Raw genomic sequence first — 115,343 nt, forward strand, 5'->3', positions numbered from 1 at the left:
ATGTTGCAAAATTATTTCCAGATAGAAAAAGAGCTGATGGAAGGTATTATGCAATCGATTTTAATCTTGATGAAATTAAGAAATTATCTGTACATGAGCGAACAAAAAAAGATCTAGTGAACGTGAATTATGACAAACGTTTTCCTTTATATAAAGAAAATCATTTTAAAGTACCGCTCTTTGAAGATTATATTAAACTTGTAAAAGGATTAAACAAAAGTCGTAAAATGAAAATAGGGATTTATCCTGAATTAAAGTCACCACAATTTCATCTTGATGAAGGGAAAGATATTTTTAAAATTTTTCATAACAAAATTTCGAAACTAAACTTAAATAAAAATGATGGTTTTTTGTACTTACAATGTTTCAATAGCGATTTCCTCAAAAGATATTTCGACAACTACAAACCTCAATTTCCGTTAATTCAATTAATTGGTGAAAATTCTTGGGAAATTTCAAAAACTGATTTTGATTTTTTAAAAACAATTGAAGGAGTTAAGTTTATGAAAACTTATGCAAAAGGAGTCGCCGCGTGGATTCCACAGGTTGTAACAATTGATTTAAAACAATCTCAATTTCTCAAATACCTTAAACAAAACCATCTGATTATTCATGTTTACACTTTAAGAAAAGATGAGCTGTACAATCCTTTAAAAACATTTGAACAGCATGTTGATTTTTTATTTAAAAAAATAGAGGTTGATGGAATATTTACTGACCATGCTGATTTAATAACATCTTTAGATAGAATTAATATTTGATGACCGATAAGAAAAAATCAGTTATGTTTGCGTTTCATTTAGGGGGTGTCATGGTTTCGACGGGGCAGTCGAACAGCATCCGGGCGTGTCCAGGTTGGTCTCCAAGGTCCTGGTAAAAAGGAGTCCAAACAATAAGTGCAGATTCACACTATGAATCATATGCTCTAGCTGCTTAATAGCACTCTAGACTTTGAGGCCGGTAGTGCCAATAAACAGAATCTACCAAAACTGATAAACTAGCAGCTTAACTCAGTTTCGTAGGTGTCGGGTCTCTACGTTAAAAAGCACCGAGTTTTGCTAGTAGTACAAAACTAGACAGTCTTGTTAGCTGACCATAAATGCTAACTACACACGTAGGCCGCTGCTAGGAAATTGTCTCGGACGTGGGTTCGATTCCCACCACCTCCACCAAATCTTATGCTGGACGAACCATCGTCCATTAAAAAGCCGCCTAGATAGGTACCTATCCCAGCGGCTTTTTTTATTTCTGCCATCTTTTCACCACAATCGGCTCCACCAAATGAAGCTGCTAATGGCCTACCAAGTTTACGAAAAGGGAGAACGACTCCTGATTGACCCTTGTGGGCTTCTCTGACTGCCTCTGACTGTCGTTCTGATCCCCAAAAATCCACCATAATGACATTTTCTGGGTTCAAATGAATAGTCTTAACGATATTTCTCAAAATCTCACGTTTCTTGGCCAGATTTGCCTTTCTAAAACGCTCACTTCTGAGCAAATCAATTCCACCCAACAAATAATCAACGTCGATCTCTCGCTCTTGATCAGAATCCAGTTTCTGTTTAAGTGACTCCACTTCTTCTTTCAAAAGTGACAATTTCTTTTCAGAATCTTCCAGTTTGCTAATCAAACTATTTAGTCTAGCCGCGTTTGAATTAGTGGCCATAATTGTAACAAGCTGATCAATTTCAGATTGAGTTTTTTCAAGCTCTTTTTCTTTCATCTTAACTAGTGATTGATTTACTTTAGGGCGTGAATTATTCATGTCCTTTAGTGTTTCAACGAAATGCTCTTTCATTGCTTGGTTATTTAAAAATGAAAAAGCCTGTTTTTTGATAAGCGTTTCTAGTTCAACAGCAGGGTATCTTTTAATACGACAAGAAGATGCACCTTTATGCCCGTAATAAAAATGAGTGCCATTTCTACCATTTCCAGATTGTCCAAATAAAGGAGAACCACACTCATCACAAGTTAAAAGACCTGAAAAGATAAAATCATGCTTTGGAGCCGACTTAACTTGTTTGTTCATGTTCAATCTATCTTGAACCTGTTTGAACAATTCCTCCGTGATAATTGCTTCCCATGAAGCATCTACCAAATAATATTGTTCTTCAGGCTTTAGAAGATCAGAATCTACATCTTTATTATTCTTATTTATTTCTCTTTTACCGATGTAAGCAGGATTTGTAAGAGTTCTCCAAATATGATCGTGATTAAATGGATTGCCACCTTTTAGCTGACCATTTTTTCCAACCCATGATTTATTAACAAATCCGCGACTATTTAATTCATTCGCAATAGCTGAAATACTTCCCAATTCAAAATATAGACGGAATATTTCTTTAACAAGATTGGCTTCTTTTTTATTGAGAATTAGTCGTCCAGAATTCTTAGTGTCTTTGTCGTACCCTAAAAAAGGATGGCCACCATTCAATAGTCCACGAAGGGCGCGAGCATGAAAGTTGTTTTTAATCCTCTCGGCAGTCAATTCTCTTTCAAACTGAGCTAGGGCCATAATGATCGTCATAAAAACACGGCCAGCAGGACTTGTTGTATCAAAATCATATTGAAGACAAATAAAGTCGCAGCCAAGTTTTTCAACATCATTGATGAAATTTAGAAAATCTGCAACAGAACGACTCAAACGAGAAAGCTCTGTCACCATAACAGTATCAATTCTTTTCTTTTTAATATCCGCTAAAAGTCTTTGAAACTCAGGGCGATCTGTATTTTTACCTGAATAGGCCTCATCTTTATAAAGATCGACGACTTTTCCCCATTTACCATTTTCATAGCGGTTCTTCTCTTCAACTTTCATTCTTAGACGTTGAATTTGAGAGGTAATCGAACCTTCTTTATTTTTTGCCTGTTCATCTGTCGATACACGACAATAAATAGCAATTTTTCTCATAACTAATCCTTACTACGCTTGATAATGACATCAACATCAAGACCAATGCCGTTAGCAATTCTTACTAACTGGTCAATGCTGACGCCTCTTTCTGTTCCTCGAAGAATCTTATTAACATTTCTTCGATCAAGCCCAATCATTCGAGCGACTTCACCTTGTGACAAATTCTGCTTTTCCATTTCTTTTAAAATGGCTAAAGTCAGTTTTTCTTTCAATTGAATAACACTAATTAAATAATCACTTTCCATAACTTAATTATAAAACCTAATATTTGCTAAGGCACCAAATTCAAATAATGCTGTATTTCCAACTGACCCCACTAAGGGAGTTATAGGGAGCACTAAAAACTCTTTATCATTCATCGCATATTGAAGTGCCGTACTGTTTACCTGAACTCCTTGGCTAATCAAAAAGTTTAGATGGGCCACAACATCAATAATGATTATATCTTCAACGGTATTAACTTGTTTATTTAATCTTGGTTGATATACATGATCTAAGGCAATTTTTTGAATTAATCCTTGAGGTGGATAAATTCTACTGGTGTCAGTTTCAAGAGAGTATTGGTACCTAATTATTCCATTGTTAAAATTATTAATCATATTAAATTGATTCGTATCAATTTCAGCAATGATCGTATTAAAATTTGTAAAGCTTCCAGAAGAGAGAGTTCTATTTTGAGGCCCCTTCGCAAACATCTCTGCTACATTTATATCAGAACTAAACGATAAAAAGTGGGTTTGCCCCCAGCTAGTAGTAATATGTTGTTGTAGTGAGTTTATAAATGGCTGCTGACCTAATGCTAATGGATTTCCAGAATTTATTAAATTAGTAAATAATCCCTCTTTGCGAGTGAGAGAAGTAACCAATTGGCGTTGTAGCCTAGGATCAGAATCACCTCGATATAAAATCATAATAAACCTCTTACTCAAAAGACTAGCGTGATATATCACGCTAGTCAAGTGGGAAATACTTTTATGAGATCAATAACTTAACTTGCCGTGCTGGCCAAATTAGGGAAAATTAGCTGACAAAGCACTCTAAAACGCTGCTTTTCAGCCTCAATGTCCTGTGGGGTATAGCGCACGACGATTTTGAAATCATTCAGGCAGACTTTCTTCTGCGATCCTTTCTTTTTTGGCTTTTTTGACATTGGTTCGCTTGTTCCTCATTTGGATTTTCTGAAGAGCATTGGCCAAAATATCGGCTGCATTATCAGAACTCTGAATTTTAGTTGCTAAATCTCGTAAGTATTCTTTTGAATTGAAATGATCCTGAATAATTTTATCCTTTTTCTTTTCAAAAGATTCCTTCTTGAAACCTTCAACAATCCAAGAAACGAGTCTGGATGGGTTTATTTTTACAAAATCACCGCTATCTTTTAACTCTTGTAACATTTCAGTTAATGCCTCTTGTGCATTAGTATCTAGTAAAACTCTGAACTGTGTTTGCTTATTCATTTAACCTCTCTTGGATACTCAACAACAACGCTGGCCTTAAATTCAATCTTGTCTTGGTTTGGAATCTGTCTGGAACCTGTAGGCCCTCCCGATGAAAACGATCTCTGGCCTTGACCATCACATCTGCCGAAACCTAAGAAACCAGTTTGAACATTTCCATTTACTGACTCTGGGGTGACAATCAGAAATACCTCACTACTTTCTGAGAGCATTTCGTTAGATAGTTTAAACCTAGAAACAATTTTAGCTCCCTGATGATCCGAAATAATGCCAATGGGGTAAGTATTATTTCCAATTTTAAATTTTACGGAAATATTTTTTGCGTCTTCATCAAATAAAAAAGGACTTTTAACATTATCCATCTGCTCTCTATATTTGTGAGTGCAAGTGCCGCGATATTCATTTTCAAAGCATTCCATTAATTTTGGAGTAAGGCACATTCTACAGATCGGATCACGAATACAAACTCTTTTCGTCCATCGAGATTGGTAATTCCGATCAATGATATTTGTAAACTGAGGTGTATATCTTGTGCCAACAAGATATAGCTCAATAATGTTCCCGGCCTGTTGCTGTCCTAGCGACACATGATTATTTAAAATTTCTGATTCAAGCAGGATTTTTCTTCTGGCGGCATTTTCAATTTGAACATCGTCTTTTACTTCAGGAGGATTTTCTTCATCCCAAAAGTTTCCACAACCAACAAGAGACAACATGAACAACAACCCAATACTAGATGTTAAGTTTCTCATTTTTTAGCCTTAGGAGGATTGGGAACCCACTGAGGCTCTTCTGTGATAACCCAGATACGATGTCCCTCAATTAATTTCTTCCCTTGCACTTGGGTATCAATCCACTGTGCTTCAACTTTTGGAACCGTAAGGCCCGGCCCAGATGAGTTTTGGTAACCAGAAGGAGTGGAGACATTAAATTTTTCTAAATTAAAGAGAGTCTCTCTTCTTACTCGGTCGTCGCGTTTATCCATTCCTTTGTGCAAAAAGTAACTAGCAATACCTCCGATGGCACCACCAATTAGTGCGCCTTGAAGAGCTGCTTGGCCCTTATTGCGATCTGCTAGTGACGATGCTCCTATTGCTCCTGTCGCTGCACCTGTTCCTGCTCCAACAATTAAAGATTCTCTCATTGTCGAACAACCAACCATCGAGACCATTATCATGGTCAAAACTAAAATATTCATCAAAATTCTCCTTAGTATCAAAATCCCTTGATTGAACTTAAAAACCTTACTTGTGATATAGTTATTACAGCTAGTTAGAAGGTTTTTGCTACCAACGCATTGGTAGCTTGTTGGTAGTTATAATCATGGAAATTGAGAGTAAATGTTTTGCCACTGACATTTTTAAAAGTGGCTGAGCTACTGTGTTTAAAAAATTCTTTCTTCAAACAAAAATATACTTTTTGTGCGTATCTTTGTGCCAATTCAGTTTCAATTCTCATTAGTCCTTTAAGGATTGTGGGGTTGTCACAAACGTAAAAAACAACATCGACATCTTCCTCCAAATGGTAATTCAATAAATATTCAGACCATCGACCAGATTCTTTCTGTGAGCGTTCATATTCAATAGCAATTTTAAATTCTTGATTTTCGATCAAAAGCGAAAGAAAAATATCACTGTTCAATCTTTTGAATGGATCAAGTTTAGGGTTTAAATCTCCATGATCAATTCCCTGAATTTCATTCTCAAACTTAATTGATTTCAGACTTCTAGATTTGATTAACTTGAAATAAATTTTAGCCACGCCTAAATCATGCACTGGATTGGAGCATTTAAGTTCTTTTCTAACAATCTTCCCAGATAAATAATCCTCGATTTCCTGCAAACCATTTTCTGTAATGTTATATAAAGGCTTTAATGCGATACCATTAAAATGCGCGCGTTTTTCAATGTAATTACCAATTACTAGGCGCTGGATTCTCTTGATGACAGTGGATTTATGCAAATCTTTGAAGTGATTATCCATCAGCAGATCAAGATCAAGACCTTTACTTAAAAATAAATCTCTAAGTAAAATACGGTCTCTCTCTCTTAAAACGACATTCCATTTTTTCTTTTTTTTCAAAAGATGGTTAGTTTTCGTCTGGAATTTGTGTTTTCTTGCCTAGATTTTCTCCATCAGAAATGTCCATCATTGGCCGAAAGCATGGATAGTTTGAACTAAATTTCTCTTGTAAGGCTTCGACTTCATTTTTTAGTTCGTCATCATCTAAAAATGGAGCCTGTATCTCAAGAAAATCATTTCCAGATGCCCATACTGCGCGACCCTTAATGTCTGGCAATTCAAATGCTTTTTTATTGCCTAAAACAGTCACTGAGTTAGTCATCGTGTTCATTCTAAAACAAACTCGTCCACCAATGTTTTCTTGAACTTTAGTATCAATAGTTTCCTTTGATACCTTTTGGGTAGCAAAAATAAGATGAATTCCTGCGGCACGTGCCAGCTTGGCCAGTTCATCTGTATATTCTCTTGCGGTATTTATCAGATGTGCCTTAGTTGCATTGGCTTTTACTTTTGAATAGAGAACAGAGGCCTCATCAATTCCAACAACAATTTTGTCCATTTTGTCCCTTGCTGGAATAATTTCTTTATTTCCTGTCTTTTCCAAATACTCAAAACGTCTATCCATTTCATCTTTGATTTTCTTTAGCATTTGACAAGCTTCGGCCTCGGTCTTAGCGATCCTCACATTTGGCAATTCTCCAAACTCTTTCATCTCAACACCTCGCTTTAAATCTAAAAGATAAAGCTGTAGCCTTGGCGTCGATTTAAGAAGGCTCACAAGTGTTTGTTTAAAAAAGACACTCTTACCACCACCTGTTGTTCCAGCTATTAGCAAATGTGGTAGTGATTCTAAAGTCCTAGTCACAACTCCTTTCATTGATTCACCAATAATAAAAGAGTGCGGTTTCACAAGTTGCGCTTCAACATCATGGTACTTAACAAGCTTTGGAAGTTTTCGCTTGGTAAGATACAAAATGATAATTTGTGGATTTCCACCGTTGGCAATTGAATCAACTTCCTCTGCAAATGATGCTTCGATGTCACTTTTTTTCTGTTGGTATTTATCTATGCCAATCCCAACTGATTTTATAACTAGCGTTGTCTTAAACTCATCGACGTTATGGACTGAAACAACTCTAAAAAAAGCTCCTTCAGCACCATTTAATCCGATTCGGTTCAGTTTTTTTTGAAATTCCTGAATCAGCTTAAAGTCATGAAGGCCAACCAAAATGGAACTAAATAACAAAGTTACAAATAGAAAGACAAAGAAGAAAGCTTCCCAAGGTATCTTGTAAAGAACATTTACTAGAAACGTTGGAAGTTCATTTTGTATTCCTAAATGAGTCGCCCACAAAAATCTGTGATCAAAAGTTGTCGTACCAGTGATCAGAGCCACTGATATTGCTAAAAGATAACAATCCTTTCTGTTTCTCCACAATTTTTTTAGACCAAGCCAAACGCATTGAGATAAAGAGTCAACAATCTTAAAAAACTTGTTATCCTCTGTTTTTGAACTACTCATTTTCACCGCCAAATGCTGAAGTTAAACTGATAATTAAGTCAGTACCAGCTTCTAGCGTGATGTAAGGAGGAGTTTGGGCCATGGCTTCTGCATGTCTTGCGGCTTCCATATCAGTCACTTTAGACACGCCTTGGAATACTGCATTTCTCATTGTTGGTTTAGGAGTAGTCGCACCAAAATCTCCATGAGCAGTCTTTTCTGTTAGTACATCTGTCATGCTAGAGACCATTGTTAAACCAAGTGTTCCTGCTATCCGAATTCCAGTTTCAGAATGAACCTCTCCAATAACACCATTTGAATAGTCAGCGCTATCTAATGCGATGGCCATTATTGCTTTTTCTTCTCCTGTGGGACTAATTGATTTATCAAAAGTCAGATAGATTCTTTCGCCTTTACCGGAATAATTGGCCTTTCCAATAAGCATGGAATTCTTTTCAATAAATTGATCTCCTTTAAAGTTTGCTCCATAAGGCAAAAGAACTTTAACTTGTGAGGTTAAATCTCGTGAGTCAATTGCAGATAAGAGTTTGCCAATGATATTTGAACCATTTGGAAGAACTTTTTTTGATGATTTATCATCGCTTCTAACCAACACTTGCTTTGCTCGATATTCCAGCTTGCTTTGTTGAAGCCCACCAGAACCTTGATTAGATTTTTTCATTACAGGTGGCACTTCATTTTGAATAGGAATCATTTCAATTTCAGTACTCGTCAATTGAGGCTGCTCTTTATGGCCATCAATTAAGCTCTTATCTGTCTTTTGGGAGGTTCCTACTGGTGGTGAATCAAAGACAATAGCAAAAATGGTATAGGTTAGCCCCAGAATGAAGGCTAAAATACTTCCAATTTTTTTCAGGTTAAATCTTCTTTTTCCGCCATCTGTAGTGAACGCGAATCTCTCAAACCATCCAGATTTTTTCTCTGTTATAAATATTTCTCCTCAACGATTTGTTTTGCTTCTAGACCTTGATACTTAATATTCAGAGTGAAACTCCTTTTAGATGGAAGCTTTATTAAAAGGCGAACTGTTGCCTTATGATTTCCTTCTTTTTGATCAATTATTACTTTGTTCTCGCCATAGGTTTTATTCCCTTGAGAGTGCATGAATTTGAGATCATTTACGTTTATGATTTCCTTTTTTAGATGTTCAACTCTTAGGTCAAGAATATAAAGCTTGAGTGAATCATGAAACTGGATTTTATCTGATGTCACAAGTAACTTATCACCAATTGCCTTTTTAAAACTAAACGTATTCTTCTGCTTAGGCCTAGATTCATGCTTTGGAATAATTGGAGATGGCCTCCAACCACGCTTTACTATAACTAAATCGTCATAGTGAGCATCACTATCTACGCTTAGAATCAGTCCATAGGTATTGTATTCACCATATACAAACAAGTTAGTCTTTGCCGTTCCTAGAGGTTGAATGGTTACATCATTATCAATGAATTCAACATTGAAATAATTTTGATTTCCAATGACCACTTTCTTAGGTTTTTCCAAAAAACGCAAAACTGTAGATTGGCCCATCTTAAGATTAATATGACCCATTTCGTTTGAGTTTATGTAAAGATCACGAACCTTTGCATGGGAGATGCTCGCAGCGAAAAAGGTAAATAACAAAATCAATATATTATTTATTCTCATGCTCAATGACTCCGTTGACCAAGATTCCATAAGGGTTCCATCTAGAAGCTTTATCTTTGATTAATTGAAAACTTGCTTCAGTTGGCACGATTAAAGGGATACCATTGAATCGGACAATTTTATCAAATTTTGCAAGTGCTTCTTTGTCATTTACGATGATCTCAATATTTGCGACGTACTGATCAATTTTTGATAATTGCGATTCAGTTTTATCTCTCTTAATTTCACCTTCAAGAGCCTGAAGATATCCATCTGTTGAAAGAGGTGCAATATTCCGTAAGGTTCCTCCGAGATCATCTTTTTTAATTTGATATCTAAGATTGATGAACTCTTTTAAAAAGACTTTAACATCTTCTTGGTTTGGGCCAGCACTTAAATACCTTCCAACGACATAGGACTTACTCTGACCCGTATCTTGAACCACGATTGGATCAGGATTTAGGATAACAAAAATTAGAATCATCATCAGTAATGTTACTAATCCTAAAAATATAGTTGCGATCTGATATAGTTTCAGCTCTTTATTAATTCCCAGCCATTGATTGATTGGTGAAAAAATTTTATTTTTTATCATTATTTCTTCCTTTGTTAAAATTTGGACGTAGTACATTTGGAGGATCAACGTGACGTTCAGGTTTGCGCCAATTTTGAATCCTATTATCTATTCTTTCCTTGGCCATCTGGAGATTTTGTCCAATGGGACGACTAATTTTACCAAATGACGATTTCAAACCATTTGATCCCTGAATCATTAAATTCTTGCCGTTTTTAACCGCCATGCTTTTAATAAATGCACCTGTCGCCGCTGTAGGTACTGCTGCTAATGCTGATGCTGCCCCTGACATTCCATCATTGATTAGGGATTTAGTTGCAAATGGAATAAAGAGCATAGAGACACCAATACAAAGATTAATCAGAATTGATGTCAAAAAGTTATCCCAATTTCCTACTTGTGGAGCGGTTGCCAATTTTAAAAGCATTATCGCTAGAATTGACCATAGCACTTTCCAAACCATGACATTGATCAATCCTTTATAAAGATTAGATGTCACAAAAGAAGTTGATCTTGAGATGTACATTAGAATCATCAGCGGCGAGCAGACGTACAATACTGACCATACATAATGGATAAGTACATTAGCGACGAAGACTCCAAGGTAGGCCACGATATATGAAACTAGACTTAGAATAAAAATAATGGCTTCTCGAAACTTAAGCCAGCTAACGCTATTGTCTTCGTAGTTCTTGCCAAGTTCTCCCATTAAATCCCATAGGCTTTTAACCCCATTGATTTTGTCTGTAATCCCATCACCAACCATTGCAATGAGATTCATAGTCTCGTTGAAAGAGAAGAGTAGGATCATTGAAATCACAGCTCTTCTAATGATATCTCCTGCATTTGGATTTCCTTCTGGCATTTTGAAAAATTCAAAGACAATCAATAGAACACAAAATGGAACTATTAATATCCAATAAATTTGCAAAATCTGAGCGTGAAGCTCCCTACATACCTCTGGTAAATACTCAAACATTAGAATCGAGGTAGGTTAAAATCGCCACGAAAGCTCGTGAGACCACTTTTCAAATCTTGCTTAACTTTTTGATGACCAAGAACTGAATCTTTGCCATCTTTGTTATTCAGGGCCAGTGACTCACTTTGTAGCTTGAGCATTTGTCCATTTACTCTTAATAGCTGATTAAGAGTGTGAAGAATTTGGGCATTTACTTCAGCATTCATTCTAGCAGCACCCTTAGGAGAAGCTTGTCTACTTTGAATTGAAATTTTCACAGCATTTTCCTCTTGAAGACGGCTGTACTCTTTTGAAGCATTAACCATTTTCAGACTTTCAGCGACACTTTGGTCATGAAGAAGTTGCAATGCAGCCTCTTCGCTCTTTGGAATTGCCCCATAAATCTGATTAACTGAGTTCATTGCTGTTTGAAATGATCTTAATTCATCTAAAATCCTTTCATCCTTAACAGGTAGCGAATTCATAAGACCGATGGAGTTCTCAATACCTTGATTAATTAATCGAATGTATTGATCACTATTCTTTGCTGTATCAATCATTAATTTTAATTGCTGATAACGACGAATATTTTCCGTCAATATCTTGGCCAAGTATGCAGCATTGGCCCATCCCGCGCCACCATCACCCCAAAATGCCCTAGACTCAAAAGGAGTAAAAGCGATTGATGAGATAATTATTCCAACCATCAATTTATTTCTTATGATGCCTCCTTTGTTTTGTTTGCAAGTTTTAATAAAATTTCAATTTTGGATAAGTTAGGAAACTGCGTTTGCAAGTCTTGTATTTGAGACTTGTCGTGGCCATCACTTGTGCAAATCCAATAGCTCAGTGGGTCTGGTGTTAGTCTTAAAACAGAACGATTTTCATCTTGAAGAAAATAAAACTCTGAATATTTTCCTTTAACTATTTCTAAGCTTTTTATCACTTCAATTTCGTTATCATTTAAGTCCATTGCTTCTTGAAAATCTTTCCAATCAATTTTTCTCTGTCTTAAAACAAAAATGCTTGTAGTGTTTGGGAAAATCGCATTTTTAATTTCCTGACTTGAGAGGAAATCTTTATAGTTTTGACTGATACACCAAATTCCACCATTGAATTTTCTAAATGTACGGTAAGCCTCTAGTGTAAAACTAAGCCCACTTTTTGTTTCAAACAATTTCCAAGCTTCATCAATAATAAGCAGATAAGGACGTTTCAAGTCATTTGCTGCCTCATTTTTTATGAAATCAGTCAAAAGGAGTAGAAACACGTTCTGTAGGTCTGGATAAGTATCCAATCCTTTAATTTCAATTGTTACTAAATCCTTTGAGAGCTGAATATTAGTATGACCATCAAGCATTTTTCCGTAAGCTGTTTGGCCCGTCCATGAGTACAAAACTTCAGAATAGTCCTTTAATGCCTTATTGGGGTGAGACCTTAACGTTTCTTTGAAATCTGAGAGTGTAGGTGTTTTTTCTTTGCAACGGTTGTAAGTCAAAAAGATAGCTTCTTCTAATAACGCCTTTTCACGTTTGGGTAGTCCGTTTGAATCATCTTCCTTGATGATGGATTCGAGCGCACCTAGGATCAGTTTTACTTTCGTTGGTGAAGGTAATTTCTCTCCTTTAGGTAGATCAAACATATTAAGACATATACTTGAATCTAGATTCAAATTAATGAATTCACCATCTAAAACATCAAGCAATGTTTCAGAAGAGGCACCGTTATCAATCCACACAATTTTTGGAGTTGGACTCTGCCCGTAAAATTGCAACATAAGCTGAGATATCGTAAAACTTTTACCGGCTCCCGAGCCTCCAAAGATGAGTCCATTCCAATTTGGTAGTTCTTTTGCAAACGGATCAATAGAAAATAAAACGCTATCTCTGTTTGGAAGCAGACAAACTGGCTTTTTATTTCCTCTCCAATAATCAAACATTGCCGTAAGGTGGGAGGCATTACTTGATTTAACCTTCTTCTCTCTTGAAAAGTCACAAACTCCAGGGGCATTGTTAAAAAATAGGTCAAGAGTTGGTAATGTTTCAATCACCCCCTCGCAGCCACCCATTTGTCGTAATGCTTTTAGGATTTCATCTCCCATTTGATCAAGTTTTTCTTTATCTTTTGCGGAGTAGTAAATACTCGTCTCCATTGAGATAAGCTTTTCTGATCCTTCAAGAAGTTCACGGATAAGGCCTTCAATCTGTTCTAACTGAGACTCGGATTCGATATCAGTAACGTGACCATTTCCTGATGCCATACTATTGGTAAGTCTTCTCTGAACCTGTAATCGGTCAGCTTCTTTTTTCTGCTCTAAAACCTTATATGTTTGAACTATTTTGTAATGAAATGGAAGTTTTGTTAAAATTTCTGCCATCGCTGCCTGTGTTTGTCCCTCAGGTAAGGTTTTTAAACTCACACAACGGGTATGGAGATTTCCTATCTTAAGCGAATCATTATCTACAAGCACATCCGTTAATGTCACCTGAGATGAAAAGCTTTGCTGATTAATTTCTGAAAATTCTCGTAATTTGGGGATTCCAATTCTTTCACTGCGATCTGAGTTAAAATACTCAAAAACAAAATTAAACCATTGCTCAGAGCTTAATCTTGATGGATTAAAGCTCATTTGTCTTAAGCTGGATTCAATCGTTTTAATCTGTCTTTCAAAAGAGAATAGATTTGATTGAAATGATTCCTGAGCGATCTGTTCAAATTGTTCATGCTTTTGCCAAAATTTCTTTTTAGACATTTGCTTATTTTGGCTTCTCACAAAAACGTAGAGGTCGGGATTATAGAATCCTCCATCATTCGCTATTTGTTCAAACTGATCAAAGCGAGCCTTAGAAATTGGTTTATAAATTTCTAACGATTCTGAAGATGCTTTTTTATGAGCTTCTAGAATTGATTCAATATTGGCTTTTACATCATAGACTAATTGAATTTTTATTCCCTCATCTAAGGAAACTAAAAGTGTTTCAAATTTTTTACTTAGATTGTTAATAGCCTCATTTGAAGCAGATGTGATATCAGCTCCCTCGATTTTAAAACCTAATCCTAATGAACCATCCATAAAAACCATATAGTCATGATGGAAGTGCCAATATGGTAGTTTGTTCGCTAGATTGTTACTCGACATATATTTTCCTATTACGTTTTGTTTCTGAATGATCAATCTCACCAGCACTTAAATGGCCCGGTTCCATGTGAAAGCGGACTAAGTGGATCAAATAATTTTCAGGCTTATTTCTTTTTATAAAAAATAAAACTAAGGCCATGATTATTGGAATCACAAACACCATGACCGTTCCAAATGGTGTTTGACCGAATATCAAATTCATTATTGCCGCAAAGAGAAGGACAAAAAGAAGATCATGGGCCTCAAGGCCCACGATCTTGATTTTTGCATCTAATCTTCGATGAACAGTAGATGAGTTTAATTCCATTATTGACCTGCTGCTGACTGGAACCAGCCAATTATATGTGGTGCCATGAACCCGATAATTGAGCAGACAATCACCATGATGATTCTACCTTTTGCAGCTCCATCACCAGTAAGTGCAAGAATAACAGCATAGACAAGCCCCAATACGCTTACTAATGGAAGAATCACAGTAATGAGCTTTGTCGTAAGCCCTTGCATTTTTGATTCAAAGCCACCTGCAAATTGTGCGTGAGCAAGATCAGGCATGAAAGCAATAAATGCAACAAGTGCAATCATAAACGCCATTGAAATCATGTTTTCCTTATTCATTGTTCATCCCCATAACTAAAGTTTTTGAATAAGGCCCAAAATCAACATAGACATCACCCTTAGTTTGTTTTGACGAATAGCCTTCGCCAATTACTTTTCGTTGATGAAATTTTCCATCTTTTTTAATAACAACTTCAGCACGGTAGAGAATATCTTCGCTTTGAGATCCCGTCGGCTTTAGGTAATATTGAGTGTCTGGGTGGATATCGAGTTTGAGGCGATATTCTGCAAACTTCTCATCATAAAAAGCGACTCCAGCAGGTAGATTCTTATTAGTGTTTTTGTCATACCACCATAGAAGTAGTGGCTTAGTTTGTTTTACTTGTTCTGTTTTCATATTTTCTCCAAAATTAATTTAAAACTTTCCAATTCCAACCAACGAGTTATTTATTTAACTGAACCCTCCTAGGCACATTCTGGTTCTTGTAAATTAATAAAATCATTTCTCAAACGATCTAAGGCCGATGAGAGCATCTTTTTTACTGCTACAGATGAAATGCAAAGTGCCTTTGATATTTCATATTCACAAAGGCCTTCCCAGAACTTTAGATAAACAACAGCGAGTTCACCTGTTGGTAGATTTGCTACTTTTTCTCGAACAATCTCTGATTCAAAATCATTAAGTTTTAATTTTGAAAATGCGACTTCTTCGCACTTGGTAGACTCTTTCAAATAGTCATTTTGAACCTGCTGATCCATACGTTTTTGAATTTTGTGAGTAGGCCAGACTAATTCCGTTTGCTTTTTCATTTTATAATCCTTTATTGTTTGACAGGTGGCTTTTGGCGGCCAAGTAAAGATGTTGCGCTTTGATTTCATTCAAGCGATCTTCGTTGATATCTTTTCTTAGAAACTTTCCGACTGAAGAAAATATTTTTCCAATGATACGAATTGGAAAAAGAATCTCTTCTTTTAATTTTGATTTACCCAATATACTCATGACTCCTCCTCGAAGCATTTAATTGCCTTCCTGTGGAGTACATATTTCACGAGCTGTGCCAGACTTGGCAATTTAGGTTTTTAGAATGATTTCAGTTGTTTGAGTTAATAAGAGAGAATGAAAAATAGTAGCAGAAATAGAAGCGCTACTGTGGTCACAATAGTAGCACTACCAATGAGATGACTTTTTCAATTTTAAATATATAATTATAGAAAAAGGATTTTTATGATTATTGAACTGAAAGATGTTTTGCTCCTTGTTGTGGGTCTAGCTCTTGGACTTTTACTTGGGATTGCTATCTATTGGCTTCCTCTAGGTCAATTTAAAAATGAGCTTCGCGCCCTTTGGAATCTAACTCGAAAACGATTTAGACAAGGAGATAAAGTAAGAATTAAATCTGGAGTAGATTTAAAGCCAATTGATTCACGACTTGATATTGCGACAACAGGTGGGAATGTTCAGGATATGCTTGTTTGGAACGATGAAGGTATCTCTTGGCACCACACTCCAAATGGCTGGATTCGAGCAAGAGTGATTCATGTAGCAAAAGAATCTGAAGAGATCAGTCCTGTGTATAAAGTATCACATCTTGATATCGCTAAATAATGGTTTAACTATAAATGATTTTTGCTTCAGTTTTTGCCCTTTTTATATAAAGGGCAATGGAAATTATAAATATAATAAAATTAGAATGATTGATTAGGGCCATTCCAACCTCAGACAATACGTATCCCACATACATCGGGTGGCTGACCCATTTGTAAATACCACTTTTCACCAGTGACCTTTTTGCTGGTGAAATGCCGATGGAAGTTCCTAGCTCAATTGTTGCAAGAGCTACGAATAGAAAACCAATGATGGCCAATATATCAGATGCAAGAAGTATTTCTTTTGTCGTATGATCTGGCCCAAAGTACAAAAGTGGCATCGCTGATGATAAATATGCCGTGAAAGAAACAAGTTTCCCTGACGTTATTTGAGCAGACTCTCTTTTAAGAAAGAAATAGCCAGCGACAAAATCACGAAGCACCAATAATAAGAAAAAAATGAGATGAGTTTGCTGCCAGCGATATAAGGCCAGCAAGCCAAACCCAAACATCATTATTGATCCTAAATATTTTCCCGCATCTTTAGTCATTAGATTCCCGGTTCTGATCGTTCTCTTAAACTTGTGAACTCAGGCATTTTGATCACCCTAATAAGAGCATCTTGACCACCAATAGCTTCAATGTATCGAAGGGCGTGTCTTGCGAACGCTTCTTTAAATTGTTCCTCTGTTTTGATTTGAGGAAGAGTGGCATCTTCTTGACTTTCTTCAAAAGTAAAGCCTTGAGTATCTACTTTTTGTTTCATCTCAATCAGTCTCATGATTGCGGCTTCTTCAGCTTCAACCGAAAGAGGCTCTGAATCTTGAGCATAACTGTAGATCGTTTGTGAAATGGCACCCATTGCCAATAAAACAGATAATAGTCTTAACATCTTTTTCATCTCTTTTCTCCAATCTCTTTAATGAATTGCTTAATCACTTCAGCCACTTTTTTGGGTTGATCAAAGTGAACGAAGTGACCAGCATCTTCTACTGTTACAGTTTTAAAATCTCCTGCTTCAGCATCTTTTGTAAGTATGTTGAATGGGAGAAGTTTATCTTCAAATCCTAAAATAAATAATTTATTAAGTTTCACGTTTTTAATCCCTGCTAATAATGATTCCTTTGTGGCGGATTCGCTTCGAGCAGCAAGGTATGATTTTGCACAGACCGAATCATCTAGGATCATATTCTTACCAGAAATTACGTTTGAATTTGTAAAATAGAGGTCTCCATAAAAGGCGAACCATTCTTTATAGATTTCATCAATTGGATCATTCTTGAATTTTTCATTTATGATTATACTTTCAGGATTTTGGATTTGATTAAAGCCAACACTTGCAGCATCAAAAACACTCTCGGAAAATGGTGCCGCAATACAAATCAATGACTGAACTAAATTTGGGAATTGAACTACTAAATCCGTTGCGATTATTCCTCCAAACGAATGGCCAACAATGATTGGGTTTTCAATCTTTTCGATTTCTTCTTTTAATTCTTTTAATTGGGTCGCATAACTAAAATCTTGGTCACTACTTTTTTGTCCATCTGTACCGCTGGGATAGTAGTAATACACATTCACAGTATCTAGGAATTCAGTAATTTGATTGAATGATATAGGCCCAAGCCCCGGCCCTCCGGGGACAAAGACAATATTTTTTGTGCTGTTAGATTCTTTTATAAGTTTAATCGTTGCCATTATATTCCCTCGATTAAGACTGCTGTAGGCCTTCCAGCTCCACGAGATTCAATTATTTCTCTGAGCTTGTACTTATTGATATGCCTATGCAATGTTGTCTTATGCATTTCCAAAAGCGATGCGGCTAAAGTTCTATTCCATTTAGCTCTTTGTAAAGCATCAATGATTTGCTCAGGCCCATAATCTTTTGTTTCATTCGCAGGTGATACTTTTACGTCCTTAGCATTAAGTGCCTCAATCGCTGATCTGTGATCAAGGCATTTTCTTTTTGAGAAAACTACAATGCGTTGAATGACATTTGATAATTCTCTTACATTTCCATCCCATTTATGACCTTTTAAAACTTCAAGACCAGATTCTTCAATTCTAAAATATTCTCCATTGTTGAAGTCTTGGATAAACATTCTTGAATAGAATTCTATATCTTCAGGTCGTTCTCTTAATGCTGGAATCCTGAATGTGAAAGCATTTAATCGTTGAAAAAGATCGAGTCTGAATTGCTCATCAGAGATCATTTTATCCAAATCGCGATGTGTAGCTGCAATAAAGCGTAAATTAATTTTTTTAGGACTTAATCCTCCCACTGGTAAAACTTCTTTTTCTTGTATAACCCTTAGAAGTTTTGCCTGAATAGCGGCACTACAGTCTCCAATTTCATCTAAAAAGAACACTCCGTTATGAGCTTGTTCGAGTAAACCAGCTTTATCTGAAATTGCTCCCGTAAAGGAACCTTTTTTATGTCCAAATAACTCGCTCTCTGCCGTTTCTCTAGGAATGCTGGCCATATTGGCAGCAATTAGTTTTTGCCCAAGTCGTGATCCAATGTATTTTGCTAAGAACTCTTTACCAGTTCCAGATTCGCCTAGAATAAGGATGGGCGCAGCGCTGTTCGCCATTAAAACTTGATCCACTTTTAGAAGAAGGTTTTTCATTAGTGGTGATTGGGTTTTAAACTCAAAGTTTGAATTCCTATTGAGGGCAGATTTTCTCGCTAGAATACTGGCAACTGCTTGCCTAATTGAAGATTCAGAATCCTCATCTTTTGTGATGAAATCAACTAGATGCCTTCTTGTCGCTTCTACTACTCGTTTTGTATTTTGATCACTACTTAACACAATGATGGAGGTAAGTGGTTTTTCGTCTTGTATAAAATCAATGAGTGAAATTCCGTCTAGAGCTTGGCCTTCAAAATTTAGGTCAATGATCGCAGCAATAAAGTCATTAGTTTTGACTAGCGATTTAGCCTCATCAACAGATGATGCAATTTCAACATTGAACTCGTCTGATAATAGAAACTTATTGGTTTCTAAGATATCTCTATCGTCGTCTGCCAGTAGTATTGTCGGTTTACTCATACCGAAGCTCCTTGTAACTGAATTTCAAAACACGCACCACCCATTAGTGACTGCTGATAAATTATTTTTCCACCATGTGAGCGAATTATATGATTAGCACTCGATAGGCCAATACCCATTCTATCTGCCTTGGTTGATTTTCCTCTACCTTGTAAATGCAAGGAAGCGTCTTCTTGTTTAAGGCCTCTTCCATCATCACTTACTTTGATGCTTACAATTTTTTCAAAACTTGTGACATCAATAATAACTTCATTGTTTGCCGATTCAATTGCATTAGAAACTAAATTGCTGACGGCTCGACCAAGCATGACCGGATCATGTGGGATAAGGATATTCTTTTGAGCGATATTTGTTTTTACCTGTATATTGGGTCTGTCAAAAAGTGAGACTTGTGCATCATTTGCAGCCTTAACGACGGAATCAACTATGTCATTCTCTTTTAATGTTACATCAAGGGCCAGATTTGATCTTGCTGCTTTAACTTGTTTTAGGACTTGTTCGGCAAGTTCAACGATCCTCGTTAATGCCTTTTCCTTATCTTCAGATGTTGCACGCTCATGATTGAAAATCTTTATGTGATTACGAAGTGCAGTTACAGGAACATGTAGATCGTGGATCAGGTTCTTATAGGCTGTAGTCGCAAGTTCCTTTGCCTTACTTTTTGCAAGTTCTTCATTTGCGGAATTTAGACCTTCAAAAGTTTCGATAAAAGCAAATCGGATATTTTCAATTTCTTTAATGTTAGAATATTCAAAGCGACTTTCTTCAATGTGAGACTTCATTTCTCTTATGAAATTTTCTAGATTATTTAGAGGCAAAAGACTTTCTTTTGAAATTGAGATTACTTTTGATATTAGCCAATTCAATGCTAAAAAAGAGAAAACGAATACAGCAAGTGAAATTCCAATCGCGACATATAGGATGGAATTTAGATTTAAGTATGCAATCAGTTTTGCACCATTTGCATCAGGGCCATTTATTCGACTTACATTTGTCATGCTAATCAATTTTCCGTTGTTTAGCTTTAGATCAAGTATATTGATGTCTTTCAATTGCTCCTTAAGCTCAGTTCCTATTCGAGAAGAATCAAGTGATGATCCAATAATTTCATTATTTTTCGAGATGACCTCAATGGCAGAGCCGTGCTTGATTGAAACGGCCTTTAAAAAACGTTGAATTTCAGGGCCATCTTGAGTTTCAAGCAAAGTTGAAATATGTGGAGCAATAGATTCAATAAAACTCTTATCGGAGTCTGCATATTGAATAAAGATAATGGACGCAGTGATAATGGCACTTAATGCTGCGATCACAATTGGCAAAGCAATTTGATAAGGTACCATCTTTCTTTCAATATATTTTTTGAAGGAGATTATCTCTTGGCGGTTTTTGTTATCCACTCGGAGCCTCCTTTTAAGCAATTAGAATTAAAATTTACTTTTCTGTAATCTGTATATGCGACTGCAAGCAAGTTCGGTTTAAAACCTTCTACGCAGCGATGAACCCAATAGTGAGCACGGGAATGGAATAAATTAACAGAAAGTGTTTGCTCATCAATAAGATCAGCAAGTTTTTTCTGGATTTTCTGTCTTTCAATTCGATCTTTAGTGTCTCTACTTTTTACAATCAATTTGTCGATAACGGGGTTATTCAATCCACTAAAGTTATCAGGATTAGAAGATTCAAAATTATTTAGTAAAAACTCTGAGTCTGGATAATCAACAATCATGGAAACAAGAAATGCTTGCAGCTTCTTTTGGGAATAATCGGCGATCATTTTATCCCAATTGATAGCATTAACTTTTATATTCCAGCCTTTTGAAGATAGCTCATCTTCAAAGAACTCTGCCATTTCATTTGATCTTGCTAACTCCGCAGGGATGGAAATAGTAATTTGATCCTTTGGTGGATTTGCTAAACCGATATTTTTTTTCGAGCCGTTTTTCTTATGGCCCGGAAATGAAGGAGGAATATAACCAAAAGCTGGCTTTGCATCGGGATAAAATAACTTTCTAAATTTTTCTTTATCAATACTCTTCTCAAAAAGTTTTCTGACTTCGAGATCGTTAAAGGGCATTATTCTTGTATTAAGACCAATAATCCAAGTGTCTGCTACAACAGAACTAAAATCTTGCCCAATTTTAAATACCTCTTCACTCCCATTCATTGGCCAACTTGAAAGATCGTGGATTTCTCCTAGCATCGCTTTATCCATTGCTTTTGCTTGATCAATTGACATTAGCTGCATTTCTGAAATCTTTGGCATCATTCCATGGTATTGAGAGTGGCGAGCAAGATGTATTGAGTCGTTTTCAATTCCAACTATTTTAAAAGGCCCAGAGCCTATTGGCTTTTTGAAAAAGTCTTTATCTTCTAGATTCTTTGAAGGGAGAATTTTTGCAGTCCCACCAGCAAGGACATAAAGGATAGGAGGAAATGGCTTTTCAAGGTGAATCTCAATTGTATGTTCATCAATTGATCTTAAACCTTCAACCTTGCTGACAAGACCTTGATGATATTCTTTTGCTCCTTTAATAACATCATAGAATTTATAAACCACACTATCTTTACTCACATTACGAGTAAGAGATATGACAACGTCGTTAGCCGTTACGGTTTCACCGTTATGGAATTTTGCATTTGGATCAAGTTTGAAAGTTAGCATGAGTCCGTCTTTGCTTGTAGACCAAGACTTTGCAAGTCCTGCTTGAACACCATAATCATCTGTAAATCTTAGAAGTCCTTCATAAACTAATTCAGAAAAAATTAGAGATGCTCCATCATTCATTTTGATTGGATCATAAGAAACTGGCATCGAGTAAATTGCTTTCACAAAGATCGGCTGATCAATTTGCTCGATAAAATTTTTGGACTGTGAATCTTTTACTTTCGTGATTCCCAATCCCAAAATAGCTATGATAGTTAATCCAAAAACGAATTTCATTCGTACCTCAAAAAAGCAAACACCCCATGTGTTTAATTTAAGCATTGGCAAATATCGGGCCAATTGCTCCAATGACGCCAACCGTTGTATAAACTCTTTTTAAGTGAGTTTGGCAAAACCACTCTGTAATAATTACTTGAATCTAGAGATGCGATTGTCTTTTTAAATGGATTTTGAATCCAGAATGCACCACCAGTGATTGGAAATGGTAGCAAAAAGAATAGCAACTCCGTGCTACTGAAATAGTAGCGCTACTATTTCCGCTACTATTTTGATCATCAGACTTAATTCAAAATCACCCTTAATTTTCCATTTTTAGGAGCAAAATAAAGATTTCTTAACTGAGGTTGGCCTTGGCATCCAAAATGTAATGTCATTTCCGAAGTATATGACTTGAAGAGTAAATAAATTTCGATTTTCCATGTCATATTTAGTGGTAATAGCTTGTCAGAAGCGGTCTCAAATGGTCTAATTTTTATGTAATTCTGACAATTTATCCATATTGAGGAGATCGCCTGTGACTGAGACAGAGAGATGGTTGTCTGTTGAAGAAATCGCTGCACATTTGGGGGTTTCAAAAGAGACTATTTATCGTTGGTTGGAAAAGAAGGAAGAGAAACGCCGAATTCCTGCCAATAGAATTGGGAGACTTTGGAAGTTTAAAGCTTCTGAAGTTGATGAATGGATGAAGTCCGGCGGAGCTGAGGAATAATTTAGAAGTGTTTTAATTTAGATTTTTTAAAGGATTAGGTATGAATAAGCAGCAACTTGCTTCAAAGATATGGGAAACCGCAAATCAAATGCGATCAAAGATTGAAGCAAATGAATACAAAGACTACATCTTAGGTTTTATTTTTTATAAATACCTATCTGATAAAGAACTTCAGTTCTTAAAGAAAGAGGAATTTACCGATAAAGCGATTAAAGCTTTGAGTGAATCAAAAACGAAAGAAGTAAAATATATCAAAGAAAATCTTGGTTACTTTATTGCCCATGAAAATCTTTTCTCAACTTGGATTGAAAGCGGAAAAGATTTTGATGTTTCAAATGTTCGTGATGCTCTGTCTGCTTTTTCACGTTTAATTAACCCTGTTCATGAGAAATTATTCAAAGGAATTTTTGACACCTTACAAACAGGTCTAAGCAAGCTCGGTGATACTGCCCAATCTCAAACTAAAGCAATCAGCGATTTAATCCAGTTAGTAAAAGATATTCCGATGAATGGGAAACAAGACTATGATGTTTTGGGATATATTTATGAATATTTGATTGGAATGTTTGCAGCTAATGCAGGTAAGAAAGCAGGAGAATTCTACACTCCACATGAAGTATCACTACTCATGTCTGAGATAGTTGCTGACCATACAAAAAATAAAAAAGAAATTTCAATCTATGACCCTACTAGTGGTTCAGGCTCTCTCTTAATAAACATTGGTGCGAGCGTTGCAAAACACATTAAGAACGAAAACAATATCAAATATTATGCTCAGGAGTTAAAAGAAAATACTTATAACCTCACTCGTATGAATCTAGTCATGCGTGGGATTCTACCAGATAATATAGTTGCTCGTAGAGGCGATACTCTTGAGGAAGATTGGCCTTACTTTGATGAAAACGACAAAGTTAATAGCTACAAGCCACTTTACGTTGATGCTGTTGTTTCTAACCCTCCATATTCACAAAAATGGGATTCTAAGGATAAGGACGAGGATATTCGCTATAAAGATTTTGGTTTGGCTCCTAAGACTAAAGCAGATTATGCATTTCTTCTACACGATCTGTACCACATTAAGCCTGACGGAATTATGGCAATCGTATTACCTCACGGCGTTTTATTTCGAGGTGGTGATGAGGGAAAAATTCGCAAGAATCTAATTGAGCGTAACCACGTTGATGCGGTAATTGGCCTTCCTGCCAACATCTTCTTTGGAACAGGGATTCCAACAATCATTATGGTTTTAAAACGTAAACGCACGAATGATGACATTTTGATCGTCGATGCCTCAAAAGGATTTATCAAAGTTGGGAAAAACAATAAGCTCAGGGCCTCCGATATTAAGAAAATTGTAGATGTTGTTACTCACAGAAAAACAGTCGATAAATTTTCAAGGTTAGTGCCATTAGATGAACTCAGGACAAATGAATACAATTTAAATATTCCTCGTTATGTGGATTCATCTGAAAATCCTGAAACATGGGATATTTATTCTTCTATGTTTGGTGGGATTCCAGAGAAAGAATTGGCAGAATTAAATCAATTTTGGACAGCGTTTCCGAAGCTAAAAGATTCACTTTTTTCAAAGATATCCTCTCAGTATTACGAACTAAAAACAAAAGAAGTAAAAAATGCTATTAAAGATCACGCCGAGATTAAAAAATTTGTAAATGATTTTAATTCATCATTTTCTACTTTTGGTGATTATTTAAAAAAGAAACTTTTAAGTAAAATTGATTCTGTGAATGTCTCAAAAATGGAAGCTGAACTTAGTGAAGAAATTTTTAGTCGTCTGAGCAGTATCCCTCTTATTGATAAATATAAAGCATATCAAATTCTTGATGACGCTTGGGTTAATGTTTCTGTTGATCTTGAAATTCTTCAAACAGAAGGATTTAAGGCCTCTAAAGTAGTTGACGCCAACATGGTACAAAAAAAGAAAGATGGGAAAACCTTCGAAGTACAAGAAGGCTGGCTTGGACGAGTTATTCCATTTGATCTTGTTCAGGAAAAACTACTGACCACTGAACTTAACAGCTTAAAACAGAAACAAGATAGACTTTTGGAAATTACATCTGACATTGTGGACGTAATCGATTCATTTTCTGAAGAGGAAAAAGAGTCACCAGCTCTCAATGAAGCAAAAGATGGTTTTGATTCAAAAGAATTAGCAAATGCTATAGATGATGCTTATTCAACAGACTCTGAAGAAATTAGCCTTTTGAATGAGTACCTTGTTCTTGAAGACAAAAAAGAAGCATTTATAAAGAAAAATACAAAAGTTTCATGGAATAAGATGAAAGCCAGTAAAGATGGGACTTACACAAAAAAAGTTGTTCAAAATTATATCAAAATATTAAAAGAATCAGTTAAATTTCAAGAAGATTCATTTGAGAGTAAACTTCTCTTAGTTGAAAAACTCCTTACCGAAGAAAAGACCTTAAAATCTCAAGTCAAGATGGAAGAAGCATCATTGCATGAGAAGACGAAAGTAACAATTGAGGGACTTACTGATAAGGAGGTTTATGAACTTCTTGAATCAAAGTGGATTATACCATTAGTGACTTCGCTTAATGAGCTTCCAATTGGCATTGTAAATGATTTAACAAATCGCATTCAAAATCTATCAGCTAAATATAAGATCACTTACTCTCAAATTATGGGTCAAATACATGAGACAGAAGATGCTCTATCGTCTCTGATTGATGAACTTACTGGTAACGAGTTTGATGTAAAAGGGCTTCAAGAATTTAAAACTCTTCTTCAGGGTGAAAAGAATGACTAAAAATAATGTGCCTGAAGTTCGCAATAAAGAGTTCGTTGATTCATGGGAATTTAAGCACCTTTCAGGCGAAGTTGATTTTTATAGTGGTCTAACTTACTCACCACTTAATGTCGTAAAAGAAGGCGGAACTCTAGTGCTGCGATCTTCAAATGTTCAAGAAGGCGAAATTTCTCTCAACGATAACGTCTTTGTTCGCTCTGATGTTGTTAATTCCTCTAACGTTGAAGTGGGAGATGTCATTGTGGTTGTGAGAAATGGGTCTCGAAACCTTATTGGGAAGCATGCTCAAATCAAAGAAGATATGAGAGATACTGTTATTGGTGCTTTTATGGCGGGCCTACGTCCACGACAATCTTCTTTTATTAATGCCCTGCTGGATACTCAACTTTTCTCTAAAGAAGTGGAAAAAAACTTAGGCGCTACTATCAACCAAATCACTTCAGGAATGTTTAAAGAAATGAAATTTATGTTCCCAGTTGAGGGGGAGCAAAAAAAGGTTGGAATATTTTTTAAAAACATTGATCGTTTAATTTCTCAACACTCAAAGAAATACGAAAAGATGTTAAATGTAAAAAAATCGATGCTTGAAAAAATGTTTCCTAAAGATGGAACGACTATACCTGAAATTCGTTTTAAGGGATTCTCCAAGGAATGGAAACTAAAATCTTTTAGTGAGATTTCCGAATCCTTTGGATATGGATTAAACGCTGCGGCTGTTAAGTATGATGGTGTTAATAAGTATATTAGGATTACAGATATTGACGATGTTACTCGCAAATTTTTGGATAAAGATATCACATCTCCCAAGACAGATATGAGTAAGGCAAATGATTATATCTTAAGATCGGGAGACTTATTATTCGCACGAACTGGTGCGAGCGTGGGAAAAACCTACCTTTACAGAAAAGAAGACGGATTAGTTTATTTTGCGGGATTCTTAATTCGAGCTAGGATCAAACCAGACTTTGATCCTGAGTTTGTATTTCAGAATACTTTAACAAATCGTTATTTAAATTATATACGAATAACATCACAGCGTTCTGGGCAGCCCGGAGTTAATGCACAAGAGTATTCTGAATTTTCGATTCTAACTCCTACACAAGACGAGCAAGAAAAAATCGGATGCTACTTTAAACACCTTGACGGTTTGATTTCTCTCCAAGCAGAAGAACTAGAAAAACTTAAAAACATTAAAAAGGCGATGCTTGAAAAGATGTTTGTATAACACTTTTCAAGAATATTTAAGAAGGAACTTAGATAAATGACATTCACAAATGAATTAGATTTTGAAAATGCTGTAATTCAGATTCTTATCCAAAATGGTTGGGAGGAAGACGTAATCAAGTACCCAACAGAAGAGGATCTTCTGAAAAACTGGGCGAGTATCCTTTTTGAAAATAATCGAGGAATTGACCGTCTTGATAAATACCCCCTAACTAATGGAGAAATGCAACAAATCTTAGAGCAGATCAATACACTGAGAACTCCATTAAAACTTAATGGATTCATTAACGGAAAAACTGTCTCAATAAAAAGAGATAATGAAGAAGACAAAGCTCATTTTGGTAAAGAAGTAAGTCTTAAAATTTATGACCGAAGCGAGATTGCTGGTGGTACAAGTCGTTACCAAATTGTTCAACAGCCAAAATTTAAAAGTAAATCACCTATTTTAAATGATCGTCGTGGTGATCTCATGCTTTTAATTAATGGTATGCCTGTCATCCATATTGAGCTGAAAAAAGGTGGTGTTCCTGTAAGTCAGGCATATAACCAAATTGAAAAATACTCTAATCAGGCTATTTTCACAGGGCTATTTTCACTTGTTCAAGTTTTTGTGGCAATGGAACCAAATGAGATGGTTTATTTTGCTAACCCCGGGCCTGATGGAAAGTTTAACAAAGATTTCTATTTTCATTGGGCCGACTTTAACAATGAACCAATCAATGACTGGAAAACAGCAACCTATGCTCTACTAAATATCCCAATGGCCCATCAGCTAATTGGTTTTTATACGGTTGCGGATGATACGGATGGTGTTCTCAAAGTAATGAGAAGTTATCAGTATAATGCGGCCAATGCCATCTCAGATAGAGTGTCTAAAGTTAATTGGAAAACGAAAGATCAATATGGTGGTTTTATTTGGCATACCACAGGTTCTGGAAAGACCATGACAAGCTTCAAATCAGCGCAACTTATTTCAAACTCAAAAGATGCTGATAAGGTTATTTTTCTTATGGATCGAATTGAGTTAGGCGTCCAATCACTTCGAGAATATCAAGGTTTCGCTGAAGAAGGCGAAGATGTACAGGCTACAGAGAATACAGGAGTCTTGATTTCTAAGTTAAAAAGTAATGACCACGCTAATACATTGATTGTTACTTCGATTCAAAAAATGAGTAATATCCAAAGTGAAGATGGTGGAAGGAACGCTAAGGATATTGAACTAATCAACCAAAAGAGAATTGTCTTTATCGTGGATGAGGCTCATCGCTCTACATTTGGGGATATGCTAAAAGATATTAAAAAAACATTTCCCTTAGCTATTTTCTTTGGTTTTACGGGGACTCCAATTCAAGACGAAAATAAAAAGAAACTCAGCACGACTTCAACTATTTTTGGAAATGAACTCCATCGCTATAGTATTGCTGATGGAATTAGAGATAAAAACGTACTTGGTTTTGACCCTTATAAAGTATTAAGCCATAGGGATATTGATGTAAGACGTGCAGTTGCGCTAGAAAAGGCAAAAGCTAAAACAGAGCAAGAAGCTATTGCAAACGATAAGAAAAGTAAGGTCTATTACCATTGGATGAGTAACGAAGTTTCGATGATAGAGGTCGAGAAAAACCTACCATCAACTCAATATGAACGAACTGAACACCAAGAGATGGTTGTTCAAGATATTTTAGATAATTGGGTGCGATTAAGTCGCGGTGGTAAATTTCATGCTATATTTGCAACAAGTAGTATCCCAGAAGCTATACAATACTATCGGTTAATTAAAACCAAGAACCCCGAGTTGAAGGTAACGGCGTTATTTGACCCTAACATAGATAACGGTGGTAATATTCAGCTGAAGGAAGATGGATTAGTCGAACTCATTACTGACTACAATGATCGCTATAAGATGAATTTTAATCTTGCCACATTTTCAAGATTCAAAAAGGATATTGCTTCAAGACTAGCTCATAAAAGGCCTTATGAACGGATTGAGAATGAGCATGAGAAGAAAATTGATTTATTGATTGTTGTTGATCAAATGCTTACAGGTTTTGATTCAAAATGGATTAATACTCTCTACATGGATAAAATTCTTCAATACGAAAATATTATTCAAGCCTTTTCACGCACCAACCGTTTGTTTGGGCCAGACAAACCATTTGGAACAATACGATATTACAGAAAACCTCATACGATGGAAGAAAAAATAGATAAAGCCGTTAAACTCTATTCAGGTGAAAAACCACTTGCTTTATTTGTTCAGCATCTTGACTCAAATCTTGAAAAAATGAATAGAATTTTCAATGATGTTGCGACTCTTTTTGCGAGTGCTGGATTTCCAAATTTTGATAAATTACCGACAAACTCTTCTGAGTGCGGTCAATTTGCTAAACTTTTTAAAGAGTTTAATGTCCATTTAGAAGCTGCGAAAATTCAAGGCTTTGATTGGCAACAGTCAAAGTATGAATTTGCTGAAAAATCAATTGAAGTTGTTATAGATGAAAATACATTTTTGACTCTTGTTCAACGTTACAAGGAATTAGCAGGAGGTTCTTCTGGTGGTTCTGTAGGTAGTGTCCCTTATGATATTGATGGTTATTTAACGACTATAGATACTGGTCTAATCGACAGTAAATATATGAACGATAGATTTGAGAAGTATCTAAAGTTACTTGAAAATAAGAACGTCTCAAAAGAACAACTAGAAGATGTTTTGAATGAGCTGCACAAATCTTTTGCATCCCTAACTCAAGATGAGCAAAAATATGCAAATATCTTTCTTCATGATGTTCAAAAAGGAGATGCCAAACTTGAATCAGGAAAAACATTTCGAGAATATGTTATTCAATATCAAACGGATGCCACTGATTTACAAATAAAAAAAATATGTCAAGTTTTAGGCTTAGATTTAAATAAACTTAAAACTCTTTTAACTTCTACGGTTACGGAGCAAAACCTTAATGAGTTTGGTCGCTTCGATGATCTGAAAAATACTGTAAATAAGGCAAAAGCAAAGGAATACTTTGAAAAAGTGTCTGGTGAAGAACTAGCCGCCTTTGAAGTAAATATTAAAGTTCAGGAACTTCTGAAAGAGTTTTTGTTAAAAGGTGGATTTGAAATTAAGGACATCTCAAAATAATGATTGAAGAAGTTAAAGCTTACTTAAAAATGAATCCTGAGTCGAAAGCAAAAGATATCGCTAAGGAACTCGGTTGTACAACAAAGGAAGTGAATCAGATTCTTCACTATACTCCGGATATATTTGTACAAGATAAGGCTACTTACAAATGGACTTTACTTCCCCAAGATGAATCAATTGTTACATTTTCAGGGTGCTGGGTTGATTGTGATTCATTTGAAACATCATTGCAAAATGCTGAGAGTGACGTTGATAAGACATCATCCGTCACTTTTATTTTACCGGATGGATGTAGTTTTTTATTAGATGCTTTGGCTCGATTCCTTGCTCTTTGTAATCAGTTAGCTTATTCCGGAAAAGGTGTTTCAATAGATTTTAGTAATAATGGAAGTCTGAAGCATTACTTGAATAGAGCTGGTTTTTTTGATCATCTTGATGAAAAGGTTAAAGTGCTCCCTGATAGACCAAAACAATCAACAGCTAAATCTCATAAAGATAATAGCAAAAATCTTGTAGAAATTGGAGAGGTTACTCCTCATGAAGATGAGGACGCAAAGGATCAGCTTGTAACTAGATTAACTAACAAATTCGTCAATTTAACTAGTAATGAATATAAAGCGGCAGTCTCTACAATCTTTGCTGAACTAACAGGCAACATTCAAGAACATAGCAGTACAGAGCTTAAAGGTTTTGCTGGATTACAAAAGTATTTGGGGAGTAGGCCACATATTCAAACTGTTATTTCTGATAGTGGTCTTGGTATTGCTTCAACTCTTCGTCCCTCTCTACAAAGCCATCACAAAGAGCTTTATAAGTTATACCGTGATGAAAATATTGATAACGATATTGCTCTGGTTACAAGAGTTATGTCTGACGGGTTAATTAGTAGATATGGAGCGGGCCGTGGTCTAGGATTTAAAAGTAGTAGAGAGCATGCCCTTAAATTTAAGGCGAAGTATTCAGTACGACAAGAACGATTTAGTCTAGAGTTCTTGTTTGAGAATGGTGATTTAAAACAAGTTATATCGAAAACGAATCTTGTAAAAATATGTGGTACACATATTTGTTTTGATTTCAATATTGACTAAAATTATGACTTCTGGTTAAATTAAACAGATGAAACAGAAAAAGATTATTATAAAACTACGTGATGTTGTTGGTAAAAGTATTGGCTTTGGTAATAATATCGGACGAGAAACCTATCAAAAATTACAATCAGTATTAGATGAGCACCCCGAAACCAAAATTTTTGGAATATCATTTGATGGCATGGAAATGATGGATGCCTCTTTTGCTAGAGAAAGTGTGATTTCGTTAGCAAAGGCAAAACGTGGAGAGGTTGGCTTTTATCTAAAAGATTTTGCTTCAAAAGACCTTCAAGACAATTGGGAATATGCAGCTAGAGCAAAAGAACAACCCCTTTTCGTATATGAGGGCAAGAGCTGGAGCTTATTAGGCCTTGATCTTAATGATGACATGAAGAAACTATTTGATTTCATTATAAAAAATGAATCTGTAACTACATCTATAATTGCGGATAAGTTCAAGTTTTCTGCTCCAAATGCTAGTATGAAGCTTAAAAAATTACTTGGACAAGGGCTACTGATAGGCTCCAAAGGTACTGCTGAGAGTGGTGGGCTTGAATATATTTTTTCAGCTATCAAATAATTCTCCTTAAACTGCTTGACTTAACCAGAATGGTGACCCATAATGAAGTTATATTAGCTGCATTATGGCAGCTTTTTTGTAACCCTCTGGTTAAACGGCTTAAGTTAATCAGATATTTTGGAGGATATAGCCATGGCAAATAAGAAACCTGTTCATACCGTCCCTAGTGGGAATGGTTGGTCAAACAAACAGGGCGGAAAGACAATTTCCCAACATCGCACTAAAGCAAATGCTGAGACAGAAGGCCGTCGCCAAGCTAAGCGAGACGAAACAGAGCACGTCATTCACAAGAGTAATGGCCAAATTGGTGAGAAAAATAGTTATGGTAATGATCCATGTCCGCCAAAGGATAAAAAATAATGATTGCTAAGCCAATTATTTGGGTTGGTGGTTTATTTTTAGCTGCACACTTATTAGAGGAGAAAGATAAAGTGAAAAAAGTATTTATTAGTTTTGATTTTGATAACGATTCATTCCTGAAAGAAGCTCTTGTTGGGCAAGCAAAAAACCCCGACACTCCCTTTGAAATTATAGATCAGTCGTTGAGGCAGGCCCTTACTGGTGATTGGAAAACCAAAATCAGACCAAGGATTCAAAAGTCAGATATTGTGGTTGTGATGTGTGGACAAAAAACTCATACAGCAACAGGAGTGTCCGCTGAGCTTGAGATCGCAAAAGAGTTAGGGAAACCATACTTTTTATTGAAAGGATATTCTGAAAAAACATGTACTGCACCCAAAGCTGCAAACACATCCGATAAGATGTACACATGGACTTGGGATAATCTTAAAAAATTAATTGGTGGAGCTAGATAGGTTATGAGACGAGCATTAATTGTCGGTATTGATCACTACGACGGATCACCATTAAGTGGTTGTATTAACGACGCAAATAAAGTTTTTGAGTTAGCGTCTTTAAATGAAGATGGAACACCAAATTTTGATTGTAAAAAAATGATCTCATCTGAAACGAATGTCACTCGTTCGAGTTTGAAGGAAGCCATCGAGAAATTATTTAAAGACGATGCCGATATGGCATTACTATATTTCTCAGGCCATGGAACATCTAATAATCTTGGCGGATATGTTGTTACTCAGGACGCTAAAAAATATGATGAAGGCGTTTCGATGTCTGATATTTTAAAATTTGCAAATGCCTCAAAAGCCAAAGAATGCATCATTATGCTGGATTGCTGCTTTAGTGGACATCTAGGGAACCTTCCGGAAATCGACAATAAGGCCTTTATTAAAGAAGGCGTATCCATTCTGACTGCCAGCCGATCTAATCAGGTTGCCATGGAGTCAGGTGGAAGTGGGTTGTTTACCTCATTAGTCTGTGATGCTCTTAGGGGTGGAGCCGCAGATTTACTGGGAATAGTTACCACTGCAAGTGTTTACTCTCATGTTGAACCCATATTTGGAGCTTGGGATCAGAGACCTTTATTCAAGACTCATATTTCCAAATCAACAATCCTTCGTCGCTGCAAACCTTTAATTGATCCTCAAGTTCTAAGGGAAATGACTTCAATATTCAAAACTCATGACTATAAAGTGCAGTTAGATAAAACATTTGAGCCTGAAGAAAGGCCCAAGGGGCACCCGAATGAAAAGATTTTCGCAAAACTTCAAGCCTATAGAGCACAAGGATTAGTCAATCCAGATGGTGAAGATCATTTGTACTGGGCAGCAATAAATAATAAAACATGTAGCTTAACCCCACTAGGTCAGTTTTATTGGCACTTGGTTAAAGCAAAAAGAATTTAGAGGTAGATATGATTTTTATTTCCCATAGACGAGCTGACGAAACAGAAGCAAAGAGAATGGCAACATTGCTACAATCAAAGAATGTAAATTATTATCTAGATGTTCTTGATCCCATGGCAAAGACATCTCTCGATATTACAAAGCACATAATGAACAATTTAAATAAGTGTACTCATGTGATTGTTATCTTTTCAAAAAATACAGAAGGATCAATGTGGGTTCCATTTGAACTAGGCGCAGCCTACAAAGCAGACAAAGGAATTGGAACTTACCTCGTTGAACTTGTTTCAACACCAGAGTATCTGAATACTTTTCCAAAAATGAAAACGAGTGCTGATATTGATAAATTTGTGGAGGAATATAAACAAGAGCAAGTTTTAACAAAATCTGCTCGTTATGATGATCGTACCGTGATTCTAAACGAAGCATCTGGATCAGGTCGTGCTGAGAGATTTATCACCCGACTGAAATCACGGCTAGGGCAATAGGTGCTGAATTAAAGACTGTCGTCCCAAAGAAAGAACTTGTTTACAAAATTTGGGTCGAATGTGGCAGGATTATAGAATCCGCCTAACCAAGTTAGTAATTCATCTTTTTCTTTTGAATTTTTACCAGAGATCACTTTTTTTAGATTTTCAAAACTATGAGGCCCACCACAATCTTCAGGTGGGCATGCATTTTCTCCGGCAATACACACAGGGTAATTCATCTTTGGATCGTCTTCTAGAGTATTGGTTATTTCGATTTCATGAAGCCAATCATCGCCAAAATCGTAGGTGTAAGTGAATTTCTTTGAAGAACCAAGAACGTCTCGAAGTTCAATGCCATTGGATGGTATGTAATCCATCTCTACGGCTGATTCCTCATCTGAGTAGAATTTCCTGTTAATTTCAAAAGCATATAAATGAGCATTATTCCAGCCCATTGTGATTTGAATGAGCATATGAAGCTCATCAAGATCAATGATCTCATGAGCAAGAAATTTTCTCCAAACAAGTGGCTTTGTATTCACTAGTGAGACTGTAAATTCATAAACTCCTGGTTTTTGCTTAGCGGTTGTTTTCTTTTTTGCCATAGTTATTTATAGCAAAAATAAATAACAGCGACAATCAGTAACAAAAATGAAAGTGAAAGTGAGTCACCTTCAAAATTTCGTATTATCGCTGGAGTCTCTGAGTAAAATTTTGAAGCGGTGGAAGTCCCTCATCAACTTTCATCAATGCTTCTTTTTTAAAACCCTCAACTGCTTTAGGTGCAAGGTAGCCACCTGATGCTAATAAAATAATAGCCGCTACTATTTCTGCTACTGCTTTCATTTTTTCTTCTCCTGTTCACGTTTATAGATTTCTTGGACTGTTGTTTTTGACCATTGGCCACCACGCTTAGAAGGAATGCCACTTTCTGTTAGGACTCCGGCAATTTCTCTAAATGAATGGCCCTTGGATTTTAATGATATGATTCTCTGAATAACTTTTTGTTCAGCTTGATGAGGTACTCGAACACCTGAAACCTCACGCTCACCGTAACGTGGGCTTGGTGATTTGATCGAATCTTTATTGATCTTCGCTTTACGAAGATAATCGCTGATTGCTGTCCGTGACCATCCTGTTAAATCTGAAATTTGATAGCTAGAAAGGTCAAAATCTAGATAGAGTTTCCGCAAAATTGCTTGATTTTCACTTGGATTTCCAATGAAATGTGTAATGAAAACAGATACATAGCTTACGGGCGTGAGTGGTTCGTCCAGCATCAGCCCCCGACCACCATCGAACTCTTGCTTTCGATGGTGGCCCCCTAAGTTTATGGTTAACATTTTTAAATCATTGAAAGAATTCTCAGGCAGTTAGCATCAAGGTTAGCGGCTTCATCACTCCCGACATGTCACGAAGTGACACTCGTTGGCTAGGTTTGGCTTTATTTTGGCTAAGTGATTTTTTTAGCAACAATCTCTTGGCCTACATAGTGTAGTCAACCATTTAACCATGTTTCATTGTCCAAAGAGCATCTTTACACTTTTAAAGGAGGCTGTTTTGGAAAAACCAAAAAGACGTAAAAGAAGAAGTGATTCTAAGGTTATTACTAAGGAAGCACAGGTATTAAGGTTTATGAGGAAGTCTAAAAACTTATCAATGAAAAATGCAGGAGTTCTCATTGATAAGTCAGACACTCTTATTTCTCATACTGAGCATGGGCGAATTGATCTTCATCACAAATTAGTAGAAAGGCTTGTAACCGCTTATGGCTACACTATGGAAGATTTTAATTTATTTATGGTCTCAGATGAGAATTTACTTGTGGATTATAAGGAGGACTTAATTAATTTCATTCACAAAATGGATGATGCACAAATAATGAAGGCCTTTAATCTTTTAAAAGCAATGATTAAGTAATTTAAAAACAAGGATAGTTAATAATGAAAAAGCAGAATGAAACAAACAAAAATAAGAACACTAACAGTTTCTCTTCTCTTAGGGTGAAAAAGGGGACTAAGGATAATGCCTTAAAGATTTTGGAAACAATTAACAAGAAGGACTTTGGCCGTAAAATATCCATTGAAGATCTTGTCACAAAGGCTCTTGAAAATGTGACAAAAGAAGATATTGAAATGTTGCAAAGGAAGTCTTTGCGAAATAAGGATCGTCAGGCAATTGTTCATCAATTTTATTGCAAGAAAGTGAAAAAAGTCACAGAAGATGAGTTTATTGGAATCACCATGTCATCTGACTATTTCGACTTCTTAGAGAAAAACAAGGCTGACCTCCAGAATTTGGGGATTTAAGCTATAAAATGTCACTTTAATGAGTAAAAATATTAAAAGAGGAAGTTCAAGGATGAACAAAAAGGCTAGAATGGCTTTTCCTCTTCTATTTCGCAGTTGATTTGGTCGATTAATGGAAATTTCATGATGGTTATAAATGAGTTTGTTCATGAAATTAAAGCGAGAGATCAGCAGCGATTTTGCTTTTATTAGTCACAATATCTGCAAGAGTATATTCCTTGAGAGTTTCAAAGAATTGTTGCTCGGCAAGTTTCAGTGCTCTTTTGAGTTTACATGAAGTATCGATAGTGCAGCTTTTTGAAATAGCAAAACATTCGACCAAGTGCAAATCTTTTTCTAATTCTTGCACGAGTTTGCCCACGTTAATATTTTCGGGAGTCATGGCGAGGGCGATGCCACCTCCTTTACCTTTGTAAGAATTGATAACTCCAATCGTAGCCAGGTTGTGCACAACTTTGACCAGGTGATTTTTTGAGATCTGATACTTGTTAGCAATTTCGGCTACTGTGCAGCGTTTGTCTCTTTTAACTGCAAGATAGATAAGAACTCGAAGACTGTAATCGGTAAAGCCAGCAAGTCGCATAAAAATTTCCTGTTTACTTCAATTGTATTTAAGCTTAGCATACATAATATGTATTTAAAATATATGTTAAGGGGCGTTTATGTCGACTTTATTTGAACAAATTGGTGGAAAAGATGCGGTTAATGCAGCCGTGGATGTGTTTTACAAGAAGGTATTGGCAGATGATCGGATCAATAAATTCTTTGAGGGAGTCGATATGAATGCACAGAGACGAAAGCAAATCTTGTTTCTGACTTATGCCTTTGGTGGCCCTAATAGTTACGACGGGAAAAATATGCGTGACGCACATGCCAAGCTTGTCGAGCAGGGATTGAACGATAGTCATTTTGATGCTGTTGTTGAAAATCTTGGTTCAACACTAAAGGAGCTAAGTGTTCCTGATAATCTCATAGGGGAAGCAGCGGCAATTGCTGAATCGACTCGAGCAGATGTTCTTGGGAAATAAATAATGAGGAAGAATGTAGAGCCGAATTTGTCTATTCTGAATGATTATTAAAGATTTTGGCCAATATCGTGAACCTTGTATTTCTTCAATTCTTTAACAAATTGTCGATTTGCTTTTTCAAAAATTGATTTAAGCTTACATCCTGGATTCAAATTACATGTGTTGGACTCACTATTAAAGCATTCTACCAAGTCAAAATCTTCAAATTTCATAACGATTTCAGCAATATTTTTATTTAGTGTTTGAGGCTTCAGAGAAATACCTCCTTTTGGTCCAGGAGAGTAAGCGGTTCATAAACTACACTCTTTCCAAAGATTTTCTCTCGATGATAATGGCACTAACAGTCAATATTTTCATGGAGGAAAATTATGAAACTCACCAACTCTCGTCAATGTAAATTTTAATTGAATAATCCCCAAAAATTACATTTGAAAATTCCCCACGCATAGCAGTGTACAATGTAAACACTAACAATTTTCATGGAGGAATAAATGTTAAGTGTAAAGGTTTGGGGAATGATCAGAAATCTAAAAAATAATGGATTGAATATATCAGAGATATCTAGAAATCTTAATTTTGACAGAAAGACTGTACGAAAATTACTAAATAGTGAAACACCTCCACAAGGATATAGTAGAAAAAAATCAGCCTCAAAATTAGATGACTATAAAACCTATATTGACGGTAGACTTCAAAAATATAATTTAACAGCTAAAAAACTATTCAAAGAAATCAAACAACAAGGATATTCCGGTGAATATGTAATTGTTAGTAAGTATGTAAAAACAATTAAGGACAAACATCGGGCAAAAGCAGTTCTCTTATTTGAAACTTTACCGGGAGAGCAGGCCCAAGTTGATTGGGGATACTTCGGAAAATTATATGATCAGGATTTAAAAAAAGATGTTCGATTATGTTGTTTCGTGATTGTACTAGGTTTTTCGAGAACAAAATTTATTCATTTTTTTGATGGCGACAATACTGAAAATTTTTTAATGGGCCATAATAAATCTTTTGAATATTTTGGTGGACATACAAAAGACATTCTTTACGATAATTTAAAATCAGTTGTGATTAGAAGAGCTTTTAGGGTCACAGATTCAGAGTTTAATAAAAGATTTATGGAGTTTGCTGGTTATTATGGTTTTAATCCAATTTTAGCACGCCCTTATAAACCTAATACCAAAGGAAAAGTTGAAAACACTGTTAAATATGTTCGAACTTCATTTTTTGATGGGGAAACATTTAAATCACTGAAGGACCTCAACAGTAAGGCCTTAGACTGGTTAAATGAAGTTAATAATCAGGTTCATTCAACAATAAAAGAAAAACCATTTGATAGATTAAAGCATGAAAACTTAATAACAGTTGAAAATAAATATTTTGATCTATCAAAAATATATTATCGAAAAGTTTTTATTGATTCTCATTTTAATTTATTTTCAAAAAAATATTCAGTTCCCTATCAATACGTAAACAAAGAAGTCGCAATAAAATTGAGTGAAGAAAATATAATTGTTTATTATCGAGAAAAAATTATTGCTGAACATACCATAAACGAATTAGGAACTATTTATATAACTAACCCGGAACATTTAGATGGACTTGCAGAAAAACGATATGGTTCTGGTTATCGCCCAAAAATTAAAGAAAGCAAAAAAACTAATAATGAGATTCATACTGTTTCTGGCGTCGATTTAAATATCAATGTTGAAGAAAGAGACTTAAATTTTTATCAAGGAGTATTACAATGAACTTTTCCTATGAAAGACTTAATCAAAATTTAGAGGCATTAAAGCTGACAAAAATTTCTGAAATTTTAGATAATTATCTAGAACGAGCAGTAAAAGAGCAAGCATCAATAACAGAAGCATTAGATTATCTAGTGAATGAAGAAAGATGTCACAAGGATGAAAAATCGCTTAAAATGAGAACAAATGTTGCGGGATTCCCTTATCGGAAAACATTTGAACAATTTGATTTTAATTATCAACCTTCTATTGATGTAAAAACCATAAATGAACTGAGGACAATGCGTTTTGTAGAAAATGGAGAGAACGTAATACTACTAGGGCCACCAGGTGTTGGAAAAACTCATTTATCAATAGCTCTCGGAATGGATGCCGTTAGAAACAAATATAGTTGTTACTATATGAATTGCCACGAATTGATCACAGCACTTAATAGATCACAGTTTGAAAATAATTTAGCAACGAAACTAAAAACATTAACCAAGTACAAAGTTCTAATTATCGATGAAGTAGGCTATCTACCATTTGATAAACAAGGGGCAAATCTGTTTTTTCAATTAATATCAAAACGATATGAAAAGCATTCAATAATATTAACCTCTAATAAAAGCTTTTCTGAATGGGGTAGTATTTTTGGAGACAATGTAATTGCATCTGCTGTTTTAGATAGACTTTTACATCACTGTACAGTTGTGAATGTTAAAGGTGAAAGCTATCGATTAAAGGACAGAAAAGATCAATTAAAAAGAAATTAATATATTTTTTACTTAGTAGTGGGGAATTTTCAAATGAAATAAATGGGGAATTTTCAATTAAAATTGACATCAATTCTGGAAAGGTCACATTGAACGGCAGGCTACTTCAGGCCTATCCCAATCCGCGTACTGTAAAATCCAGGGCCTCAATAAAAGCACCTTCAGTGCCCAAAAGTCGACTCTCTCAAAGGAAGGATTACTGGGGGCCGATGAAAAAAGGTTTGAACCCTTTCTTCCCATTACACCCAAAGATGATTGCATTTCTATTGAGCTGAGCTCGGGAGTGAAGCTTACCTTCGACAAGCTTCCCGAGGCCAAGTGGATCGCCAAGCTTCTGGGAGAACTAAGTGATACTCAAACTCAGTGATTTTGAAAAGATCTATCTCTACAGGCCATACACGGATTTTAGAAAGGGAATTATGGGACTGAGTGCCATCGTCCAAGATGTGATGGAACTCAATCCCTTTGAGCGCTACCTCTTCATTTTTTGTAATAGTAAAAGAAACGGACTAAAAGTTCTCTACTGGGATCATTGTGGTTTTGCCATGTGGTATAAAAAACTGGAAAAAGAGAAGTTTAAATGGCCCTCTCACCTAGAAGGTGAATCGATTGTAGTCGATATTGCCAAGGTTGAGCAGTTCCTTGAAGGGCTAAATCCCTGGCAGGCGCCTTTTTCTGCATTAAATTACCAAAAAGTTTAGTTATGGCCTTGGCCAATCGAGATTCGTTTGGTAGCCTTTCTATCAATGAAGATAGAAGAGTTACCGAACGACATTAATGAGCTCAAAAAGTTATTCATTAAAGAGATCGATTCCAAAGAGCGAGAAATCTCCCAATTAAAAGATACAATTCTTTTATTACAACGTAAGAAATTTGGCCCTTCCTCCGAGGCCTCGAAAGACCAGTTAATGTTATTCAATGAGCTGGAAGACGTTGTGGATACTGAGGAAGGTGACGAAGATGAGGAGATCACTTATAAGCGCAAGAAGAGAGGAAAGAGAAGTCCTCTTCCTCCAGAGCTACCCAGAGTAGAAGAAGTGATAGACCTTACCGACGAAGAAAAGGAAGGGATGAAGTGTATTGGCGAAGAGGCTACTGAGAAGTTAGAGATAACTCCCGCGAAGGTCTTTGTCAGAAGAATTGTTCGCAAGAAGTATGCGCCAATTGAAGGTGGTGACGAAACTATAAAGATTGCTCCAGTCCCAGCTGAGCTTCTTCCTAAGTCAATGGCATCGGCAAGCTTAATGGCCTATATCATTACTGCCAAGTACTGTGATGCTCTTCCCCTTTATCGGCAGGAGCATATTTTTAAGAGAATCAGTGCAGAGATTACCCGCCAAAGCATGGCGAGATGGTTAATCAAAGTGAGTGATCAACTTGTACCTCTCTATAATCTTCTTCAAGAAAAACTCCTTACAAATACCTATATCCAAATGGATGAAACGACGGTTCAGGTTCTTAAAGAAGATGGAAAGAAAGCGACCAGTAAAAGTTATATGTGGGTTCGCCATGCTCCGGGAGAGCAACCAATTCTTCTTTTTGATTATGCTCCAAGGAGAGCAGGAACGGTTCCATTGGAACTACTTGATGGATTTAAGGGTTATCTCCAAGTGGATGGTTACGACGGGTATAGTAGCGCCTGTGAGCAGTACAAATTAGATCGCTTAGGATGCTGGGATCACTGTCGTCGTAAGTTCTTTGAGGCGTCGAAGACCTCTAATGGAAAAGGGATTGGAAAGAAAGGAATCGATCGAATCAAGAAACTCTACAAAATTGAAGATAAGATCCGCCATCTGTCGCCTGAAGAAAAAAAGAACATTAGAAAAGAGAAGTCATTGCCCCTATTGGAAGAGTTTAAAAGTTGGATCGACGGACTTCGAGGGAAGATAACTCCAGAGTCTCGGGCAGGAAAAGCGATTACCTACGCTTGCAATGAGTGGAACTACCTGGTCCGTTATGTGGAAGATGGTAGACTCAATATAAGCAATGCTTGGGTTGAGAATGCTATTCGCCCTTTTTGTAAATTTTAATTGAATAATCCCCAAAAATTACATTTGAAAATTCCCCACGCATAGCAGTGTACAATGTAAACACTAACAATTTTCATGGAGGAATAAATGTTAAGTGTAAAGGTTTGGGGAATGATCAGAAATCTAAAAAATAATGGATTGAATATATCAGAGATATCTAGAAATCTTAATTTTGACAGAAAGACTGTACGAAAATTACTAAATAGTGAAACACCTCCACAAGGATATAGTAGAAAAAAATCAGCCTCAAAATTAGATGACTATAAAACCTATATTGACGGTAGACTTCAAAAATATAATTTAACAGCTAAAAAACTATTCAAAGAAATCAAACAACAAGGATATTCCGGTGAATATGTAATTGTTAGTAAGTATGTAAAAACAATTAAGGACAAACATCGGGCAAAAGCAGTTCTCTTATTTGAAACTTTACCGGGAGAGCAGGCCCAAGTTGATTGGGGATACTTCGGAAAATTATATGATCAGGATTTAAAAAAAGATGTTCGATTATGTTGTTTCGTGATTGTACTAGGTTTTTCGAGAACAAAATTTATTCATTTTTTTGATGGCGACAATACTGAAAATTTTTTAATGGGCCATAATAAATCTTTTGAATATTTTGGTGGACATACAAAAGACATTCTTTACGATAATTTAAAATCAGTTGTGATTAGAAGAGCTTTTAGGGTCACAGATTCAGAGTTTAATAAAAGATTTATGGAGTTTGCTGGTTATTATGGTTTTAATCCAATTTTAGCACGCCCTTATAAACCTAATACCAAAGGAAAAGTTGAAAACACTGTTAAATATGTTCGAACTTCATTTTTTGATGGGGAAACATTTAAATCACTGAAGGACCTCAACAGTAAGGCCTTAGACTGGTTAAATGAAGTTAATAATCAGGTTCATTCAACAATAAAAGAAAAACCATTTGATAGATTAAAGCATGAAAACTTAATAACAGTTGAAAATAAATATTTTGATCTATCAAAAATATATTATCGAAAAGTTTTTATTGATTCTCATTTTAATTTATTTTCAAAAAAATATTCAGTTCCCTATCAATACGTAAACAAAGAAGTCGCAATAAAATTGAGTGAAGAAAATATAATTGTTTATTATCGAGAAAAAATTATTGCTGAACATACCATAAACGAATTAGGAACTATTTATATAACTAACCCGGAACATTTAGATGGACTTGCAGAAAAACGATATGGTTCTGGTTATCGCCCAAAAATTAAAGAAAGCAAAAAAACTAATAATGAGATTCATACTGTTTCTGGCGTCGATTTAAATATCAATGTTGAAGAAAGAGACTTAAATTTTTATCAAGGAGTATTACAATGAACTTTTCCTATGAAAGACTTAATCAAAATTTAGAGGCATTAAAGCTGACAAAAATTTCTGAAATTTTAGATAATTATCTAGAACGAGCAGTAAAAGAGCAAGCATCAATAACAGAAGCATTAGATTATCTAGTGAATGAAGAAAGATGTCACAAGGATGAAAAATCGCTTAAAATGAGAACAAATGTTGCGGGATTCCCTTATCGGAAAACATTTGAACAATTTGATTTTAATTATCAACCTTCTATTGATGTAAAAACCATAAATGAACTGAGGACAATGCGTTTTGTAGAAAATGGAGAGAACGTAATACTACTAGGGCCACCAGGTGTTGGAAAAACTCATTTATCAATAGCTCTCGGAATGGATGCCGTTAGAAACAAATATAGTTGTTACTATATGAATTGCCACGAATTGATCACAGCACTTAATAGATCACAGTTTGAAAATAATTTAGCAACGAAACTAAAAACATTAACCAAGTACAAAGTTCTAATTATCGATGAAGTAGGCTATCTACCATTTGATAAACAAGGGGCAAATCTGTTTTTTCAATTAATATCAAAACGATATGAAAAGCATTCAATAATATTAACCTCTAATAAAAGCTTTTCTGAATGGGGTAGTATTTTTGGAGACAATGTAATTGCATCTGCTGTTTTAGATAGACTTTTACATCACTGTACAGTTGTGAATGTTAAAGGTGAAAGCTATCGATTAAAGGACAGAAAAGATCAATTAAAAAGAAATTAATATATTTTTTACTTAGTAGTGGGGAATTTTCAAATGAAATAAATGGGGAATTTTCAATTAAAATTGACATTTTGCATAGGCCGGAAAAATTGGCTTTTTAGCGCTAGTGTAAACGGAGCGAAGGCCAGTGCGATGTACTACTCTTTAATCGAAACGGCCAAGATGAATGGCCTGGATCCATTTGACTATCTCAACCGAATGTTAGATAAGCTTCCCCACGCAAAGACCGTTGATGATTTTGAACGGCTTTTGCCACTGAAAGGCCAGTTCTTGGCCGATTAAAAATTGATTAATCAAGAGAAAAATTGCGATATCTGAGACGGGCATTTACCGCTTACCCAGGAGAAGATGTTATAAGTCCTAGTTCAGACAACCTGTTTACAACGACACTTAAGTGATTTTTATTAACTTCAAAATATTCGGCAATTTCTTTAATTGTAGCCTTTTCTCTGCTTTGTAAAAATATTAATATTCTAAGTGCGTAATCTGTTTTTAGGGTTAACTTCATTCTGTTTCCTATAATATAGCCTCAATCGAACTCGCTTAGCATTCTAGCTATTTATATATTATGAATGAGTTTTTAGTTTTTTGATACTAGAAAGTAAGTAGAGAGCAATTGCATCTCCATATTACTGTATTATATTTATCTGTTACCTGATATGATATATATCAAATATATTAATAGGTGATAAGGATTCAAATGAAAAATGGCAACAGCGAAAAACAGGATAATTATTTTATAGCTGAAAAGGGTGATTTTTGTGTTTTTTCATTAATGGGAGAGTTAGCTGGAAAAAAAGAAGGTTCTCTTGAAAAATGCTTTGAAGAACTTGAGTCAATTTTTTATAATATATTTTAGAGAAGTTACTTCAGTAAAAACATCATCCCATAGAATATTTGCCCTTATGCAAAAGATGATTAGGGATAAGATGGGCTTTATTCGTATATGTGGTTTGCATCCAAATATAAAAAAAGAGTTCCTAGATTCGGGTATTGTTAAGGACGAAGAGATTTGCGATAACATTCGCACCGCAACCGCAATATTCGAGCTAGTTAAGTTTCGAAAAACCTAGTAGTACTTGAATTTAGCAAAATCATGGTTGTTTTTTAATCTTTCTCGAAGCGAAAGCCAGTATATGTCCATCAGGATCAGCACTATAAGCAGCAGTATCTCCCCAATCTCTTTGCATTAATGGGCTCAATTCTTTAGCCCCTGTTTTTATGGCCTTTTGGTGATAATCACCTGGATTATCCACTATCAAATATAACTCCGATCTAGGCATTCCATTGGCCAATGACGGATAACTAATAACATCTCCCAGTAACTTTTTAATTCCATGTTCGGGCATAAGCCCTAAAATACATCCATCATTTAAAGTAAACTCAGTCATTCCAGGTACATTTAGAGTGGGTTCAGTACTAAATACACTTTTATAAAAATTTGAACTTCTTTCTTGATCTTTAACATAAAAAATGAAGTGGGCTTTTTGCACGATCTTAACTCGACAGAGTTGATTCTTTTATTTTATTAATTTCTTGCTTCTTCAAATCTTCGTATTTTTCATCTAGATACTTCAAGGCTTCTTTTACTAAATCAACAGGCGAATTAGACACATGCTCTCCTTCAATCATTGCATGACAAACTGTTTTCACTTCACCTAAAAACCTATCCACTGTTTCTTTGTAATACTTTGTTTTATCCATAAAATTCTCCTTATTAACATCCGGGCAAATAGTGAAGCCCTTTATTAAGCATAACCATTTCTTGGATGTCGTCGACGACTTGAATTATATCATCAATTAATTTTTTAGCTCTTAAAACATCTTCCTCATTTTGAAGAAGGTTATTTAAATATTTTTTCCCCATCTCATGATGATGGAGCTCATCTGCTTGAATGTTTTCATAAGTTTGAAGAACTTCACTAAAATTATATTTCTTACAAAATGTTAAAAATAGTTCATTCCTTTTTGTCGCTAATAATTCTCTTGCAAATGGACCGGTAACGATTCTTGAAAATGTGTCATTAATCTGATCTAAATGATTGAATAGGGGCGAATAGTTGCCATCAAATGAAAAATCTTCAGCTGTTAATTCTTCTATTAAAAGTAAATGCTTCGCTTCATCTGAAGCAAGCCTCATCAGGGAACATGCAAACTTAAAATCCTTTTCATCAAGGGCCCATTTCGAACTTATCAGAGCTGTTTCCCACTCATTCTTTTTTGCTGCAAACAAAAGTTTTTTGAGCATTAAACTTGGATTTTCGATAGTAGAGGCACTTGCATTTGATTGGAGCTTTGATAGCGTTCCATCAATTTTTTCTTGTAAAAAACTATCAACCTCATTTAAGTAAATTGAACTCATGATCCTACTCTTCGGTTCCATTTCTCAAGTGATAACTATAGAAATATTAAAAGCATAAGTCACTTAATACATTGATCAATATCATTATTAATCTCATAGAACTAGTATTTAATATATTTTAAATATATGATTATTGCGTATTTAAACCTGTGCGTCAATGAAATTTGAAGGAGTCGCTGTGAGATCAATATTTATTTTTGTTTTAATTATTTTATCATTTTCTACTTATGCAATGGAAGTATCCAAAATAGATTTAGGGTTAGAGGCCAGAGTCCGAGCAGAGAGTAGAAATAACAAAGATTTTATGGATAATTCAGGTGATAGACTCTCATATACGGCCTCTCGCTTTAGGCTTCAGGCAAAAGCAACACTGGACGAAACTGGAAACTATCTTTTCTTTCAACCTCAATTTACCAAAACGTGGGGACAAGAAGAGGTCACAGCGAATGACGGAGCGGCCACAACATCTTCGCAGTCAAGCGGAGCGCTGAATGATACTGGCCTAGACACTCACCAAGCTTATATTTACTGGAAACCAATTGAATCTCTTAGCGCAATTATTGGTCGTCAAGAGTTTAATTATGGAGATCAACTTTTAGTTGGCGCCGTAGGATGGCATAATATCGGTAGAAGTTTTGACGCTTTAAAAATTGTATTTCAAATTACGGATGGTCACAAATTGGATATTTTTAGATCAAAGTTAGTTGATGAAAATATATCATCCTCATCCAATGGTGATTTTGATTTCAGTGGAATCTACTATTCAGGGTCATTTGGAGAAAAATTGAAGGCCCTAGATGTTTATATATTTGATAAAGCTGATCATCGTTCAAATACTGATTCTGATATCTACACTTTTGGTTTGAGAGCAAAGTCGAAAATCAAAAGCTTCGACTATAGGTTCGAGGGAAACACCCAGACTGGAAGAAAAATTAGCGGAGTAAAGAAAGATGGAAATCAGTTTGATATCGAACTCGGATATAATCTTGAAAAGCTAAATATTCGGTTAGGAGCGGAATATTTCAGTGCAAGTAAAGATTTTGATCAGTTATTTCCCACTGCGCACAAATGGCTTGGGCTTGCTGACTTCTATCAAAGAAGAAATATTAAGGGTTATGTTATTCATTTAGGAGGTTCACTTAAGAAATTGAGCTACAGGGCGTCTTATCATATGTTTAAAAGAAATAATACAGATGGTCCGGCTTACAATTTTGGTGGTACTTCTTTAGGAACAGTTGGAACAAGTGACGACTTAGGTAACGAAATAGACCTTACACTTGGCTATAATTGGAGTAAATCAATAAAACTTGCCGCTGGTTATGCGCTGGTTAAGCCTGGTTCCTATCAAAAAGATCAAAATGCTTCTAGCACAGACACTGGTCACTGGAGCTTTTTACAAATGCTCGCAAAATATTAAATGATATTTATGATTAGCCTGCTTGATACAATCAATATTAAGCAGGCTGAGGCTATTTTGACTTTTTGATGTGATAAAATCGAAGTAGAAATTCTAGAACCTATCTGCCCTCCGAGAAAGACAGCTACAATCAAGAGAAGATATTTTGAATTGTAAGAAATCAATTGAAAGTTATTCTTACCCAGCTGTCCCATCAGACCAAATATAGAGTTAACTAAGATGAATAGAGACGCGGTTGCAGCTATATTTTTTGGTCTTTGCCATCCTAAAAGATTTAGCAGTGGCGACAAAAATATTCCGCCCCCTATCCCAGCTACACCTGAGAAAAAACCAATTATACCCCCTAAAATAAAAAAACCTTTTTTTGTTCCAGGTCTTGGATCTTTGCCAGACAGGTTCTTTTCAGTTGAAATCATCAGTATTCCTGCTACAAAAAGAAGAACTCCGAGAATACCTTGGTATGTTATCTTATCAATGGGAATTGAGCCGCCTAAAAGTGCCGCAGGCACCGAAGTAATTAAAAGAGGTGTCAGAAGCGATGAAGACAATAATCCTTTTTTGTTAAAATTATAAGCACCTCCAGATACAACTACTATATTACAAACAAGGGCCATTTGTGGAATTAAAAGGTAGTCAATTCCTGCTATCGAAAGAATTGCGATATATGATGATCCTCCACCAAACCCCACCATGGAATATATGATGGCAACAAGAAAAAAAAGAAGTCCTAAGATCTCAATTGACATTGTCCCCCCCATAGAGAGAAAAGATGTTGTAATAGCCCATTTTTCTTAGTTTTTTTACAGTATTAAAGCTTCTAATTCCTCTTTGACAGATGAACAAGTAGTCCTTTGAACGATCTAGAGTCAAAGGGTTTATTTCAGGCGTTTTTCTTAGGTCAATAACGTTTGAAAAATCGTTTTTATTTGTGACTTCAAAATCTTCAAGATCAAGAGAATCAACTGCCGTTTTAATATTTGCCTGCACACCACAAAGGGGACAATTAATTTGCTTGGACCATCTAATTTTTCTCATCATCATTGTCTTAAGGTCTATCGTTAGAGAAACTCCTTGTGGAAGTTGGTCAAAATTCAAAATCATTTTTATGACTTCATTACATTGTAGCGTCCCAAAAACACCGGCCACTATTCCTAATACTCCAGCCTCTTCACAATTACCGACACAATTTTTTCCTGGAACTTGTGGCCAAAGACAACGTAGGCAGGGTCTTTTACTTTCAACAGAGTAATCAAAAACCTGTAACTGTCCTTCAAATTGATAAATACTTGCTTGAATCAATTTTTTTTTGGTTAGAAATGATAAATCATTTATTAAAAACTTTGTTTCAAAATTATCACTACAATCAACAATGAAATCATATTTTTCAATTAATTGGGAGCCATTTACTGGTCCAAAGCGTTCACAATGAGGAATTATATTGCACTCACTATTGAGTTTTAGGAGATTTCGCCTTGCTGCGATTGGTTTTAAATCTCCAACCTGAGATTCATGAAAAAGAATTTGCCTATGAAGATTACTTTCACTTACTTGGTCATTATCACAAATTCCTATAGTACCTACTCCTGCAGCGGCCAGATATTGGAGAAGAGAGCCACCTAGGCCTCCTGCTCCAACAACCAATACCTTTGCATTACTTAATTTTTCCTGACCTTCTTTTCCAACTTCCTTGAGAATTAATTGTCGTTCATATCGCATGATGCCCACCCCCACACTGATGGCATGCCACCCAGATAGGATCTTCGTTTACATAATGCTCTCTTTTCCAAATTGGGACGCAGCTTTTCACTTTATCTATAATATATTGATTAGCTTCGTAGGCCGCTTTTCGATGTTTAGATGTTACGATAATCCAAACTGCAATATCACCTATTTGAAGATGTCCTTCTGCATGGATACAATAGACATCCAGAACATCAAATATTTTAGCCGCATCATTTAGAATGTTATTCCCCTCTTTAATCGCCATAGGTTTATAGCACTGGTACTCTAAGGAGCTAACACGTTTGCCATCATTGTGGTTTCGTACTTTACCCTCAAAGGTTACAACGGCACCTGCTTCAGGGTTATCAAAGCGTGAGATCAAATCACCTGGAAAAATTTTTTTATTACTAATATGAAACATTTTAACCTCCTGCCACGGGGGGGATAAATACAATTGTGTCCCCGTCTTGAAGGATTGAGCTGAAATGTGAGTATTCTTCATTAATTGCTACTTTTAATTCCTTTTCTCCTAGTGAGAAATGATATTTACTTTTTAGTTCTTTCAGTAACTCTTTAGGAGTATTGGCCGACGTTTCAAGTAGTTCATGACTCTTTCCGGCTTGTTCTCTCATTGCTGCAAAATATTCTATTTTTAAGTTCATGAAATCCTCCCTATGATTTGATTGTAATCTTCAGGTGTATTGGCATTTACGACTGTATTTCGATTAATTGGCATTATTGTCTCAATTGGGCTGTTCATAAGCATTTTCCTTGGACACATAAATCTTAAGGAATAAAATTGAAGTAATCGAGAAAAGGCTTTTGGCTCGTAAAGTGTGCACAAAGGTTCTGCCCAGCCCTTCTCTGGGTTGGTAAAGCAAGAGGCAAATTTAAAAGGATTTCTATGTCGGAATAATTTATTTAAATTTTCCAAATCCAAATAGGGAAGATCACAGGCCATCACCAACCATGCTCCAGATTTTTTCTCCATCGCTGATAATATTCCGTTCATAGGGCCCGCTACCGGAAAAGAATCGTGAATCTGTGGCAGATCTTTTAAGTGTGAAAGGTTTTGTTGTTCAGCTCGACAAGATACAAACGCTTCATCACATATTTGTGAGAGCATATCAAAACAATGATGAACTTGAGGTTTCCCATTATAATTCAAAGCCCCTTTATCATTACCCATTCTTTTGCTGTGACCCCCTGCTAAAACCAGACCATAAACAGGAACTTTATCAATTTCTTTTTTTAAATAATCCTGGATAAATTGCGAAATTTGGTCAATTTTATCTCTTTGGAAATATGGCAGTTTGAAATCGAAGGGAAGCTCATCCTCTACACCTATAAAACCTAGAACATTTTCGAGTTTTCCTTGCTTATAGTCTTCAAGAATGTTTTGTTTACAATCTCCCTCTCCTAGAACTACTAATTTAGGTATTGTTGTTGATTTATGGCCCTCAACAAGTACAAAATCTAAATTGAGGTTGTTTATCTTAGCATCAAAAAGGTTACTTCTTCCTCGGCCTAGACGTGCCCACTTATCGTCATTGTGAATAAAAATATTCATGGCACCGGAAATCATGGCCTTCCAAGTGTCCTTACCCTCCTTGTCCATTTCAAAAGAATGAGCATCATGCTTTATAAATCCGACTGAATAGTCTGAAGAAAATTTCTTTAATAACCTTTCTATTAAATAGGTTTTTCCACTACCAGAGTACCCACAAATGGCGAATTCATAAGCGTGGAACATCTTATTTTTCAATGTAGACTCCTTCCTTTATCGTTCTTTTTCCACCTGTCTTTTCTATTAATTTAGTATCTCCGATAGTAATTTCATGAGATATGGCCTTGCACATATCGTAAATAACAAGGGCACTTACGGTAGAGCCTGTCAAAGCTTCCATCTCAACTCCTGTTTTTCCATAGCATTTAACTTCGCAATCAATAATCAACTTTTTATCTAATGGAGTAATAGATATTTTTACTGAATCAAGTATTAGAGGATGGCAAAAAGGGATTAAATCATGGGTCTTCTTGACTGCCATCGTCCCAGCGATAATTGCAGTATGAAGAATTGGCCCCTTTTTAGTGACAAAATCCTCTCCGTCAAAGTGCTCCCAAACTGTATCAGGTAAAGTCAAAGTCGTTTGTGCCTTTGCCAAGCGATGGCCTACAATTTTATCTGAGACATCTACCATTGTAGGATTATTATTTTTATCTATATGGTTCAGTCCCTGCATATTATCCTCCGACTTGGTACATGGGTTGTACAAGTTCTTCGACTCTATCAATTGGTTTTAAACTCATAACTTTTTCAAGGAGCGGTCGATACTCTTCAGTTTTTAAATTCCGCAAACTCGGTCCATCATTTATCATTAAGCAGGGGCGTAATTTTCCCTCGGGACCTAATCTTAAGCGGGAGCATCCACCACAAAAGGGCCGGGATTCTGAGGCAATAAATCCAATTTTTCCACCGTTTTGTGTAACAAAATTAAAAGAGGTAGAATCTACCGGCATTGTATATTCTTTAAGCTCCCAGTTGCTCATTATTCGTTTGATGATCTCGTCAGCGCTTATAAACAATTGTTCAAAGTTTTCGCGGACCACTCCTATCTTCATTAATTCGAGAAAACGAATTTCAATATCATTTTGTTCTGCAAACTCAATCAAATTAAAAACTTCATGATCATTAATCCCTCTCATCAGAACAGTATTAAGCTTGACGTTAAAGTCCAATTCTTTTGCCATTAAAATTGACTCTAGAACAGCTTCTAAAGAGTTTGTCTTATTGATAAAAGAAAAATTTTTCTTATCAAGCGAATCCAAACTAATATTTAAATGCAAACACTTAGTATTTTTTAATTCTTTAAGGTGCTTTTTCAATTTAATAGCATTTGTCGTTAGACCTAATTTTTTTAACGGGAGTTTTGATAATCCTCTCACAATATCTAAAAAATCAGCTCGAAGTAGAGGCTCGCCACCTGTAAGTCGGATTTCATCAATCCCTAAATTAACTAAATTAGTGCAAATATCCAGAAGCTCTGTAGCTTGAGGACAATTTGATTGAGGCATGAATTCTATTTTTTCAGGCATACAATAGAGGCATCTCATATTACAAGCATCTAATAAAGAAACCCTAAGTTTGTGTATATGTCTTCCATGACTATCTATAAGCAAGTTTTCCCCCAAGGATAAAAAGTAAATATTGACCCCACCTTATATGTTTCTAGCTCAGGAGCCAATTCAAGAAATCCATCGGACTTCGTTAATGAAAGGTAATCTCCTGAGCCATTCCCCAAAATGGGCGTCGCCCAATATACACCTTCATCACGGTCAATTTTTACAGCTTGAAAAAGCGTCATCGCTTTTTTAAAAACTACTTCTTCCCTCAAGTGTACATTTATCAAATTTTCTTTAATAAGATTTGGAATAACATAACGACGTAAATTCATAAGGCAAGAAACTGGGTTGCCTGGCAATCCGAAAACTATTTGTTTTCTTGGTCCGGTCCCAAACCATAAGGGCTTGCCTGGTTTTTGCGCTACTTTATGAAAAATTTTACTAACTTTCAGATCGCTCAAAACCTGTGGTACGTAGTCAAATTTTCCTTTGGATACGCCACCCGTTAATAAAATCAAATCGTGATTTTTTAAAATATCTTGTAAGCTATGAAATAAGGTTTGTTCGTTATCTGGTATATGCCGTATATTTATTTTGTCGTAACCAAAATTTTCTAGTTCGCTTTTTAATGCGTATGAGTTGCTCATATAAATTTGATGACGATCTGGAATCTCATTAAGCTTAACAAGCTCGCTCCCAGTGCTAATGATTGCTATTCGAGGGCTCCAAAAAACTTTTACTTTTGAAATACCTTCAGAGGCCAATACTGCAATGACAGGTGAAGATATTTTCTGACCTTTTTCAAGTATACTTTCACCTGCCTTGAGATCACTACCTTGTTTGTGAATATTTTTAAAAGACTGTATGGCCTGATTCTCAAGCTCTATATGTGCAATATTGTCTTCAATGTTTAGTTGCTCATAAGGGACAACCATATCGGCATTTTCAGGCAGGATAGCCCCAGTCATGGCCTCAAGACAGCCAAAATTTTTGTCTTTTAATATTTTTTGAGATTCACCAGCTGCTTGAATGCCTTCTATTTGAAATGAAAATTTTGGATTGAATTTTTTTGCAAGGTCTGAGCAGATTGCGATTCCATCCATTGCAACTCTATCAAAAGGCGGCAAGTCTCTCTTAGAGTAAAGATCTTCTGCTAAAGTTCTTCCTCTTGCCTTCTCTAACGAAACAAATTCAGTTTTGGTATTATCAAAGTATTGACGAACGAGATCATTCGCCTCTGTGGTGGTAATCATTGTTACACTTCCTTTCCAATTCGGGAAACCAGGTCGTTTCCAACCTGACCGCGTCCTGATTTCATAGTTTTAAACCTTAGATAATCAGGATTTAGAAGTTCTAAAGAGTCATAATAAAACTCTATGCTTGTTGTTACAATACTAAATAATTGTAAACAATGATCTTTAAGTATCTTTAGAGATGATTTTTGTCAGAAATTAAATGGTGCTAATTGGCCAAGAATCCCTGCTCTACTAGAGTCCACTCTTTTGCGGTAAGCATATTTTGCGCTTGGCCAAATATAATATTATCTTCTCGAAATATATGCAAATCTAGCAGCTCCAACAATTCTTCTGCGTTCTTATATATCTGGTTAACCAATACAGCATGTGAGCTTTCATGTGAAATCTTGCTTGAAAGCAACAGAAGGTTTGAAAGAACTGCTACTAAACTTGTTGCCTGAAGATGATCATCTTCTAAGACTTTTATGCCTGTAAATGGATTGGGTCCTGGGCTGTGCTCATTATTATCCAATAGCTTCTTGTTAAGAATAGGAAAGAGAACTCTCTCTTCTCTTTTATTGTGTTCAACAAAATCATCGGCCATGTAATCTAAAAATTTACTCATGATTTCAAATGAGCTTTTAGATAGACTTCTGGATTCTTTAATTTCTTCAACACAAGATTTGATCTTATGTAACTCACTAATGAACTCATCATGGTCATCAATTAATTGTTGCAAAAAGGGATGTAGTTCTTCATATGCAACTTTACAGTCTGATGGAGGCTCTCGACCCTCAGGTGGGGACATCGGGCTCAACTCCTGGCCCATATCTGCTGCTGATACGGTTACTTGTCTTTTAATTGGATCACTCTTTATATTCATAATGTGTAGTTATAGCAGATGACATCTCATGACGCAAAATGATTTGTTGAGATTAAAATGTTGGACTATCCTTTTCAAAAATTTAACGTAGAGGTTACTATGAACGACGTGTCAGACATGGATTTGGAAAAATTGCTAACGGTGGTGAGTCACTTTTGCTTTGATGCATTGGAAGAACTTATTCCATTTGAGAAGTTGACCGATTCAGAACGAGATAGAGTTATGAAATCCTGTTTGAAATCTTTGGAAGTAGCAACCATTGTTCATAGAAAAATCTTAAAAAACCCTGATTTAAATCATGAAAAACTTGATCTTATTGTTGGAGCTTTGAACGAAAAGGATTATGAACTTGCAAGTTTCCACTTAAACAAAAAATAAAATCTTATTGAATTTTAAACGTTCGCAGATTTTTTTTACTGAATTAATCTAACAAAATGATTTTAATCATTTTTTTTGTTGGCTATTCGTCATTCTTATTCTAATATTTTAAATATATTAATTAGTAAAGGTAATAGTTTTAGCTAAGGTGTTCCTATGATGCACAGACCTGTGGTCGTAATTTTATTCATGTTGATATTTATCACAACTTCTCATTCATTTGAACCAGCTACATATTTTCAAACCAAATGTCTCAGTTGTCATACTGTTGGGCAAGGAGATGATGTCGGTCCTGACCTAAAAGGAGTCACGAAAAGAAGAGATAAGCAGTGGTTGATCCATTTTATACAGGATTCGCAAACTCTTATTGAAAACGGTGATCCAATCGCCAATAAGCTTTTTATTAAATACAAAAAGAAAAAAATGCCAGAGCATGAGCTAACTAGTGAAGAAGCCGCCCAGCTTTTAACTTACATAGAAAGTGGAAAAGTAAAAGCTGATGTAAAAAAAATAAGATCAGCACTGGATGCGAATCCATTTGAGTTAGAAAATGGGAAAAAGCTTTTTATGGGTCAGGTTAAGTTGGCCAAGGGGGGGCCATCTTGTATCACCTGCCACTCAGCAGGAGATGCTGGAGTCTTGGGAGGTGGGACTCTTGGGCCAGATTTAACCAATGTGTACACAAGCTACAACGATAAAGGCCTTGAAAAAGTTATTCGAAATATTAATTTTCCTACAATGGTAAATCTTTATAAAAATAAAGAACTTACAGAAGATGAAGTCTTTCAAATCAAATCTTTTCTTTGGCAGACTGATCGCAAAGAAAAGGTTGATCATGGCCATAGGAAAAAGTTTCTTTTTATTGGAATATTGGGATTTTTATTGGTGCTAGGATTTTTTGATCTGCTTTTTAAGAGCAGAAGTAAGCAACAGCATAGAAGGGACTAAGTCTGAGGAGATAAATAATGAGTTGGATTGACGATATTATTTCACCAAAAACGAGATTGTGGGAAGAGTTTTACCGCAATCGCTTCCAACACGATAAAGTTGTACGTTCCACTCACGGAGTAAATTGTACAGGGAGCTGTTCTTGGAATGTATGTGTAAAGGACGGTATTGTTACCTGGGAACTCCAAGCTGTTGACTATCCTTTAATTAATAATGAGGTTCCTCCTTATGAACCAAGAGGTTGTCAGCGAGGAATATCTTTTAGTTGGTACTTATACAGCCCTATTAGAATTAAATACCCCTATGTCCGTGGTGCTTTAATGGACATCTGGCGAGATGCAAAAAGAAAATTTAATGACCCCGTCGAAGCCTGGCAATCAATTCAAAGCGATAAAAATTTAAGAAAGAGATATCAAAAGGCCAGAGGAAAGGGTGGATTTAGACGAGCTAGTTGGGATGAGATGCTTGAAATTATTTCAGCTTCAAATATTTCAACTGTAAAGAAATACGGTCCCGATAGAATTACTGGTTTCTCTCCAATTCCCGCAATGTCGCAAATTAGCTACGCAGCTGGAGCAAGGTTTCTTCAATTAATGGGTGGAGTAAATCTTTCTTTTTATGATTGGTACTGTGATCTTCCCCCCGCATCTCCTGAAACATGGGGAGAGCAAACGGATGTGGCGGAATCAGCTGATTGGTACAATTCAAAAATGGTTGCCATCATGGGGGCAAACCTAAATATGACAAGAACTCCAGATTGCCACTTCATTCCAGAGGCGAGAACTAACGGCTCTAAGGTTGTCGTTTTCTCTCCCGATTTTTCTCAAGTAGCAAAATTTGGAGACGAATGGGTTCCCCTTCATGCTGGTTCAGACTGTGCTTTTTGGATGGCCGTAAACCATGTTTTGTTAAAAGAATTTCATTCTGAGAAAAAGGTTCCTTACTTTTTAGACTATCAAAAAAAATACACAGATAATCCATTTTTAATTGAGTTGGTAAAATCTGAAAATGGGTACAGACCCGGTAAATTCTTTCGAGGAAATCGTCTAAGTGAATTTGCTTCCGAGGAGCACGGTGATTGGAAGTTTTTAGTAATTGATGAAAAAAGCGGTAAGCTTAAAATGCCAAAGGGAACAATCGGGCATAGGCATCAAGAAAAACTAGGGCAATGGAATCTTGAATGGAAAGACTCAAGGGATGATAGTGAATTTGAGCCTAAACTTTCGCTAATAGACAATAAAGATGAAGTACTGGAAGTTGAGTTTCTTGAGTTTGGTCTAGATAAGAAATTTAATAGAGGCGTTCCTGTCAAAAGGTTGAATACAGTTGATGGAGAAGCATTCGTAACTACTGTATATGACTTGATGATGGCCCAATACGGAGTGAGCAGAGGATTGGATGGTGATTTTGCCGTATCCTATGATGAAGAATCCATGTCCTATACACCTGCTTGGCAAGAACGCTTTACAGGAATTGGACGAGAGACTGTTATTAAGTTTGCGCGGGATTGGGGTAATACAGCAAGAGATACCAACGGCAAGTGTTCGGTTATTATAGGTGCAGGAATAGACCACTGGTACCATAACAATCTTATGTATCGAGCACCTATAAATGCATTGATACTTTGTGGGTGTATTGGAGTCAATGGTGGCGGTTTAAATCACTATGTTGGCCAGGAAAAATTGGCTCCAGCGGAGCCTTGGGGAGCGATTGCCTTTGCAAAGGATTGGCAAGGTCCTGTAAGGCTACAAAACTCGCCCTCTTGGCATTACATGCACACTGATCAATGGCGCTACGATGGTGATTACGATGAGATTAATTCATCTCCAGAAGAGCATAATTTATCAAAAGGACATACCGCCGATCTAAATGCAAAGGCCGTAAGAAACGGATGGCTTCCGTTTTTCCCTCAATACAAAGAAAATTCTTTAGATCTTTGTAGTGAGGCTCAAAATAATGGAGCGAACAGCGACGAAGAAATCAAGCAGTATGTTTTTAAAAAGATAACATCTAAAGAGATCACTCCTGCAATCGAAGACATAGATGCCGAAGAAAGCTTTCCTCGGGTCTGGTATATTTGGCGAGGTAACGCGATCGGTACTTCATCCAAAGGTCATGAATATTTTTTAAATCACTACCTAGGGACTCATACGAATAAAATTGCAGAAGACTGTGCTCAAGATTCAGTTAAAGAGATAAAGTGGTACGAAGAGGCACCTACGGGTAAAATGGATCTCGTAATTGATATTAATTTTAGAATGGATACTAGTGCTCTTTATTCCGACATCGTTCTCCCTGCAGCTTCTTGGTATGAAAAATTTGATTTAAATACCACGGATATGCACAGCTTTATTCATCCATTGGCCGCGGCCATCCCTCCAGTATGGGAAAGTAAATCCGATTGGCAAACTTTCAGGGAGATTGCCAAACATACTTCTGAACTTGCTAAAAAGCACTTCGGATCACCTGTAAAGGACATAGTATCCGTTCCTCTTCAGCACGACTCGATAGATGAATTATCTCAACCAGAAATAAAAGACTGGGCAAAAGGTGAATGTGAGCCTGTACTTGGAAAGTCAATGTATAAGCTGGTTGTGTGTGAAAGGGATTATACAAAAATTTATGATAAGTACTGTACCTTTGGTCCACTCGCTAGAAATAATGGAATTGGTGCGCATGGTGTGAAGTATGATATAGACGACTTTTACGACAAAATGCTTGAAACTCATCCTACAAAGTCATTCGATGGTAACACCTATCCCTCCTTATATGAAGATATTGAAGTTTGCAACACCATACTCCACCTTGCCTCGGTAACCAATGGTGAATTAGCTTATCGAGCATATAAGAATATGGAAAAAAAGACAGGCTTAAAACTTGCTGATTTAGCTGAGAAAAACCGTTCAATCCGCATGAACTTTAAAGACATACAGGCGGCACCGAAAAGGCTCCATTCGAGTCCTGTTTGGTCGGGCTTAATGGAGGGTAATAGAACTTACTCTGCTTTTACCTATAATGTTGAGAGAATGGTTCCTTGGAGAACCTTAACTGGAAGGCAAAGTCTTTACTTAGATCATGAGGGTTATATTGCTTTTGGGGAAAACCTGCCAACTTATAAGCCGAGTCCAAGTCCAGAGCATTATGGCGACCTCGTAAAAACTAAGCCTGAAGGAAATTGTTTAAGACTAAATTATCTAACCCCTCATGGAAAGTGGCATATACATTCAACCTATGGGGACACCTTGCGCATGTTAACCCTTTCTCGGGGAGCCGAGCCTTTTTGGATGAGTCCAGAAGATGCAAAGAAACTTGATATTGTGGATAATGATTATGTCGAGGTTTTCAATGATCATGGCGTAATTGTTACTCGGGCCAATGTAAGTGCACGTATTCCACCTGGAGTTTGCATCGTCTATCACGCCACTGAGAGGACATACTCGGTTCCGAAATCTCCGATACGTGGGAACAAAAGAGCGGGGATGAACAACTCGTTAACAAGGGTGCATTTAAAACCGAATTTAATGGTGGGAGGTTATGCTCAGTTTACCTATCACTTTAATTATTGGGGACCGACTGGAGTAAATCGGGATACCCATATTTTAGTACGTAAACTGGATAACCCTACTTGGTAGGTTGGAAAACAAGGAAGAGTGAATGAATATTAGATCTCAAATCTCAATGGTGTTTCATCTAGACAAGTGTATTGGATGCCATACCTGTTCCATTGCTTGTAAGAACCTTTGGACTGATAGGAAAGGTGCAGAATACATGTGGTGGAACAATGTCGAGACCAAGCCTGGGACAGGCTATCCTCACAAGTGGGAAAATCAGGATGATTACAAAGGCGGTTGGGTTAAGAAGGGTAAAAAAGTGGACCTTCGAGGAGCTGGAAAATTCAGATCCTTGAAAAATGTATTTCACAATCCTAATCAACCGACTCTTGATGATTATTATGAGCCTTGGACATATAGCTATTCTGACTTGATTGATTCTCCGGAGGGTAATGATCAACCTACGGCCAGACCAGTATCTTTAATTACTGGAGAGAAAATGGAAGTCAAATCAGGTCCGAATTGGGATGATGATCTTGGTGGTTCTGAAATATATGCTAAAAACGATCCCAACTTTGAAGTTCTAAACAAACAAGAGCAGGAGGACCTATTTAAGTTAGAGAAACTTGTAATGATGTACCTTCCTCGAATATGCAATCACTGTTTAAATCCGGCCTGTCTCGCAGCTTGTCCATCTGGTGCTATTTATAAAAGAGGGGAAGATGGAGTTGTTTTAATAAATCAAGAAAAGTGCCGTGCATGGAGAATGTGCGTAACGGCCTGTCCTTATAAAAAGTCTTATTACAACTGGAGCACAGGTAAATCAGAAAAATGTATTCTTTGCTATCCAAGAATAGAAGCTGGAGAAGTTCCAGCTTGTATGCATTCTTGTGTTGGGAGAATTCGCTATTTAGGTGTTCTTCTCTATGATGCGGACAAATTAGAAAAAGTTGTTCACATGGATGAAGATAAGCTTATTGACGGACAATTAGATGCCATCGTTGACCCTTTTGACCCTAAAAATATTCAAGAGGCCCGAGCAAATGGTGTTAGTGATGCGATGATCGAAGCGGCACAGAAATCCCCCATTTATAAATGGGTGAAAGAATGGGGAATGGCCTTACCTCTTCATGCTGAATATAGAACTTTGCCTATGCTTTTTTATGTTCCACCTCTTCTACCAGTAATGGGTAATGTGAGTGAGAATATCTATAACCAGGAAAAGCAAACGTACTTCACTAGCATTGATGACTGCCGCTTACCTGTTAAATACTTAGCAAATCTCTTTTCTGCCGGCGATGAAGGTAGAGTACGTCAGGTTCTTAAAAAATTAATGGCCGTTAGAATTCACCGTCGTGGTGTAACAGTTAAGGATGTCCAAGAAGAGCATGTAAAAGGATGTCTTCAGGAATCAGGAATGTCTGATGAAATGGCTGAGGCCATCTATAAGCTTTCCTCTTTATGCACCTTTGAAGAACGTTTTGTCATTCCAGCAAGTCATAAAGAAGAGGCAATTGAAATGACGAAAATGGTTTTAGATCATAAGGGTGAAACAGGCTTTGGCTTCAAGGACAAGCCTGAAAGGATTTTATAGTAGGAGCTGTTTATGGAGAAATATGAGCTTCTGGCGAAGCTAATCAATTATCCTGGTAGTGAGTTTTTGGAAGAGGCTAAAATGGCAAGGGCCCACCTTGATAAGGCTTATCCCGCAACGACTGAGCTTATGGAAAACTATATTTCAGCGATAAAAGAAATCAGCTTAGACAAGATACAAGAAAGTTATACAACCACTTTTGATCTTCAACAAATGTGTTCCCTCGATGTTGGATATGTCATGTTTGGAGAGGATTATAAGAGAGGGGAGTTTTTAGTAAACGTTCAAAGACTTTGTAAAGAACATCAAGTTGATGTGAAAAGTGAACTGCCCGATCATTTGCCAAACATGCTGGTTCTGTTGCCGAGATTGCCAGAGGAAGAACGAAAGGAAGTAGCTCAGAAGATACTTATTCCCGCTCTTGAAAAGATGGTAAGCACCCTCAACCAAGGGGATGCAAACAAGAACTTTTTTGTCCTGCCATTGCAGGTGATAGAAAAAATATTAAATACAGACTTTGAAATAAAGAAGAGAAGAAAAGCCCTTTATGGAGGCCCAAGATGTTAATCAAAAGCTTAAACCAATTTTTATTTGTAATATTTCCTTATATTGCAGTGGTCTTAATGTTGGTTGTGTCTTTATATCGCTATTTTAACAATAGTTATAAATTCTCTTCCCTTTCTTCTGAGTTTTTGGAAGCCGACAAGCTCTTCTGGGGTTCTGTTCCATGGCACTATGGAATTTTAACTGTGCTGGGTGGACATGTTTTGGCCTTTCTTTTTCCAAAAGAATTTATAGCATTTGGCTCTGTTCCTATACGTCTGTTAATTTTGGAGGTTACGGCCTTAATTTTTGGACTACTTGCTCTTTTCGGGCTTGTTATGTTGATTCATAGACGCTTGACCCATCCAAGAATCAAGGTCGTTACAAGCAAGATGGACTTATTGGTTTTATTTTTTCTATTGGTTCAAACAGGATCTGGTGTAGGTACAGCTGTATCATACAGATGGGGAAGCATTTGGTATGCACACTCAATGGTTCCCTACTTGAAGTCATTACTTTGCTTCAAGCCTGACTTACTCTATTTGGCTTCAATGCCTTGGCTCGTAAAAGTCCATGTCGTAAATGCCTTTTTGATAATAGCATTTCTCCCCTTTACGAGACTTGTACACTTTTTAGTATTGCCGGTTCCCTATATTTGGCGTGCTTGGCAAGTGGTAATTTGGAATTATGATCGTAAAAAAATTAGGAAAACTGATAGGTAAAATCTGATGAAAAACAAGTTTATCGTTTTATTGGGAATAGTTGTTTTTATTGGAATTGGCTATCTCATCACTAAAGAAATGCAGGAAGTTAGCTTTAACGTTAAGTATGAGCCACAGCAACCGATTAACTTTTCTCATAAGATTCATGCTGGGGAAAATAAAATTCAATGTATTTATTGTCATTTCGCTGCGGAGAAAGGACGACATGCGGGAATTCCGCCTGTTCAGTTATGTTTGAATTGTCATTCGAAAGTAAAAATGGATTCACCGGAAATTAAAAAACTCAAAACATCTTTGGACACGGGAAAAACTATTGAATGGAAAAAGGTTCATCACTTTCCAGACTTTGCCTATTTTAATCACAGCCAACATGTGAAGGTTGGAAAAATAAGTTGTCAAGAATGTCATGGTCCAGTTGAAACAATGACACGAATGAGACAAGAAAAAATGTTAAATATGGGTTGGTGTCTTAACTGTCACCGACAAAAAGGAATTGCCCCTCCTGAAGATCATAAAAGTAGGGCCGGGGGCGACTGTGCCCGCTGTCATTATTAGAATTTTGGTGGTGGTAAGGATATAAGATGACAAAAAAAATTGAATATTGGCAAGACATTGAAAATAAAACATTAGATCCCGAAGTTCTAAAATCAGAATTTGCCGATGGGGAGCTAAGTTTTGATATTGGAAGCGTTAAAAAAAGTAGGCGAAGCTTTTTAAAGACAATGGGTTTCTCCTTTTCAGCGATGCCCCTTCTTTCTTCTTGCTTAAGAATCCCTGTTAAAAAGGCCATGCCGTATATTTTTAAAAGTGAGCAGGTTGTTCCCGGTGTAGCTAATTGGTATGCCACGAGTATTGATCCATCATTTGGCGCATCACTACTAGTTAAAACTCGTGAGGGGCGGCCAATAAAGATTGAGGGGAATCCTTTATCTCTGGTGACTCGAGGGGGAACAATGGCCTCTGATCAAGCATCAGTTTTATCACTTTATGACTCTCATAGATATAAAGGACCAAAAATAAAAGGTGTTAATACTCAATGGCTACAAATTGACGAAGAAGTTAAAGAAAAATTGAAATTACTTATTGATGAGGGCAAAGAAATTCATCTAATTACTGGACCAATCAGTTCCCCGTCTACAATTAGAGTAATAAAAAAACTCAAAAAAAAATATCCAACTTTAAAGCACCTAGTATATGAACCAGCTGGTGCCGAATCCATTTTACAAGCAAATAGAGACTGCTTTGGAATTTCATCATATCCACAATTCTTAATAGAAAATACAAAATTAATTGTAAGTTTTTCTGCTGATTTTCTGGGGACATGGATATCTCCAGTTGAATTTACAAAGCAATACAGTGCTAGTCGAGACCTGTTAAAAAATAAAACCATGTCTAGGCACATACATTTTGAATCAATGATGACTTTAACTGGTTCTAATGCTGATGAGAGGTATACTGTCTCTCCATATGAGGAGCATGCTTTTATCATTAATTTATTAGCATATCTTCAGAAAAAAGGAGGAGACCAGTACCTTCCACAAGGAGAAAAGTTACCTCCAACTAATAGATTAGCAGTGGCAAAAATCGGAGATGAGCTGTGGAATAATAAAGGACAATCTCTCGTGCTTGCCGGTAGTTCTAATAAAAATTGCCAAATTATGGTTAATGCCATCAATGAAATATTAGAAAATTATGGAAAAACTTTAATTTTAAAAGAGAGGCCTCATTTTCTAGGTCCAGATCTTAATGAAATTGAAAAATATTTTTCATCCAATATTAGTAATCATGGAGTCATTTTTTGGGATGTAAATCCCGTTTACGACTATCAAAACGCAGATCTTGTAGCTAATTATATTAAACGCAGCTCTGTTAGCGTTTCTTTATCTACAAAACCTGATGAGACAAGTGAAGTTTGTAGCTATGTCATGCCTGCAAATCATTATTTGGAGGCATGGAATGATTATATTAATTCTAATGATCAATTATTAATTGCCCAACCTGTGATTCAACCTCTATTTTCAACTCGTACAGCTCAAGAGACTTTACTTGTGCTCGCAGACGAAAAAGCTGATTATTATGACTTTATTAAAAATACTGCTAAGTCCGAATTCAAAAATAAGCAAAGCAAATATCTTACGTTTACAGATTTCTGGAACCATACAGTTCATGATGGAGTTGTAAAACTTGGTTTGAAAAATATTAGAGCGAGTAAATTGGACAAAAAAGCGGTGATCATGGCATTTGCTAAAAGTAAGTCTGAAAAAGATAGCAATAAAACCATACTGATCACGTATAAAAGTATTCCTATGGGTACAGGGAGACAGTCAAATAACCCCTGGCTACATGAACTGCCAGATCCTGTAACAAAGGCCACATGGGGCAACTATTTTCTTATCAGTAAAAAGAAAGCCGATTCTTTAGGTTTAAAAACAGGCTCTGTTATTAAAGTGAGTTCAAAAAAACACGCGCTTGAACTACCAGTGGTTGTACAACCAGGAATGAGCGAAAATACACTGTCTCTAGCATTGGGATATGGTCGCAAGATATCAGGCAAGGTTGGAAAAAATCTTGGGGGAAATGCTTTCCCGTTTGGAGCAATGAGTGAAGTCAACATAGCTCCGACAGGTAAGATTAAGATGCTCCCCTTGACTCAAACCCACCATTCTATGGAGGGACGTGATATTGTTAGAGAGACTACACTTTCTGAATGGAAACTTAATCCAAAAAGTGGAAATAAAGAGTCTATAAAATTGATCTCCATGTGGCCTAAGCATGATAAAACTGGAGAGCAATGGGCAATGGCCATTGATTTGAATAAGTGTACTGGTTGTTCTGGTTGTGTGATTTCCTGTAATGCTGAAAACAATGTCCCTGTAGTCGGTCCAGAAGAAGTAAAAAATCGTAGGGAAATGCACTGGCTTAGAATTGATCGCTATTACAAAGGAAGTGATGAAAACCCAGAGGTGGTTCATCAACCTGTTATGTGTCAGCACTGTGATAATGCTCCTTGTGAAACTGTTTGTCCGGTATTAGCAACTGTTCAAAGCTCTGATGGTCTCAATCAACAAGTTTATAACCGATGCGTTGGAACCAGGTACTGTGCAAATAACTGTCCTTATAAAGTTAGAAGGTTCAATTGGTTTGATTATCCCCACAATGATCAATATGAAAACATGGTCCTTAACCCAGATATTACCGTTCGCTCTCGGGGCGTTATGGAAAAATGTTCTATGTGTATACAGAGAATTCAAGAAGGTCGATTAGATGCCAAGAAAAAGGGAGAGGAACTTAAAGATGGTGCGGTAAAACTCGCATGTCAACAAAGTTGTCCTGGAGATGCTATTGTATTTGGAAATCTTAACGATCCAAATAGTAATATTTCAAAACTTTTAAATAATGCACGAAATTATAAAATTCTTGAAGAGCTAAATGTTCAGCCTAGAGTAAGTTATCTTACGAAGGTAAGGAATAAAGGATAGAATATGTCTGATGCACATACATCCAGATTGAGAACTCCTTTAATAAGCAAATTTAAAGCTTATAAGGACATAACTGATGAAATACTTAATCCTATTGAAGGTAAACCTACATCTCTTTGGTACGCCGGTTTTGCGCTTTCATCCACAGCTCTTTTAGTTGGTATCATAACTGTTGCCTATCAAATTTTAACCGGGATCGGTACTTGGGGACTCAATAAGACTGTTGGATGGGGATGGGATATTACCAATTTTGTTTTTTGGGTTGGTATTGGTCATGCTGGAACATTGATCTCTGCAATTTTGCTATTGTTTCGGCAAAAATGGAGAACTTCTATTAACAGATCAGCTGAGGCCATGACTATCTTTGCGGTTATGTGTGCAGGGATTTTCCCAGTAATTCATATGGGGCGTCCTTGGCTGGCCCACTGGGTTTTTCCTTATCCCAATGTTCGGGAAATTTGGGTAAATTTTCGTTCTCCCTTACTGTGGGATGTATTCGCCATTAGTACCTATTTCACTGTATCAGCAGTGTTCTGGTATATCGGTTTAATTCCAGACCTAGCATCCATGAGAGACCGTGCCACAGGATTTAAGCACAAAATTTATAGTTTTTTTAGTTGGGGATGGAATGGTTCAAATCGGAGCTGGCATCGTTATGAAATACTTTGTTTAATACTTGCTGGACTAGCAGCTCCTTTGGTTGTTTCAGTCCATACTATAGTTTCTTTTGACTTCGCCACTTCTGTAATACCTGGATGGCACACAACAATATTTCCACCATATTTTGTCACCGGCGCTGTCTTTTCTGGTTTCGCAATGGTTTTAACATTATTAATTATTGCAAGAAAGGTCATGAATTTTGAAAACTACATAACGGTTGGGCACATTGAGGCCATGTGCAAAGTCATCATCCTAACTGGAATGATTGTAGGTTTAGCTTATAGTACAGAGTTTTTTATTGCATGGTATAGCGGTAACCCATACGAGAAGTATGTATTTATGAACAGGGCCTTAGGACCGTATTCTTGGGCCTACTGGACTATGGTTTCTTGTAATGTCATATCTCCTCATTTTCTTTGGTTCAAAAAAATAAGAACTAATATGGCGCTTGTTTTTATTATTTCAATTATTATCAATATTGGAATGTGGTTTGAAAGATTTGTCATTATCGTAACTTCTCTTCATCGAGACTTTTTACCATCAAGTTGGGCGATGTACTCACCAACACATATAGAAATTCTTACTTTTATAGGCAGTTTCGGTCTCTTTTTTACCTGCTTCTTACTTTTTGTAAGATTTTTGCCTGCTATCAATGTGGCGGAAGTAAAGACTGTACTAAAATTTGCTCGTAAAAATGAAGTGAAGGAGAAGCTATGAGTGATTTAGAAAAAAGCTTACTCTTTGGTGTATTTCATGACGAAGAACAAATGATGAGTGCAACAAAAGAATTTAAAGATAGGAATATTCCCATTTATGATGTTTATACACCTTTTCCTGTTCATGGTCTTGATGATTTAATGGGAATTAAAAGATCGAGGCTTCCGATTGTTTGCTTTGTCGCGGGTGGAGTTGGCTTAATAATTGCTATCTATTTTCAACTCTGGACTTCTGCTCATAGCTGGCCTTTAAATGTGGGAGGAAAGCCCTTTAACTCGTTCGTTGCATTTATACCAGTCGCTTTTGAGATAACAGTATTAATGGGGGCTTTAACTACAGTGGCAGCCTTTTTTATTGCTTGCAGATATTATCCAGGTAAAAAAACAGATCAACCACATGTTCGAGTTACCAGCGATTCTTTTGTAATTGCAATCGAATGTGGAAATGCGGCCATTAATACACACTTAGTCCGCAATGTTTTTAGAAAATATGGAGTAAAGGAAATTTCAAAACGGGGGGTGGTTCAATGAGAATTAATACATTCATTCTAACAATAATCTTCCCCGCAATATTAACGATAATCTCAGGATGCAGTAAAAATCCTAATGAAACGGGAGTTGAAATCTTTCCAGATATGGTTCACTCAGTAGCATTCGAAGCATACAGTGAAAATTCGAATACAAAAGATGGAAAGACAATGCTTTTACCCCCCAGAGGTACTATCGCACGGGGGAAATTACCCTTTCCTTATGGAAAAGGAGAGTCTGAGGCAAAGCGAGCGGGGGTAGAGCTTGTGAATCCATATATAAAGTCTGAAGAAAGATTAAATAGAGGAAAAGAAGTTTACGATAACTTTTGTCTTGTTTGTCATGGAAGTAAAGGAAAGGGCGACGGCCCCATTATTCCTAAGTTTCCAAATCCTCCATCCCTCACGGGGAGAAGAATTAGAAAATATAAGGATGGAAGATTATTTCACATAATTTCGCGAGGCTCGGGGGATATGCCAAGTCATGCTGAGCAGATTAGTGAAGAAGATAGATGGAATTTAATTCAGTACGTTAGGTTTATACAAGAGACCTATAGTAGAAAATAGAGGAAGCTATGGAGCTAACTACAAAAATAAAAAGTAGTACTAAAAAGTTTGACTTCAAGATAGACACCAAACGAATGTTAATCTCAGGCATTCTCATGGGGATAGGATGTTTCGTCTGGGGCTATCTAGATTCACCTGAAAGGGCCTGGATAAACTATTTGATTAATATGAATTACTTCATTTCTCTTGCGCTAGGTGGAACAGTTATTGTCGGAATTTCAGCTGTTACCAAGGCAAGTTGGACTACACCCTTTAAAAGGATTCCTGAATCTCTATCCAGTTTTCTTCCCGCTGGATTGGTTCTCTTTTTGGGATTGTTTTTCGGTGTTCACACCATATATGAGTGGAGTCATTCAAACATTGTTGCGAACGATCCCATTTTACTTGGCAAATCTTCATATCTGAACATTCCATGGTTCATGATTAGGGGGGGCGTTTTTTTAATATTGTGGATTGCTCTAAGCAAAAGATTAGTAGGTCTATCTCGAAAACAAGATAAAGCAATAGATGATTCTTTAAGCGGGAAGATGACTTTTTGGAGTGTTATTTTTTTGATCTTTTTTGGTCTTAGTTATTCATTTGCAAGTTTTGACTGGTTAATGTCACTTAAACCCCATTGGTTTAGTACAATTTTTGCCGTCTATAATTTTTCAGGATTATTTGTAAACGCTCTTTGTGTTGTTACATTGATGCTGATTTGGCTACAAAAGAAAGGTTATTTTCAAGATGTAAATGAGAATCACTATCACGACCTCGGTAAGTTGATTTTTGGATTTAGCACTTTTTGGGCCTATATTTGGCTGTCTCAATATCTTTTGATCTGGTACTCCAATATTCCTGAAGAAACAATCTATTTTGATGCCAGAGTTCATCATACTTGGGATTGGCTGTTTTACTTTAATTTAGGTGTGAATTGGGTCATCCCATTTTTTGCCTTAATGCCAAGAAGCTCAAAAAGAAATAACTTTATCTTGTATCGTATATGTATTTTATTAATTGTAGGTCGCTGGTTAGATCTATACTTGATGGCCGCACCAGATGTTTACCATCATGCAAAAATAGCAAATCCTCAAATTGGTTTAATTGAAATTGGCATTGCACTTGGTTTTGCAAGCCTATTTATATTTATTATAGGTAGCACTGTTACTAAAAATAACCTTACAGCGGATAACGATCCTTATTTAGAAGAAGGTAGAAATTTGCATCAATAGTAAAAGGAAGATTCCTTTAAAGGAAAAAAATGAGTACTAACACAAATTTAACTGAATGGAATGTAGAAGATGAGAATTTTTGGCGATCCAAGGGAAAATCTATCGCCAATACTAATCTTTGGATCTCAATTCCCAATTTACTATGTGGATTCGCTATTTGGCTGCAATGGAGCATCATAACAGTACAAATGCTTAATGTCGGGTTTCCTTTTGAGAAATCTCAGTTGTTTACTTTAATGGCCATTGCAGGGCTGACAGGAGCAACACTTAGAATTCCCAGCACATTCTTTGTAAGACCTTGTGGGGGGAGAAATGTTATCTTCTTTACTTCTGCACTCTTGATCCTTCCGGCACTTGGTGTGGGAATTGCTCTACAAGATAAAAATACTCCTCTTTGGATATTTCAAATGTTGGCGCTGTTATCAGGGTTTGGAGGGGGAAATTTCTCTTCTTCAATGAGTAACATTTCATTTTTTTATCCTAAAAAGGTTCAAGGCTATGCTCTTGGAATGAATGCGGGATTGGGGAATTTTGGTGTTACCACAATGCAGATCTTAGTTCCTCTTGTTATGACTTTTGGCCTTTTTGGGGGCACGCCAGTTGAATTGATTAAACCGAGTGGTTCTTTGATCGGAAAAATACCGGCCGGAGAAATGTCCTATATACATAATGCTGGGCTTGTGTGGGTCCCTGTACTTGTTATAACTGTTCTTCTTGCTTTCTTTAAGATGAACAATATCAAAACTGAAAAGGTTTCTCCTAATGTTGAATCGACCTTGGGAGCGGTTGGGAAAATGAGCTGGCTTTTAATCTTAGGATTTGTAGCGGCCATCGTTGGTTTGCTAATGCTGATGAAATTTGGAATTTCAAAATGGATTGTCTTACCAATTGTCATTGGCCTGACCGTTAATTTGATGAAATATCTTTCTCCTGGACCACTTAAGGAATCCTTAAAAAGGCAGTATAAAATTTTTGGATCAAAACACAACTGGATCATGACCGTGATCTATACGATGACATTTGGTTCTTTTATCGGCTTCTCAGCAGCGTTTCCTTTGTCCATTAAAGTTATTTTTGGGTTTAAACACGTAGCCTTAGGTTCTGGAGGCTTTGATCACAGTGTAATTAATCCAAATGGGCCATCGGCTTTATCTTATGCCTGGATCGGGCCTTTTATTGGAGCGTTGATACGCCCGGTTGGAGGGAAAATATCTGATAAAGTTGGAGGAGCTTTAGTGACCCAAATATGTTCGATACTCATGATCGTAGGGTCCGTGGGAGCTGCCTACTATATGAAAGCTGCCTATGCGTCAGCAACACCAGAAGAATACTTTATCCCGTTTTTCATATTATTTCTTTTGCTATTTTTAGCTTCTGGGATTGGCAACGGCTCTACTTTTAGAACGATAGCAATGATTTTTGAAGAAGAACAAAGAGGTCCAGTACTAGGTTGGACCGCTGCTGTTGCGGCTTACGGAGCATTCTTAATCCCTAAAGTTTTTGGTGAACAAATAAAAGCTACTACTCCAGAAGTAGCTCTTTATGGTTTTGCGGTTTTTTATGGCGTATGTGCTGTTATTAACTGGTGGTACTACTTGGGACCAAAAGCTGATTATAAAAACCCTTAAAGGAAAATGCTTCAATGGATGTTAAGAATAAAGCTACAAAAATAGACCTTTTTAATTTTTCAACGAGACCCATGCGCGCCTTTCATATGACATGGTTTTCATTTTTTCTTTGTTTTTTTGCATGGTTTGGAATTGCTCCGCTCATGGCAGTAGTTAGAGATGAGTTAGGACTTACGAAAGTTCAAATTGGAAATACAATTATTGCTTCCGTCGCTATAACAATTATTGCTCGATTATTTATTGGCTGGTTGTGTGATCGAATTGGTCCTCGCCTAAGTTATACTTGGCTTCTCATTTTAGGCTCATTACCAGTAATGGGGATTGGATTTGCACAAAGTTATGAAACATTTTTGATATTTCGACTATTAATTGGCGGGATAGGTGCTTCATTTGTAATCACTCAATATCATACTTCAGTAATGTTTGCGCCAAATTGTGTTGGAACGGCAAACGCAACATCTGCTGGGTGGGGAAATTTAGGTGGAGGTGTTACTCAAATGATAATGCCTTTGGTTTTTTCCGCCTTTATTTTCTTTGGTTTTACCAACTTCTGGGCCTGGCGATTATCCATGTTAATGGCGGGTCTTGTATGTTTGCTGACAGGGATACTTTACTACTTTCTGACTACTGATTTGCCGGATGGAAATTTCAAAGAATTAGGTGTTAAAGAAAAACGTAAAAATATTAATAAGGAAGGTGGATCATTTGTAGATGCCTGCAAAGATTATCGTGTATGGATGCTCTTTTTCGTCTATGCTGCCTGCTTTGGAATCGAATTAACTATTAACAATATTGCTGCACTTTACTTTAAAGACTATTTCGGATTAGGAGTTAAAACTGCTGGCCTCGTAGCAGGTTTATTTGGTCTCATGAATATTTTTGCTAGGACAACGGGCGGGATAGTCGGAGACAAGTTTGGTGAACGTTGGGGGTTAAATGGTCGGGTAAAGTGGCTTTTTGTTGCTCTGTTAATTGAAGGTATCGCATTGATATTCTTTTCCCAAATGAAAGTTCTTCCAATTGCAATTGGTACTATGGTTGTATTTTCTTTGTTTACTCAAATGTCTGAAGGAGCTACCTACTCAGTTGTTCCTTTTATTAATAAAAAGGCACTTGGGTCAGTTTCTGGGATAGTTGGAGCTGGTGGTAATCTTGGAGCGGTAGCGGCTGGATTTTTATTTAGATCACCTGAGATTAGCTACCCTCAGGCTTTGTTAATACTTGGGTTTTGTGTTGTTGGCTTTTCTCTTTTTCCTCTTATGATTAAGTTTTCTAGGTCTGCAGAAGAAGAAGCTAAAATTGAATATGATAAAGCTCTTGAAGAAAGACGGGCCATAGAAGCCGCACGTGACGAAGAAGATAAGAAAAAAACAGACCTCATTACCGTCCCCGCTCTTGTAAAGCAGATTACGCCGTTCGATTTTTTAAGGATATTCTTAGGTGGAGCATTGGCCGTAAAGGGGATTTACTTTATTCTTAACATGCAAGAGATTGAAAAACTTGCAGGACAGTTTGGAGCATATGAAACAATCATATCCTGGTACGTGATTTTTGCACATGTGGTGGGTGGAATTTCTCTCTGTATTGGCTTTGCAACGCGAACGGTTGCTGCACTTAATGTAACAGTACTTTTAGGAGCGGTTCTCTTTATTCATAAAGGTGAACCTTTATTTACAGGTAGTCCAGATATGCAGTTTTCTTTTCTTGTTTTAATTTGCCTAATCTCTTTTACATGGGCAGGTGCTGGTAAACTTTCTTTAGATAATATATTGTCTCCCAAAAAGATTTAGTCACTGCAGATATTAGAGGGATTTTACTATTAGTCCCCTTTTTTTAATAAGGGTAATGAGATCCTTTGGTAGCTTTTTATAGCAATTATTCAGATGTGTTTTAAGAGTTAACGGACTAATAAATAATAGTTTGCTAATTTCTTTGTTCTTGCGTCCGGCTAGCTTTAAAAGGCAGATTTCTACCTCCCTTGGAGTAAGGCTCAACTGTTCAAGTTCTTTTTTGAAATGTTGAGAACTATCATCAATATTGAAAACATAGGTGATAATTAAGTCTCCAGACTTAATGAAAATGAGGTTACAAGGTTTATTATCTATAAGCTTGTTCTGTAATATTACAAGACCCTGATTCCAACTCTTGCTCTCTTTAAGAGTTTGAAAATGTGGAAGACATCTTTCATCACATTTAAGTCTACCAGCACTACAGCATGACTTTTCGGCTCCATCACACAAAAGTATTTGATTAGTTTTGATATTACGAATGCAGCTTACACAGGTTAGAGATTTATAAATTTGATCAATTTTCATATTAAACCCATAAACTACGTTTATTAGTTCAAAAATTTAACAGCAAGTAAATGATATAAATCTTTCTGACCCCCTATATACTCTGGACAATTTCCTCGTAAGGATTTTGTGTTAAAATTATTAATAATGGAGTTATTCAATGAAGTATTCAGAAGAACAAAAAGAAAGAATCTTAAAAGAAGTAGAAGAATCAACTAATATTGCTGCTGTTGCAAAAAAGCATAACATGCCAGATTCAACAATTCATACATGGTTGGCCAAGAGAAGAAAAGATCAGCCAAAGTCTGAAGCTCAATCCGAGCTAAAGATAGCTAAAAAAGAAATTGCTGATCTAAAACTTAAAAATATGATCCTTGAAGACCTTTTAAAAAAAACTCACAACTTGTGGGCGAACGATTAAGTATTGCCAAAAAATATATTGTTCAAGGACATAGCAAGACTCAAGTTTTCAAATACTGTGATATTAAATCTTCAACGTATTACGATTCTTTAAAATCAAAAGTTAAATCAAGTTATAAACCAGGTAGAAAACCGCCTGGTTTTTCTATCACCAATGATGGAGCTATTGTTTTAGATTCTACTATTAAATTTATTATTCAAAATTATAGAAAAAGAGAAGAATTTCAAAATGCAGGAGGTGCAAAAGCTCTTCACTACTATATCAAAAGAGATCACGAATTAATTGTTAATCACAAAAAAATTTATAGAATATGTAAGGAAGAAAAACTATTGCTCCCAAGAAATAAAAAGAAAATCAAACATAATAGAAAATTATCAGAAAATAGAAAAATTGATCGTCCAAACAAACTATGGCAGTTTGATATTAAAACAGGATACATTCACGGAGAAAATAAATATTTTTATTTATTGGCCATAATTGATGTCTTTAACAGAGAAATAGTAAATTATCACATCGGCTACAGCTGTAAAGCTAAAGACTTGCGAGTAACATTTAAAGAGGCCATAGATAAACATAATCCTAACTTAGATGACCTTGCAATTCGATCTGATAATGGTCCTCAGATGACATCATTTATGTTTTATCAGTATGTAGAAGAAATGGGTCTTGAACATGAATTTATTCCCATTAAATGCCCCAATAAGAATGCTTATATTGAAAGTTTTTTCTCTATTTTAGAAACTCAGTTTTTGCAAGTTTGGTACTTTAAAAGCATGAGTGATGTATTTGAAAAATTGGTTAATTTTATTGAATTCTACAATACCGATAGGTTGCATGGTTCACTAGATTATAATTCACCAATGGAGTTTAAAAATAAATTTAATAAAGGAAATTATCAAAGCTATCAAGTGTCAGCTTAAATGCCGAGAGATTTGTCCGGCATTAGGGGGTTGACAGGAAATCATGTTCGAATTAACCCAAAATCCACCCTTAGGTCGTATGGTAAGTGATTCATTAAATCTTTAAACTGGATGTAGACAGATAGCATGGAGGCAAAAATGAGATTATTACTACCGACAGATTTTGTTTTCCCAAACAATGATGCAGTAAAACTAATAAATGACTTTTTTGGAGAGTCACACGAGATTGCGCTGCTTCACGTGATAAGCGACGAGGGCTTCAGCAATCCCCCTATGACTGAGGAAGATTATAACAAAGAAATCGCCTACAAGAGAACACAGTTAGAAGAGTTGTCAAAGATGTTTAAAAGTAAAACTAAAGTTATTGTTAGAAAAGGGGCAATAACTAATAGTGTAGTCAACTTTTTTGAGGAAAGCGGTTCTGATATTTTGATTTTAGGTCATCAAAAACTCGGCTTTTTTGATCGTTTTCTAAATAGGGATATACGAAAAGAAGTGCTAAATATAGTAAGATGCCCCGTAATGTGCTTTTGATGAAGTTTAAATATCATATGTAGTTTTATGAGTCAGTCATAACCATAAATTTTGGATTATGTGTTTCCAATTGCACGACCTTCTGAATGTAACTCATCGTGGAAGTCAGAGAGTACTGGCAAGACTGACAAGTACCTTCATAATTGATGGCCACCATGCTGTCATCGACGAAGACAATATGTGCTCCCCCCCCATCTCTTTTTAAAGAGGGGGCAATATGTTTCTCAAAAATATTGCTCATTATTTGATATTTTTCCCTATGATCCATTGAAGAAAAATCTCCATGAATTTCAGGATCAAAAGTGGGTTGTTCATTAGTTGGCCTATAATCTTCTGCTATTGTTGGACTTGCTCTTTCCCCTGAAACACGTGGTGCAATATTTAGCTTTTCAGCTAGAGCCCTTTTGCATTCTTCAAGTATGGGGATGAACTGAATTCCGCTTCCGCCAATAGAGGGAGTAAGATTATCATCTCTAAGATAACTTTCGACTTCTCGCAGGCTTAGTGAGTTTACTCGTACGAAATCAGCCGATTGCAACAATTCAATTACAGCGTCTAAAAATCCAAGTCTTGCACCGGTCAAAGTTGTCGTATATTTTATTGCCTCAAAATGAGGAGGTAGCTGATTCATATTAGCTAAGCCAAATAGTGTAATACTATTTCCATTATTAAACTGAATTAAACTACTAAAACTGCCTGCTCGATTTTGGTTAAGAAACTCATCTTTCTCATAGTCATTTTCGAGAAAAATTGGGTTGTTTATTTTTTCATTTAATTTTTTAGATAATACGTCCATTCTAGGCTAGTATAACCTTTTAGGAGGGAAATATGCAAGTTACAGATATCCTAATGTTAGAGCATCAGAGAATTTTAAGTCAATTGAATGATGCTGAAGAACTGCTAGAAAAACCACTAAAAGAGAACCTCGGAAAACTTGATAATTTTTTAGTTTTTATAACTGATTACGCAGACAGTTATCATCATGCAAAAGAGGAGGAAATTTTCTTCAATTGGATGCGATCTAAGAACCCTTCACTCGATCATGGTCCTTTACGATGTATGCTTTCAGAACATGATTCTGGCAGAGAATTAATTACTGGAATTAAGCAGTCTTTAAAAAGTTATATAAATGGAGATCTTGTCCAAGAGGATTTTATTCATTCAAGGCTTTCAATTTTTATTTCTTTACTTAGAGATCACATTGAAAAGGAGGATCGTATACTTTACAAGATGGCAGAGCAGCTGAATGACCAATTTCAAGATGGAGATGAAATAATGCTACCTAAATTTGTCCAGGTCAGAAAAAAACACTTATCTTTCGTAGATAAATATGAACATAATTGAAATGTTGAGCTTTTATTGATGCTCGAAGGTATAATCGGCTTGAGATGATATCAACTTTATGTAAGGACCCATTTAGAGTTTTTTTCCCAGTTTCAATATTTTGTCTAGTGTATGCCTCCTCTCTGTGGGTACTTTATGGAGTATTTGAGTGCGGAGAATTCCCTCTCCAAGAACATGCAAATTTATTTTTTGGAGGTTTCCTCTTCTTTGCAATTCAAGGTTTTTTATTAACTGCAATCCCAAGGTTTACTTCAACTGATTTCATGTCTCCGAAAGAATTATTCTTCTATATAAATATAATAGTATCAACACTTCTGTTTTATTTCGTGGGAAATCAGACTTTTTTCTGGTTTAGCATATTTACGGGATGGATTCTTTTAATATTATTTGGAATGAGAAGATTTCTCAAGCGAAAACAGAATCCACCATTTACTTTCATTTTTGTCGCCAATGGGTTGGTATTGGGTCTATTTGGAAGTCTTTTTAATTTTCTATCGATTAACGAAACCTTCAGTTATCTTGAAAGATGGGGGAAGTTATTTTTTTACGATGCAATGGTGACATCTTTCATACTTGGAGTTGGAGGGAGTTTAATTCCGGGTATATTAGGTTTTTCTGAAATAGTAAAAGGTCAACGGGAAGTTTATGAGTCGCCCAAGCCATTTCTATCTGTAATTCCAAAGGATATTTGGATTTCGTTATTTATTTTTATTTTAAGCTTACTGTTCGAGGGAAAGGGCTTGGAGCGCATTGCATTTATATGTAGGGCCATTGTTATTTCATATTTTTCCATAAGGTATTGGCAAATTCACAAAAGCGTAAAAACTGATAAATGGCATGGGAAAATGCTAAAATTATCTTGCCTTTTTCTTATAGTTGCATCTTGGTTTTTATGCTTTTTTATTGATGAGTCAATTCATTATAAACATTTGATATATATTGGTTCGTATGTACTCATGACCTTATTAGTAGCTAGCAGGGTGATTCTCGCTCACGGTAATGAGGGGTTAGATATTGAACACAAAAAAATGCCGTACCTTATAGTCGGTCTACTCACTACTGTTGCCGCATTAACAAGAGTATCAGCCTATCTTATGGGGGATGGTTATATTCATCACTTAGGATATGCTGGTTCTTTATTGCTGTTTAGTACCTTTGTATGGGCCCTTTATTTTATAAAGAAGATTTTTTCATTTAGATAATTCATTCCATTTTGTGACTCCATACATCCTCCTTTTCTTCTTCTCCGGGGCGCAAGGGGGTTATATGGAATCACTAGACAGAGAAAATAAGTTAATACTTGAAGTAAATTTCAAATTTCTATTAAAAGATTTCAAACTTAGATTTATCACCAATAAAGGTAGACTGATAGCGTTTGCCCTTGTTGTGACAAAGGTGGGAATAATTATTCATCAATACCTATCTACTTAGGTAGGCATAAATCAATAATTTGTCTGTCCATTACTGAACCTCCTGTTTATTTATGTTTTCTTTTTTCGTAATTATTGATGGAGTAAATTCAATTTGAGGATTTTCAATAAACTTTAGAATGGCCATTCTTGCGATTGTTGAAAAATCAAAATATGGATTCTTTTCTAAAAATGTTTTTATAGCTTCATTCTCTTGCTCAGAGAATCTAACTGCTCTTGATGGCATTGTTTCCTTCCTTACTTGAAAAATTTAAGTGTATTTAGCGTTTGCGTTATGAATCGTCAAACAACGTAATACAAAATGCGAAAAAAAGTTAAAAAGGCTCAAAATGTGAATTTGTACGACAATTTATATAAATAAATTACATAGTGACGGAATTCCGATACCTCATCAAAATACAATAAAATTAGAAGTTTAGGGCAATTTTTGAGTAATAACACGTAATTAGTGTCGGGTATTCGTCAGATATATAAACTCTTTAATTTCAATATGTTATACAAGTCTTATTCGCTAAAAGCCCTTAAGATGACGGTATTCCGACAGCTTTTTGCCAAACTGTGTCTCAATTTGTATTGCTAACTGCATTACCTCATTGAATTTCTTGAGGTCGGCCATTTGGCACAAGCTTTGTAATAAATGTCTTTGGAGGAACTAGAAATGAGCGAACGTATTTTAGTCATAGACGATGAATATTTAGTTTTAGATGCAGTTAAAGTTGCATTGAAAGAAACTAATATTGTTGTTGAGACTGCTAGTAGTCCTGAAGAAGGTATTAGATTGTTTCGAAAGTCTCCAAATGGATTTCTTTCAATTCTTGTTGATAATCAATACAAGCAAGAAAATCAAAAAGTTGAAATTCTTGGGCCAATGGTTGTTAGAGAAATCAGAAAAATTAATCCACAGGTTCAAGTTGTAATGCTTTCTGGTGATTATTCTTCAGAAGCTCTAAAGAGTTGGAAAGAAGCAGGAACAGATAAGTACCTTTGGAAGCCATTTAAGAAAGAACAGTTGTTAGCTTATATAGAGCTGGCCAGGGAACAAAAAAGACAAATTGCAAGATTAAGTGCAGATACTGAAGACTTTTATGCCAATCAAAGAGAAAAAATGGCAATGGATAAACTCGGGGTCATCGGAGTATCTAAAGCAATGGGAGAAGTCGCATTAAAAGCTTTTGAACATGCTAAGAAAGATATAACTGTGATGCTCTTGGGAGAAACAGGAACAGGTAAAGAAGTCTTTGCAAGAGGTATTCATAAGAATTCACTTCAAGCTAATAAAGAGTTTATTAGTGTTGATTGTACTCGCTACAAAGATAAAACTGACTTGTTTGAAAGTGAAATGTTTGGTCATGTAAAAGGTGCATTTACAGGAGCAGACAGAGATCGAACAGGATTTGCTGAAGCTGCTAATGGAGGAACTTTATTTTTAGATGAGGTTCATCACTTGAATACTGATGCTCAGGCAAAGCTACTGAGATTGATTCAAAATAGGTCAATTGTAAAAGTTGGTGAGAATAAGGAAAAGCCTGTTCAGTTTAGACTTATTATCGCAGCAAAACCGTCATTGAGAAAAATGGTTGAGGATGGGACATTTTTACCAGACTTATTTTTTAGAATCTATGAATTGGATTTATTGATTCCGAATTTAAACGAAAGAAAAGAAGATATAAAGCCATTGATTCTTCACTTTCTAAAAAAACATAGCTCAGAAAGGGAATTGTCTTTTGCACAAGGAGCTTACTTTGAATTAAAGAAACACGACTGGCCAGGTAATGTCCGTGAATTAGAAATGGTAATTAAAAAATCAATTATTAATTCGAAAGATGAAAAGGTTATGGCCAAAGATTTATGTTTAGAAAGTATTGAACAACCATCTGTTGATATGTCCTTCTATACAATGAAAACTTTAGAGGAAAAGCAGTTAAAAGAAAAAACGAAACTGGTCTTAAGGGCATTAACTTTATGTGATAACAACAAAAAACATGCCGCAGACATGTTAGATATGAAGAGAACGACATTAATTGATTTTTTAACAAAGAATAATCTCAGTAACATAAATGGCAACGAAGCAAAAGAGCTTCTAAGCAGTATTTAGGGGGAAGGATGAAACCATTAAACATGAAAAAGAAAACACTACTTATTTTAAGTTGTCTTGTTTCGGGAAATACATTGGCGTGTGATAATCCTAAAGTTGAAGTTCCAAAAAGTGAGACGAATCCAGTTCTTGAAAGGCAAGTATTGAGTCAAGATGAGATAATGCAAGAAATGAAGAAGAGGGGAATCGTTTCCGAACTTCCAGGCCTTACTATGCCACTAGTGAACTATGGAACTCTTGCAAAGGAACTTAAAAATGCAGGGCAATCAGATGAGAATGTGATTTTTGTTGTTCAAAATGTAAAAGAAGCCTTTGATGTTTATTCACTTGAAGAATTATCTAAAAGAAATCTTACCGATATTTTAGATGAAATGGGAATTCTTGAAAGGGATGCTGTCAGTAAAACTGGCACTATTTGCATGTAGGTTGGTATGAGAAAGTTTGTACAAGCAGGAGTAATAGTTTGTGTATCTGTTGTATTAACTATTCTCATTATTAAAAATTTAAAAAGAGATACGAATATGACATTAAGAGTAGCATTTCCTTATGATAAACCATTGTCTGTGTATGAACCGACTAGGATTCATTACGCACCTGAATACATATTGCTAGAAAATATTTATAGCCCTTTAATTGAGCTTCACCCTGAAAATGGAGAGCCAATTCCGGGAGTTGCTGATCGTTTTGAGTGGATTGGTAATGAACTACATTTTCATATCAGAGACAATTTGAAAACTGCTGATGGAAATAGTGTTACTGCACATGATGTAGAATTTTCTTTAAAGCGTCTTTTGATAAAAAGGGGAAATACTCATGGGAATTTTCACGATTTAATGTGTACGAACCTAGAACTCAAATCTATTGAAGATTCTTGTTCAGGCATCAGAGTTGAAGGGAATACCTTGATTCTCGCTCCTGCTGAGAAAAAAGAGTTTCTACTGCCAATGATGGCAGCACTAGACTTTGCAATCATTCCCAAAAGTTCAGTTGATCCCATCAGTTTAGATATTAAGGACTACAAGAATACTTCAGGGCCTTATTATGTCAAAAGTGATGATGGGAAAGGTAATATCGTATTAGCGAGTAATAAGACTCACTATCATTATAAAGAAGAAATTCCACAGGAAATCGTTATTGTTCCATCTGGTATTGAAGGGTATGAGAATTCGTTAGATCAGTTTAAGTCTGCAAAAGTTGACTACATCACGACTATTGATAAGTTACCTGCGGAAAAGGTGATTGAATTTTCTAAAGAGAATAAAGGTAATTTGCATACAACGATGAACATTAGAACTTATGCCTTAACCTTTACTGAAAAAGGTCTAAAAAAATTCTCTGAAGAAGAGAGAATTGCAATTGGAAAAATGTTTAAAAAAGTATGGAGAGAACACCATCAGAAATCCCCAGGTTTTAGTTCAACAGATCAATTCTTTTTACCCTTTGGTGATGGTGGATTAGATGAGAAATCAGAAGAAAATTTAAAAGAGCTATTCAATAAATCAGAAGAGCTGTTAAATAAAAAAGTTAGTGTTAGTACAATTCGGGTTGGTGATATTACGCCAATTCAACAATTATTTGAAAAATACTATCCAAACATTTCCATATATGAGGGAAAGACTGCTCCTAGTTTTATGAAAAACCCTAAAGAGAGTGATATTCCTGATGCATTTATTTCTGGCCCCGATACAGGTTTTTTAGAGGATATTGGACTTATCTCATATTCGATTAATGCGGGTTATTTTGGGGCAGAAAAAGAAGAAATGCGCAAATGGCTTAAGGACTATATGGAAATTCCTGAAAAGGATAGCCGTGTTAGTAAATTAAAAGAACTACATTTTAAAGTTTTAAAGGAAGGAATTCTCATACCATTAGTAAATTCACCTTATGCTGCTTTTGCTAGAGATGGTTGGAAAGTAGGAATTTCTCAAATTTATGCGAACAATCCATTATGGCCAATAGTACGAGATTAAATCATATTCTTAGTAACGCTGAATTGCTTGGTTTGAAAGTTCAGAAACTTTCATGGGGAGAAGAGTTCCTTGGAGGCCTTTTTGACTTTAGAATAAAAACTAATCTGTTTGGTGAAGAAACTATAGGAATTGGAATAGATCAAAATGAAGAAGTAGCTTTCCTGAAAGCATTTTCCGAATCAGTAGAAAGGGCTTACTGCAAGAAAAATGACATTAGAAGTCATGGTGCTTCTGCTCATTGGTGCAAAGAGGGTGCAAAAGAAAACTCTCTTTGTGAACTTATTGAAAGAGATATGTTTCTTTGTCATTTTCTTACTGGAAAAGCTGCGAAGAGAATTGAAAATCGTGAAATCCAAAATGTTAACATGGTACTTTCTGCTAAAGGTTGCCGTTTAAAGGTTTTTCAACTTTCTACTTTAAATAATTATAATATTTTTGTTTCAGTCGGAGAAAATGGGGCTTTGGGAAACATTATTGGCCTAGGTGCTTCTTTAGATTCTGAATCAGCCTTGAAGAAATCAATGATTGAATGTCTTTTTCGTTTGGTTGCAGAGGCAGGAAGAAGTTCAAGAGATATAAGTAAAGACGTGGAAAATACTTTTGAGCATTATCTTTACCATCTTGAAAGTCCAAGATTGGTGAATTCTAAATTGCTTAAAAACTCATCATTCTCAAGTCAGGTGTTTAATATGAGTGTTGACATTGACGTTGAATGGGAAGAGTTAGGAGACTTAAATGAAATTGTACCTGGCCTAGAATTATGTATTTTAAGAGGGCGAACTAAATCCCTTCAAGGTATGTATTATGGAAATACTTCTGAACAGAAAGTAAACCTTTCTAGGTTGAAAGAGTTTGTTGGAGAGCTAATAACATTTGATGATTTAGAAACAATGGTTCATCCAGTAGGTTAAAATGAGTATTGAGTTGGTTGAAATTAAAAGGCAATTTAGAAAGAAGTTTGTTCTTGTTCAAACTCTGCTTGCTCTATTCCTTGTTTTTGTTTCTTATACAACGAATTACTATATCAAAAAGCAAAATGCTGGCCAGATCGCACGAATTGTAAGTCGAATGGTTAAGAAAGGTGAGCATAGAGAAGCTATTTACACACTTGGTTCAGCAAAACTAGAAAACTTTAGAAGTGTTGGTTATTTTGATATGAAAGGAAGAAGAATTTTCTCTTTACCTTCAAGCTTGAACAACTTTGATATGGCAGAGGGGTACTTACTATCTAAAACAATATCAGAAGTCATTTATTTTGGTGAGAGCGAAGTAAGCCAAAGAGTGGGAGTTCTAAAATTTAACTTTCATACTGGCAATGCAATAGTATTTGGACTTATCCTTTGGGTTATTAGTTTACTTTTAACTTTTCCAGTAATTAGAAACCACTTTAATTTAGTTATAAGAAAACTTCAGCTAGAAGGTGAAAAGAAAAGAGCAAAGGATTTGGTGGAATTAGCAGGAATGGTTAAGCATGATTTAAGATCACCTCTGCAATCTATTTTGATGGCTGTTCAAACAGGAGAGTCTATTGATGAACAGAGTCGAGAAATGATTCTGTCAGGGGTTTCGAGAATTGAGAAAATAACTCAGGACTTAAATGCCGTTAAAATTAAAGAAGAACAAAGTGAAGTTCAGGAGAATGTAAAAGAGATAGAATCGTGTTCTCTTTTTTCAACTGTTCAAGAAATAATTCAAGAAAAGACTCATACATATAGAAAGATCAAAGGACTAAGCATCAGAGGTCATTTTAAAGATTCTTCAATTAGTCGTTTTATACACTTTAATGACTCCGATTTTAAAAGAGTCCTTTCAAACTTGATTGATAATGCTGTTGAGTGTTTTGATCCTTTAGATGAGAATAAGCAAGTTGAAGTCAATGTCACACTTGAAGAAAATGCAGACTCAATTCTTATTGAAATTATTGATAATGGGCCAGGTATTCCCAAAATTGTATTAAGCAAAATCGGTGAGAAGGGTAATACTTATGGAAAGGAGAATGGCAGCGGCCTAGGTATTTATTCTTCTCGTAACAAGGTTTTAGAGAATGGTGGAGAATTTAAAGTTAAATCTAACTCAAAGGGAACTAACATTTCTATGAGAGTCAGGGCCGTAGATTCCCCTGATTGGTTTGCAGAAGATTTAAATTTCTCTAATAATATGGATTATGTAATTCTTGACGACGATGAAAGCGTTATTGAACGCTTTAAAAATGATGAAGGGGCCTTAGGTGCTAAATCTAAGAGCATAACTTCATTTAATAATATAGATGACTTTACGTCTTGGTATGAAGGAAAGGACGATCTACAAGAGCCAGTTTTCTTTATAGACTACGATCTAAAGAATAGTACCAAAGATGGGCTTGATGTTATCAATTCTATAGATTCAAGTTATAAGAAATACCTTTTTACAAATAACTTCGATGATTTTTTTCTTCAAAGAATTTGCTCAAAACAAGGCGTGAAGATTATTCCTAAAACGATCTTAGGTTGGGGTAATTCTCTAAGTTAACCTTCGTCATTCTTTTTATAACTTCTCTTAGTTTAATTTAAAAAAAATAGACTGTCGGATTTCCGTTTATTGATAAGTAGTTGAATTGCTATCTTTTGGAGAGCAAAACATATTTTTCAATCGGATTACCGACAGTTAGTAAGTTCTTATTATTAAAACAAACCTCTTTAAAACAATCTTTTTATGACGGAATACCGTCAGACCTAAAAAATTAGCTAATGGAATTTCATCAACTTACCTTTGTTTAAAACTGGCACATACATTGAAATATAAAAGGTAGGAACTGAAAACAAGCAAGGAGTTTTAAATGCTGAACCAAGAAGAATTGAAGCAAATTAAATCAAGACTAGAGCTTGATAAGAAAGAATTAAAAAATGGAATTAAAGCCAAAATTAAAAATTTATTTTTAGATACAAATGAACTTACTGAACTTGCAGATCATTCAAGAGAGGAAATGAATTTCCTTGATAAAGTAGCCTTTGGCTTCAGGGACGCAAATCAACTTAGAAAGGTTTGTGGCGCTTTGAAAAAGATCGAAGATGGCTCTTATGGTGAGTGTGTTGAATGTGGAGAGGTCATTCGATCTTCGAGGCTCCTGGCCAATCCTACAAGCACTAAATGCATTTACTGTCAGGAGGATGAAGAAAGAACAAATAAGGGATTTGCATTACCTGTATATAACGATCTGAGATTATCAGTTTAATGAGGGAAATATGAAATATTTAAAACAACTATTAAATAACATTGCTGATTTGTTTTTGTGGATTGGTGGCTCTGAAAGAGAATACCAAAGAGTTAAGACGCTACTAGATGAACATAGGTTAAATGCAATGAAATACTCAATGGGTATTTGTTAATGAGTAAAGAAGATAATTTTGATTACATTCTTGACGAAGCTACTTTGGCTCAGGAGGAAGAATTTGAAATTGTCGATTTTATCGAAAAAATATTTGGAACTATCAAAGATGGAATTAGAGGGATCTTACCAGATGAAGAATTTATTTATTAGCCTTATAGTAATTTGTTTTTCATTTAAGGCACATTCCTTTCCTAATATATGTGATGTCGTGAAAACAATTGAGTTTAATTCATGTATGTCGGTAAGAAAGTCAGGGTGCACTTGTGGAAGCTGGCCTTTCTTAAGGCCATGTGTACGAATGAGTTACTATATTCCCCAGAGCTTTATTGAAGTTTTCCATGAAGCAGGAGAAACATTTTTTAAGGGGCTTCCTGGGGTCATGGCACAGTTATCTACTGTTCAAACTAAAAAAGAGCCATTTGGAATAGTTAATTCTGATGGCACATATACTTACAACTCACATACTCTTAGCATTCCATTTAACTATTTGCTCAATATGCTGTCTTGTGGAGGGGCGAGGATGGAAAAGTATTGTTTTGATGGCATGTCAGAACATCTCGGAAGCCATTGGAAGACTGGAAAGGCAGATTTAATGCAACCAAAGTTTTTAGCTTGGTCAGTAGCTCCTAAGGCTTGCTTAATCAAAGGAGCTGCTACTTCTGTCGTTGGTAAAGAACCTGTGTTTAATGGAGAGGGAGCTTGTTCTTATCCTCTGGATTGGTTGAAAGTTTATCCTCCAAGTTCTCATAGTATGTGTAATGGATGGGGAGCATTCTTTCCAAGAAGCGGAACCTATCATGGATCGAGTCAAACAGCAGGGGCACTTATGATTGCCTCTCGAATGAAAAGTATATCAAGTGAAGTATATAGAAATATGCCATCTACATTTGATGAAAAGTGGCAAATGATTTCTCCAAACTCTTCTTCTTGTTTTAATGAAGGTCAAAATATTGGGCTTCTTGAATCGCCAGTAAAAAGAGTTATTGAACATGGAAGAGTAACAAGAGGAAAGTTAAAGGGATATTTATTTGCAACATGGAAAAGAGTTAGTTGTTGTGTTGACTATCCTTATGTACCTGCTTTCTATGCGGCTCTTGCAGCGATTAAGGCGGCTTGTATATGAGTGGGACAATAAAAGTTGAAGAGGTTAAAAGTTACGATGAACTTTTATGTACGTCAGGGCCTTTTGCCTCTATGTTTAGAAATGTATTGTTAAAAGCAAAAGAACTTAATGCTAGTGATATTCACATTGAACCTAAGAAAGACGATTTAGTTATTAGATTTAGAGTTAATGGTGATTTGTCGGAATTTATTAAGCTGAAAGGAATTTATTCAAAACCATTTCTGTTTGAAGTTAAGAAGATTGCAGGAATGTCGATTGCTCAGAAAGGTAAGCCTCAAGATTCTAGGGTTTCATATCCATCTATCGGTATTGATCTGAGAGGATCAGCAATTCCTTCTATATATGATGATAAATTAGTTTTTAGAGTTATTGACAATGAATCAAGTGTAAATCTGAAAGCTCTAGGTCATCCTGAAGAAGTTATAAATATCTTAAAGGAATCCATCAAGTTCAAAAACGGATTGATTTTGTTATCTGGGCCAACGGGAAGTGGAAAATCTTCTACTCTGTATTCAATTCTAAATTTGATTGATAGGAAGAAGCTAAATGTTATTACTATCGAAGACCCTGTCGAAAGAATAATAGAAGGAACTACTCCAATACATGTCAAAAAGGGATTTCGTTTTGCTGATGCTCTGAAGTCTGCCATGAGACAAGACCCTGATGTTATTTTTATTGGGGAAATACGAGATAAAGAAAGTGCAAAAATTGCAATTGATGCTTCAAATACAGGTCATTTAGTTATTTCTACAATACACGCTAATGATTGTTTTTCGGTAATAGAACGCTTAGAAGGTCTGGGAGTAGATAAGGCTTTGATTGAAAAAAACTTGAAGTTTGTGGGAGCACAAAGGTTAGTTAAAGTCCTCTGTCCTAAATGCAAAGCAAAGGAAGGAACAAGCTATTTTAAACAAAGTCAAAGTGGTTGTGAATATTGCTCGTTTACAGGAGTTATTAGTAGAAGACCAATTTTGGATTATCTTAAATATCCAATTAACTTTGGAAGTTCAAATGACAAAAATAGAAATAATTTAAAAGAAATAGCTAGAAAGTATTTAGTTAAGGGCGAACTGTGTTTAAAAGAATGGGAGGAAATAGAGTGAAGATTCTAATATTCCTTTTAACTTTACTTCCATTAGTATCTTCAGCAGAAGTCAGTTTTTTTGAAGATGATATTAATTTTTGGAGTGAGAAGAAAGAAAATAAGCAGGTTCATCAACTGAGTAATAAGAAAGCTAAGTTTGATTGGTCAAAGTATAAAAACATCGAAAATGACGAGTTTTTTAAAGAAGGAAATCATATTCCACCAAAGCCATTTATGGAAGTTGCAAGAAGGCCAACTGAAGAGAATATAAAAAATTGGTTAGAATACATAAAAATGAAAAACGATTTACAAGCTCGTTTTCAAAAAGCGTTGGTTAAGTATAGGAAAAAAGTGAGTTTAACCCCTGAATCATCAAAAATGTTAATTCAAAAATCTCGAAGTTTAGTACAAACCAAATTACCCCAAGAGAATATTACTATTACAACATACTTTTTAACGACATGCCCTGCTTGTAAAAGAATGTTTAAAACATTGGAAGAGCTTCAAAGAATGGGTGTTTATGTAGAGGCAATTCAGGTTGATTCAGATAAGAAATTAAAGTTTGGTGTTTCTATACCTATATACAAAATTAATAAAAAGGAAAAAGAAGGAATTTTAAATTCGGGAATTGGAGTTCCATACTCAATCGTAAGAGTTGGAAAGAGAGCTATTCCTGTTAATGGATTTCAAACGGTGAAAAGTCTTTTTGAAACTTTAAATAAATTGCAATAGGAGGATATTGTTATGAAAAATATATTAACCAAGTTTAAGGTTGTTGATTGGCTACTACTAATGTTCTTAGTTGTCCTAGTAGGAATCCTGTTGTCTGATAGTGCTTTTGCTGCTTCTATAAAATTGCCAGGAACGGATAGCTCAGACAAGCTAGAAGCAGCCGGTACTTTATTGAGGATGGTTGATACAGCTTTATTTAAATGGGGTGCTAGAATTTTTGCTGGCCTTGGTATTTTATCAGCAGGGTGGCATTTAAAGGATCAGCGATTTGGACTTGCAGTTATCTCAGTTATTGGATCAATCCTCATTGGAACTTGTCCAATGTGGGTTAAGAATATCTTTGATATTGGTGGTGGCTCAACTCTGTTTAGTTAACGTGATTTCAGGTAGTTATGGCTTTGCTTGTACTAAATAGTATTCAGCTTAATTGCCTGAAAATACTGTAAAAATTGTGAAAAATTAATAAGTATTGTAAATAAAATACTAAATAGTACGAAGAGGTGGTATAATGGAGCTGTATAACAGGGGCAGTATTATGGAAGCATTAGTTCCAAAACCTTTAGAATCATCATCACCTGAAGACCTTCATAAAGGCCTTTATAAGATACTACATGGAATTCAAAAAGAGTTTGGGTTCGACGAGGTCGTAATTGCAAAGCTCTTACATAAGCCACGAACGACAGTTAATGGATGGTTCAAAAACGGTAGTGTTAAAGTCTCAAAAGATAAGTACACACCAGATGATGTACAGATTTATGAACTTATCGAGCTTTATGACACAATATCTAGTTATTTTGTAAAAACAGAAGATCAAGTGAAGTGGTTAGAAACAGAGCATCGTGCTTTTAATAAACTTTCACCGCTTTTATATATCTTTGAGCATCCAAGTCACCTTCGAGACGTTAGAAGATACTTAGAGGCCAGGATGAATCCATGACACTATTTCGTTGTTCTGTATTAAAGAAAAGAAATTCAAATAAGTTTCTCGATACTCCTGATGAAGTTTACGCTGTAGGAGAAGTTCTTGATGAGATTGATTGGCCAGATCATTTTAAAAGAACTGGTGGGATTACCTCTAAAGGGGTAACTCGGTTTGGCCCAGAAGGTTATGATACTTGGCCACTATATGCTAGTGAAAAAGATGATACTACATTTTATGAGTTTGCGTATTGGAAGCTTAAAGATTGGGAAAATGAGTTAGGTATGCAAACCAATGCAAGCCTTATAAAATTAGACTTTCATCCAAACAATAAGCCGATTGATGTTCAGGGCGAAGCAAATAAAGATCAAATACTAGATACAAAGAGTTATGTTCATTCTCATCAATGGATTCAAGGCTTATCAAATATTCCTGAATCAGTTTCATATCCTTCTGTGCGTGATCCGCAAGGGGGAGGCATTAATTTTGCTGTATATGAAGAAAATGCAGTTTCTAATTTTTCATTTTATCAGTCAGTAACAATGATAATAATAGATGAATTCAATGTTGAGGTTATCTTTCCAAATAAAACCAAAGTTACGGTTACACCAATAAAGTAAGGCTGTCGTATTACCGATAGCCTCTAAGTCTCTATTTTCTTTTACTCATTCAATAATATCCTTTTTTTGTGACGAACTCTCGTCAGTTAGTAAGTTATTAAAATATTTTAATCTCACTTAATTAGAGTCAGATTTTATCGGAAACCCGATAGTGACTCTTTTTTTTATTAACAAAAATTAGCAACTTAACAGTCATCAAAAATGGCATCGCACTTGAAATATAAAAGTTAGGAACTAACAAAATAAAAGTTAGTAAATCGTTTCAAAGGTGTTTGATGCATTCGTATGAAAGTTTAAAAAGAGAACATGGTAATCAAGTAAGTCAAACAATTGATGGCCCTATAATGTTCATGGATCACTTTGATCTATGGGATTTGGCAATTTCTCTTTTCATCATAACTTTCTTTGGAATAATTTTTTACTCTTGGTGGATGATGTTTTTTCTCCTTTGCATCTCCATCGGGGTAATTCCTTATGTCAAAAAAAATAATAATAGAGGGGTGTTCTTACACTACTTTTATAAGCGGTTTGGTGTTTCTTTACCAGGCCTCTTTAATCCACAAAAAAATAAGAAGGTGTCAGATTGATGAAAGTAGCGAGCCAACAACTAATCGTAAGCATAAGGAAGGGAATTGATGACTTTAATAATAAATCTAAAGAGGTATTTTCGAATATGATTGATGCAATCAATAAAGGAATTGAAAAAGCAAAGGTAGAAGTGCCTGCTGTCGGAAAGTATGAAGGAGTAGATTTATCTAAGCTCCCAAGTTTTATTTGTTACAAGTCGGTATTATTGAAAGAAAAACTCTTATGGCAAAATGTATCTGTCGTTCTACTGTGCGTACTCTCTCTTCTATACGTTGTAAATCGTAATCAGATTAATAAGTTAACCAAGCAATATCGAGAAAAAGAATACATTGTTCTTCCAGATTATATTCCAGTTAGTCCACACACTATATCTGATAGTTATGTAAAAGATGCTGTTGAAACATTTTTATCTCTCCTTGGAAATATAAATAGCAAAGATATTGAAAAACAGTATGAAAAATTAAGTTCGAATATGAGTTTAGACTTGAAACGTCGTTTTGAAGAACAAACGTATGAATGGAAAGAATATGTTGTTGCAGAAAATATTACGGAAATTCTTAAGTGTGGGAAACAAGAAATATATTCGAATGATAAAGGTCAATATGAAGTGACGGCCTTATGTAAAAAGGAAACCTACGTTAACCATGAATATATTGGAGCTGTTGATGAAGTTGTAGAAATGAAACTTGCAGCCGTAGCTCCAAATAAAAAGAAGAGATGGGTTGTCAATATAACTGATTTGAAAAGAACTACAAAAAAAGCATTTAAGGTTAAAACAAAATTATAGGAGGCCAGCTAGATGATTAGAATATATTTATTATTTATTCTGTCAGCAGTATTCACTTTGGGAAGTGCAAATGCAAGTGAGATCGTATTTGGTGAAGCTGTTGAAAAAATAAACTTGATATACGGAGAGGAAACGATTCTGAGATTTCCGAGTCAGGTTAAGACTATTTCAAATGTTAGTGACTTTGAAATTGCTCCTGTAGATAAAAACGACCCCGACTATACACTTCTTTCAATTAAACCAATATTTAGAAAATCGAAGGGCAAAGTTCTATTTGTACTAGAAGATGGAACAGTTTTGAGAACAAGCTTTAGAGCGATAAAAAAGAATTCATCACTAAATAATGATTCTTTCTACGAATTTGTATCGAAAAAGCAAATAGTAAATAAAACCCAAAATTTAACGACTATAAGTGAATTGGAATTACTCAAAGCTATGGTTCGAGATGATTCAGTTACAGGTTACAAAAGAAGAAAGCTTGTAAGAACGATTTGGGGCATCAATAAAATGCTGAATGTTAAGCTAGTTCGAACATATTCAGGAAAAAGATTCAACGGCTATATCTTTAAAATCGAAAATAAAACAAATAATACAACAGTGCAGATTAATCCTGAAGCAATTACTTTAGGGATTCCCAACCAGGCCATTATGTCACAAGTTGATGATGAGAGTGTCTATTCTAGGAAAATGGGGAAATCAGTTACTTATCTTAGAATTGTGGCCAAACCAAGTTCCGTTTACTCAGATATTAAATTGCCATTTGCAGTAACAAAAGGTGGCAGTAATGATTAAAGGTGCTCAGAAAGTTATCCCTGTTTATTTGCTAGTAAAGGAATTTGTTACAGCAAACAAAAAAAGAAAAAACATGGCATTGGTTTCGGCATTGCTAATCTTTCTTGTATGGCTTTCAGTAATGCTAGAGAGCATAAATCAAAGTAAAACGATTCAAGTCGAGAAGGAGACGGACTTTAAGGATTCTCGTTTGATTAGTAACTCTTATGGAAGGGTCTATAGGGGAAAGGAAAGAATATTAGAAAAAAAGATGGATCAGATTATTAATTCACATTTACAGCTACAAGAGTCAATAAAAGCACTTAAAGACAAAACTAACCAAATTGAAGTTCGTGTAGATAAGAAAGAGGTCTTAGAGAAAGAAGAGCAAACTGAAAACTTACGAGAGCCGAAGAAAGCAGAAGATATTCAAAATTCTGCACCTCAAGAAATAAGAGTTCATCAATCGCAGATGGACTTTCGATCATCATCCATTCCTCAAACCAGAAATATGTTGAGAGAGGGAAAGAAAAAATCAAGAACTCTTATCTCGTTTCCAGTTAAAAGTTCGAGAGTCGTAAAGAATGAGGGGATTGTTCTACCATCGGGGAGTTATGTTAAGGCAAAGATGATGACAGGAATAGAGGCTCCTGAAGGAAAGAATTATCCTGTTTTACTACAACTAGATTTTGCTCACATTTTGCCGAACGATAAGAAACTCGATCTTGTAGGTTGTTTTATGATTGCAAAGGCATCTGGAAGTTTGAGTACAGAAAGAGTTGAAATGCAAGCGGTGAAGTTGAGTTGTGTCTCAAAAACGGGGCAAATGTTTGAAAGAAAGGTGAATGGTTTTACTGCTGATGGTGTTGATAACAGTTTTGGAGTAACAGGAAAGGTAAATTCCAAACAAGATAGAGTTGCAGCAATGGCATTTCTGTCATCAGTGGTTGAAGGTGTAGGAAAAGCTATTCAAGCAGCACAAACAACATCAAGTACAAATAGTAACGGTGGAAGTCAGTCAATCATTACAGGCGATCAGGCGAAATATATTGGAGCAGGAGGAATAGGAAATGCTGCTGGCCAGGTTACTCAATGGTACTTAAAGCAAGCTCAAAGCCTTTTACCTACTATTAATGTCGGCTCAGGAAGAGATGTGTGGATCGTTATGGCCGATAAAGTCGAATTACCAAAAGAATACTTTAAGAAATCTAGGAGTGTCAGAGATGAATCAGTTTATTCATATTTTACTAATATTCTTTATTAGTAGTGGTCTTACTTCATGTGCTCTAAATAGGGCCAAAAGTGAAAATATGCTTGAAAAACGAGCAGGATATGAAGGTAAGAAAGTAGAGATTAAAAGCAATGGGGCATTCACCGCAGTTCAAAAACCTGCAAAGCGAGTGAAGGTGTATGTATATCCTCACGAATTACCAAATGGTGATTATTTCCTTGGTGGTTATATTTTTGCAGAAATTGAAAAAGAAAAAGTAATAATCAATGGGAGAGAGAAGTAATGAGTAGTAGCATAGTAAACTCTGCCTTGTCGGGAAAGACAATTTTTACCGAAGCATTATTTAGCCGTCCTGAATCTCTATCGAAATACCTTCCCTATGACGAGTTCATTAAAGATGAGAATTTATTTTTAATGAAAGATGGATCATTAGGGGCAGTCTATAAAGTAAGACTAGTTGAGCATGAGCCTTTAGTTGTCTCCAAAATTGTTGATTCGGTTAGTAGATTGAAGACTTGGCTTGGGCTTCCTAGCTCTTACACCCTTCAACTCTTATTTGACCAGAGAATAATTGGGCCGTTGGATAATAGATGGAACGAGTTACTAAACGACGATAAAGGTCATGTCGTTTCAAAATTACTTCATAAAGAAGCTGTTGAAAGAACACGAAAAAGTTCACCTTATGAAAGAGTGCTTTATTTAGCGATTAGAAACTGCTCAGTAGATAATAAAAGTTTTGTTTCAAACTTTTTTAAAAAGGGAGAAGCCCTACTTTTTGATGAAACAAAATCTTTTATAAAAAGACTCAGAGAGTTCAAAGCGCATATTGCTGACTTGGAATGCAACTCATCTTTAAAAATGAAAAAAGTAACAGGGTATGAATTGGTTCGATTGTTGAGAAAAGAATTTAATCCTAAGACATTTTATAAAAGGGAATTTGCAAAATATAACGATGAAGTATCAATTTCAAAGCAAGTTATATACAACTCACCGAAACTTTCTTTTGAAGGAATTTCAAGAGAAGGAGTAAAGACAAGAGCAATATCACTAAAGATGGCTCCTAGTTTTGCCTATGCAGGAAGTACCGCTAGTTTTCTGGAACTAGATTTTCCTTTTAAGATTTCTATTTCGTTTAGTTTTCCAGAAAAAGATAAAATTAAAAAGTTCTACGATGTAAAAGAATTTCTACTTGATAAAACACAAACAGCTAAAGGGAGAAGGCAGTTAAAAGAAATTAGAGAGGCTCAAGAAAAATTGGCTCACGATGATAGAGTTCTTTATATGACTTATACCGTTATCATTGAAGGTGAAACGGATGATGAGCTTGATGAAAAAGAACGTAAGGTCGCAAATGTTTTCAACAATAAACTAGAGTCAGAAGTTATTTCAGATAAAGATATTGGATTAGGATTGTATTTCAATTCTTTACCATTGTGTTATACACCTGAAGCTGATTTGTCTGCATCACGGTTTATTAGAATTTTAAAATCAGATGCTATCAAGTTTTTGCCTATATTTGATAGTTTTAGAGGTTATGAAAAAGGTCTTCAGCTTTATACTTCAAGAGAGAATAACCTGGCCTTGTTTAGCCTTATATTAAATGAAATTTCCAATCATACCGTAGTTATTGCTGATTCGGGTTCTGGAAAATCCTCGTTTATTATTGATTGTGTTCAGGCATTAAAAAGACTTGAACCAGAACCACTAATATTTGCAATTGAAAAGAAAGCATCTCATAAGATTATTGGTAAGTATTTCGATGCTGATATGACTATCTTTGATCCTAATGAAGAAATTCCTTTTTCACCATTTCGAGGCGTATATGATGAGGGAAAAATTTCGTTTCTAACTCAACTTCTGATTACAGCAATCAAATTAACTAGTCCGAACTTTGTTGTTGAAAGTGAGCATATTGCAGCAATTACTAAATCACTTAAATTGGCATACAAGAGTGCTCAGAATCAAAGAGGTTTAGAGTTTTTGGATGGGGAACTTGTTGAAAGTAGTAATGATGAAAATGTAGAAATTTCTGTAGATGGTTTTATCTCAGAATTATCAGGTTTAACGAGTTTAAAAGAGTTTGAAAAGCTTGAAGATAAAATTGAGGAAGTTTTAAACAAGTTAAAACCATTTTACGGTGATGGTTTATATTCTAAGTATTTTAAAAGCTGTAAATCATCAATTGCAAATAAAGATACTCGCTATTTTGTCTATGATCTTGATTCTTTAGATTCTGACCCTGTACTTCAAACCTTAATGACAATGTCTGTAATGGAGGAAATTCGTCAAACTATCAAACTTCCAGAGAATAAGGGGAGGGGCGGTTTTGTAATTATTGAAGAGCTTGGGATGCTTGGAAGAACGAACTCAGAGGCCTCGAAATTTATCATTGATGCAGCAGAAACCTTCAGGAAACTTGGTGTATTTCTTATTGGATTAACCCCCAGGCCACAGAACTACTTTGAAATCGAGGCAGGGAAAGCCATGTGGCAAGTTGCTGACAATTATATCTTTATGAAAATGAGTCCTGATAATGTTGAATACTTGAAGAGTAAGTCAAGTTTGCTTGATGAAGCAAATACGCAAATCATAAAGTCTTTGGATACAGTCAAAGACAAATATGCTGAAGTTTTTTATGTAAATAAAAACAAGTCAAATCAGGGGGCTTTTAGATTTTGGCTTACTCCTTTTAAGAAATGGTTAGCACCAACAAATATGAAAGACATGGAAAAGGTTGAAGATGCTTTTGTAAAGTGTCGTGGCGATAAATGGGAAGTTATGAGGCTTTTAACGAAAGATATTCCGTCGTACTTTGAAAACTTGTTAGGCCAGGAGGTGAAAGCTTGAAAGTAATCAGTATTATTCTGGTATTAATAGCAATTTCATCAAGTGCGAGTGCTAACTACAACTATCGTCATTCATCTAAATTGAGACCTAATGACTATTTACTAAATTCAAGGGATAGGGGCAAAGATCCCGTCTTTGATGGGAATGCTACTGCAAACTTAGGAGTTGATCTAGGAATTGGTTCTGATTGTGGTCGTGTTGATTTGAAATCTACCCTAAGAGCTTCGTTAAAGAACTTATTAGATGCACAGTATTTTGGAGATATGGGGAGAGATATTTTAGCGGCCTCTCCAATGTTAGTTACTTGCTACTTTTCACCTACTTGGTGTGCAATTTTAAAGCATACAAGAATGAATGCTAACTTTCTTTCACAACTTCGATTAGACCAATGTTCATTAATAGATAAATATACAGATTCTCGTACAGAAGACTTCTACAAGGAACGTCAAAAGTGCATTCATAAGGCTATTGAAAGAAATGGTGGGAACATGGAAGCTGCAATGAAGGAATGCTCAAACTCAAGAGTTTTTGATTATGACTTGGCTGATTGGAGTGGAAAAAACAGTAATAGTAGTAATAACAAGTTAATTGAATCATCTTCAAAGTGGGCCGGCTTCAAAGGCAAAGCTGCACAAAAAGTTATTGATCTTACGAAATCCTTAGTAGGTGATATTGCAGTTTCGAAAGGTAAAGTCTCCTTGGATTATGGGCCTAGAAAGGTTGCAATGACTCCAAGAACTTACTATCAGTCAATTATTCAAAAGACTAAAGAAGAGATTGGCAAAGTTATAGAAAAAACAGAAAGCCGATATAGCGAAAGACCAGTAGAAGCAATTGTGACCAAAAGTGATTTGGAAACGATCTCAGGGAGTTCCGAACTCGTTCTAGTTGATAAGCAAACAATAAAGGCACTTGTCTTTATGCCATACAAACAACAAGAAATGGCAGTTAATAAATTAAGTGAAGCGATTGCATTAACAAGATTTTCGAGTGAAATGAATAAGACTCTTGATCTTTTACATATTGCTGAACAAAACCCAAATTTACCCGACTCTAAGAAAACATCACTTAAGAATAAAAGAGATTCTTTGGAATCGAGCGTAAAGCTTACCTTAGAGCTTCATAAGCAGAAAAATGAGCCTTTAAATAAAGTATTGGCAAATATCAGTAAGCAAGGTGAAGAGTGGATAAGTGTAAAGAAAGGGAGAGTTATTAGAACAGATTTTGATAGAAAGCAAAAATATCACACGGAAAAAGTGTTCTGGAACTGTGCCGATGGAATTTTTTGTAAGGAGAGATAAGTAATGTATTCGTCAACAGGTTATGAAGCCTTATATCTCTACTTGGGTTTAAATTTACAAAAAGGTTTGAGAGATATTTTAGTATCGGAGAGCTTTTTTCAAGCAATCGTATTGCTAACGATTGGTTGTATCTTTTTTTTTACAACATTTAAATTTTTTTCGAAGTATTTGCCCGGAGTCCTAGTTTATAGGGCCTCTGTCCCTTTATCTAAGTTCTTTTGGATTTTTGTTTCAATATTTCTTGGCATAAGTGTTTTAAAAGTAGGTTCAGATTCATTTGTGAAAAACTACGAAGGAGAATCATGGCATAAAAACCCTTATGTTGCTTCTAGGGGTGTTTCAATTGATGAAAGAGTCGAAGTGAGTGCCTTGTTTGATATATTATCAAGGTCAGCCAATGAGTTCAGTGCATTACTTTCACATTTAGTTGATAAGCTAATGACTAAAAGTCATTCTCAGCTAAAAGCACCTAGTTTTTTCTATAAATCAATTATGTATGCAGGAGCAACAACAATTGATGATCCTGATTTAAGAGAAGAAATTAATTTTTATACAAAAGAGTGTGTTGAAAAGGTATTACCATTAGTTGAGACTCAAGATCGCAGACTTGATTTTATTTCAGGCTTCTTTAAACAAAACCAAACAGAGCTAGACAATGCTCTTTCTGAAATAAAAATTGAAGGTCGAGATGGCGGTGATTTTGGAACTAGTTTAGATTGTTTGGAATTAAAACAAAATGTTTCAAACTCTTTTCATTCTTACGTCGATAATACAACAGATGGTTGGGGAGATACATTTAGAGATTACTACATTAAGAATTTCTCGGAAGAACAGTTTAAAAATATTTCTTATTCAAGTGCACTTTTAAATCATTATCTTGATGAAGATTGGTTTGGCATTAACAAAGGAAGTCAGGTTCCTGGAGGGGCAGCTAAATGGTTTCAATATTTAAATAAGATATTTACTTGGGATGGTTTTTTATCAATAACTGGCTCACTTCTTGGCTTTGATGGAGATGGTATTCATGGATCAGCATTAGCAGCAAAAAGAAGCGAAGAGTTTAACCAGTTACTTTCAAGAGCACCCCATGTTAAAGGTTTCATTACATTACTACTCGTTGCACTTTTTCCTTTGCTTATATTTCCTGTCGTTGCAGGAAAGTGGAAGTGGATAGTATTTTGGTTTTTAACTTATTTTTCTGTATTGCTATGGGAACCAATTTGGACGTTGTTTTATCACATTGTCACAAATCTAGCGATTGCAGGTGAAACATTAGAGTATCTGGGAGAACTAAATTCTGGTGCTCATCTTTATTATTCCAAAGTTGTTACTTCACGAATTTACTATATGTACTCAGTTTACTCATGGTTGCAGGTTTTAATAGGGCCTTTCTTTACAGGCTGTATGCTTATGAGTTTCAGAGGATTATTAAAAGATAAGGAAGAAGAAAGTGCACCGCAATTTGTAGGTGAAACAAAAAGCACAGCAATAAAAACACTCAGCCCCATGAAAGGGGCCGAGTAGGAGGAAGTTTATATTTATTAAAGACATGTCAGGAAATTATAGGAGGTTTGTTTGCAAAAAATTGATGTGAAGTCTAGTACAACAGAATGGTCAGGAAGCATTGATAGGGCTTTTAGTGAAATCTTTCAACTTTTTGGACAAGCAATATTTGGTATTGGGGTAGGACTTGGAGAACTTATTAGATTTGCTTTTCAGAGGACTTTAACTGCCTTTCTAGCTGTGTCTAGTTACTGCTTGTATGTTTACTTATTCGTAAAAGATAACATTCATTTAAAGCTATTCCTGGCCTTGGATAAGGATGCCTTCTTTTGGTTGAGGAACAAAGGGCTATTCAATGGTGATAATTTATATCAATTTTTACTAGTATCAAGTGTTGTTTTACTACTTGCTTGTGCCACTTTTGGTTTTCGTTGGATGTATCTCAGGGCCAGGGATGAGAAAATATTTAAGCTGGCCAGGCTAAAGAATTCTGAAGATAAATTCCCAAGAGTATTGAGTCGTATTCGTATTGATAATGATTCAGTTAAAATGCGAATTGACCCAAAAGGCTTAGGTGTTACAGATTTTGAATCAAAAAAAGATCAATTGGAGGGATTATTTAAGCTTGGAGTAATAGAGGAAATAAAGAGGGTTAAGAATGACCAATCTAAAATAGAAATTCTCTTTTCTAAGGCAGAATTGCCAAGAATGATTAGATTCTCCGACCTTGAAACAAGTCAGGTTTCTAAAGATCACTTCGTTGTTGGAATGTCCAAAAATGGAGTAATAACTCAAAATATTGCAGAATTACCACACATGCTAATTGCAGGAATGACAGGCTCAGGGAAGAGTGTCTTTTTCAAGCAAGTTCTTTTGTCCTTATTAGGGTCAACACCCAAACTAAAAATGTATCTTATTGACTTAAAGGGAGGCCTTGAAATGACGGATTTCAAAGACTCCGACAGGGTTGAAATCATTTCTAATGTTAAAGATGCGGTGGACGTTTTAGAGAAGGTAAAAGAAGAAATGGAAGATCGCTTTGAGCATCTAAAATCTATTGAAAAGAAAACGATAGTTCCTGAAAGAGATGGAATGCCACGAATTATTCTAGGAATTGATGAGTGTAGTGTCCTCTATATGAAAAAGAATAAAGGAAGTAGTGATTACCATAATAAGGTCAGAGCAAGAGAAATTACTGATGATATTGCCAAACTCTCTCGTGCAGCAGGAATCCACCTTGTTTTAGCAACTCAAAAGGTAACTAAGGAAACAATTGATACCAGTATTCAAGACAATATTGCTGCAAAGGTATGTTTTAAGATGAGTGGTAATAATGCATCTGTACTCGTCTTAGGTAACAAAAGAGCTGAAGAGCTTCCACAAATCAGGGGAAGAGCTATTTGGCATTACGGCCAAGACTTTATTCAATTTCAAGCACCATTTATCGAAGAAAAAGAGATTATTGAATTTTGTAAGGGAGATAAAACGAAACAAAAAACTAAGGTGTTAAAAAAGAAAAAAACAAGAGGTGAAAACATTGAGAAAGATGAAGAGTCACTTGTTGGCGAACTGGATGAAGTAAAAGAAGGAGGAACGATTGAAGAATAAAATAAAAAGAGTGAGACTTCAGCAGCGAGACATACAACTTTTTGATTATTTGTTTAGGCATCGAGTAGCGATAGCGAAAGTAATTCATAGGGACGTTTTTAATGACTATAAATCTTTAAAGTGTACAAGAGTAAGATTAAATCGTTTGATGAGGGCAGGATATATTCAAGCAAAATACTTTAATCTTGAGAGCAGAGATAAGTGCTATAGGTTAACAAGTTCCACAGTTAAAAGATTTATTGATTTTTCAAAGAATGCATATATATGGAAGGGCACTAATAGCCCAAACCATGACATTAACCTAATTGATATATGGAGGTCATTAAAGAATAGGGAGAAAATCGAATATATGCTTACTGAACATGAATATAATGTTCGGGATAATTTGAAATGTACCGAAGCAAGGATGAATCTTGGTGATTTAAGGCCAGATGGCTATTTAGAGATTCGAATTGGAGGGAAAAGTTTCAAGGCAGCACTTGAATACGAAAGGTCTTCTAAAACCAAACCAAGGTATTTAGACCTGATAGATCGTTATTACCGCAATAAAAATATAAAAGCTGTTTTCTATATATCTGAACATGAAGGAACACAGAAACAAGTTCAAAATGCTGAACTTGAGTACAGGACAAGAAGCCAGGAACCTAAATTCTTTTATGCTTTAAGAGATAGTATTAATGAGAATGATACTATTCGTTTCAGATCAGTAGGTAGTAAAGAATATCAAATTGATTTCAAACTAAGTGTTGTACCTACTGATTCCGAGACAACAGTAAGTACAAAACATATAACCATGCAATCCATTGAAAACATTAGAAAAACGATTGTAACCAAATTTTTCGACGAAAATCCTTCTTCCCCCCTATGCAGGGAGTACAACAATAAACCACAAACAAATATAAACGAAGCCGGAGGTCTGAATGGAAACTAATAATAATACAACAAATCAACAAAAGACTAAGACTGACTCTAAATACACAGGCATAAGACTGACCAAATCTACCGCAACCAAGTTGAAGAAAGTTCTCGCACAAGTTAACAAAAAAGATTTTGGAAATACTGTCAAAATAGATACTCTGATAAATTATCTCATTACAACAATGCAAAAAAATACTGTAACAGAACTGCAAGAAGATTCTCTAAGCGAAGAAGATAAGTTCAAAAGAGATTATAAAAATTACTGCTCTAAAAATGGCAAAATAACTAGAGATGAATTCTTCAAATTAGTACGTCAAGGCTTAGTATTTCAGTCCTCGCAAATGTAACGGTTTGCTTTGAAAAAGTGACAATGATTTAAGCAACTTGTGACATTAATTTTTTGATAAATAAACATAAAAAATAAATGTCAAACAGAAAGGATTTTGATAATATGGACAACGAGAATATTGGAAAGTCAGAGCGTTTTCAAAAATACTCTGACTCGTTCTTTGACAATTTAATATGGTTAACGAGTGAAGAAGCTGCCTTTTACATTCGAAAATCAGTCGGTGCTTTAAGAACTATGGTCTCTAGGGGCCAAATCAAATGTAAAAAATGGCGACGACGATTGTATTTTCGAAAAGACGACCTTGATAGGCTGCTTGAGAATTCTACAGAAATTGTAGGAGGTCTCTATGGCAGTTAATGAATATCAAGAAAACGACCAAACCTTTTATCGGGTTTACGTCAACGTAAGAAGTAAAAAAGACCCAGGCCTACGAGTGCAAAAAACACTTTATAAGCTGAAGTCAAAAAGGCAAGCGGAACGAGAAGAGAAGCGTCTCATTAAAGAGGCCCTAGAAGAAATCAACGACATTGAATGTCGTGGTCTATTGTGGGGTGCTGTCGTGAGAAAGTGGGAAGAGTACGAAAAGGAGAATACCTTTTCGAGACTTTCAGACGAGACGGTCAAAGACTATCTTGCCCTGTTAAGAAATTGGTCTGGTAAGTGGATGAAAGTTCCTGCTAACCAAATCGGAATTGCAGATGCAAGAGAAGTTCTAAGGAAGATGGAAGACGAAGGAAAATCATACAAAGTTATGAAAACCTTCAGAAACGTAGTTCATAGAATTTATCTTTGGGGGCTTGAAGAAAGACTTATCCTTGGTGTTAACAAAACACCGATGGATGGTTTAAGTCTGACTAAGAAAACTGAAGACAAACTCCCCGAAATTTTAACACGAGAGCAGATAAAAACTCTTTTATATGAGGCAAAGAAACAAGATCATCCTTGGTATCCAGTTTGGGCTTTTGCAATCCTAACGGGTATGAGGAATGGTGAACTGTATGCATTGAAATGGTCAAAAGTTGATTTTGAAAATGAAATTATGAGAGTCGATGAATCTTATAATACAAAAACAAGAACAACCAAATCAACAAAAGCAGGATATTGGCGAAACGTACCAATATCTTCTGAGTTGAAAGAGCTTTTGATTATTTTACAAAACAAGACAGGCGAAACAGACTTTGTTTTACCTAGACATTGGCAATGGGATAGAGGAATGCAAGCAAGTATATTAAGGTCTTTTTGCAAAGATATTAATATACCTTCAATCAAATTCCATACTTTGAGAGCTTGTTTTGCAACGCATTTGTTATCTGATGGCGTGTCCACTCATAAGGTGATGGCCGCAGGAGGTTGGCGAGAAACTAAGACAATGGATATATACTCTCGATTGTCTGGTGTTGATGTAAAAGGGGCAACAGAAAGCCTCAAAGTTCTACCTAAAAATCTTAACGACGAAGAAAACGTCGTTCAACTTTTCTCTTCAGATCAGTAAGAAGTTCTCCCGAAGGAGAGCTTCTTGAATTCTTTCATTTTGTTATCCATAGACTTTGGCCTAGTTTTGAAAGGCCACCCGTGATAGACTAAATGTGTAGTCAATATTGATTACAAAACGCAAACTATCACTTGAGGGGGATGCGGAAAATTCGTTGGCTAGGTTTGGCTAAGTAAAATGCACTTTTTAACCTAACTAACGAAGATAATTGGACGTGGGTTCGATTCTTCCGACCTCCACCAACTGCAATGCTGGACGAACCCTCGGTCACAAGGGTTTCGATCTCAGCATTTTTTTTTGCCTTTTTTTCAGACCTTCCACCACGAGACGTATTAGCTAAGCCTAGTGTCCTTCCAGCTTTAAGAAAAGGGAGTATGACTCCTTTCTCATCACCAGTGTTTCTCTGGTCTTTATTCTTATTCTCCTGAGTCCAAACATTAATTTGAATCAAATTATCAGGGCTAATATTGATGCTCTTTATGACGCTCTTGGCAACTAGACGCTTCTTTTGAAGTTTAAATTTTCTAAATCTCTCAGAGCTAAGCTGTTTAAGATTTTCGATAACAAAGTCTGGGTTAATTGTTTGAGGTTCTTCATTGGATGCCTTGATTTCAAGCTCAGCAATTTGTTCCTGAATATTTTGAAGCTCTTTCTCTGAGTCTTTTAACCTCTTAACAATGGCATCAACACTACCGGCCATATCTGTACTAGAAATAACATCAATGAGTTTGTTAATCTGCCCCTGTATTAGCTTTTCTTCTCTCTTTTTCGCTTTTAATTCCCCTTTATATTCAGGAGCTGAGTTTGTAGAGAGTTCCTTTAAGATGCTAATGAAATCATCTTTAAGGGCTTGATTGTTTAAAATACTAAATAGGTGCTTCTTAATTCTTTGCTCTAATTCAATTGCAGGGTATCGCTTAACCTTGCATTCTGATTTTTTGCTGTGGCCATAATAGTAATGCTTGTTTGTTTTTCCTGTGGCTGATTGGCCAAATAAGGGCTGTCCACATTCATCACAGGTAAGTAGTCCAGAGAGGATAAAGTCATGTGTTGCAGTATGCTTTACAGCTTTGTTTGCCTCTAATATCTTTGAAGCTTTTTTGAAATCAGCCTCATTAATAATTTTTTCCCAAGAGGCATCAACGAAGTGGTATTTTTCTGTAGTTTTCAATGTAGATTGATCTAGTTCTTTGTTTTCCTTATTTACTTCTCTTTTTCCCATGTAAAACGGATTCGTAAGAAGTCTATAAACTGTGGAATGAGTAAAAGCTTTTCCTCCGTAGTTGTTTCCAGTTTTAGAAGTCCATGCTTTATTTTTGATATTCTTACTCTTTAAGTATTTTAGAACCTCAGAGATTTGTCCTGATTCTAAGAATACTTGGTACATCTTTTTTACAATTCTGGCTTCATCTTTGTTAATAACTAAAGAGCCTGATTGAGTAGGGTGTTTATCAAATCCTAGAATAGGTGTCCCACCATTTAGAAGACCCCTTAATGCTCTAGCGTGGAAATTATTTTTGATACGTTCTGCCGTAAGCTCTCTTTCAAATTGCGCTAGTGCCATGATGATTGTCATAAAGACTTTTCCAGCAGGGCTAGTTGTATCGAAGTCATATTGTAAGCAGATAAAGTCTGCTCCTAAATCTTCAAGTTCTTGAACGAAATTTAAAAAGTCCGTGACTGAACGGCTAAGCCTTGATAGTTCGGTAACGATAACAGTATCAATTTTATTTCTTCTTACATCATCAAGGAGTTTTTGGTACTGAGGCCTATCGGTATTTTTTCCAGAATATGCTTCATCTTTATAAATACCAACAAGTTTTCCCCACTTATTATTCTCGTATCTATTCTTCTCTTCAATTTTTAGTTTTAGTCGTTGTACTTGAGACTTAATTGAGCCTTCTTTATTCTTGGCTTGCTCATCTGTACTTACACGACAATAAATTCCAACTTTTCTCATATAAAGTTCCTATTTATTTTTTATAATCAAATCAACTTTAAGTCCTATGCCATTGGCAATTCTTATCAATTGATTGATTGAAACCCCTCTTTCAGTACCTCGAAGGGTTTTATTTACATTCTTTCTATCCATACCGATCATTCGGCCAACTTCACCTTGGGATAAGTTTTGATTGTCCATCTCACTAAGTATTTCCTTAATCAGTTTTTCTTTAATTTCTGGAACATCTGTCTCATCCCAATCAACCACTTATATCTCCTTATCGGTACAATTAAAGACTAGCGTGAATTATCACGCTAGTCAATAGAGTAAAAAATATAAGTGATAACAGTGGGTTAGGAGCCTGTTACAGATATGTTTGGAAAAATTAATTGGCATAAGTGCTTTATTCTTTCCTTATTTTGAATATCTGATATTTCAACAGGGTTAATTTCAATTACAAACTCTTTTAGCCTAACTTGGCGTTTACGCTTCGAGAGTTCTTTCTTTTTCTTCTTTACTGACACGTTTTGACTTTGTTTTTCTCGGGGAAAGTTCCAGAAGTGTTGATTTCAAAACCGCCTCAATATCATCGTTATCATCAATATTTGAGACAACATTTTTTAGGTACTCCTTAGTGTTAAAATGTTCTTTAGATATTTTCTTTTTGTATCTAGTGAAATAGCTTTTATAAAACTCTGAGATTATCCAAGAGCCGAGTTTTGAGGGAGTAATTTTAATACACTTTTGATCTTTCATTTCTTCATACATAGAAGAAAGAGCCGAGATGGCCCCCTCATCTAAAATCAGCCGTCCTGATTTTAATTTTGTCATTTATTATCTTTTAATCCTTTTGAAGTGTGCAGTAACAAGATAGTCACGCACAATTTGATTTTTGTAAGTTCTACTTGAAGTAGAACCCTCATGTCTAAAATGTCTTCGTCCTTTACCTTGGCAGGAGCCATATCCAAGAAAACCTGTTTTAACATTTCCTTTGTTCGTATCAGGCGTAATGGCTAAACTAACTTCATTGCTTTCTTGTAGCATTTCTTTTGAAACTGCAAACTCAGTTGTAATGACCATACCACCGTGATTTGTGATTCTACCTAATGGGTAAAGATTATTACCAATTTTTAACCTTAGTTTTGAATCTTCAACTTTGTCTGAAAAAAGAATGTCTTGCTGAACTTGTCCATTATAGTTTCGATATTTCAAGTTACATCGACCTTTTCTAGGTATATCAAAGCATATTCTCTTAACTGCGAAACACATTGGACAAATAGGGTCGCGTTCACAATGTCTTTGATCCCAAAATGAACGATGTGATCTCTGATAGCTTGGGCCAAACATAGGTACGTTCATTTTTCCTGTGATCGTTAAAACAATCGTTTCTCCAACTTCAACATCTGTTAAAAATGTTTCGCCTGTGACTTTTTCTTTTTCTACTATTGGTTCATAGACTATTTGTGGAGTCGTGGGAACTGGTGTCCTATGTGCGTTTTCTGATTCCTCATCCCATTTCTCCCCACATGAAGCTAAGGAGATTAGTAGAACTGCTAAGGAAAGTTGTTTAACCAACATTATTCCTTTTCCTTTTTACTTGAAGGAATCCATTGTGGGTCTTCTGAAATAATCCATATACGGTGTCCCTCAATTAATTTTTTGCCTTGTACTTGAGTATCGACCCACTGTGATTCAACGACTGGTTTTGAAAGGCCGGGGCCATTTTCCTGTGAATAGTTTTTCGGGTAATCAACTCCAAATTTATCAAGGTTAAAAAGTGTTTCTCTTCTAGTCTTCTGGTCTCTTTTCTTTAGACCCTTGTGGATAAAGTAAGACGCAATACCACTGATTGCACCGCCGACAAGTGCGCCTTTAAGAGCGCCTTGGCCTCGGTTCTTGCTTAGTGATGCTCCTGCTACCGCACCCGTTGCAGCACCAGTCGATACACCTAGAGTCAGTGATTCTCTCATTGTTGAACAACCCGTAGTCAATATGGCCATTGCCATAATCAAAATTGATACTTTATGCATAAATGCTCCTATGTCTGATTGAGTCTTATTATTGAGTTTAGAAACTAAATAATTTCGACAAGTTGAAAGAAACTGCATTACCTGTTACAGGTAACACAGAGGTAGGGTAGAAAATGGACACTAGAACTCTAGTTCATGTCCTTTTCTGTTTTGAAAGGTGACTCCATCAATCATGTTTTGTTCATTTTCTAGCTTGTGAAAGTAAAACTTAGGTTCATGACCTTTATAATGAAGTTCTTCATAATGTTTAATCTCATTTATGATCGAGTTAGTTTTGCTAAAGTACAAAACCACATCTACATTTGAGCTAATGTAATAATCTATAACTAACTGTTCATACCTTTGAGATGCTTTTTCAGTACGTTCAAATTCAACTGCACCGTGATAGCGTTCATTATCAAAATTAATTAATGCATATCCATCACAGTTAAGATCAACAAATTGCCTCGTGAGGTCATCATTGGTGAAATCCTCAAAACATTGAAGTTCGTTCTCCGAATAATATTGGAGTATATTTTTTGAACTTTTTAATGCTTCTCCTATAATTACAAGAGGGAGATCATGCTCAATGCTTGAACTTTTAAGTTGCTTTCTTACAAGTGCCATAGGGGTTACTTCCTTTAGCTTTAGAAGCCCCTTGTCAGTTAGATGAAATACTTTTTTAAAGCTCTTTAAGCTATAATGAGATTTAAAAGATATGAAATTACTTTTCTCTAGCTTTTTTAGTCTTTTTCTTAGATTGCAAAACTCACTTGTTGGGTAACAAAAATGTTGAATCTGCTTAACGTCAGCCACTTTATACTTAAATAAAAATTCAAACAGCTTAAAGTCTCTTTCAGTTAATTTTGTGTTTTTAATTCATCATCTCCTTTGCTTTCTCGTTGCTAGATGCCTTTCGGATTACTTTTTTCTTTTCTCCTTCGACTTTTTCGAGGGACACCATTGGGCCATGAAATGTCTTTTCTTTTTCTTCAAAGTTTTTGGCAATGAGACTTAGCTCACTTTCTAGCTCATCCTCCGAAAGAAATGGTGCTTGAACTTCAATAAACTTGTTACCAGTTGCCCAAATCCCACGTCCCTTAACATCTGGAAGGTTTAAAGCCATTTTATTTCCAAGAACTGTCATTGAGCCTTGAAGTGTATTCATTCTAAAACACATTCGACCACCAATGTTCTCTTGAACTTTCGTATCAATAGTTTCCTTTGTGACCTTTTGAGTCGCTAGAATTAAATGAATACCTGCGGCTCTTGAAAGCTTTGTTAATTCATCTGTAAGCTCTCTGGCTTCCTCGATGAATTTTTTCTTAGCAGAATTGGTTTTCGTCTTTGTATAAAGAACTGATGCCTCATCAACGCCGATAATTATCTTATCCATCTTGTCCCTTACAGGATCAATTTCTTTCAACTTATTTTTCTCAAGGTAGTTAAATCTTCTATCCATTTCAGCCTTAAGATTTTTAAGAACTGTAACAGCATCTTTTTCTGTTTTTATGACCTGTACGTTGGGAAGGTCTTCAAAAGGACGCATTTCAACCCCTTTTTTTAAGTCTAAAAGGTATAGCTGAAGATTATCACTTGATTTTAAGAGCGAAATTAAAGTCTGCTTGAAGAAAACACTTTTACCACCACCAGTTGTTCCAGCGATTAACATATGTGGCAAACTGGAAATATCTTGAGATAAATATCCACCAAGAGACTCACCAATTGAAAAGTTATAAGGCTTTTCATTTTCCTCTGGTAGCTCATAGTAACTAACTTTCTCAGCCAACCTTTTTTTCGTTAAGTTGAATTGAGTATATTTAGGGTTCTTACATGGCTTAATTTCTTCAACGATTTGGCCAAGAGCCGAGGTTAAATCATTGATCTTAGTCTCATAACGATCAGCTCCTATTCCCTCAGATTTAACAATTACCCTTGATTTATACTCATCAAGCTCAATCACCTGTACGACTTTGGGGGCGACACCATTACCGGCCTTGATAGACAAGAAATCAAAATCTTTTTGATATGATTTGATTTTCTTATATTCTCTTAATCCCAACGCTGGAAAAATTAGAACAATTCCACTAGATAAGAACAGGAAGAAATAGCTAAGCCAAGGAACCTTTACAAGCAATTCAATAATTCCTTCAGTAAACCAAAATGGCATTAGCTTATGAAACAGAATCAAGAAGTCATAGTTATAGGTCGCTGTAAAGCAGGACATCGTGAAAAAGAATAGGTAAAACCATGTTTGCATTGATTTAAACTTAATTCTTTTAAGGCCATAGTGAGAAATACTAAAATAGAGTTGAAATATCTTTCCAAAAGCTAAAAATAGCTTTTCTGCCGCCTGATTAGAGTTTTGTTTTTTCATTTTTAATCTTCTTTGATTTTTAAGGGTGCGATTAGAGAAACAATAAGGTCACTTCCAGCATCTACAGTGACATATGCCTTTTCATTGGATAATTCACCGGCTTGTCTATTTGCTTCCATTTCAGAAACTTTAGATACGCCATGATAAAAGGCATTTTTCATAGTTGCTTTAGGAGTAACAGCACCGCTTTCGCCTAATGCTTGTTTTTCTGTTAATACGTCTGTCATTCCTGAAACCATGCTTAGCCCTAGAGTTGTTGCAATTCTTACTGTAGCCATTCCATGATAGTCCCCGAGTATTCCAGTAGAATAATCTTGAGGGTTTAAAGCTTGAGCATTAATTTCAAATTCTTTACCATCAGGGAAGATTGCTTTTACAAAAGTAATATAAACTTTCTTACCAGTTCCTTGGTAATTCACACTTCCAAGTAAAATTGTGTCTTTTGGAATTTTATTTTTACCTTTAAACGAACCACCATAGGGCAATAGAACTTTTATGAATTGCTTTTGATCTCTAGTATCAATGGTGCTAATTAGTTTTCCAATGAAGTTTGTTCCCGTAGGAAGGGAGCCTTCTGAAGATGGAAGGTCACTTCTGGAAATTATCTGCTTTGCCATTAACTTGATTTCTGGGTCAGGTATATGCCTTGCTCTTTTCACTTTGGACTTAACATCACTTTTATTTTTGATACCTCCTTGGATATTTGAATTTTCTTTTGTTGTAGTGAGTTCATTTTCATTATGAAATCTATCACTATTAATTAAATTCCTATCAACCTTTTTTACAATCGCTGTGTTCTCGGAAGACCCATATATTTGCGAAATAGCTATTGCTGTTACAACTAAACAACCTCCTGCAATAGCAAAGTTCTTTTGATTTAGAGTCGATTTCCCTTCAACTTCATTTAAAAAAGTCGATTTAAACCATACCTTAATTTTCTTAGCTATAAGAAGTTCCGCGAGATAATTGTTTTGAGGCTTTCGCTGCTATTAAGTAAGTGAAGAGTAAATCCTTCCTTTTTAACAAGTTTAAAGAAGATTCGACCTTCGATTCCTAGACCTTTCTCAACTTTGTCACTAGAAAAAATTAATCTTTGATTAGGCAGTTTTACCTTCGATCTTGTCAAAAAAAGATCAATGTCATTTATTTTGACTTCTTTCTTACCTTTGTTAATGATTTTAAAGTCTAAAACATAGACACTTGGTCTAATCTCCGTGATACTTTTTGTTTCACAAATTATTTTGGACTTTAGCGAAATTTTCTTTCTTACGTTCTTTTGAGACAGTTTTCTTTTCTTCTTCAATTGTAAACGTGGAGATTTCCACCGTACATTAACTAAATCGTCATATTGACTGTAGTTTCCTGCGTTCAAGATAAAACCAAATGTATGATACTCACCATAAACAAAGAGATTTGTTTTAACAGCACCTTGGGGCTGAATAGTAATATCATTTCCAATGAATTCAACATTGAAATAGTTTTGATTTCCTACAACAACTTTTTTAGGAGTTTCTCTAAATCTTAGTACAGTTGATTGGCCCAGCTTTAAATAGATAGGCTCCATTCTTTTTGATGAAACCTCTATCATTCTTATTTTTCCAGCAAATGCACTTACAGATATAAAGGAGGAACAAACCAAAAGGATAAATAATCTCATTTACTTAACCTCGTGCTCTATTAAACCATTAACGTATAGACCCAAGGGATTCCATTTGTTTGGTGAGTCTTTCAATATCTGTAATGAAATTTGAGTTACTGATATTAAAGGAAGGCCTTTAAGTCGAATTACTCGATCAAATTGTGCTACAACTTCTTTATCAGTCACAGATACGTTTATTTCTCCAACATATTGAGAAAATTTGTCTTCACCGTCTGGCTTAGCTACTTTTTTCTTAGAATTTTTTGAAACGAGGCTATAAAAGTCATCTGTTACAAATGGTCTAATATTAAATAGCATTGTTTTACGTTCAAATTTCTTCCATTCATAATTTGCCTTGATAAATGTTTTAACAAAGCGTTTAATCTCATCCTTACCAATGGGGTTATTCTTTCTAGTTGAGTGGTGACGTATGATCTCACTATTACCTTTTTCGATTACCACGGGAGGTAAAGACGATACATAGGCCAAAATTGAGAGTGTTATAACTAAGCATCCACCTAGAATAAAGCAAGTAACCCGATAGGTATTAGCAAGCCTGTTAAGGGCCAACCACTGGCCTTTTGCCGATATTTTACTCATGTTTTTCTCCGATTTTTAAAGTCAACTTTGATGACGTTGTTTGGAAGTGGTTTTGATGTGTTTCTTACCTGTGATCTCATCTTATTTGAAAAACTATTTTTCGCATGATGAAGACCTGTTTTCATTCCAGTTCCCATTCGGTTAAAGCCATTTTTTGTTCCTTGAACAGTTCCTGTTGTTAGTCTTTTTCCTTGTCTCTTAGCGACCTCTTTAACAACTTTTCCGGTCGCTAATGTAGGTGCTGCGGCAAGGGCGGAAGCGGCACTAGACATTCCATCACTGATTAGTGATTTTGTAGTAAATGGAATGAATAACATGGATAGCCCAATACAAAGATTAACTAATATGGTAGTTAGAAAATTATCCCAACTTCCAACAGCAGGACTCGTCGCCAACTTTAAAAGCATTACACCTAAGATTGACCAAAGTATTTTCCAAGTAACAACATTTATTAGCCCTTTATAGAGGTTCGTTGTAACAAATGAAGTCCCTCTGGAAATATACATTAAGATCATCAATGGGGAACAAACGTAAAGGACTGACCAAACAAAATGAACAAGAACATTAGCAACGAAGACACCAACATATGCGATCACATAGGATAAGAGGTTGAGCACGAAAATTACTGCCTCTCTGAATTTAAGCCAGCTAACCTCAGTGTCCTGATAGTTCTCTTCTAAGTGCTTCATTAAATCTTGAAGTTTGGTTATGCCTTGGATCTTTTCAGTTATTCCATCGCCAACCATAGAAATGGTATTGATAACAAAGTCGAAAGATATTAAGAGTAGAATTGATATTACAACTCTTTTCAAAATATCAGATACATTTGGATTCCTGTCAGGGATTTTAAAAAACTCTAATATTATTATTAGAAGTGTAAAAGGGATAATTAATATCCAGTACAGCTCCTTAATATTAGCATTTAACTCCCTACATACCTCTGGTAGGTATTCAAACATTAGAATTTTGGCAGATCAAAACTTCCATCAAAGCGTTTTAAGTTCTTCTTTATATCGCTATTGATTTTATTGAAGTGTCCAACACTATCTTTTCCTTGTTTGTTCATCATTGCCAAGTTCTCACCTTGGAGCTTTAAAATCTGTCCATTAATACGGAGTAATTGATTTAAAGTGTGGAGAATCTTTGCGTTTGTTTCTGCATTCATCCTCGCAGCTCCTTTAGGTGAAGCATTTCTACTTTGAATAGAAATCTTTGTTGCATTTTCCTCCTGTTTTTCAGCATAGCTTTTGATGTTACTGGCCATTTTAATACTTTCGGCTACGGTTTGATCGTGAAGCATCTGAAGAGCTGATTCACCTGATTTTGGAATTTTCCCATAGACATCCTGAATGGTATTGTAGGCCTTTTGAAAATTCTTTAGCTCTGATAAAATCTTCTCATCTTTTATGGGTAGTGAGTTTAATAGGCCTATTGAGTTTTCAAGACCTGAATTAATCAACCTAATATAATCATTCCCATGTTTGGCAGTATCTATCGCCATTTTTAACTGCTGGTATCGCTTTATATTCTCAGCTAAGATTTTAACCAAGTAAGGAATTTGTGCCCAACCAGCACCTCCATCACCCCAAAAGGCAAAAGTTGGAGAAGTGTTTAACATCAAAGCAAAGCTAACAATTATTACTTTAATCTTTTTTATGCTGCCTCCAATTCGCCATAGGCGATCTTTTTTAGTACATCTATTGTTTTAAGCTCTGGATATTTAACCTTCATCTTGTCGATCATTGCTTTGTCGCTTCCATCGGTTGTGCATATCCAATAACTAAGAGGGTCAGGAATAAGACGTAAAATAACTTTTCTTTCATCTTGCATATAGAGAAATTCAGAATATTCTCCCTTAACAAGTTCTAAACTTTTAATTACTTCTGTCTCATCCTCTGAGAAATCCATTGTTTTTTGAAAGTCTTCCCAGTCAATTTTTCTTTGCCTCAAGATAAAAACACTACTGGTATTTGGAAATACAGCATTTTTAATATCTTGATTGCTTAAAAAGTCTTTATAGTTCTGGCTAATACACCAAATACCACCGTTAAACTTTCTAAAGGTTCGATATGCCTCAAGTGTAAAACTCAATCCACTTTGAGTTTCAAAAAGTTTCCAAGCTTCATCTATAATTAGAAGATAAGGCTTTGATGTATCTTTTGAGGCCTCATTCTTAATAAAGTCTGTAAACAACAAAAGAAAAACATTTTGAAGGTCTGGATAAGTGTCTAGGCCTTTCATCTCTATAGTAATGAGGTCTTTATTTAGAGTGACATTACTTTGACCATCAAGCATTCGTCCAAAAGCTGTATTTCCTGTCCATGAATAAAGAATTTCAGAATATTTTTTCATTTCTGAGTGATGATGATTTTCCAAAACTGACTTTAGATCACTTAAAACAGGGGTTCTCTTTTTCACTTTGTCATAAGTCATAAAAATTGCTTCTTCCAGTAATGCTTTATCTCTTTTAGGTAGTCCACGGCTATCCTCATCTTTTAGTATGGATTCAAGAGCAGCTAAAATAAGCTTCACTTTTGAAGTCGAAGGGGCATCTTCACCATTAAGATCGAACATATTAAGACATATTTTAGAATCAATATTGAGGTCAATAAATTCGCCATCAAGAACTTCGAGTAAACGCTGAGAGGAAGCACCATTGTCAATCCATACAATTTTTGGAGTTGGATTTTGACCATAGAATTGGAGCATTAACTGGCAAATCGAAAAACTTTTACCTGCACCAGAACCTCCAAAGATTAAACCATTCCAGTTCGGTAGCTCTTTAGCAAATGGGTCTAAAGAAAATAGTGAATAGTCTCTTGTTGGTAACAAGCAAACTGCTTTATTGTTTCCTTTCCAATTCCCATAAATAGGACATAAATGACTAGCGTTGGAGCTTTTTACTTTTTTATTTCGTAATCCCTTACAAACTCCCGGCCCGGAACCAAGAAAAGCGTCAAGAGAGGGATAGGTTTCAAGTAATCCTTCGCTTTGATTTAAACCTTTAAATGCTTTTAGAACCATGTCAGTCTTATTGTCTAACTCTTCAAGACTTTCGTCCCAGATCGTTAAACTCATATTCATGGAAACTAATTTCTCTGAACCATCAAGTAACTCTTTGATTAATTCTTCAATTTGACCAAGCTTGCTCTCTGATTCGATATCTGACACATTTTTA

129 protein-coding genes, 1 other RNA gene, 2 pseudogenes and 1 riboswitch (2 of these 133 running past the window's edge) are annotated in these 115,343 nt (G+C 35.7%); of the genes and pseudogenes, 72 read left to right on the forward strand and 60 right to left on the reverse strand.

Going from position 1 to position 115,343, the window contains the following annotated elements; translation table 11 throughout:
* Positions 1–761 carry the 3' portion of a glycerophosphodiester phosphodiesterase gene (glpQ, locus tag H6622_07585; protein ID MCB9061367.1) on the forward strand. 226 nt of this gene lie to the left of the window's left edge, so 761 of the gene's 987 nt are visible here — the last part of the coding sequence; its start codon lies off the left edge, out of view; the stop codon is at positions 759–761.
* A gap of 41 nt (positions 762–802) precedes the next feature.
* Positions 803–1,172, forward strand: a transfer-messenger RNA (tmRNA) gene (gene ssrA / locus H6622_07590).
* A gap of 656 nt (positions 1,173–1,828) precedes the next feature.
* Here the strand turns inward: ssrA and H6622_07595 are convergent.
* From H6622_07595 to H6622_07690, 20 genes and pseudogenes are all read right to left on the reverse strand, one after another.
* Positions 1,829–2,029: pseudogene (locus tag H6622_07595) on the reverse strand (recombinase zinc beta ribbon domain-containing protein).
* Positions 2,030–2,527 (reverse strand): annotated as a pseudogene (locus H6622_07600) (recombinase family protein). It abuts the pseudogene before it with no gap.
* Between the two features lie 386 nt (positions 2,528–2,913).
* Positions 2,914–3,159: an XRE family transcriptional regulator gene (locus H6622_07605; protein ID MCB9061368.1), complete on the reverse strand. Its 246-nt coding sequence runs from the start codon at positions 3,157–3,159 to the stop codon at positions 2,914–2,916.
* A gap of 3 nt (positions 3,160–3,162) precedes the next feature.
* A complete protein-coding gene (locus tag H6622_07610; protein MCB9061369.1) occupies positions 3,163–3,825 on the reverse strand; it encodes a hypothetical protein in 663 nt (220 codons plus the stop codon).
* Between the two features lie 186 nt (positions 3,826–4,011).
* Positions 4,012–4,371, reverse strand: a complete 360-nt coding sequence (locus tag H6622_07615; GenBank protein MCB9061370.1) for a hypothetical protein — start codon at positions 4,369–4,371, stop codon at positions 4,012–4,014.
* Positions 4,368–5,123: a hypothetical protein gene (locus H6622_07620; GenBank protein ID MCB9061371.1), complete on the reverse strand. Its 756-nt coding sequence runs from the start codon at positions 5,121–5,123 to the stop codon at positions 4,368–4,370. Before H6622_07620 ends, H6622_07615 begins: the two co-directional genes overlap by 4 nt.
* The gene (locus H6622_07625; protein MCB9061372.1) at positions 5,120–5,569 is read right to left on the reverse strand and encodes a hypothetical protein; all 450 of its coding nucleotides are present in this window, start codon (positions 5,567–5,569) and stop codon (positions 5,120–5,122) included. The genes H6622_07620 and H6622_07625 overlap by 4 nt, the downstream gene beginning before the upstream one ends.
* Positions 5,570–5,643: 74 nt before the next feature.
* The gene (locus H6622_07630) at positions 5,644–6,453 is read right to left on the reverse strand and encodes a hypothetical protein (GenBank protein ID MCB9061373.1); all 810 of its coding nucleotides are present in this window, start codon (positions 6,451–6,453) and stop codon (positions 5,644–5,646) included.
* A 7-nt stretch (positions 6,454–6,460) separates the two neighbouring features.
* Positions 6,461–7,915 carry a hypothetical protein gene (locus tag H6622_07635; protein ID MCB9061374.1) on the reverse strand — a complete coding sequence of 485 codons (1,455 nt, stop codon included), beginning with the start codon at positions 7,913–7,915 and terminating at the stop codon, positions 6,461–6,463.
* Complete coding sequence (locus tag H6622_07640) at positions 7,908–8,630, reverse strand: TrbI/VirB10 family protein (GenBank protein MCB9061375.1); 723 nt, start codon at positions 8,628–8,630, stop codon at positions 7,908–7,910. Before H6622_07640 ends, H6622_07635 begins: the two co-directional genes overlap by 8 nt.
* 209 nt (positions 8,631–8,839) lie before the next feature.
* A complete protein-coding gene (locus tag H6622_07645; GenBank protein MCB9061376.1) occupies positions 8,840–9,562 on the reverse strand; it encodes a hypothetical protein in 723 nt (240 codons plus the stop codon).
* Complete coding sequence (locus H6622_07650; protein ID MCB9061377.1) at positions 9,549–10,136, reverse strand: hypothetical protein; 588 nt, start codon at positions 10,134–10,136, stop codon at positions 9,549–9,551. The genes H6622_07645 and H6622_07650 overlap by 14 nt, the downstream gene beginning before the upstream one ends.
* A complete protein-coding gene (locus H6622_07655; protein MCB9061378.1) occupies positions 10,123–11,094 on the reverse strand; it encodes a hypothetical protein in 972 nt (323 codons plus the stop codon). The genes H6622_07650 and H6622_07655 overlap by 14 nt, the downstream gene beginning before the upstream one ends.
* On the reverse strand, positions 11,094–11,780 hold the full coding sequence (locus H6622_07660; protein MCB9061379.1) for a hypothetical protein: 687 nt from the start codon (positions 11,778–11,780) through the stop codon (positions 11,094–11,096). The genes H6622_07655 and H6622_07660 overlap by 1 nt, the downstream gene beginning before the upstream one ends.
* A gap of 11 nt (positions 11,781–11,791) precedes the next feature.
* Positions 11,792–14,212 (reverse strand): ATP-binding protein, encoded by a 2,421-nt coding sequence (locus tag H6622_07665; protein ID MCB9061380.1) that lies wholly within the window; start codon positions 14,210–14,212, stop codon positions 11,792–11,794.
* Complete coding sequence (locus H6622_07670; protein MCB9061381.1) at positions 14,202–14,519, reverse strand: hypothetical protein; 318 nt, start codon at positions 14,517–14,519, stop codon at positions 14,202–14,204. Before H6622_07670 ends, H6622_07665 begins: the two co-directional genes overlap by 11 nt.
* A complete protein-coding gene (locus H6622_07675) occupies positions 14,519–14,827 on the reverse strand; it encodes a hypothetical protein (GenBank protein MCB9061382.1) in 309 nt (102 codons plus the stop codon). The genes H6622_07670 and H6622_07675 overlap by 1 nt, the downstream gene beginning before the upstream one ends.
* Complete coding sequence (locus tag H6622_07680; protein ID MCB9061383.1) at positions 14,820–15,164, reverse strand: hypothetical protein; 345 nt, start codon at positions 15,162–15,164, stop codon at positions 14,820–14,822. Before H6622_07680 ends, H6622_07675 begins: the two co-directional genes overlap by 8 nt.
* A gap of 68 nt (positions 15,165–15,232) precedes the next feature.
* Positions 15,233–15,577 (reverse strand): hypothetical protein, encoded by a 345-nt coding sequence (locus tag H6622_07685; protein MCB9061384.1) that lies wholly within the window; start codon positions 15,575–15,577, stop codon positions 15,233–15,235.
* A gap of 1 nt (position 15,578) precedes the next feature.
* Positions 15,579–15,767 carry a hypothetical protein gene (locus H6622_07690; GenBank protein MCB9061385.1) on the reverse strand — a complete coding sequence of 63 codons (189 nt, stop codon included), beginning with the start codon at positions 15,765–15,767 and terminating at the stop codon, positions 15,579–15,581.
* 225 nt (positions 15,768–15,992) lie between these two features.
* On the opposite strand from H6622_07690, the gene H6622_07695 reads away from it, so the two are divergent.
* Complete coding sequence (locus tag H6622_07695) at positions 15,993–16,373, forward strand: hypothetical protein (protein ID MCB9061386.1); 381 nt, start codon at positions 15,993–15,995, stop codon at positions 16,371–16,373.
* Between the two features lie 4 nt (positions 16,374–16,377).
* Here H6622_07695 and H6622_07700 read toward each other — a convergent pair whose 3' ends face one another.
* From H6622_07700 to H6622_07725, 6 genes are read right to left on the reverse strand one after another with little or no spacing between them, the layout of a single operon-like run.
* Complete coding sequence (locus H6622_07700) at positions 16,378–16,905, reverse strand: hypothetical protein (GenBank protein MCB9061387.1); 528 nt, start codon at positions 16,903–16,905, stop codon at positions 16,378–16,380.
* A complete protein-coding gene (locus H6622_07705) occupies positions 16,905–17,255 on the reverse strand; it encodes a hypothetical protein (GenBank protein MCB9061388.1) in 351 nt (116 codons plus the stop codon). Before H6622_07705 ends, H6622_07700 begins: the two co-directional genes overlap by 1 nt.
* Entirely contained in the window at positions 17,252–18,052 is an 801-nt protein-coding gene (locus tag H6622_07710; GenBank protein ID MCB9061389.1) for an alpha/beta hydrolase, read from the reverse strand. The genes H6622_07705 and H6622_07710 overlap by 4 nt, the downstream gene beginning before the upstream one ends.
* A complete protein-coding gene (locus H6622_07715; protein ID MCB9061390.1) occupies positions 18,052–19,407 on the reverse strand; it encodes a sigma-54-dependent Fis family transcriptional regulator in 1,356 nt (451 codons plus the stop codon). The genes H6622_07710 and H6622_07715 overlap by 1 nt, the downstream gene beginning before the upstream one ends.
* Complete coding sequence (locus H6622_07720) at positions 19,404–20,804, reverse strand: HAMP domain-containing histidine kinase (protein ID MCB9061391.1); 1,401 nt, start codon at positions 20,802–20,804, stop codon at positions 19,404–19,406. Before H6622_07720 ends, H6622_07715 begins: the two co-directional genes overlap by 4 nt.
* Complete coding sequence (locus H6622_07725; GenBank protein ID MCB9061392.1) at positions 20,777–22,348, reverse strand: ABC transporter substrate-binding protein; 1,572 nt, start codon at positions 22,346–22,348, stop codon at positions 20,777–20,779. Before H6622_07725 ends, H6622_07720 begins: the two co-directional genes overlap by 28 nt.
* Positions 22,349–22,865: 517 nt before the next feature.
* Between H6622_07725 and H6622_07730 the strand changes: the two genes are divergently transcribed.
* From H6622_07730 to H6622_07780, 11 genes are all read left to right on the forward strand, one after another.
* Entirely contained in the window at positions 22,866–23,060 is a 195-nt protein-coding gene (locus tag H6622_07730; protein ID MCB9061393.1) for a helix-turn-helix domain-containing protein, read from the forward strand.
* A gap of 40 nt (positions 23,061–23,100) precedes the next feature.
* On the forward strand, positions 23,101–25,848 hold the full coding sequence (locus tag H6622_07735; GenBank protein ID MCB9061394.1) for a type I restriction-modification system subunit M: 2,748 nt from the start codon (positions 23,101–23,103) through the stop codon (positions 25,846–25,848).
* Positions 25,841–27,073: a restriction endonuclease subunit S gene (locus H6622_07740; GenBank protein MCB9061395.1), complete on the forward strand. Its 1,233-nt coding sequence runs from the start codon at positions 25,841–25,843 to the stop codon at positions 27,071–27,073. Before H6622_07735 ends, H6622_07740 begins: the two co-directional genes overlap by 8 nt.
* A 36-nt stretch (positions 27,074–27,109) precedes the next feature.
* Positions 27,110–30,208, forward strand: coding sequence for a type I restriction endonuclease subunit R (locus H6622_07745; GenBank protein MCB9061396.1), 3,099 nt, complete (start codon positions 27,110–27,112; stop codon positions 30,206–30,208).
* Between the two features lie 123 nt (positions 30,209–30,331).
* The gene (locus H6622_07750) at positions 30,332–30,514 is read left to right on the forward strand and encodes a hypothetical protein (GenBank protein MCB9061397.1); all 183 of its coding nucleotides are present in this window, start codon (positions 30,332–30,334) and stop codon (positions 30,512–30,514) included.
* Between the two features lie 5 nt (positions 30,515–30,519).
* Positions 30,520–31,296 (forward strand): ATP-binding protein, encoded by a 777-nt coding sequence (locus H6622_07755; protein ID MCB9061398.1) that lies wholly within the window; start codon positions 30,520–30,522, stop codon positions 31,294–31,296.
* 28 nt (positions 31,297–31,324) lie between these two features.
* Positions 31,325–31,876, forward strand: coding sequence for a DNA-binding protein (locus H6622_07760; GenBank protein ID MCB9061399.1), 552 nt, complete (start codon positions 31,325–31,327; stop codon positions 31,874–31,876).
* A gap of 132 nt (positions 31,877–32,008) precedes the next feature.
* Positions 32,009–32,236: a DUF2188 domain-containing protein gene (locus H6622_07765; GenBank protein MCB9061400.1), complete on the forward strand. Its 228-nt coding sequence runs from the start codon at positions 32,009–32,011 to the stop codon at positions 32,234–32,236.
* On the forward strand, positions 32,236–32,691 hold the full coding sequence (locus H6622_07770) for a TIR domain-containing protein (GenBank protein MCB9061401.1): 456 nt from the start codon (positions 32,236–32,238) through the stop codon (positions 32,689–32,691). The genes H6622_07765 and H6622_07770 overlap by 1 nt, the downstream gene beginning before the upstream one ends.
* A gap of 3 nt (positions 32,692–32,694) precedes the next feature.
* Positions 32,695–33,639, forward strand: coding sequence for a caspase family protein (locus H6622_07775; GenBank protein ID MCB9061402.1), 945 nt, complete (start codon positions 32,695–32,697; stop codon positions 33,637–33,639).
* Between the two features lie 8 nt (positions 33,640–33,647).
* Positions 33,648–34,127: a toll/interleukin-1 receptor domain-containing protein gene (locus H6622_07780; protein ID MCB9061403.1), complete on the forward strand. Its 480-nt coding sequence runs from the start codon at positions 33,648–33,650 to the stop codon at positions 34,125–34,127.
* Between the two features lie 8 nt (positions 34,128–34,135).
* Here H6622_07780 and H6622_07785 read toward each other — a convergent pair whose 3' ends face one another.
* The 3 genes from H6622_07785 to H6622_07795 all read right to left on the reverse strand — a co-directional run bounded on the left by H6622_07785 (position 34,136) and on the right by H6622_07795 (position 35,389).
* Positions 34,136–34,714 carry a plasmid pRiA4b ORF-3 family protein gene (locus tag H6622_07785; GenBank protein ID MCB9061404.1) on the reverse strand — a complete coding sequence of 193 codons (579 nt, stop codon included), beginning with the start codon at positions 34,712–34,714 and terminating at the stop codon, positions 34,136–34,138.
* 82 nt (positions 34,715–34,796) lie between these two features.
* Complete coding sequence (locus tag H6622_07790; protein MCB9061405.1) at positions 34,797–34,955, reverse strand: hypothetical protein; 159 nt, start codon at positions 34,953–34,955, stop codon at positions 34,797–34,799.
* On the reverse strand, positions 34,952–35,389 hold the full coding sequence (locus H6622_07795) for a recombinase family protein (protein ID MCB9061406.1): 438 nt from the start codon (positions 35,387–35,389) through the stop codon (positions 34,952–34,954). Before H6622_07795 ends, H6622_07790 begins: the two co-directional genes overlap by 4 nt.
* Before the next feature lie 280 nt (positions 35,390–35,669).
* On the opposite strand from H6622_07795, the gene H6622_07800 reads away from it, so the two are divergent.
* The gene (locus H6622_07800; protein MCB9061407.1) at positions 35,670–36,029 is read left to right on the forward strand and encodes a helix-turn-helix domain-containing protein; all 360 of its coding nucleotides are present in this window, start codon (positions 35,670–35,672) and stop codon (positions 36,027–36,029) included.
* Between the two features lie 23 nt (positions 36,030–36,052).
* Positions 36,053–36,418, forward strand: a complete 366-nt coding sequence (locus H6622_07805; GenBank protein ID MCB9061408.1) for a hypothetical protein — start codon at positions 36,053–36,055, stop codon at positions 36,416–36,418.
* Positions 36,419–36,572: 154 nt separating this feature from the next.
* Here the strand turns inward: H6622_07805 and H6622_07810 are convergent, their stop codons facing one another.
* Positions 36,573–37,001 carry an Rrf2 family transcriptional regulator gene (locus H6622_07810; GenBank protein MCB9061409.1) on the reverse strand — a complete coding sequence of 143 codons (429 nt, stop codon included), beginning with the start codon at positions 36,999–37,001 and terminating at the stop codon, positions 36,573–36,575.
* A 79-nt stretch (positions 37,002–37,080) separates the two neighbouring features.
* Here H6622_07810 and H6622_07815 point away from each other — a divergent pair, with 79 nt between their 5' ends.
* Positions 37,081–37,446 (forward strand): group 1 truncated hemoglobin, encoded by a 366-nt coding sequence (locus H6622_07815; GenBank protein MCB9061410.1) that lies wholly within the window; start codon positions 37,081–37,083, stop codon positions 37,444–37,446.
* Between the two features lie 47 nt (positions 37,447–37,493).
* Here H6622_07815 and H6622_07820 read toward each other — a convergent pair whose 3' ends face one another.
* Positions 37,494–37,658, reverse strand: coding sequence for a hypothetical protein (locus H6622_07820; GenBank protein MCB9061411.1), 165 nt, complete (start codon positions 37,656–37,658; stop codon positions 37,494–37,496).
* A 279-nt stretch (positions 37,659–37,937) separates the two neighbouring features.
* Between H6622_07820 and H6622_07825 the strand changes: the two genes are divergently transcribed.
* From H6622_07825 to H6622_07855, 7 genes are all read left to right on the forward strand, one after another.
* Entirely contained in the window at positions 37,938–39,200 is a 1,263-nt protein-coding gene (locus H6622_07825) for an IS21 family transposase (protein MCB9061412.1), read from the forward strand.
* Complete coding sequence (locus H6622_07830; protein MCB9061413.1) at positions 39,197–39,952, forward strand: ATP-binding protein; 756 nt, start codon at positions 39,197–39,199, stop codon at positions 39,950–39,952. Before H6622_07825 ends, H6622_07830 begins: the two co-directional genes overlap by 4 nt.
* Positions 39,953–40,299: 347 nt before the next feature.
* Positions 40,300–40,653, forward strand: a complete 354-nt coding sequence (tnpB, locus tag H6622_07835) for an IS66 family insertion sequence element accessory protein TnpB (GenBank protein ID MCB9061414.1) — start codon at positions 40,300–40,302, stop codon at positions 40,651–40,653.
* 45 nt (positions 40,654–40,698) lie between these two features.
* Positions 40,699–41,982, forward strand: coding sequence for an IS66 family transposase (locus H6622_07840; protein MCB9061415.1), 1,284 nt, complete (start codon positions 40,699–40,701; stop codon positions 41,980–41,982).
* 87 nt (positions 41,983–42,069) lie between these two features.
* On the forward strand, positions 42,070–43,332 hold the full coding sequence (locus tag H6622_07845) for an IS21 family transposase (GenBank protein ID MCB9061416.1): 1,263 nt from the start codon (positions 42,070–42,072) through the stop codon (positions 43,330–43,332).
* On the forward strand, positions 43,329–44,084 hold the full coding sequence (locus H6622_07850; protein ID MCB9061417.1) for an ATP-binding protein: 756 nt from the start codon (positions 43,329–43,331) through the stop codon (positions 44,082–44,084). The genes H6622_07845 and H6622_07850 overlap by 4 nt, the downstream gene beginning before the upstream one ends.
* Before the next feature lie 42 nt (positions 44,085–44,126).
* On the forward strand, positions 44,127–44,366 hold the full coding sequence (locus H6622_07855) for a transposase domain-containing protein (protein MCB9061418.1): 240 nt from the start codon (positions 44,127–44,129) through the stop codon (positions 44,364–44,366).
* 52 nt (positions 44,367–44,418) lie between these two features.
* Here H6622_07855 and H6622_07860 read toward each other — a convergent pair whose 3' ends face one another.
* Positions 44,419–44,592 carry an Rrf2 family transcriptional regulator gene (locus H6622_07860; GenBank protein MCB9061419.1) on the reverse strand — a complete coding sequence of 58 codons (174 nt, stop codon included), beginning with the start codon at positions 44,590–44,592 and terminating at the stop codon, positions 44,419–44,421.
* A gap of 192 nt (positions 44,593–44,784) precedes the next feature.
* Between H6622_07860 and H6622_07865 the strand changes: the two genes are divergently transcribed.
* Positions 44,785–44,943 carry a hypothetical protein gene (locus H6622_07865; GenBank protein MCB9061420.1) on the forward strand — a complete coding sequence of 53 codons (159 nt, stop codon included), beginning with the start codon at positions 44,785–44,787 and terminating at the stop codon, positions 44,941–44,943.
* A 235-nt stretch (positions 44,944–45,178) separates the two neighbouring features.
* On the opposite strand, the gene H6622_07870 is transcribed toward H6622_07865, so the two are convergent.
* Genes H6622_07870 through H6622_07880 form a run of 3 tightly spaced genes read right to left on the reverse strand, consistent with a single transcriptional unit; the run spans position 45,179 to position 46,446 of the window.
* On the reverse strand, positions 45,179–45,577 hold the full coding sequence (locus H6622_07870) for a glyoxalase (GenBank protein MCB9061421.1): 399 nt from the start codon (positions 45,575–45,577) through the stop codon (positions 45,179–45,181).
* Positions 45,578–45,581: 4 nt separating this feature from the next.
* Complete coding sequence (locus H6622_07875; protein ID MCB9061422.1) at positions 45,582–45,788, reverse strand: hypothetical protein; 207 nt, start codon at positions 45,786–45,788, stop codon at positions 45,582–45,584.
* Between the two features lie 13 nt (positions 45,789–45,801).
* Positions 45,802–46,446, reverse strand: coding sequence for a hypothetical protein (locus H6622_07880; GenBank protein MCB9061423.1), 645 nt, complete (start codon positions 46,444–46,446; stop codon positions 45,802–45,804).
* Positions 46,447–46,624: 178 nt separating this feature from the next.
* On the opposite strand from H6622_07880, the gene H6622_07885 reads away from it, so the two are divergent.
* Positions 46,625–47,863: an alginate export family protein gene (locus H6622_07885; protein MCB9061424.1), complete on the forward strand. Its 1,239-nt coding sequence runs from the start codon at positions 46,625–46,627 to the stop codon at positions 47,861–47,863.
* On the opposite strand, the gene H6622_07890 is transcribed toward H6622_07885, so the two are convergent.
* From H6622_07890 to H6622_07930, 9 genes are all read right to left on the reverse strand, one after another.
* Positions 47,860–48,609 (reverse strand): sulfite exporter TauE/SafE family protein, encoded by a 750-nt coding sequence (locus H6622_07890; GenBank protein ID MCB9061425.1) that lies wholly within the window; start codon positions 48,607–48,609, stop codon positions 47,860–47,862. The two genes, H6622_07885 and H6622_07890, sit on opposite strands and share 4 nt — an antisense overlap.
* On the reverse strand, positions 48,599–49,579 hold the full coding sequence (locus H6622_07895; GenBank protein MCB9061426.1) for a ThiF family adenylyltransferase: 981 nt from the start codon (positions 49,577–49,579) through the stop codon (positions 48,599–48,601). Before H6622_07895 ends, H6622_07890 begins: the two co-directional genes overlap by 11 nt.
* On the reverse strand, positions 49,569–50,006 hold the full coding sequence (locus tag H6622_07900; protein ID MCB9061427.1) for a molybdenum cofactor biosynthesis protein MoaE: 438 nt from the start codon (positions 50,004–50,006) through the stop codon (positions 49,569–49,571). The genes H6622_07895 and H6622_07900 overlap by 11 nt, the downstream gene beginning before the upstream one ends.
* 1 nt (position 50,007) lies before the next feature.
* A complete protein-coding gene (gene moaD / locus H6622_07905; protein MCB9061428.1) occupies positions 50,008–50,247 on the reverse strand; it encodes a molybdopterin converting factor subunit 1 in 240 nt (79 codons plus the stop codon).
* Entirely contained in the window at positions 50,244–51,350 is a 1,107-nt protein-coding gene (gene mobAB, locus H6622_07910) for a bifunctional molybdenum cofactor guanylyltransferase MobA/molybdopterin-guanine dinucleotide biosynthesis adaptor protein MobB (GenBank protein MCB9061429.1), read from the reverse strand. Before mobAB ends, moaD begins: the two co-directional genes overlap by 4 nt.
* On the reverse strand, positions 51,340–51,828 hold the full coding sequence (gene moaC / locus H6622_07915; GenBank protein ID MCB9061430.1) for a cyclic pyranopterin monophosphate synthase MoaC: 489 nt from the start codon (positions 51,826–51,828) through the stop codon (positions 51,340–51,342). Before moaC ends, mobAB begins: the two co-directional genes overlap by 11 nt.
* Position 51,829: 1 nt before the next feature.
* Positions 51,830–52,765, reverse strand: a complete 936-nt coding sequence (moaA, locus tag H6622_07920) for a GTP 3',8-cyclase MoaA (GenBank protein MCB9061431.1) — start codon at positions 52,763–52,765, stop codon at positions 51,830–51,832.
* Positions 52,756–53,961 (reverse strand): molybdopterin molybdotransferase MoeA, encoded by a 1,206-nt coding sequence (locus H6622_07925; GenBank protein MCB9061432.1) that lies wholly within the window; start codon positions 53,959–53,961, stop codon positions 52,756–52,758. Before H6622_07925 ends, moaA begins: the two co-directional genes overlap by 10 nt.
* A riboswitch (molybdenum cofactor riboswitch) is annotated at positions 53,954–54,070 on the reverse strand. (Overlaps the previous gene by 8 nt.)
* A 99-nt stretch (positions 54,071–54,169) precedes the next feature.
* Positions 54,170–54,826: a hemerythrin domain-containing protein gene (locus tag H6622_07930; protein MCB9061433.1), complete on the reverse strand. Its 657-nt coding sequence runs from the start codon at positions 54,824–54,826 to the stop codon at positions 54,170–54,172.
* Positions 54,827–54,925: 99 nt separating this feature from the next.
* On the opposite strand from H6622_07930, the gene H6622_07935 reads away from it, so the two are divergent.
* The 14 genes from H6622_07935 to H6622_08000 all read left to right on the forward strand — a co-directional run bounded on the left by H6622_07935 (position 54,926) and on the right by H6622_08000 (position 73,140).
* Positions 54,926–55,204: a hypothetical protein gene (locus H6622_07935; GenBank protein ID MCB9061434.1), complete on the forward strand. Its 279-nt coding sequence runs from the start codon at positions 54,926–54,928 to the stop codon at positions 55,202–55,204.
* A 189-nt stretch (positions 55,205–55,393) separates the two neighbouring features.
* The gene (locus H6622_07940) at positions 55,394–56,152 is read left to right on the forward strand and encodes a c-type cytochrome (GenBank protein ID MCB9061435.1); all 759 of its coding nucleotides are present in this window, start codon (positions 55,394–55,396) and stop codon (positions 56,150–56,152) included.
* 17 nt (positions 56,153–56,169) lie between these two features.
* On the forward strand, positions 56,170–59,784 hold the full coding sequence (locus H6622_07945; GenBank protein ID MCB9061436.1) for a nitrate reductase subunit alpha: 3,615 nt from the start codon (positions 56,170–56,172) through the stop codon (positions 59,782–59,784).
* A 22-nt stretch (positions 59,785–59,806) separates the two neighbouring features.
* Positions 59,807–61,297 carry a nitrate reductase subunit beta gene (gene narH, locus H6622_07950; protein MCB9061437.1) on the forward strand — a complete coding sequence of 497 codons (1,491 nt, stop codon included), beginning with the start codon at positions 59,807–59,809 and terminating at the stop codon, positions 61,295–61,297.
* 12 nt (positions 61,298–61,309) lie between these two features.
* Complete coding sequence (gene narJ / locus H6622_07955; protein MCB9061438.1) at positions 61,310–61,864, forward strand: nitrate reductase molybdenum cofactor assembly chaperone; 555 nt, start codon at positions 61,310–61,312, stop codon at positions 61,862–61,864.
* Positions 61,858–62,562 carry a respiratory nitrate reductase subunit gamma gene (narI, locus tag H6622_07960; GenBank protein MCB9061439.1) on the forward strand — a complete coding sequence of 235 codons (705 nt, stop codon included), beginning with the start codon at positions 61,858–61,860 and terminating at the stop codon, positions 62,560–62,562. The genes narJ and narI overlap by 7 nt, the downstream gene beginning before the upstream one ends.
* 6 nt (positions 62,563–62,568) lie before the next feature.
* Positions 62,569–63,117, forward strand: a complete 549-nt coding sequence (locus H6622_07965; protein ID MCB9061440.1) for a cytochrome c3 family protein — start codon at positions 62,569–62,571, stop codon at positions 63,115–63,117.
* A 26-nt stretch (positions 63,118–63,143) separates the two neighbouring features.
* Entirely contained in the window at positions 63,144–66,041 is a 2,898-nt protein-coding gene (locus tag H6622_07970; GenBank protein MCB9061441.1) for a 4Fe-4S dicluster domain-containing protein, read from the forward strand.
* A 3-nt stretch (positions 66,042–66,044) separates the two neighbouring features.
* Positions 66,045–67,418 (forward strand): polysulfide reductase NrfD, encoded by a 1,374-nt coding sequence (gene nrfD / locus H6622_07975; protein MCB9061442.1) that lies wholly within the window; start codon positions 66,045–66,047, stop codon positions 67,416–67,418.
* On the forward strand, positions 67,415–67,948 hold the full coding sequence (locus H6622_07980) for a DUF3341 domain-containing protein (protein ID MCB9061443.1): 534 nt from the start codon (positions 67,415–67,417) through the stop codon (positions 67,946–67,948). The genes nrfD and H6622_07980 overlap by 4 nt, the downstream gene beginning before the upstream one ends.
* A complete protein-coding gene (locus H6622_07985) occupies positions 67,945–68,511 on the forward strand; it encodes a c-type cytochrome (protein ID MCB9061444.1) in 567 nt (188 codons plus the stop codon). The genes H6622_07980 and H6622_07985 overlap by 4 nt, the downstream gene beginning before the upstream one ends.
* Positions 68,512–68,519: 8 nt before the next feature.
* A complete protein-coding gene (locus H6622_07990) occupies positions 68,520–69,722 on the forward strand; it encodes a hypothetical protein (protein MCB9061445.1) in 1,203 nt (400 codons plus the stop codon).
* Between the two features lie 29 nt (positions 69,723–69,751).
* Positions 69,752–71,350, forward strand: coding sequence for an MFS transporter (locus H6622_07995; protein MCB9061446.1), 1,599 nt, complete (start codon positions 69,752–69,754; stop codon positions 71,348–71,350).
* Positions 71,351–71,364: 14 nt separating this feature from the next.
* Positions 71,365–73,140, forward strand: a complete 1,776-nt coding sequence (locus H6622_08000; protein ID MCB9061447.1) for an MFS transporter — start codon at positions 71,365–71,367, stop codon at positions 73,138–73,140.
* A gap of 12 nt (positions 73,141–73,152) precedes the next feature.
* Here the strand turns inward: H6622_08000 and H6622_08005 are convergent, their stop codons facing one another.
* Positions 73,153–73,665, reverse strand: a complete 513-nt coding sequence (locus H6622_08005; protein ID MCB9061448.1) for a helix-turn-helix transcriptional regulator — start codon at positions 73,663–73,665, stop codon at positions 73,153–73,155.
* Between the two features lie 139 nt (positions 73,666–73,804).
* On the opposite strand from H6622_08005, the gene H6622_08010 reads away from it, so the two are divergent.
* The 3 genes from H6622_08010 (at position 73,805) to H6622_08020 (ending at position 75,519) form a co-directional block, all read left to right on the forward strand.
* Positions 73,805–74,065 carry a transposase gene (locus tag H6622_08010; protein MCB9061449.1) on the forward strand — a complete coding sequence of 87 codons (261 nt, stop codon included), beginning with the start codon at positions 73,805–73,807 and terminating at the stop codon, positions 74,063–74,065.
* Complete coding sequence (locus H6622_08015; GenBank protein ID MCB9061450.1) at positions 74,050–74,985, forward strand: IS3 family transposase; 936 nt, start codon at positions 74,050–74,052, stop codon at positions 74,983–74,985. Before H6622_08010 ends, H6622_08015 begins: the two co-directional genes overlap by 16 nt.
* A 138-nt stretch (positions 74,986–75,123) precedes the next feature.
* Positions 75,124–75,519, forward strand: a complete 396-nt coding sequence (locus tag H6622_08020) for a universal stress protein (protein MCB9061451.1) — start codon at positions 75,124–75,126, stop codon at positions 75,517–75,519.
* Positions 75,520–75,544: 25 nt separating this feature from the next.
* Here the strand turns inward: H6622_08020 and H6622_08025 are convergent, their stop codons facing one another.
* Positions 75,545–76,315: a NifU family protein gene (locus tag H6622_08025; GenBank protein ID MCB9061452.1), complete on the reverse strand. Its 771-nt coding sequence runs from the start codon at positions 76,313–76,315 to the stop codon at positions 75,545–75,547.
* A gap of 32 nt (positions 76,316–76,347) precedes the next feature.
* Between H6622_08025 and H6622_08030 the strand changes: the two genes are divergently transcribed.
* From H6622_08030 to H6622_08040, 3 genes are all read left to right on the forward strand, one after another.
* The gene (locus tag H6622_08030; GenBank protein MCB9061453.1) at positions 76,348–76,863 is read left to right on the forward strand and encodes a hemerythrin domain-containing protein; all 516 of its coding nucleotides are present in this window, start codon (positions 76,348–76,350) and stop codon (positions 76,861–76,863) included.
* A gap of 44 nt (positions 76,864–76,907) precedes the next feature.
* Positions 76,908–78,065 (forward strand): NnrS family protein, encoded by a 1,158-nt coding sequence (locus H6622_08035; GenBank protein MCB9061454.1) that lies wholly within the window; start codon positions 76,908–76,910, stop codon positions 78,063–78,065.
* A gap of 64 nt (positions 78,066–78,129) precedes the next feature.
* A complete protein-coding gene (locus H6622_08040) occupies positions 78,130–78,294 on the forward strand; it encodes a hypothetical protein (protein MCB9061455.1) in 165 nt (54 codons plus the stop codon).
* A gap of 30 nt (positions 78,295–78,324) precedes the next feature.
* Here the strand turns inward: H6622_08040 and H6622_08045 are convergent, their stop codons facing one another.
* A complete protein-coding gene (locus H6622_08045) occupies positions 78,325–78,519 on the reverse strand; it encodes a hypothetical protein (protein ID MCB9061456.1) in 195 nt (64 codons plus the stop codon).
* 432 nt (positions 78,520–78,951) lie between these two features.
* Here H6622_08045 and H6622_08050 point away from each other — a divergent pair, with 432 nt between their 5' ends.
* From H6622_08050 to H6622_08175, 26 genes are all read left to right on the forward strand, one after another.
* Positions 78,952–80,388: a sigma-54-dependent Fis family transcriptional regulator gene (locus tag H6622_08050; GenBank protein ID MCB9061457.1), complete on the forward strand. Its 1,437-nt coding sequence runs from the start codon at positions 78,952–78,954 to the stop codon at positions 80,386–80,388.
* 8 nt (positions 80,389–80,396) lie between these two features.
* Positions 80,397–80,813 (forward strand): hypothetical protein, encoded by a 417-nt coding sequence (locus H6622_08055; protein MCB9061458.1) that lies wholly within the window; start codon positions 80,397–80,399, stop codon positions 80,811–80,813.
* 6 nt (positions 80,814–80,819) lie between these two features.
* Positions 80,820–82,358 carry a hypothetical protein gene (locus tag H6622_08060; protein ID MCB9061459.1) on the forward strand — a complete coding sequence of 513 codons (1,539 nt, stop codon included), beginning with the start codon at positions 80,820–80,822 and terminating at the stop codon, positions 82,356–82,358.
* Positions 82,337–83,269 (forward strand): YcaO-like family protein, encoded by a 933-nt coding sequence (locus H6622_08065; GenBank protein ID MCB9061460.1) that lies wholly within the window; start codon positions 82,337–82,339, stop codon positions 83,267–83,269. Before H6622_08060 ends, H6622_08065 begins: the two co-directional genes overlap by 22 nt.
* A 1-nt stretch (position 83,270) precedes the next feature.
* On the forward strand, positions 83,271–84,866 hold the full coding sequence (locus tag H6622_08070; protein MCB9061461.1) for a HAMP domain-containing histidine kinase: 1,596 nt from the start codon (positions 83,271–83,273) through the stop codon (positions 84,864–84,866).
* 307 nt (positions 84,867–85,173) lie between these two features.
* Positions 85,174–85,569, forward strand: a complete 396-nt coding sequence (locus H6622_08075; protein ID MCB9061462.1) for a TraR/DksA family transcriptional regulator — start codon at positions 85,174–85,176, stop codon at positions 85,567–85,569.
* 153 nt (positions 85,570–85,722) lie between these two features.
* Positions 85,723–85,875, forward strand: coding sequence for a hypothetical protein (locus tag H6622_08080; protein MCB9061463.1), 153 nt, complete (start codon positions 85,723–85,725; stop codon positions 85,873–85,875).
* Between the two features lie 85 nt (positions 85,876–85,960).
* Positions 85,961–86,848, forward strand: coding sequence for a TraU family protein (locus H6622_08085; GenBank protein ID MCB9061464.1), 888 nt, complete (start codon positions 85,961–85,963; stop codon positions 86,846–86,848).
* Positions 86,845–87,951 (forward strand): Flp pilus assembly complex ATPase component TadA, encoded by a 1,107-nt coding sequence (gene tadA, locus H6622_08090; protein ID MCB9061465.1) that lies wholly within the window; start codon positions 86,845–86,847, stop codon positions 87,949–87,951. The genes H6622_08085 and tadA overlap by 4 nt, the downstream gene beginning before the upstream one ends.
* Positions 87,948–88,664 (forward strand): hypothetical protein, encoded by a 717-nt coding sequence (locus tag H6622_08095; GenBank protein MCB9061466.1) that lies wholly within the window; start codon positions 87,948–87,950, stop codon positions 88,662–88,664. Before tadA ends, H6622_08095 begins: the two co-directional genes overlap by 4 nt.
* 90 nt (positions 88,665–88,754) lie before the next feature.
* A complete protein-coding gene (locus H6622_08100) occupies positions 88,755–89,039 on the forward strand; it encodes a hypothetical protein (protein MCB9061467.1) in 285 nt (94 codons plus the stop codon).
* Between the two features lie 160 nt (positions 89,040–89,199).
* Positions 89,200–89,601 (forward strand): DUF2384 domain-containing protein, encoded by a 402-nt coding sequence (locus tag H6622_08105; GenBank protein ID MCB9061468.1) that lies wholly within the window; start codon positions 89,200–89,202, stop codon positions 89,599–89,601.
* Positions 89,598–90,203: an RES family NAD+ phosphorylase gene (locus H6622_08110; protein ID MCB9061469.1), complete on the forward strand. Its 606-nt coding sequence runs from the start codon at positions 89,598–89,600 to the stop codon at positions 90,201–90,203. The genes H6622_08105 and H6622_08110 overlap by 4 nt, the downstream gene beginning before the upstream one ends.
* A 275-nt stretch (positions 90,204–90,478) precedes the next feature.
* On the forward strand, positions 90,479–90,790 hold the full coding sequence (locus tag H6622_08115) for a hypothetical protein (GenBank protein MCB9061470.1): 312 nt from the start codon (positions 90,479–90,481) through the stop codon (positions 90,788–90,790).
* Positions 90,790–91,578, forward strand: a complete 789-nt coding sequence (locus tag H6622_08120; GenBank protein ID MCB9061471.1) for a hypothetical protein — start codon at positions 90,790–90,792, stop codon at positions 91,576–91,578. The genes H6622_08115 and H6622_08120 overlap by 1 nt, the downstream gene beginning before the upstream one ends.
* Before the next feature lie 12 nt (positions 91,579–91,590).
* Entirely contained in the window at positions 91,591–92,370 is a 780-nt protein-coding gene (locus H6622_08125) for a hypothetical protein (GenBank protein ID MCB9061472.1), read from the forward strand.
* Positions 92,363–93,613, forward strand: a complete 1,251-nt coding sequence (locus H6622_08130) for a hypothetical protein (GenBank protein MCB9061473.1) — start codon at positions 92,363–92,365, stop codon at positions 93,611–93,613. The genes H6622_08125 and H6622_08130 overlap by 8 nt, the downstream gene beginning before the upstream one ends.
* A complete protein-coding gene (locus tag H6622_08135) occupies positions 93,573–93,863 on the forward strand; it encodes a hypothetical protein (GenBank protein ID MCB9061474.1) in 291 nt (96 codons plus the stop codon). Before H6622_08130 ends, H6622_08135 begins: the two co-directional genes overlap by 41 nt.
* The gene (locus H6622_08140; GenBank protein ID MCB9061475.1) at positions 93,863–96,427 is read left to right on the forward strand and encodes a TraC family protein; all 2,565 of its coding nucleotides are present in this window, start codon (positions 93,863–93,865) and stop codon (positions 96,425–96,427) included. Before H6622_08135 ends, H6622_08140 begins: the two co-directional genes overlap by 1 nt.
* On the forward strand, positions 96,424–97,728 hold the full coding sequence (locus H6622_08145; GenBank protein ID MCB9061476.1) for a hypothetical protein: 1,305 nt from the start codon (positions 96,424–96,426) through the stop codon (positions 97,726–97,728). Before H6622_08140 ends, H6622_08145 begins: the two co-directional genes overlap by 4 nt.
* A gap of 3 nt (positions 97,729–97,731) precedes the next feature.
* Positions 97,732–99,252, forward strand: a complete 1,521-nt coding sequence (locus tag H6622_08150) for a hypothetical protein (GenBank protein ID MCB9061477.1) — start codon at positions 97,732–97,734, stop codon at positions 99,250–99,252.
* A 51-nt stretch (positions 99,253–99,303) separates the two neighbouring features.
* Positions 99,304–100,839: a DNA translocase FtsK gene (locus tag H6622_08155; protein MCB9061478.1), complete on the forward strand. Its 1,536-nt coding sequence runs from the start codon at positions 99,304–99,306 to the stop codon at positions 100,837–100,839.
* Entirely contained in the window at positions 100,829–101,770 is a 942-nt protein-coding gene (locus tag H6622_08160) for a hypothetical protein (protein MCB9061479.1), read from the forward strand. Before H6622_08155 ends, H6622_08160 begins: the two co-directional genes overlap by 11 nt.
* Positions 101,760–102,104: a hypothetical protein gene (locus H6622_08165; protein ID MCB9061480.1), complete on the forward strand. Its 345-nt coding sequence runs from the start codon at positions 101,760–101,762 to the stop codon at positions 102,102–102,104. The genes H6622_08160 and H6622_08165 overlap by 11 nt, the downstream gene beginning before the upstream one ends.
* Positions 102,105–102,181: 77 nt before the next feature.
* Positions 102,182–102,463 carry a helix-turn-helix domain-containing protein gene (locus H6622_08170; protein ID MCB9061481.1) on the forward strand — a complete coding sequence of 94 codons (282 nt, stop codon included), beginning with the start codon at positions 102,182–102,184 and terminating at the stop codon, positions 102,461–102,463.
* Entirely contained in the window at positions 102,453–103,598 is a 1,146-nt protein-coding gene (locus H6622_08175; GenBank protein MCB9061482.1) for a site-specific integrase, read from the forward strand. Before H6622_08170 ends, H6622_08175 begins: the two co-directional genes overlap by 11 nt.
* Before the next feature lie 127 nt (positions 103,599–103,725).
* On the opposite strand, the gene H6622_08180 is transcribed toward H6622_08175, so the two are convergent.
* The 13 genes from H6622_08180 to H6622_08240 form a co-directional block, all read right to left on the reverse strand.
* Positions 103,726–105,558, reverse strand: a complete 1,833-nt coding sequence (locus H6622_08180; protein ID MCB9061483.1) for a recombinase family protein — start codon at positions 105,556–105,558, stop codon at positions 103,726–103,728.
* 9 nt (positions 105,559–105,567) lie between these two features.
* A complete protein-coding gene (locus H6622_08185) occupies positions 105,568–105,807 on the reverse strand; it encodes an XRE family transcriptional regulator (GenBank protein MCB9061484.1) in 240 nt (79 codons plus the stop codon).
* 216 nt (positions 105,808–106,023) lie between these two features.
* Positions 106,024–106,371 carry a hypothetical protein gene (locus tag H6622_08190; protein ID MCB9061485.1) on the reverse strand — a complete coding sequence of 116 codons (348 nt, stop codon included), beginning with the start codon at positions 106,369–106,371 and terminating at the stop codon, positions 106,024–106,026.
* Positions 106,372–106,374: 3 nt separating this feature from the next.
* Positions 106,375–107,118: a hypothetical protein gene (locus tag H6622_08195; GenBank protein MCB9061486.1), complete on the reverse strand. Its 744-nt coding sequence runs from the start codon at positions 107,116–107,118 to the stop codon at positions 106,375–106,377.
* On the reverse strand, positions 107,118–107,570 hold the full coding sequence (locus H6622_08200) for a hypothetical protein (GenBank protein ID MCB9061487.1): 453 nt from the start codon (positions 107,568–107,570) through the stop codon (positions 107,118–107,120). The genes H6622_08195 and H6622_08200 overlap by 1 nt, the downstream gene beginning before the upstream one ends.
* A gap of 120 nt (positions 107,571–107,690) precedes the next feature.
* Positions 107,691–108,365, reverse strand: coding sequence for a hypothetical protein (locus H6622_08205; protein ID MCB9061488.1), 675 nt, complete (start codon positions 108,363–108,365; stop codon positions 107,691–107,693).
* Positions 108,366–108,423: 58 nt separating this feature from the next.
* The gene (locus H6622_08210) at positions 108,424–109,926 is read right to left on the reverse strand and encodes a hypothetical protein (protein MCB9061489.1); all 1,503 of its coding nucleotides are present in this window, start codon (positions 109,924–109,926) and stop codon (positions 108,424–108,426) included.
* Positions 109,927–109,928: 2 nt separating this feature from the next.
* The gene (locus H6622_08215) at positions 109,929–110,543 is read right to left on the reverse strand and encodes a TrbI/VirB10 family protein (GenBank protein MCB9061490.1); all 615 of its coding nucleotides are present in this window, start codon (positions 110,541–110,543) and stop codon (positions 109,929–109,931) included.
* Between the two features lie 326 nt (positions 110,544–110,869).
* Entirely contained in the window at positions 110,870–111,583 is a 714-nt protein-coding gene (locus H6622_08220; GenBank protein MCB9061491.1) for a hypothetical protein, read from the reverse strand.
* Positions 111,584–112,165 carry a hypothetical protein gene (locus H6622_08225; GenBank protein MCB9061492.1) on the reverse strand — a complete coding sequence of 194 codons (582 nt, stop codon included), beginning with the start codon at positions 112,163–112,165 and terminating at the stop codon, positions 111,584–111,586. It abuts the gene before it with no gap.
* Positions 112,162–113,124 carry a hypothetical protein gene (locus H6622_08230; GenBank protein MCB9061493.1) on the reverse strand — a complete coding sequence of 321 codons (963 nt, stop codon included), beginning with the start codon at positions 113,122–113,124 and terminating at the stop codon, positions 112,162–112,164. The genes H6622_08225 and H6622_08230 overlap by 4 nt, the downstream gene beginning before the upstream one ends.
* The gene (locus H6622_08235; GenBank protein MCB9061494.1) at positions 113,124–113,783 is read right to left on the reverse strand and encodes a hypothetical protein; all 660 of its coding nucleotides are present in this window, start codon (positions 113,781–113,783) and stop codon (positions 113,124–113,126) included. The genes H6622_08230 and H6622_08235 overlap by 1 nt, the downstream gene beginning before the upstream one ends.
* Positions 113,784–113,818: 35 nt before the next feature.
* Positions 113,819–115,343, reverse strand: partial view of a TraC family protein gene (locus tag H6622_08240; protein MCB9061495.1) — the 3' portion only. Its footprint extends 890 nt past the window's final position; only the last 1,525 of its 2,415 coding nucleotides appear in the window; its start codon lies beyond the right edge, outside the window — the gene reads right to left on this strand; its stop codon occupies positions 113,819–113,821.

Source organism: Halobacteriovoraceae bacterium, assembly GCA_020635115.1.
Lineage (GTDB): Bacteria > Bdellovibrionota > Bacteriovoracia > Bacteriovoracales > Bacteriovoracaceae > JACKAK01.

Coding starts and splice junctions, on each gene's coding strand:
- H6622_07605 (MCB9061368.1), bottom strand. CDS start 3,159: ATGGAAAGTGATTATTTAATTAGTGTTATTCAATTGAAAGAAAAACTG.
- H6622_07710 (MCB9061389.1), bottom strand. CDS start 18,052: ATGGCAACGATTAAACTTATAAAAGAATCTAACAGCACAAAAAATATT.
- H6622_07685 (MCB9061384.1), bottom strand. CDS start 15,577: ATGAAAAAGCAAACGGAATTAGTCTGGCCTACTCACAAAATTCAAAAA.
- H6622_08060 (MCB9061459.1), top strand. CDS start 80,820: ATGAGAAAGTTTGTACAAGCAGGAGTAATAGTTTGTGTATCTGTTGTA.
- H6622_07795 (MCB9061406.1), bottom strand. CDS start 35,389: ATGCTGGACGAACCACTCACGCCCGTAAGCTATGTATCTGTTTTCATT.
- H6622_08105 (MCB9061468.1), top strand. CDS start 89,200: ATGGAAGCATTAGTTCCAAAACCTTTAGAATCATCATCACCTGAAGAC.
- H6622_08225 (MCB9061492.1), bottom strand. CDS start 112,165: ATGAGTAAAATATCGGCAAAAGGCCAGTGGTTGGCCCTTAACAGGCTT.
- H6622_07830 (MCB9061413.1), top strand. CDS start 39,197: ATGAACTTTTCCTATGAAAGACTTAATCAAAATTTAGAGGCATTAAAG.
- H6622_08220 (MCB9061491.1), bottom strand. CDS start 111,583: ATGAGATTATTTATCCTTTTGGTTTGTTCCTCCTTTATATCTGTAAGT.
- H6622_07925 (MCB9061432.1), bottom strand. CDS start 53,961: ATGATTACCACCACAGAGGCGAATGATCTCGTTCGTCAATACTTTGAT.
- H6622_07695 (MCB9061386.1), top strand. CDS start 15,993: ATGATTATTGAACTGAAAGATGTTTTGCTCCTTGTTGTGGGTCTAGCT.
- H6622_08115 (MCB9061470.1), top strand. CDS start 90,479: ATGCATTCGTATGAAAGTTTAAAAAGAGAACATGGTAATCAAGTAAGT.
- H6622_08075 (MCB9061462.1), top strand. CDS start 85,174: ATGCTGAACCAAGAAGAATTGAAGCAAATTAAATCAAGACTAGAGCTT.
- H6622_08125 (MCB9061472.1), top strand. CDS start 91,591: ATGATTAGAATATATTTATTATTTATTCTGTCAGCAGTATTCACTTTG.
- H6622_07840 (MCB9061415.1), top strand. CDS start 40,699: ATGAAGATAGAAGAGTTACCGAACGACATTAATGAGCTCAAAAAGTTA.
- H6622_08025 (MCB9061452.1), bottom strand. CDS start 76,315: ATGGACGTATTATCTAAAAAATTAAATGAAAAAATAAACAACCCAATT.
- H6622_07820 (MCB9061411.1), bottom strand. CDS start 37,658: ATGAAATTTGAAGATTTTGACTTGGTAGAATGCTTTAATAGTGAGTCC.
- H6622_07660 (MCB9061379.1), bottom strand. CDS start 11,780: ATGGTTGGAATAATTATCTCATCAATCGCTTTTACTCCTTTTGAGTCT.
- H6622_08010 (MCB9061449.1), top strand. CDS start 73,805: ATGAAGTATTCAGAAGAACAAAAAGAAAGAATCTTAAAAGAAGTAGAA.
- H6622_07670 (MCB9061381.1), bottom strand. CDS start 14,519: ATGGAATTAAACTCATCTACTGTTCATCGAAGATTAGATGCAAAAATC.
- H6622_08040 (MCB9061455.1), top strand. CDS start 78,130: ATGGAATCACTAGACAGAGAAAATAAGTTAATACTTGAAGTAAATTTC.
- H6622_08035 (MCB9061454.1), top strand. CDS start 76,908: ATGATATCAACTTTATGTAAGGACCCATTTAGAGTTTTTTTCCCAGTT.
- H6622_07635 (MCB9061374.1), bottom strand. CDS start 7,915: ATGAGTAGTTCAAAAACAGAGGATAACAAGTTTTTTAAGATTGTTGAC.
- H6622_07985 (MCB9061444.1), top strand. CDS start 67,945: ATGAGAATTAATACATTCATTCTAACAATAATCTTCCCCGCAATATTA.
- H6622_07700 (MCB9061387.1), bottom strand. CDS start 16,905: ATGACTAAAGATGCGGGAAAATATTTAGGATCAATAATGATGTTTGGG.
- H6622_07790 (MCB9061405.1), bottom strand. CDS start 34,955: ATGAAAGCAGTAGCAGAAATAGTAGCGGCTATTATTTTATTAGCATCA.
- H6622_07825 (MCB9061412.1), top strand. CDS start 37,938: ATGTTAAGTGTAAAGGTTTGGGGAATGATCAGAAATCTAAAAAATAAT.
- H6622_07775 (MCB9061402.1), top strand. CDS start 32,695: ATGAGACGAGCATTAATTGTCGGTATTGATCACTACGACGGATCACCA.
- narH (MCB9061437.1), top strand. CDS start 59,807: ATGAATATTAGATCTCAAATCTCAATGGTGTTTCATCTAGACAAGTGT.
- H6622_08005 (MCB9061448.1), bottom strand. CDS start 73,665: ATGAAAATTGATCAAATTTATAAATCTCTAACCTGTGTAAGCTGCATT.
- H6622_07680 (MCB9061383.1), bottom strand. CDS start 15,164: ATGAAAACAGAACAAGTAAAACAAACTAAGCCACTACTTCTATGGTGG.
- moaC (MCB9061430.1), bottom strand. CDS start 51,828: ATGCAGGGACTGAACCATATAGATAAAAATAATAATCCTACAATGGTA.
- H6622_07845 (MCB9061416.1), top strand. CDS start 42,070: ATGTTAAGTGTAAAGGTTTGGGGAATGATCAGAAATCTAAAAAATAAT.
- H6622_07690 (MCB9061385.1), bottom strand. CDS start 15,767: ATGAGTATATTGGGTAAATCAAAATTAAAAGAAGAGATTCTTTTTCCA.
- H6622_07735 (MCB9061394.1), top strand. CDS start 23,101: ATGAATAAGCAGCAACTTGCTTCAAAGATATGGGAAACCGCAAATCAA.
- tadA (MCB9061465.1), top strand. CDS start 86,845: ATGAGTGGGACAATAAAAGTTGAAGAGGTTAAAAGTTACGATGAACTT.
- H6622_07875 (MCB9061422.1), bottom strand. CDS start 45,788: ATGGATAAAACAAAGTATTACAAAGAAACAGTGGATAGGTTTTTAGGT.
- H6622_07940 (MCB9061435.1), top strand. CDS start 55,394: ATGTTGATATTTATCACAACTTCTCATTCATTTGAACCAGCTACATAT.
- nrfD (MCB9061442.1), top strand. CDS start 66,045: ATGTCTGATGCACATACATCCAGATTGAGAACTCCTTTAATAAGCAAA.
- H6622_07785 (MCB9061404.1), bottom strand. CDS start 34,714: ATGGCAAAAAAGAAAACAACCGCTAAGCAAAAACCAGGAGTTTATGAA.
- H6622_07665 (MCB9061380.1), bottom strand. CDS start 14,212: ATGTCGAGTAACAATCTAGCGAACAAACTACCATATTGGCACTTCCAT.
- H6622_08120 (MCB9061471.1), top strand. CDS start 90,790: ATGAAAGTAGCGAGCCAACAACTAATCGTAAGCATAAGGAAGGGAATT.
- H6622_08000 (MCB9061447.1), top strand. CDS start 71,365: ATGGATGTTAAGAATAAAGCTACAAAAATAGACCTTTTTAATTTTTCA.
- H6622_08065 (MCB9061460.1), top strand. CDS start 82,337: ATGGCCAATAGTACGAGATTAAATCATATTCTTAGTAACGCTGAATTG.
- H6622_08140 (MCB9061475.1), top strand. CDS start 93,863: ATGAGTAGTAGCATAGTAAACTCTGCCTTGTCGGGAAAGACAATTTTT.
- H6622_08230 (MCB9061493.1), bottom strand. CDS start 113,124: ATGTTTGAATACCTACCAGAGGTATGTAGGGAGTTAAATGCTAATATT.
- H6622_08210 (MCB9061489.1), bottom strand. CDS start 109,926: ATGAAAAAACAAAACTCTAATCAGGCGGCAGAAAAGCTATTTTTAGCT.
- H6622_07965 (MCB9061440.1), top strand. CDS start 62,569: ATGAAAAACAAGTTTATCGTTTTATTGGGAATAGTTGTTTTTATTGGA.
- H6622_08235 (MCB9061494.1), bottom strand. CDS start 113,783: ATGTTAAACACTTCTCCAACTTTTGCCTTTTGGGGTGATGGAGGTGCT.
- H6622_08070 (MCB9061461.1), top strand. CDS start 83,271: ATGAGTATTGAGTTGGTTGAAATTAAAAGGCAATTTAGAAAGAAGTTT.
- H6622_07930 (MCB9061433.1), bottom strand. CDS start 54,826: ATGAATATAAAGAGTGATCCAATTAAAAGACAAGTAACCGTATCAGCA.
- H6622_08215 (MCB9061490.1), bottom strand. CDS start 110,543: ATGGCAAAGCAGATAATTTCCAGAAGTGACCTTCCATCTTCAGAAGGC.
- H6622_07805 (MCB9061408.1), top strand. CDS start 36,053: ATGAAAAAGCAGAATGAAACAAACAAAAATAAGAACACTAACAGTTTC.
- H6622_07740 (MCB9061395.1), top strand. CDS start 25,841: ATGACTAAAAATAATGTGCCTGAAGTTCGCAATAAAGAGTTCGTTGAT.
- H6622_07745 (MCB9061396.1), top strand. CDS start 27,110: ATGACATTCACAAATGAATTAGATTTTGAAAATGCTGTAATTCAGATT.
- H6622_07850 (MCB9061417.1), top strand. CDS start 43,329: ATGAACTTTTCCTATGAAAGACTTAATCAAAATTTAGAGGCATTAAAG.
- moaD (MCB9061428.1), bottom strand. CDS start 50,247: ATGAACTTAAAAATAGAATATTTTGCAGCAATGAGAGAACAAGCCGGA.
- H6622_08085 (MCB9061464.1), top strand. CDS start 85,961: ATGTCGGTAAGAAAGTCAGGGTGCACTTGTGGAAGCTGGCCTTTCTTA.
- H6622_07970 (MCB9061441.1), top strand. CDS start 63,144: ATGACAAAAAAAATTGAATATTGGCAAGACATTGAAAATAAAACATTA.
- H6622_07945 (MCB9061436.1), top strand. CDS start 56,170: ATGAGTTGGATTGACGATATTATTTCACCAAAAACGAGATTGTGGGAA.
- H6622_07980 (MCB9061443.1), top strand. CDS start 67,415: ATGAGTGATTTAGAAAAAAGCTTACTCTTTGGTGTATTTCATGACGAA.
- H6622_08200 (MCB9061487.1), bottom strand. CDS start 107,570: ATGCATAAAGTATCAATTTTGATTATGGCAATGGCCATATTGACTACG.
- H6622_07715 (MCB9061390.1), bottom strand. CDS start 19,407: ATGAGTAAACCGACAATACTACTGGCAGACGACGATAGAGATATCTTA.
- H6622_07760 (MCB9061399.1), top strand. CDS start 31,325: ATGAAACAGAAAAAGATTATTATAAAACTACGTGATGTTGTTGGTAAA.
- H6622_07610 (MCB9061369.1), bottom strand. CDS start 3,825: ATGATTTTATATCGAGGTGATTCTGATCCTAGGCTACAACGCCAATTG.
- H6622_07645 (MCB9061376.1), bottom strand. CDS start 9,562: ATGAGAATAAATAATATATTGATTTTGTTATTTACCTTTTTCGCTGCG.
- H6622_08195 (MCB9061486.1), bottom strand. CDS start 107,118: ATGTTGGTTAAACAACTTTCCTTAGCAGTTCTACTAATCTCCTTAGCT.
- H6622_07780 (MCB9061403.1), top strand. CDS start 33,648: ATGATTTTTATTTCCCATAGACGAGCTGACGAAACAGAAGCAAAGAGA.
- H6622_08045 (MCB9061456.1), bottom strand. CDS start 78,519: ATGCCATCAAGAGCAGTTAGATTCTCTGAGCAAGAGAATGAAGCTATA.
- H6622_07900 (MCB9061427.1), bottom strand. CDS start 50,006: ATGTTTCATATTAGTAATAAAAAAATTTTTCCAGGTGATTTGATCTCA.
- H6622_07655 (MCB9061378.1), bottom strand. CDS start 11,094: ATGTTTGAGTATTTACCAGAGGTATGTAGGGAGCTTCACGCTCAGATT.
- H6622_07860 (MCB9061419.1), bottom strand. CDS start 44,592: ATGAAGTTAACCCTAAAAACAGATTACGCACTTAGAATATTAATATTT.
- H6622_08030 (MCB9061453.1), top strand. CDS start 76,348: ATGCAAGTTACAGATATCCTAATGTTAGAGCATCAGAGAATTTTAAGT.
- H6622_07675 (MCB9061382.1), bottom strand. CDS start 14,827: ATGAATAAGGAAAACATGATTTCAATGGCGTTTATGATTGCACTTGTT.
- H6622_07855 (MCB9061418.1), top strand. CDS start 44,127: ATGGGGAATTTTCAATTAAAATTGACATTTTGCATAGGCCGGAAAAAT.
- H6622_08170 (MCB9061481.1), top strand. CDS start 102,182: ATGTCAAACAGAAAGGATTTTGATAATATGGACAACGAGAATATTGGA.
- H6622_08180 (MCB9061483.1), bottom strand. CDS start 105,558: ATGAGAAAAGTTGGAATTTATTGTCGTGTAAGTACAGATGAGCAAGCC.
- H6622_08150 (MCB9061477.1), top strand. CDS start 97,732: ATGTATTCGTCAACAGGTTATGAAGCCTTATATCTCTACTTGGGTTTA.
- H6622_07650 (MCB9061377.1), bottom strand. CDS start 10,136: ATGATAAAAAATAAAATTTTTTCACCAATCAATCAATGGCTGGGAATT.
- H6622_07935 (MCB9061434.1), top strand. CDS start 54,926: ATGAACGACGTGTCAGACATGGATTTGGAAAAATTGCTAACGGTGGTG.
- H6622_08130 (MCB9061473.1), top strand. CDS start 92,363: ATGATTAAAGGTGCTCAGAAAGTTATCCCTGTTTATTTGCTAGTAAAG.
- H6622_07725 (MCB9061392.1), bottom strand. CDS start 22,348: ATGAAATTCGTTTTTGGATTAACTATCATAGCTATTTTGGGATTGGGA.
- H6622_07895 (MCB9061426.1), bottom strand. CDS start 49,579: ATGCGATATGAACGACAATTAATTCTCAAGGAAGTTGGAAAAGAAGGT.
- H6622_07620 (MCB9061371.1), bottom strand. CDS start 5,123: ATGAGAAACTTAACATCTAGTATTGGGTTGTTGTTCATGTTGTCTCTT.
- H6622_08165 (MCB9061480.1), top strand. CDS start 101,760: ATGGAAACTAATAATAATACAACAAATCAACAAAAGACTAAGACTGAC.
- narI (MCB9061439.1), top strand. CDS start 61,858: ATGTTAATCAAAAGCTTAAACCAATTTTTATTTGTAATATTTCCTTAT.
- H6622_07765 (MCB9061400.1), top strand. CDS start 32,009: ATGGCAAATAAGAAACCTGTTCATACCGTCCCTAGTGGGAATGGTTGG.
- H6622_08055 (MCB9061458.1), top strand. CDS start 80,397: ATGAAACCATTAAACATGAAAAAGAAAACACTACTTATTTTAAGTTGT.
- H6622_07815 (MCB9061410.1), top strand. CDS start 37,081: ATGTCGACTTTATTTGAACAAATTGGTGGAAAAGATGCGGTTAATGCA.
- H6622_08050 (MCB9061457.1), top strand. CDS start 78,952: ATGAGCGAACGTATTTTAGTCATAGACGATGAATATTTAGTTTTAGAT.
- H6622_07625 (MCB9061372.1), bottom strand. CDS start 5,569: ATGAATATTTTAGTTTTGACCATGATAATGGTCTCGATGGTTGGTTGT.
- H6622_08110 (MCB9061469.1), top strand. CDS start 89,598: ATGACACTATTTCGTTGTTCTGTATTAAAGAAAAGAAATTCAAATAAG.
- H6622_08190 (MCB9061485.1), bottom strand. CDS start 106,371: ATGACAAAATTAAAATCAGGACGGCTGATTTTAGATGAGGGGGCCATC.
- H6622_07810 (MCB9061409.1), bottom strand. CDS start 37,001: ATGCGACTTGCTGGCTTTACCGATTACAGTCTTCGAGTTCTTATCTAT.
- H6622_07865 (MCB9061420.1), top strand. CDS start 44,785: ATGAAAAATGGCAACAGCGAAAAACAGGATAATTATTTTATAGCTGAA.
- H6622_08020 (MCB9061451.1), top strand. CDS start 75,124: ATGAGATTATTACTACCGACAGATTTTGTTTTCCCAAACAATGATGCA.
- narJ (MCB9061438.1), top strand. CDS start 61,310: ATGGAGAAATATGAGCTTCTGGCGAAGCTAATCAATTATCCTGGTAGT.
- H6622_07995 (MCB9061446.1), top strand. CDS start 69,752: ATGAGTACTAACACAAATTTAACTGAATGGAATGTAGAAGATGAGAAT.
- H6622_07880 (MCB9061423.1), bottom strand. CDS start 46,446: ATGAGTTCAATTTACTTAAATGAGGTTGATAGTTTTTTACAAGAAAAA.
- H6622_08080 (MCB9061463.1), top strand. CDS start 85,723: ATGAGTAAAGAAGATAATTTTGATTACATTCTTGACGAAGCTACTTTG.
- H6622_07990 (MCB9061445.1), top strand. CDS start 68,520: ATGGAGCTAACTACAAAAATAAAAAGTAGTACTAAAAAGTTTGACTTC.
- H6622_07890 (MCB9061425.1), bottom strand. CDS start 48,609: ATGTCAATTGAGATCTTAGGACTTCTTTTTTTTCTTGTTGCCATCATA.
- H6622_08175 (MCB9061482.1), top strand. CDS start 102,453: ATGGCAGTTAATGAATATCAAGAAAACGACCAAACCTTTTATCGGGTT.
- H6622_07705 (MCB9061388.1), bottom strand. CDS start 17,255: ATGAAAAAGATGTTAAGACTATTATCTGTTTTATTGGCAATGGGTGCC.
- H6622_08135 (MCB9061474.1), top strand. CDS start 93,573: ATGAATCAGTTTATTCATATTTTACTAATATTCTTTATTAGTAGTGGT.
- H6622_07615 (MCB9061370.1), bottom strand. CDS start 4,371: ATGAATAAGCAAACACAGTTCAGAGTTTTACTAGATACTAATGCACAA.
- H6622_07770 (MCB9061401.1), top strand. CDS start 32,236: ATGATTGCTAAGCCAATTATTTGGGTTGGTGGTTTATTTTTAGCTGCA.